Source organism: Herbidospora daliensis (genome assembly GCF_001570585.1).
GTDB classification, from domain to species: domain Bacteria; phylum Actinomycetota; class Actinomycetes; order Streptosporangiales; family Streptosporangiaceae; genus Herbidospora; species Herbidospora daliensis.
On the sequence record NZ_BBXF01000004.1, the window covers coordinates 335,680 to 446,510 of the forward strand.

A 110,831-nucleotide genomic window follows, 5' to 3' on the forward strand; every position below is an offset into this window, starting at 1 on the left:
CTCGGCCGAACGGCTGCCCGGCAAGCCCAGCAGGCCGGTGATCGCGCCGTCGGCGGTGCCGTGCAGCAGCGACTCGTTCTCGACGACCGACAGGCGCACCAGCACCCGGTAGTCGACGTAGGCGGCGAGCAGCGCCGGCTCGCCGGCGACGCCGTCGGGCAGCGGCACCTCGACCGACAGGTCGGTCAGCGGCGCCCTGGCCAGCCGGGGCGCGAACGCGGCCTCCGGGGTGGCGCCGTAGGCGGTGCCCGCCTCCTCGATCCGGCCCTGGGGCGGCTCGTGGACGTAGGACACCGACCCGTCGGCCACGTCGGCGGTCTTCAGCAGGTGCCGGACCGTGTAGCGCGGCCGGGAGGCGAACAGCGGGAACGCGGCCGGCAGGTGCAGGCCGAACGGGACCTCGCGGGCCCCGGCGGCCACCTCGGCGGCGAACCGCTCGCCCGGCGACTGGGCGGCCGGGGCTTCTTGCAGGGCGATCGCTCGCATTGAGCCCTCCTAGGGATATACGACTCCCATTGAGCCTATGAATTGCGCGAAACAATGTCCGCATCGAATCGAGTAGGAGCGCTTATGCTCAGTGAACCGCCTGTTTATACGGCCCCCGATAAGCGCGGGAATTCACTTCGATCGGCAACCCTTATTGGCGGTTCGACGCCGATTCTGGTTACGGTTGAAACGCCGATATTTCCCCGACGACATAGGGACGAGCCATGCAGAAGGTTATGAACGCCCCCGAGTGTCCCGAGTGCGCGGCGCCGGTCTCCATCGACGCCGACGCGCGGGTGAGCGAGATCGTCGAATGCCTCGACTGCCGCAGCGAGCTGGAGATCTCCTCCGTCACGCCGCCGTCCCTCACCCTCGCCCCCGAGGTCGAAGAGGACTGGGGGGAGTAATGCGGTCCGGCCGTCGCCTCGCCGTGCTCGCGTCCCGGGTGCGGTTCGAGGAGAAGCAGATCATGGCCGCGCTCGACCGGCGCGGCGCGACCTCCGTCCACCTCGATCCCCGGTCTCTGGTCGTGGCCGACGGCGTTTCCCGGACCGATTTCGTGCTGAACCGCGAGGTCGGCCATTACCGGGCCCTCTACGCCGCGAGCGCGCTGGAGTCGGCGGGGGCGACGGTGCTGAACAGCGCCGCCGCCACCCACGTCAGCGGCGACAAGTGGCTGACCACCTCGGCGCTCCTGGCCGCCGGCCTGCCGACCCCCCGCACGGCCCTGGCCATGACGCCCGAGGCGGCCGTCGACGCCCTCGACCAGATCGGCTACCCGGCGGTCGTCAAACCGCTGGTCGGCTCGTGGGGACGCCTCGTCACCGCGCTGCCCGACCGGCCCACCGCCACGGCCGTGCTCGAACACGTCGCGGCCCTGCCCTCACCCCAGCAGCACGTCGTCTACGTGCAGGAACTCGTCGAGAAGGCCGACCGGGACATCCGGGTGCTGGTCGTCGGCGGCGAGGCGCTGGGCGCGACCTACCGGCGCGGCGACGAGTGGCGCACCAACGTCGCCCGGGGCGCCGTCTCGACCCGGTGCGACCTGACCGACGTCCACACGAAGCTCGCCGTCGCCGCCGCCGACGCGGTCGGCGCCGAGATCGCCGGGGTCGACCTGCTGGAGGACGCCGACGGGCACCTGACCGTCCTGGAGGTCAACGACCGCGTGGAGTTCCGCGGCTTCCAGGACGCCCACGAGATCGACGTCGCCGACGCGATCGCGTCCTACGTGCTGAGGAGGGCCGGGGCATGATCCGATGCGCCGTCGTGGGAGGCGCCGGCTACATCGGCGGCGAACTCCTGCGCATCCTCACCGGGCACCCATCGGCCGAGCTGGTGGCCACCACCTCACGGCGGCTGCGCGGCCGGCAGATCGACGGCGCCCACCCCAACCTGCGCGGCCGCACCCGGCTCGCCTTCGTCTCCGACGAGGAGCTCGACCAGGACGGCCCCTACGACGTGCTGTTCCTGGCCACCCCCCACCGCGAGACGATGCGGCGGATGCCCGAGTTCCTCGGGCTGGCCGCGACCGTGGTCGACCTGTCGGGCGACTTCCGGCTGCGCGACCCGGCGGTCTACGCCGACTACTACGGCGTCGAGCACGCCGCCCCCGAGCTGATCGGGGGCTTCACGACCGGCGTACCGGAGCTGCACCGCGAGGAACTCCAGGTGGCGAGCCGCATCAGCGTGCCCGGGTGCATGGCCAACGCCGGCATCCTGGCGCTGACCCCGCTGGCCGAGGCCGGGCTGATCGACGGCGAGCTGACCGTCGACGCCCGCACCGGGTCGAGCGGCGCCGGTGCGACCGCCGGGGCGGAGAACCTGCACGCCGAACGCAGCGGCGCGCTGCGCGTGTTCGCGCCCACCCGGCACCGGCACGAGGCCGAGATCGCCCAGGCCACCGGGCTGCCGGTGCGGATGACGGCGACCGGCGTCGAGGCCGTGCGCGGCGTGCAGCTGCTCTGCAAGGCCCGGCTGGCCGGGGGCGCCGACGAGCGCGCGATCCGGTCGGCCTACCGCGACCGCTACGCCGACGAGCACTTCGTGCGGGTGGTCGCCCACCGGCGCGGGCTGCACCGGTTCCCGGACGCCAAGATCCTCTCCGGCTCCAACTTCTGCGACGTCGGCTTCGCCCTCGACGCCGGTTCGACCACGGTCACCGTGATCGCGGCCCTCGACAACCTCGTCAAGGGCGGCGCCGGCAACGCCGTGCAGTGCATGAACATCCGCCACGGCCGTCCCGAGCGCGAGGGCCTGGAGTTCGTCGGCCTGCACCCGAACTAGGAGAAGCGATGACCACCACCATCGACGCCCCTCCGGCGGCCGGGACGGCCGCGCGGATCAGGGAGCACGTCGTCAACCTGTGCGCCGGCCCCGAGGGCGGCCACCTGGGCGGCTCGATGTCGCTCGCGGAGATCCTCGCCACCCTCTACACACGGGTGCTGCGGGTCGACCCCCTCGACCCGGCGTCCCCCGGCCGCGACGTGCTGCTGCTCAGCAAGGGCCACGGCGGGCTGGCGCTCTACGCCGCGCTGACCGAGGCCGGGTTCTTCCCCGCCGACCGGCTCGCCGAATACGGCCGGCCCGGCGGCGAGTTCATGGCCCACCCGCACGCCGAGATCCCCGGCGTCGAGATGCCCTCGGGCTCGCTCGGCCACGGGCTGGCGCTGGCGGTCGGCTTCGGCCTCGGCTTCCGGCTCGACGGCGCCGACCGGCGCTGCTTCGTCGTCATGGGCGACGGCGAGCTCCAGGAGGGCTCGGTCTGGGAGGCCGCCTCGGTGGCCGCCGCCCAGCGGCTCGACACCCTGGTCGCGGTCGTCGACCGCAACCGGCTCCAGATCACCGGCGCGACCGAGACGATCGACGCGCTCGAACCGCTGGCCGACCGCTGGTCGGCTTTCGGCTGGACGGTACGCCAGGTCGACGGCCACTCCTGCGAGGAGCTGGAGGCCGCGCTGACCGAGCCGCCGGCCCCGGGCCGCCCGACGGTCGTGATCGCGCACACCGTGAAGGGCAAGGGCATCCCGTTCGTCGAGGACCAGCCGCGCAGCCACTACGCCAAGCTCGGCGAGCGCCAGCACGCCAAGGCCCTCGCCGCACTGCGAAGGGGGGCCGCGTCATGACCGCGTCCTCTCGCGAGGTCTACCGCGACGCCGTGCTCGACCTGCTCCCCCGCGACGAGCGGCTGGTCTGCCTCGACTCCGACACCGGCCTGTTCGACGCGGCCGCCTTCCCCGAGCGCTACCTCAACCTCGGCATCGCCGAGCACACGCTGATGGGCGCGGCCGCCGGGCTGGCCAAGTCGGGCCGGATGCCGCTGGTCAACACGATGGCGGCGTTCGCGTCGTCGCGGGCCAACGAGGCCGTGAAGATCGACATCGCCCTCAACAACCTGCCGGTGCGCATCGCCGCGACCCATTCGGGCGTGTCGGCCGGCCACCTCGGGCCGACCCACCACGCGCTGGAGGACCTGGCCGTGATGCGGACCCTGCCCAACATGACCGTGGTCGTGCCCGCCGACGGCCCGCAGACCGGGACCCTGTTCCGGCAGTCGCTGCGCGTCAAGGGCCCGGTCTACCTGCGGCTCGGCCGCAACGCGACGCCCGAACTGCCCGCCGCGCCGCCGGTCACGCTCGGCCTGGCGCAGGTGCTGCGCGACGGCTCCGACGTCACGATCGCCGCCTGCGGGCCCTACCCCGTGCTGGCCGCGCTGGAGGCCGCCGACACCCTCGCCGCCGAAGGCGTCCGCGCCTCGGTGCTGAACGTGCACACGGTGAAGCCCCTCGACGTCGCCACGATCGCCGCGCACGCCCAGCGGTCGGGCGTCGTCGTGACCGTCGAGGAGCACTGGCGCAACGCCGGATTCGGCGCCGCCGTCGCCGAGTCGCTCGCCGAGATCACGCCCAGCCTGGTGCTCCGGGTTGCGATGCCGGACGCGTTCGTCCCCGTCTCCGGAGGGCAGCGGTATCTGACCGAACGCGGAGGCGTCACCTCGGCCGCGGTCGCCGCCAAGGCCCGATCAGCGCTGGGGAGGTCGCCGCGATGACCACCATCATGGACGACCTGCGCCGGCATCCCCCCGGCAAGCTCGCCCTGGTCTGCCACCAGGACGGCGGGGTCGTGGAGCTGACGTACGGTGAGCTGCTCGACCGCGTCGACCGGACGGCCACCCTGCTGCGCCGCCTCGGCGTCGGCAGGGGCCAGGTCGTGACGTTGCAGCTGCCCAACTCGTGGCAGCTGGCGGCGCTGATCCTGGCCTGCTACCGGATCGGGGCGGTTCCCGGGCCGGTGGTGCCGATCATGCGGCGGCGTGAGGTCCAGTTCATGCTGCGGCTGACCGAGAGCCCCGTGTACGTCGCCCGCCGGGAGTTCCGCGGGTTCTCGTACCGGGACATGATCGCCTCCGTGGACGCGCCGAACCTGCGTCACACCCTGTTCGTCGACGACCTGGAGCTGCCCGAGGCCGACCTGGCCGGGGCCGAGGAGTCGGGTCCCGGCGACCCGGCGCAGGTCGCCTTCACCTCCGGCACGACCGGCGAGCCGAAGGGCGTCGTGCACACCCACGACAGCCTCTACGCGATGAACCGGGCGCAGGCCGACGTGCTCCACCTGACCGAAGGCGTCGTCACAGCCATGGGGTCGCCGACGACGCACCAGGCCGGGTTCACCTGGAACCTGTTCATGCCGCTGCTGCTGGGCGGCACCGCCGTGCACGTCGAGTCGTGGGACGCCCACCGGATGCTCGACCTCCTCCAGGAACGCGGCGTGACCTTCTTCATGGGCGCCCCGACGTTCCTGGCCGACCTCATCGAGGCGCAGGCCGAGCGGCCCCGGGACCTGGCGAAGCTGGAGACGTTCGCGACCGGCAGCGCGCCGATCGCGCCCTACCTGGTCGAACGCGCCCGCGACGTGCTCGGCTGCCGCCTCTACGCCCTGTGGGGCATGACCGAGAACGGCTGCGTCACCATCACCCGGCCGGAGGACCCGCCGATGCGGGCCGCCGAGAGCGACGGAACGGTCGTGCCGGGCATGGAGGTGCGCATCACCGCCGAGGGCCGCTTACAGGTCAGGGGCGCGTCGCAGTGCGCCGGCTACTTCCGGCGCGAGCACCTCTACCGGGCCTGCCTCACCGGCGACGGCTGGTTCGACACCGGCGACCTGGCCCGCGACGACGGCCACGGCGGCATCCGGATCACCGGCCGCGCCAAGGACGTCATCATGCGCGGCGCGGAGAACATCCCGGTCGTCGAGGTCGAGGCCGCCCTGCTGCGGCACTCCTCCGTCCGCGACGTCGCGGTCGTCGGCTACCCCGACGCGCGGCTCGGCGAACGGGCCTGCGCGGTGCTGGTCGCCCCTTCGGGGCTGACGCTCGACGACCTCCGCACGCACCTGGCCGGGCTCGGCATGGCCAAGCAGTACTGGCCCGAACGGGTCGAGCTGGTCGAGGCGCTGCCGCGCACGCCGTCCGGGAAGATCCAGAAATTCGCCCTGCGGGAGGGGCTGCGATGAACTTCGACTTCACACCCCAGCAGGAGACGCTGGCCAAACGGGTGCGCGAGTTCGCCGCCGACCGCGTCGCGCCCTTCCGGGCCGAGAGCGACCGGCGGGCCGAATACCGTCCGGGCCTGCTGGCCGACCTGGCCGCCGAAGGGCTCTTCGGCGTGCGCGTCCCGGAGGAGTTCGGCGGCCAGGCGCTGGACGCCGTCAGCGCCGGCATCGTGCTCGAAGAGCTCGCGGCGGCCGACCTGTCGGTCTGCTACCCGGTGCTCAACGCGGCGCTGGTCGGCGGCGTGCTGGCCGCGAACGGCAGCCCCGCCCAGTTGGCCCGCTGGTTGCCCGGCATCGCCGCCGGTACGTCGATCGTCGCCCTCGGCCTCACCGAGGCCGGCCACGGGACCGACGCGGCCGCCATCGAGACCGTCGGGGAACACGCCGCCGACGGCTGGCGGCTGACCGGCGAGAAGACGTCCATCATGGCCACCGCCTACGCCACCCACGGGCTGCTGTTCGCCCGGACCGGCGGCGCCGGGGCCCGGGGCATCAGCGCCTTCTACACCCCGCTCCACGGGGTGCGCCGGGAACTGCACACCGACCTGGGCTGCCGCTCGGGCGGCCGGGGCCGGTTCAGCCTCGACGGCCTGCGGGTCGCCGACGACGACCTCGTCGGCCGGCCGGGCGCGGGGTTCGTGGAGGTCATGCGCGGCTTCGGGGTCTCCCGGGCGCTGATCTCCCTGATGGCCGTCGCCGTCGCACGGGCCGCCCTCGACGAGGCCATGGCCCACGCCGGACGGCGCGAAGCCTTCGGCCAGCCGATCGGCCGGTTCCAGTCGGTGGCGTTCCCGCTGGTGGAACACGCGACGATGCTGCACGCGGCCCGCCTGGTCTCCTACGAGGCCCTGGCCGCCGCCGACGCCGGCCGCGACCCCCGGCTGCCCGCGAACATGGCCAAGTGGTGGGCCCCCAAGGCGGCCATGGAGGCCGTGCACCAGTCGCTCCTCACGATGGGCCACCTCGGCTGGTCGGAGGACGGCCCGGTGGCCCAGCGCCTTCGCGACGTCATCGGCCTGCAGCTGGCCGACGGAACCGCCGCCGCCACCAAACTCGTGGTCGCCCGTCAACTGCTCGGACGGGAGGCCGCCCCGTGACCCGCCTCTCAGGCCACCGGTCCGGCATCGGCGCCATCGCCCGCTCGGAACTCGGCCCGGTCGGCCGCGCCCCGGCGGTAGGTGCGCATCTTCGCCCGTGTGCCGCAGACGGCCATCGAGCACCAGCGGCTGCCCCGGTTCCTGGAGCGGTCGTAGAAGGCCCACTCGCAGCGGTGTTCGCGGCACGCCTTGAGGCGGGGCCACGAGCCGTCGGCCACGGCGGCGGCGACCGCGCCGAGGATGGTCGCGAACACGCCGCGCAGGTCGGGCTGGACCGGGCGCAGGCCCAGGGTCTCGCCCGACAGCACCAGCGGGCAGTCGCGGGCCACGTGGTCGATCGCCAGGCGGGCCTCGCGGTCGGGGGCGGCGCCGTTGTTCTCGCGGAGCACGGCGCGCAGCGCCTCCCGCAGGGTGACGGCGTCGCGCCGGTCGAGTTCGCCCACCTCGATCGTGAAGCCGTGGCGGGCGAGCCAGCGGCCGGCCGCCTCGGTCGTCGCGAACTCGTCGGGCCCGAACTCCAAATTGAGGCTGTTCACGAACGACTGCACCAGCGCCAGCGGACCCGGCGCGATCTCCCTGTCACCCGGCTGACCCTTCATGGCTACCAGTAAAGACAGTTCGCTGGTAACAAATCAAGTACGAGGAGGAAAACCCATGTTCCAGGAGAACCGCAAGCCGGCCCTGGCACTGCTGTGCATGGCCCAGTTCGTGCTGGTCCTGGACTTCGCGATCGTCAACGTCGCACTGCCCTCCATCCAGCGTGACCTCGGCTTCACCGACAGCGCCCTGCAGTGGGTCGTCGGCGCGTACGCGTTGTTCTTCGGCGGGTTCCTGCTGATCGGCGGGCGGCTCGGCGACATCGTGGGACGCAAGAGGATGTTCGTCGGCGGGCTGGCCGTCTTCACCGCGGCCTCGCTGGTCGGCGGGGTCGCGACCGAGCCGATCGTGCTCATCGTCGCCCGCGCGCTGCAGGGCCTCTCGGCGGCGGCCGTGTCGCCGGCCGTGCTGGCGCTGATCGCGGCGGGCTACCCCGAAGGGAAGGAACGCGCGAAGGCCATGGGCATCTTCGGCGCGGTCGCCTCGGCCGGGTTCACCGGCGGGGTGCTCTTCGGCGGCATCCTCACCGAGTTGTTCGGCTGGCGGGCGGTCATGTTCGTGAACGTCCCGGTCGGCGTCGCACTGGTGCTGCGGGCGGTCGGCCGGCTGGCCCCCGACCACGTCTCCGCGCGCACCCAGAAGATCGACGTGCCCGGCGCGATCCTGGTCACGGCCGGGATGTGCGCGCTGACCTACGCGCTCACCACCGCCACCGACCACGGCTGGGGCGCCCCCGGCGTCGTCTACCCGCTGGCCGGGGCGGCGGTGCTGCTGGTCGCGTTCTTCGTGCTGCAGACCCGGCGGGCCGACCCGCTGGTGCCGCTGTCGATCTTCAGGATCCGCGGCGTGGTCGCGGGCGACTCGATCGCGTTCCTGTCGGGCGGCGTCATGTCGATCTCGACCTACTTCCTGACCCTCTACATGCAGCACGGCCTCGGCTACTCCGCCATCCAGACCGGCGTCGCGTTCTTCCCGCAGGCGGTCGTCACCGTGTTGTCGGCCAAGTTCGTGGCCGACCTGACCGGGCGGCTCGGGCCCCGGCCCGTGCTCATCGGCGGGGCGGCTTTCCTGACCGCCGGTTCAGCGTGGCTGCTCACGGTGCCGGTGGGCGGCAGCTACTGGCTGCACGTGCTGCCCGGCGGCGTGCTGATCGGGCTCGGCGTCACCGTCATGATGATCTCCACGGCGGTGGCCGCCACGACCGGGGTCGACGGGCCGCGCATGGGCCTGGCCAGCGGCCTGTACAACTCGCTGCGCCAGCTCGGGGTCGGGCTGCTGCTGGCCGTCGCCGTGACGGCGGCGGCGCCGTCGACCGACCCGCAGAACATCGGCAGCTACCACGTCGCCTTCGGCATCAGCACGGCCCTGTCGGTGCTGATCGCGCTGATCGCGGCCGCCGTGCTGCCGTCGAGGAAGCCCGCGCCGGCCTCGGAGAAGGAGAAGGTCGACGCCTGAGCGAACTCGCGAAAAAGCCGGTCCCCTTTCATGGGGGCCGGCTCTTTTTATTGCATAACAAGCGCTAATCGCAGCGCCATTGTTCGGCCGTAGTTACCGCCATAGCGTAGTAAGCGGTAACAGCGAAAGGACGGACATGGCGAACACACTGATCGCCGGCGGCGGGATCGGCGGCCTGGCGGCCGCGCTCTCGATCGCCCGCGAGGGCAATCGCGTGACCGTGCTCGAACGCGGTCACCGGTTCGCCGAACTCGGCGCGGGGATCCAGCTCGCGCCCAACGCGTTCCGCGCCCTCGACCTGCTCGGCGTGGGCGACCGGGTGCGCGAGCGCGCGGTCTTCATCGACGAACTGCGCTTCATGGACGGCACCACGGGCGACCGCGTCGCCGGGCTGCCCCTCACGGGCGCCTACCGGGAACGCTTCGGCAACCCCTACGCCGTCGTCTCCCGGGGCGACCTCTACCAGCCGCTCCTGGACGCCTGCCGCGCCGACGGCCGCATCGAGCTCCTGCCGGGCCACACGGTCACCGGCTACACGCAGAGCGCCGCCAAGGTGGTCGTGACCGGCCGGGCCGTCGACGGCGGCGAGCAGGTCTCCGGCCGCGTCACCGCGACGAGCTTCGAGGCCGACCACCTGATCGGCGCCGACGGCATCCGCTCGGCGGTCCGGGCCCAGCTCGTCGGCGACGGCCGCCCCCGGGTCTCCGGCCACACCATCTACCGGTCGGTCATCCCGATGGACCGGGTCCCGCCCGAGCTGCGGTGGAACGTCGTCACCCTGTGGGCCGGGCCCAAGTGGCACTTCGTGCACTACCCGATCGGCGGCGGCCGGTTCCTCAACCTGGCCGCCACCCGCGACGACGGAGCCGCCCGGGAGGTCGCGGGCGAGCCGGTCGCGCGGGAGGTCGTACAGAACCGGTTCCCGGGGCTCAGCGCCACGGCCAGAGCTCTGCTGGAGCTCGGCGACGAGTGGCGCACCTGGGTGCTGTGCGACCGCGACCCCGTCTCGACCTGGGTCGACGGCCGGGTGGCCCTGCTGGGCGACGCGGCCCACCCGATGCTCCAGTACGCCGCCCAGGGCGCCTGCACAGCCCTGGAGGACGCGGTCGTGCTCGGCAGGGTCTTCCCCGACCTCGACGCCTACGCCGAACTGCGGCGGGAGCGCACCGCGAGGGCGACGCTGACCGCCCGCCGGCTCGGCGAGCACCTCTACCACCCGGCGGGCGACGCCGCCCGCGACCGGAACGCCACCCTGGCCGCGCTGTCCGAGACGGACCTGCACGACCACGTGGCCTGGTTACACGCCTTCGATCTAGCAGAAAGGATCCCGAGCGATGCGGTTCGATGACATCTGGGTCGCCGGAACCGGCGGCACGCTCGGCGAACGGGTGCCGGTCGAGCGGGCCGTCGCCGCCGGCGACTACTCGGCCGACGCCGCGAAGAGCACCGGGCAGGTCTCGGTCGCCATGTCGCGGCAGGCCCCGCCCGAGATGGCGGTCGCCGCCGGGCGCCGCGCGGTCAAGTCGGCCGAAGACGGCGGCGCGCACGTCGGCCCCGACACCTTCTACCTGCACAGCCACAGCCACTTCCAGGGCGTCGACATGTGGCCGGCCGCCTGCTGGATCGCCGGGGAGCTCCTCGGCACCGATCTGCGCGGCCTGCCGATGTCGGTCCAGGCGGCCTCCAACGGCTCGCTGGCCGCCCTGGAGATCGCGGCCACCACGCTCACCGCCCGGCCCGAGACCCCCTCGGCGCTGGTCACCGTCGCCGACCGGTTCGCGCCGCCCGCCGACCGGTGGTACCTGTCGCCCGGCATGGTGTTCGGCGACGGCGCGGCGGCGGCCGTGCTGGCCAGGGGAGGCGGTCGGCTCCGGCTCCGCAGCCTGGTGTCGGAGACCGACGCCGCGCTCGAGGGTCTGTCGCGGGGGGACGAGCCGTTCCGCACCGCGCCCCAGCCGGGAGCCGACATGCGCGGCCGGACCCGGGCGTTCCTCGCCCACGGCGGCCTCTCGCTCAAGGACGTGCGGCGGCGCTCGGCCGACCGCACCCGCAGCGTGGTGACCCGGGCCCTCGGCGAAGCCGGTAAGTCGCTCGACGACGTCGACTGGTTCGTCACCCCCTTCGTGGGGCGCGCCCTCCACCACGACGGCTTCATCCGCCCCTTCGACGGCTACACGCCCAAGAACACCCTGCTCGACCTGGGCCTCACCACCGGGCACCTCGGCCCGGCCGACGGCCTCTACGCGCTGCACCACCTGATCCGCGACGACCTGCTCGCGCCCGGGGCCACGGTGCTGGTGCTCGGCACCGGCATGGGCTTCACCTTCTCCGCGGCAGTGCTTACCAGGGAGGACACGCCATGCGTCCGGTGAACGCCCGAATCTCCGCGGTCGAACCGCTGCTCACCCCGGCCGAACTGCGCGCCGAGGTCCCGCTCGGCGACCGCGCCGCCCGCACCCTGCTCAAGGGCCGCGAGGAGGTCGCCCGGGTGCTCGACGGCACCGACGACCGCCTGCTGGTCGTGACCGGCCCGTGCTCGGTGCACGACCCGGCCGCCGCGCTCACCTACGCCGAGCGCCTGGCCGACCTGGCCGAGGAGGTCTCCGACACGCTGCTGCTCGTCATGCGCGTGTACGTGGAGAAGCCGCGTACCCGGCTCGGCTGGAAGGGCCTGGTCACCGACCCGCACCTCGACGGCAGCGACGACGTCAACGAGGGCATCCGGCTCTCGCGCGAGTTGCTGGCGAAGGTGCTGGACCTCGGCCTGCCCACCGGCTGCGAGTTCCTCGACCCGACCGTGGCCCGCTACCTCTCGGACGTGGTCTGCTGGGGCGCGATCGGCGCCCGGACCGTGCAGAGCCAGACGCACCGGCAGCTGACCAGCGGCCTGGCGATGCCGGTCGGCATGAAGAACACCACGACCGGCGCGGTCGGCGACGCCATCGACGCGATCGTCTGCGCCTCCCACGGCCACGTGTTCCCCGGCATCGACGACGACGGCCTGGCCTCGGTCATCCAGACCAGCGGCAACCCCGACTGCCACGTCGTGCTGCGCGGCGGCGCGTCCGGCCCGAACTACGGGCCCCTGGACGTCGCCCGCGCGCTCGACGCCCTCGGCGGCGCCGGTCTGCCGCGCCGCCTCGTCATCGACGCCAGCCACGGCAACAGCGGCAAGGACCACGAACGCCAGCCGGTCGTCGTCGCCGACGTCGCCCGCCGGATCGCCGCCGGTGAACGCGGCATCGCCGGGCTGATGGTCGAGAGCTTCCTGGCCTCCGGCCGGCAGGAGCTCGTGCTGGGCGAACCCGGCCGGCTGGTCTTCGGCCAGAGCGTCACCGACGCCTGCGTCGGCTGGGACCGCACGACCCGCATGGTCGCCCAGCTCGCCGACGCCGTCACCGCCGGCCGCGCCGCCTCCGTCGCAGCCTGAAAGGACTGATCATGGAAACCGCCCTTCCCCTGGCCCGTCCCGGCGGGGACCCGGCCGTCACGCACGAGCGCCGGGTCGAGGCCCCGGGCCGCGCCCTCGTCGCGCTGCTGCACCGCTACACCGGCGAGACCGAGATCGCCGGCTGCCACGTCACCGGCGACCTGGCCGTCGGCGAGATCGCGGCCGGGTTGCCGATCACGATCGGCCCGCTGTCGTTCGACGGGACCACCCTGCGGATGCGCGGCTCCGACTTCGACGCCGACGCCGCCGACCAGTACGCCGCCCACCTGGGCCGCTTCACCGACCCCGCGGCGAAGGTCCGCGACGTGGAGATGCTCACCGCCGAGGAGACCGAGCGTCTGCTGGTCGCCTGGAACCAGACCGGCGAGCCGGTCCCGGCGCCCTACTTCCACGAGCGCGTCGCCGAGATCGCCGAGGCCACCCCCGACGCCCCGGCCGTCGTCTGGCCGGGCGGCACGCTCACCTTCCGCGAACTCGACGCCGACGCCGACCGGCTCGCCCACCGCCTGACCCGGCTGGGCGTGCGGCGCGGCGACCGCGTCGGCACCTGCTTCCCGCGCGGTCCCGAGAGCCTGATCGCCCAGCTCGCCTGCTTCAAGGCCGGCGCGGCGGCGATCCTGCTCGACCCGGACTTCCCCGCCGACCGCGTCCAGTTCATGATCGTGGACGGCGCGGCGAAGCTGACCCTGACCATGGACGCCCACCGCGACGTCGTCACCGGCCACGTGGTGACCCTCGACGGCGACGACTGGCGGCAGGAGCCCGCGACCCCGATCAACTCGGCCGTCGGCCCCGACGACCTGATCCACATCTGCTACACCTCCGGCTCGACCGGCAAGCCGAAGGCCGTCATGGTCCGCCACGGCGCGGCCCGCAACCTGATCTACTCCATGCGCACCATCTGCGGCGTCACCCCGACCTCGCGGGGCACCTGGCTGGCCGCACCGGGCTACGGCATGGTCGAGGTCGAGTGCTTCTCGGTGCTGGCCGCCGGGGCGCCCGTCCACATCCCCGAGCCGTCGGTCGTGACCAGCCCCGAGTGGCTGCGCGACTGGCTCGTCGGCAGCCGGATCACCCACACGCTGCTCATGAAGGCCATGTGCGAGCGCCTGTGGGGCCTGGAGTGGCCGGCCGAGACCGCGCTGCGCAACATCCGCATCTGCGGCGAGCGTGTCCAGTCGTGGCCGCTCGACCTGCCGTTCCACGTCTTCAACCTCTACGGCTCGGCCGAGGCCACCGTCGTGGCGACCTGCGACATCACCGAACTGGGCCGGGAACTGGGCGAGCGCGAGCGGGCCCGGCGCCTGCCGCCCATCGGCCGCCCGACCCCGAACGTGCGAACCTACGTCCTGGACGAACGGCTGAAGCCGGTCCCGCCCGGCGTCGTCGGCGAGTTGTGCGTGGCCGGCGAGAGCCTGTCATCGGGCTACCTGAACCGGCCCGAGGCGACCGCCGAGAAGTGGGTCTCCCACGACGTCGGCACGCTCTACCGGACCGGCGACCTGGCCCGGTTCTGGACCGACGGCAGCATCGAGATCGTCGGCCGGACCGACAACCAGGTGAAGGTGCGCGGCAACCGCGTCCACCTCGGCGAGATCGAGGTCGTCATCGCCGCCCAGCCCGGCGTGGCCCAGGCGGCCGTGCTGGCCAAGCAGGACGCCTCCGGCGACACCCGGCTGGTCGCCTACGTCGAGGGCGACCCCTCGATCCGCGACCTGCGGCGCGCCCTGGCGAAGCTGCTGCCGTCGTTCATGGTGCCGTCGGCGTACGTCGTCGGCCGGTTCCCGCTGACCACCAACGGCAAGATCGACCGCAACGCGCTGCCCGAGCCGCCCAAGGAGCGCCCCGACGTCGACAGCCCCTACGAGGAGCCGCGCACCGACGTCGAGCACACGCTGCGCGAGATGTGGGCGACCACGCTCGACCTCGACGGCATCGGCGTCAAGGACAACTTCTTCGACCTGGGCGGCGACTCGATGCGCGCGGCCGCGCTGACCGACCGCATCCGCGCCCGGTTCGCCACCGACGCCGACATCGACGACCTCTTCGACGACCCGACGATCGAGCGCATGGCCCTGGCCATCGCCGCGAAATGAGGACGGCATGCATTACTTCGAGACCCAGGTCCCCCTCACCGAGGACCCCGTCGAGGTCGCGGCCCGGCTCGCCGACTCCGGCCTCTTCGCCGACCACGTCGTCTACGAGAACGGCGGCGTCTGGTCCTACGCCGGCGGCGCCCGCGCCGAGCTGACCCTCGACCGGTCCGGGGCGCTGCTCCGGCACGAGGGCCGCGACGAGGTGTTCGAGCCGTGGAACGGCGACCCGCTGCACCAGGTCGCCGGGCTGCTCGACACCGTGTCGATCCCCGAGTGGCGGGCCTACGGCTGGGCGGCGTTCGAGTTGTCGTACACCGAGGAGCACGTGGGCGACGGGCGGCTGCTGCACCTGGTCGTCCCCGAGGCCGAGGCCCGGATCGCCGACGGGCACGCCCGGCTGCGCGCCGCGGACACCGCGACGCTGACCGCGCTCCTGGGCGCGATCCAGGAGGCTCCTTCGCCGAGGGCGGCGAAACCGACGCCGTTGGACGTGTGGGGGACCGGCGAGGACGCCTACCGCGAGGCCGTGAAGCTGGCCGTCGAGTCGATCAACGCCGGCGAGCTGCACAAGGTCATCCTGTCGCGGGTGGTCGAGGTGCCCGGCGAGGTCGACCTGACCGCCACCTACCTGGCCGGCCGGCGCGGCAACAACCCGGCCCGGTCGTTCCTGCTCGACCTGGGCGGGCTGGCGGCGACCGGGTTCAGCCCCGAGATCGTCGTCCAGGTCTCCGCCGACGGGCACGTGGTGTCGCAGCCGCTCGCCGGGACCCGCGCGCTGACCCCTGACGAGGCGGTGAACGCGGCCCTGCGGGCCGACCTCTACGGGTCGGCCAAGGAGGTCTACGAGCACGCCATCTCCGTCAAGGTCGGCACCGACGAACTGGTCGGCGTGTGCGAGCCCGACTCGGTCGAGGTGCCGGAGTTCATGGCGATCCGCGAGCGCGGCAGCGTCCAGCACCTGGCCTCCCGGGTGTCGGGCCGCCTGTCGCCCGGCATGCGCGCCTGGGACGCCTTCGGCGCCGTCTTCCCGGCCGTCACCGCGTCGGGCGTGCCGAAGAAGGCCGCGTACGAGGCGATCCGGGCGCACGAGCCCGAGGCCCGCGGCCTCTACAGCGGCGCGGTCATGACCGTCGACCACACCGGCGAGATGGACGCCGCGCTGGTCCTGCGCTCGGCCTACCGCCGCGACGGCCGCACCTGGCTGCGCGCCGGGGCCGGCATCGTCGGCCAGTCGACGCCGGAACGCGAGTTCGAGGAGACGTGCGAGAAGCTCGACAGCGTCGCGCGTCACCTGGTGAGGGGCGCGGCATGAGATTCGACGACCTCTACCTGTCCGGCGTCGGCTCCGCCCTCCCCGGTACGGTCACCACGAGCGAGGCCGTCTCCCGCGGGCTCTACGACGCGGCAGATCGGGAAATGTCGGGCATGCTCGGCGTGCTGGTGGCCGGCGAGACGCCCGCCGTCGACCTGGCCGCCGAGGCCGGAAACATCGCGGTGAAGCGCTCCGGGCACGAGCCCGACGACTTCGTCGCCCTGCTGCACAGCGGCAGCTACCACCAGGGCCCCGACGGCTGGTCCGCGCCCCACTACGTGCTGCGCAACACGATCGACCGCCCGATCACGGCGCTCGAAGTGCGCCAGGGTTGCCTCGGGATGTTGTCCGGCCTCCGCATCGCCGCCGGGCTGCTTAAAAGCGAAGACGACGCGGGTCTGCCCGGCGCTGAAGACGACGCCGCTCCCCTGAAAAGCAACCACGCCGTTCTGTTGACCAGCGGTGACAACTACGGCAGCCCGCTCGTCGACCGGTGGCGGGCCTCGCGGATGTTCCTGCTGGCCGACGGCGGCGCGGCCGTCGTCGCGTCGCGGCGGGGCGGGTTCGCGAAGGTCCTGGCGGCCGGCGCGGTGTCCAACCCCGCGATGGAGGAGCTGCACCGGGGCGGCGAGACGCTGTTCCCGCCCGACCTGTCGCGCGGCCTCAACTTCGAGGAGCGCACCGCCTGGTGGCGGGCCCGCTGGGCCGAGGGCGTCGCCCCGCCCATGGGCCACCTGGGCGAACTCGTCGCCGAGGTCGCCTTCGGCACGCTGGAGGAGGCCGGCAGTTCGATCGACCGCGTGAAGCGGGTCTGCCACGTCGGCTTCACCGAGGGCCCGCTGACCGCCATCTACCTCGACCCGCTCGGCGTCGACGCCGCCAAGGGCACCTGGGAACTCACCCGGACCACCGGCCACGCCGGGGCCGGCGACCCCTTCATCGGCCTGGAGTGGTTGTGGACGCGCGGCGACGTCGAACCCGGCGACCACGTCCTGCTCATCGGCACCGCCCCCGGCATGGAGGCGGCCTGCGCGGTCGTCGAGATCACCGAAAGGAGCGCGTGATGTTGCCCGGTTGCACCCCGTGGCCCGACGAGCTGGCCGCCCACTACCGATCCCGGCACGTCTGGCAGGGCGTCGCCCTGGGCGGCCTGCCGGCCGAATGGGCCCGCGAGTTCGGCGACCGCACCGCCCTCGTCTGGCGGGAGGAGCGCCTGTCGTACCGGGACCTGGCGGCCCGGGTCGACCGCACCGCCGCCGGGTTCGCCCGGCACGGCATCGCACCCGGTGACCGGGTGGTGCTGCAACTGCCGAACACACCCGACTTCGTGGTCGTCGCGTTCGCGATGTTCAAGGCGGGGGTGAAGGCGGTGTTCTCGCTCGCCTCCCACCGCTCGAACGAGGTCGGCCACCTGGCGTCGGTCTCCGGCGCCGTCGGATACGTCGGCCCGAACCACGACATGGCCCGCTCTCTGGGCATTGAGCACGTCCTGTCCCCCGACGACCTCGACGGCGACCCCGTCGCGCACCCGGCGGCCGACCCCTCCGACGTGGCGTTCTTCCTGCTCTCCGGCGGCACGACCGCGCTGCCGAAGCTGATCCCGCGGACCCACGACGACTACGCCTACCAGACCCGCGTCGTCGCCGACCTGTGCAAGGTGAAGGCCGACGACGTCTACCTGGCGGCGCTCCCGGTCGAGTTCAACTTCACGTGGGGCTGCCCGGGTGTCGTCGGGACCCTGGGCCGGGGCGGCACGGTCGTGCTGGCCGACGACCCGGGCGCCGACGGCTGCTTCGCGCTGATCGCGCGCGAGAAGGTCACCGTCACCTCGCTGGTGCCGACGGTCGCGCACCTGTGGCTGGAGGCCCGCGAGTTCCTCGACGACGACCTGTCGTCGCTGCGGCTGGTGCAGATCGGCGGGGCCCGGCTCCAGCCGGAGCTGGCCGCCCGGATCGAACCCGGGCTCGGCTGCCGGTTGCAGCAGGTGTTCGGCATGGCCGAGGGCCTGCTGTCGATGTCCCGCCTCGACGACCCGGCCGACCGGGTGATCAACACCCAGGGCCGGCCCGTCTCCCCGTACGACGAGATCCGGATCGTCGACGGCGAACTGCTGGCGCGCGGGCCGTACACGCTGCGCGGCTACTACAACGCCGCCGAGCACAACGCGACGGCGTTCACCGGCGACGGCTTCTACCGGACCGGCGACCTGGCCTCGGTCACCCCCGACGGCGACCTCGTCATCGAGGGGCGCATCAAGGACGTGGTCATCCGGGGCGGCGACAAGATCGCGGCCGGCGAGGTGGAGGGGCACCTGCTCAGCCACCCCGACGTCGACCGCGCGGCCGTGGTGCCGGTGCCCGACGAGTTCCTCGGCGAGCGCATCTACGCGTTCCTGGTCAGCCGCCGGGTCCGCCCGTCGCTGACCGACCTCAAGCGGGCCCTGCACGAACGCGGGCTGGCCGACTTCAAGCTGCCCGACCGCGTCGAGTTCGTGGACGCCTTCCCGCTGACCCCCCTCGGCAAGGTCGACAAGAAGACCCTGGCCGCCGCCGCGGCCGATCCGCTGGCGGCCCGGGGCTGGAAGGAGCAGTCATGAGTGTCAAGGAAGACCTGCGCAGCACCGTCGCCGATCTGGTCGGCGCCGACCCCGCGTCCCTCGCCGACGACGACAACCTGGTCGTGCTGGGGCTGGGCTCGCTGGAGATGATGCGCCTGGTCACGAAGTGGCGGCGGGCCGGCCTGAAGGTCGAGTTCCGCGAGCTCGCGGCCGTGCCGACCATCTCGGCCTGGTCGGCCCGCCTGGAGGAGGCGAGCGCATGAGCCGCCTGCTGATCAGGGGCGGCACCGTCTACCAGGCCGACCCCGGCCACACCGTCACCCCCGGCGGCTCGGTGCTGATCGACGACGGCGTGATCGCCGGGTTCGACGACGCGCCCGACGCCGAGGTCGTCGACGCGACCGGCATGCTGGTGCTGCCCGGGTTCGTGAACCCGCACTGGCACGAGATGTTCGCCCTGCGCTACCCGTTCAAGGGGGCCCTGCGGCCCGCGTCCGACCGGGGCGACAAGCCCGCGTTCATGGCCCACGGCGGCGACATCCCGGCCATCTCGACCGCGTTCGACCGATTCCACGGCCTGGTCGACGCCCTCACCGACGACGAGGCCCTGGCCGTCGCCCGCTACTCGCTCTGGACCCAGCTGCGGTCCGGCGTCACCACGCTCGGCGACGTCGGGTCGGTCAACAAGCCGGCCGCGCTGGCGCGGGCCGCGCGCGAGTTCGGGATGCGCCTGTCGGTGTCGGCGTGGGTCAGCGACGCGGTCTGCGGCCGCCGCACCCGCGACGCCGCCGAGGCGCTCGCCCGCGTCGAGGGGCTCATGGCGCTCCAGGACGCGTTCGTGCGGGTCAGACCCACCTCCGTGTACGCCACCAACATGACCGACGAACTCGGCGCCGGCCTGCGCGACCTGTGCGCGAAGCACGACCTGCCGTTCGCCGCCCACGTCGGCGCGCTGCGGAACGAGGCCATGGCCATGGAGGCCTACTTCGGGGTCACCCCGGTCCGCCGGTTCGCCGACCTCGGCCTGCTCGACGAGCGGTTCACCGCCGTCCACTGCGCGTTCGCCACCGCCGAGGAGCGCGAGCTGCTCGTGCGGGCCGGCGCGCACGTCACCCACTCGCCCGCCAAATACGGCCCCGCCGGGGAGTCGACCCTGACGGAGACCCGGCAGATCCCCGCCCTGCGGGCCGCCGGGCTCGACGTGTCGTTGTCGACCGACGGGGCGTCGTTGCCCGTCCCGGGGATGGCCGAGAACATGACGGCGGCGTGGCAGGCGTACACGGAGATGGCCGCCGACCCGACCGCCCTGCTGCCGAGCGACGCCCTCGCGATGGCCACCCGGATCGCCGCGAAGGGCCTCGGGTTCGCCGACGTCGGGTCGCTGGAGGTCGGCAACCGCGCCGACCTGGTGCTGATCCGCGCCGACGACTGGCGTTACCTGCTCAACCCGCGCCCGCTGGAGGCGTTCCTGACCCTCGGCGGCTCGGCCGACGTCGAGACCGTCATCGTGAACGGCCGGGTCGTCAAGGCCGACGAGGACACCCTCCGCGCCGACTACCTGGAGGCCCTGCGCTCGTTCTCGGTCCGGTGCCTGGGGGTGGAGCTGTCATGATCGCCCTCGTCTCCGGCGCGTCCGGCGGCATCGGCTCGGCCGTGGCGAAGCGCCTGGCCGGCGACGGCTACACGGTGGTCGGCCTGGACGCCGACGTCACCTCCCCCGACCAGGTCGAGTCGTTCGTCGACCGGGTCGAGAAGGAGACCGGCCCCATCGAGGCGCTGGTCAACTCGGCCGGGGTGCTGCACACCGGCCGGGCCGTCGACCTGCCCGACGCCGACTGGGCCGACACCCTGGCGGTGAACGCCTCGGGCGTCTTCCACGTGTCCCGCGCGGTCGCCCGGCGGATGATCCCCCGGCGTTCGGGCGCGATCGTCACCGTGGCCTCGAACGCCGCGAAGACCGCCCGCCAGAACATGGCCGCCTACGCCGCCTCCAAGGCCGCGGCCACCGCGTTCACCAAGTGCCTCGGACTGGAGCTGGCCGAGTTCGGCATCCGCTGCAACGTCGTCGCGCCCGGCTCCACCGACACCCCCATGCTGACCGGCCTGTGGAACGGCGCGGACGCGCTGCGCACCTCGGTCGAGGGCGCGCCCGGGGCGTACCGGGTCGGCATCCCGCTGGGCCGGGTGGCCAGCCCCTCGGACGTCGCCGACGCGGTCGCGTTCCTGCTCTCCGCCCGCGCCGCCCACATCACCATGCAGGACCTGACGGTCGACGGAGGCGCCTCACTCGGCGTCTGAAAGGAGCAAGAGAGTCATGGCGATCCCCGCGATCGAGCCCTACCCGATGCCGACCGACCTCCCCGACAACATCGCCCCGTGGCGGGTGGATCCGCGGCGGGCGGCGCTGCTCGTCCACGACATGCAGAACTACTTCCTCAGCCCGTTCACCGACCCGTCGGCGCTGCTGGCGAACATCGCGGCGCTGAAGGAGCGGTTCGCGGCGTGCGGCGCGCCGGTCTTCTACACCGCCCAGCCCGGCGGCATGAGCACCGAGGACCGGGGCCTGCTGATGGACTTCTGGGGCCCCGGCATGACCGCCGACCCCGCCCACCGGGCCATCGTCCCGGCGCTCGAACCCTCCCCCGGCGACGTGGTGCTGACCAAGTGGCGGCCGAGCGCGTTCTGCCGCACCGACCTGCTGCGCCGGCTCCGCGAGCAGGGCCGCGACCAGCTGGTCATCTGCGGCGTGTACGCCCACGTGGGCATCCTGATGACCGCCCACGAGAGCTTCTCCAACGACCTGCAGACCTTCGTCGTGGCCGACGCGGTCGCCGACTTCACGCCGGACTTCCACCGCCTGGCCCTCGACTACGCCGCCGCCCGCTGCGCCGTGACGATCCGGACGGCCGGCGTACTGGACGAACTGGAGGCGACATGCTGACCCGCCTGCTAAACGCGGACCCGCCCCCGTTCGCACTGCTGCACCGCCCCGGTTCCGGCGTGGCCGACATCGACGTGCTGTCCGGCGACGTCGCCGCGCTCGACCGCATCGCCGACATCCCCCTGTCCGGCGAGCCGGTCCCCGGCCACGAGACCCTGGTCGTGCTCCCCTACCGCCAGATCCGCGAACGCGGCTACGCCTGCCCTGACGACGCCGCCCCCCTCCTGGCGATGACGGTGACCGACCAGTCGACCCTCTCCCTGGAAGAGGCGTGGCAGGTGCTCCCCGACGACCCGATCGAGCTGCGCGACGGCGACTTCGACACCTCCGACGAGGAGTACGAGGCGGTCGTGCGCCGCATCCTGGCCGAGGAGATCGGCGCGGGCACCGGCGCCAACTTCGTCATCAAACGCACCTACCAGGCGTCGATCGAGGGCTGGTCCCCCCGCACGGCCCTGTCATGCTTCCGCCGCCTCCTGGGCCGCGACCCCGGCGCGCACTGGACGTTCGTCATCTGGACCGGCGCCCGCACGTTCGTCGGCTCCTCCCCCGAACGCCACATCACCCTCGACGCCGGCACCGTCGTGATGAACCCCATCAGCGGCACCTACCGCTACCCGCGCGGCGGCCCCGAACTGCCCGGCGTGCTCGACTTTCTGGACGACGAGAAGGAGGCCGGCGAGCTCTACATGGTCCTCGACGAGGAGCTCAAGATGATGGGCCGCGTCTGCGACCAGGGCGGCAGGGCCCTCGGCCCGCACCTGAAGCAGCTGTCCCGCATCGCCCACACCGAGTACCTGATCGAGGGCCGCAGCTCCCTGGACGTCCGCGACATCCTCCGCGAGACCCTGTTCGCCCCCACGGTGACCGGCGGCCCGCTGGAGAGCGCCTGCCGCGTCATCTCCAGGTTCGAACCGGAGGGCCGCGACTACTACGCCGGCATGGTCGCCCTGATCGGCCGCGACCCGGCGGGCCACCGCGCCCTCGACTCGGCGATCCTGATCCGCACCGCCGACGTCGCGGCCTCCGGCGACCTGCGCGTCTCGGTCGGCGCGACCCTCGTACGCGACAGCGACCCGCCCTCGGAGGCCGCGGAGACGAGAGCCAAGGCGGCGGGCCTCCTGGAAGCCCTCCGCGGCGGCGCCTGCCGCGACGCCCCCGCCGACGTCGGCGGCCACCCGGCCATCTACCAGGCGCTGATGTCCCGCAACGAACCGCTAGCGGGCTTCTGGTTCGAGGGCCCCGACTGCCGCGACCGCCGCATCCCCGCATTGTGCGGCCTGAAGGTCCTGGTCATCGACGCCGAGGACACCTTCACGGCGATGGCCCGCCACATCATCCACGCGCTGGGCTGCGACGTGACGGTCACCCGCTACTCGGAGGAGTACGACGTCGGCGAGTACGACGTGGTGATCGTCGGCCCCGGCCCGGGAGACCCCCGCGACGTCACCCACCCGAAGATCGCCCGCCTCCGCGCCACCACCCGCGAACTGCTCGACCGCCGTATCCCGTTCCTGTCGGTCTGCCTGGGCCACCAGGTCCTGTGCACCCTGCTCGGCCTCGACGTCACCCGCAACCCGTTCCCCAACCAGGGCGTCCAGCGCACCATCCCGTTCTTCGGCCGCATGGAACAGGCCGGCTTCTACAACACCTTCGCCGCCCGCTGCACCACCGACGCCCTCGGTGACATCACGGTCTCCAGGGAAGGAGACGAGGTCCACGCGCTCATGGGCCCCGGCTTCGCCTCGGTCCAGTTCCACCCGGCGTCGGTCCTGACGCGCAACGGCGTCGAGATCCTCGCCGACCTGCTCACGACCCTGACGAGAGAGGAAGCCGCATGCTGAACGTCCGCGAATGGGGCACCGGCCCGAAGACGGCCGTCCTGATCCACGGCATCCTGTCGGACTCGGGCTGCTGGTGGCGGGTCGGCCCCGACCTGGCCGCACGCGGCTACCGCGTGGTGGCGGTCGACCTCCCCGGCCACGGCCGCAGCGCCCCCATGCCCGACGCGACGGTCGAACGCATGGCCGAGGCCGTCCGCCTGGCGGTGCCCGCCGAGGTCGACCTGGCTGTCGCCCACTCGATGGGATCGTTCATCCTGGGGGCGGCTCTCTCCCCTGACCGGGTGGTTCATGTGGACGCACCCACGGGGGCGGGGCACCGGATGCCGGCGGAGGCGTGGCGGGGGACGTACGAGAAGGCCAAGTCCCGGCGCACCCTCGAAGCCCTGGCGGAGAAGCACCCGGGGTGGGACGCGTTCGACCGGGAGGCGGAGGCCGAGGCGGCGAAACTCTTCGACGTGGAGACGGCGGTGGCGCTGCTGGTGGCTTCTGGCGGGGTGGATCACACGCCGGGGCGGCGGGGGCTGGTGATCCGGGCGGAGGGGAGCCGGTTCGTGCCGGAGGAGACGCCGGGGGCGGTGACGATCGAGGGCGCCGACCACCACGTCTGGTACGGCCACCACGACGAATTCATGGCGGCCGTCTGCGACTTCGGGGACCAAAAAAATAGCCCCGCCAATCCAGTGGATGGCGGGGAACAGTGATCGAACGCTACCAGGAGTCACTCATTGATCGCAACCTGTACTAGATGGGCAGTCCGTAGTTGGTCGCGTCGCGCACCGCGTCGTAGCAGGACTTGTCGAGCAGGTGACTCCAGATCTTCGGCTGGGAGAGCGACAGCGGCCGCTTGGCCCCCGGCCCCTTCCACGCTGCCGCCTCGACCCGCGGACCGCCGTTCGGCCGCATGGCGGCGACGACTTCGAGCGCGGGCTTCAGGTCGCTGTCGGTCGACATGAGGATGCCGACGTCGTATCGGCCTTCCAGCGCCAGCTTGACGTAGTCGATCGCGAGGGCGACGTCGATGCCCTTCTCCTGGGGCTTGAGTCCGGGCGCGCACCGATCTGGCCACCCGCGCGGATACCGCAGGTCGCGGAAGACCCCGACGACACGGGGATCGTTCTCCCAGTCGACCCGCTGCCGGACGAAGGCCGCATGCCCCCGGGCATCCCGCGACGGGTGCGGCTGCCCGCGATAGATGCGGACCTCGACCAACTCGCGGTCATAGGGGCTGTTCTCGATCAGCCAGACGCCGAGGCGAACCGGATCGATCTGCCCGTCCGTTCCCGGAGCCAGCGAGGGCTCGTGGAACGTCTCGCGAGCACCCTTGTAGACGTTCTGATGATCCAGGAAGAGGATCACACGATCGGGCACGGGGGATGCCTCGCAGTGTCGGAGACGGCGACATTGGCGCTTTCGGCCGCACGCTACCAGTAGTAGCCCCAATGTCGCACAGAGTCGCGACAACCTTCGAACATACGTCGGGGCCGGCGCAGTCCCCCAACTGCGCCGGCCCCGACTCCAAGCGGTGCCGCCGAGACGCCCTCCCCCAAAGGCATCTGGACGGCTTCCCCCGCTCTCGGGCGCGGTTCCCCCTCCGCGCCCTTATGGGAAAAAGGCTTGTGTGGCGGCTTTCCAGCCCCCTTGACCTGCTTCCACGTTACTGAACCGACCTTAAGGACCGCGCAATGCCACTGCCGGTTGTTGGTCTAAGTCTCAGGAGTCCGGCAGGTCGAGCTTGACCTCGGTCCCGGCTTCCAGGGATCGGCTGACGACGCAGTGCCGGTCGTGTACACGCTGGGCTATTTCGTGGAACTTGGCCATCGGCATGCCCTCGGGCAGCTCGATTTCGTAGCTGACCGTCACTTTGCCCAGGAGGGTCGGAGCAGACCTTTCTGCGCTGATCGTCACAGAAAGCTCGGGGAGCCGGAGGCCGCGCTGGGTGGTGAGCGGCTCGACGGTCATGGCGTTGCAGGCCCCGACCGCGACCTGGAGCAGTTCGACCGCGCCGAACTCCCCGTCGCCGTGTCCGAGGGCGACGGAGGCGCCCCGTTCGTTGGTCGCCACGAAACCGGACGGGGTCCGGGTAACCCGTACATCTCCCATGAAAGGCACCCTACGGGAAGGCCAGTTTCACGAGTGTGCCGCCGCCGGGGGCGGGACCTGCGGAGACGGAGCCGCCGTGGCTGTCGACGACCTGGCGGACGATGGCGAGGCCGAGGCCCGAGCCGGGCAGGGCGCGGGCGCCCGAGGCGCGGTAGAAGCGGTCGAAGACGTGCGGGAGATCTTCAACGGCGATGCCGGGGCCGTGGTCGCGGACGGTCAGCACGCCGTCGCGCAGCAGGACCTCGACCGTGGCGCCCGAGGGGCTGTACTTGGCGGCGTTGTCGAGGACGTTGCCGACCGCGCGGGAGAGCCGGTCGGCCACCCCCAGGACGACGACCTGGTCCAGGTCGGAGGTGTATCTGGTCTGCGGCCAGTGGGAGGAGGCGCGGGCGATCTCCCTGGTGACGATCTCGTCCAGGCGCAGCGGCTCGACCAGGGCCTGGGGTTCCTCGTCGCGGGCGAGTTCGACGATGTCGGAGACCAGGCCGGTCAGCTCCTCCAGGCCGCTGATCATTGCGGCGGCCACCTCCTCCCGTTCGCCGGCGGGCAGGCGGCCGCGCTGGAGGAGTTCGGCGTTGGTGCGGACCGCCGTCAGGGGGGTGCGCAGTTCGTGGGAGGCGTCGGCGACCAGGCGTTTCTGGGCCTTGGCCGAGCGTTCGAGGGCGTCGAGCATGGTGTTGAAGCTGCGGGCCAGGCTGCCGAGTTCGTCGTCGCCGGTGACGTCGATGCGGGTGGTGAGGTCGCTGGTGTCGGTGACCCGCTGGGCGGCGTCCTTGAACTTGCCGACGGGGCGCAGGCCCGTCCAGGCGGCGATCCAGCCCAGCGCGCCCGACAGGCACAAGCCTCCCAGGGCGATGGCGAAGAAGGGCCAGCCGAGGTCGGTGACCTCGGCGAGGCCGGCCAGCACGCCCGACGGCGGGCGGTAGCCGTAGCTGCCCATGGCCGACTCGAAGCGGTTGCAGGTGATCCGGTACGCCGCGTAGACGACCACGCTGACGCTGACCGCCCCGGCGAGCGCCGAGGCCAGGGCCATCCGCCAGTGGAGTTTCACGAACGCTCCCTGAGTGCGTAGCCCAGGCCGTGGACGGTCTGGATGAGCCGGGGTTCCCCGTCGGCCTCGGTCTTGCGGCGCAGGTAGCGGATGTAGACCTCCAGCGAGTTCGACCCGGGGGTGAACTCGTAGCCCCAGATCCGCTCCAGGATGACCTCCCGGGTGAGCACCTGGCCGCCGTTGCGGATCAACAGGTCGAGCAGGGCGTACTCGGTGCGGGTGAGGTCGAAGACGCGGGCGCCGCGGCGGGCCTGGCGGCGGTCGGGCAGCAGGTGCAGGTCGGCGAAGGAGGTGTCAGGGGGCGGGGCGGCGCGCCGCAGCAGCGCGCGGACGCGGGCGAAGAGCTCCTCCAGGGCGAACGGCTTGACCAGGTAGTCATCGGCGCCGGCGTCCAGACCGGCCACCCGGTCGCCCACGCCGTCGAGCGCGGTCAGCATCAGGACGGGGGTGCGGTCGCCGTTCTTGCGGAGGCGGCGGCAGACCTCCAGGCCGTCCATGTCGGGCATCATCACGTCCAGGACGACCACGTCGGGGGAGCTCCCGGCGATGGCGGCGAGGGCGGTGACGCCGTCGACGGCGCTGGCCACGCGGTGGCCCTCGACGCGGAGCGCGCGGGTGATCGCGGTCCGCACTTCGGGCTCGTCGTCCACGACGAGCACTCGGGTCTCTGGCACAGCGGACATTCTGCCGCCGGTTCATGAAAAGTCGCTTAGTAAAGTAAAGAATCCGACATACCTCTTAAAAGGGACGAACGTTCTGAGATTGAATCGTTATCGGGCTTGAACGCGTCCCTGCTCCGGCGCGTATCTCAGCTCGGAGACGAAGGAGTGCGATGACTACCTCTACGGACACCACCACCCGCCGCATCGACCGCTTCCCCGGGGCTCACCGAGCTGAGGACCTGATGGGATCGCATGTCGGGATCGACATCCGTACGGCTCTCCCGCAGCGGGAGCTGCGCCCGCTCCTCGACGACGCGTTCCAGTGGCTGCACTGGGTGGAGGAGACGTTCAGCACCCGGCGGCCCGACAGCCAGCTCAACCGGCTGGCGCGCAAGGAGATCACGCCCGAGGAGGCGGCGCCCGAACTGACCGAGGTCCTCCAGCGGATCGCGGAGCTCGACCGGATCACCGACGGGTTCTTCGGCGGCTCGACGGGCGAGTCGGCCGGGTCCGGGTACGTGCGCGACTGGGCACTCGAACGGGTCTCCCGCGCGCTGGCCGCCGCCGGGGCGGTGGACCACTGCGTCAGCGCCGACGGCGACGTCCGCGTCCGGGGATCGGCGCGGCCGGGGGTGCCCTGGCGGGTCGGGCTCAAGGACCCCAGCGAGGGGGCCGTGTCGCGGGTCGTGTTCGCCCACGACCTGGCGGTCGCCACCGCCGAGCGGCCCAACGGCTCGGGCGCGCAGGGCGACCTGGCCTCCGTGACCGTCGTCGGGCCCGACCTCGCGACGGCAGGGGCGTACGCCACGGCGCTGCACGCCATGGGCTCGGTCCGGGCCCGCCGGTTCGCCCGGGAGATCGCGCTGCCGAAGGACACCCAGGCGACCCCCTACGACGTGATGCTCACCGGGCTCGACGGCCGGGTGACCAGCACGCCGGGGTTCCTCGTGTACGGACCCGACGTCAAGGCGAGCTAGTCGTCGAGGTCCTTGTGTTTGGAGAGGTACTCGATGTAGACCGGGCGAAGTGCCTCTCCCAGCTTGCCCTCGCCGGCGGCCATCGCGTCGCTGAGCAGCGCGGAGACCCGGCTCAGATCGTTGGCGGTCTCCTCTTCGCGGCCGCTGGCTCCCTGGGCGGCCGGGATGACCTTCAGCAGGTCCCACAGGAAGCCGAAGTCGCCGTGGCGCACGGCATACCGGACCGCGCGGTCGTGCAGTTCCTTCGCGGAGAGCTGTTCGAGCTGGTCGACGTTCATGATCTGGCCCACCCCCAAGCGGTGATTTCCCGGGACGATCACCACCTATGCCCAACAACGGGTCAGAGTCACGCGACCTTCGCTCAGACGGGGGCGGACATGCGAGGATCACCCTCGTGAAATACATCGTCAAGATCCTCGTGGTCGCGGCGGCCTTGTGGGTGTCGACCCGCGTCGTCGACGGAATCACGGTCGGCGGCGAGTCGACCGCCAAAGAGATCGGCACGCTCCTCGCGGTCGCGCTGATCTTCGGGGTGATCAACGCCCTCCTGAAGCCGATCATCAAAACGATCGGCTGCGCCTTCTATGTCCTCACGCTGGGTCTGTTCGCGCTCGTCGTGAACGCCGGCCTGCTGCTCCTGACCAGCTGGATCGCCGATCAGCTGACACTCCCGTTCGAGGTCGTCGGATTCTGGGCGGCCTTCTGGGGAGCGATCATCATCGGCGTGATCTCCTGGCTGCTCGACCTGATCTTCGGAATTGACGACTAGGACGGTCCTGCTCGACGGCTCGACCCTGACCTGCGACGAGGTCAGGGCGGTCGGCTACGGCACGGCGAAGGTCGAACTGGGCTCGGTGTCCCGGGCCGAAGACGCCTTCGCCGCCGCCCGGGAGCAGACCGGCCCGGTCTACGGCCGCACCACCGGCGTGGGGGCCAACAAGGACGTCGAGGTGCACGAACCCGGCCTCGACCTGCTGCGCAGCCACGCCGGGGGAGCCGGTCCGCTGGTCGGACCGGCCCGCGCCACCGCGATGCTGACCGTGCGCCTCAACCAGCTCCTGCGGGGCGGTTCGGGGATCAACCCGGCGCTGCTGCCCGTGCTGGCCGAGGCGATCAACGGCGGGGCCGCCCCGCCCATCCGGCTTTACGGCGCGATCGGCACCGGCGACCTCACCGCCCTGTCGACCACGGCGCTCTGCCTGCTCGGCGAGACGCCGTGGACCGGCCCCCGCTTCCCGCTGGCCTCGGCCGACGCCCTGCCGTTCATCAGCTCCAACGCCCTGACCCTGGCCGACGCCGCGCTGGCCTGCGCCGATCTGGCCCGCCTGCTGGAGGCGTCGGTGCGGGTCGCCGCCCGCACGTGGCGCGCCGCCGGGGCGTCGGTCGAGCCGCTCGCGTACGAGGTCCAGCGCGCCCGCCGCCACCCCGGTCAGGCCAGGGTCGCCGCCGCGCTGAGCGCCCTCCTCGACGACTGCTCCCCCGCGGGCCGTCTCCAAGATCCCTACGGCTACCGCGCGCTGCCGCAGGTCCACGGCGCGGCGTTCGACGCCCTCGACGTGGCCCGCCGCGCGGTCGAGATCGACATGAACTCGGCCGCCGAGAACCCGCTGATCGCGGGCGAGGCGGCCTGGCACAACGGCAACTTCCACACCGCCCCGGTCGCGCTGGCCCTCGACGCCCTGCGGGCCGCGCTGGTGCAGACGGCCTCGCTCTCGACCGCCCGCCTGGCCACGCTGATGGAACCGGCCTACACCGGCCTGCTCCCCTTCCTCGCCGGGTCGCCCGGCGGCTCCGGCGCGCTCATCCTCGAGTACGTCGCTCACGACGCCCTCGCCTCGCTCCGGCAGCTGGCCGCGCCGGTGACCCTGGGCGGCGCGGTCCTGTCGCGCAGCGTCGAAGACCACGCGGGCTTCGGCACCCAGGCCGCGCGGGCCTGCCTGGCGGCGCGCGAGCCCTACGAGATCATCCTGGCCTGCGAGCTGGTCGCCGCCGACCGCGCCCTGGCGATCCGCGCCGGAGACCACCCGGCGGACCGGTCACTGGAGGCCGACATCGAGGCCGCCCGGTCGGCGCTGGCCGACTGACCCGCGGCGCGTGGCCGCCGGAAAGGCATGCGGCCGGCCGCGTCAGCGCCGGCCGACCGACCCGCGTTCGCGGAGCATCGGCTTCTGCACGACCCGGCGGCGGCGCAGCGTGCCATCGGCCGCCCCCAGCACCAGCCTGACCGCCGACCGCACGATCGTGTCGAGATCCCAGCTCACCGTCGTCAGGCCGAGCAGCTCCGACATCGGGTGGTCGTCGTAGCCCATCACCGAGACGTCGCCGGGAACGGAGAGGCCCAGGTCGCCGGCGGCCTTCAGCACCCCGTACGCGATCGAGTCGGAGAAGCAGAACACCGCGCTCGGCCGGTCTCGCAACACCGCGCGAGCCGTCTCGGCCGCCGGGCCGAGGGCCTGCGGGCAGGTCGCCACGGTCACCTCCAGGCCGAGCCGGGCGGCCTCGGCGGTGACCAGGCGGTCGGCCGGACGGTCGGGGGTCTCGGCCAGGGTCGAGGTCAGCACCGCGACCCGCCGGTGCCCGCGACCGGCCAGGTATTCGAGGGCGAGGGTGACCCCGCTCTGGTTGTCGAACACCACCTCGGCCGCGGTCCGGGCCTCTTTTAGGGCGTCGCCGATGGTCACCAGCGGGATGTCCTCCGCGATGGCCGCCCAGAACGGCGCGGCCGGGTCGACCGGCTGCACGATCAGGCCGTCGACCCCGCGCAGCTGCCGGGCCAGGGTGCGTTCGCGGTCGGGGTCGCCGGCGGCGTCGAGGATCAGGCCGTAGTGGTCCTTCTCGCGCAGCGACCGGCCGATGCCGACCGCCAGCGACTGCTGCCAGAGGTCCTCCAGCGAGCCGCAGAGCACGCCGATCATCCCGGTACGCCCGCTCGCCAGCGCCCGCGCGTTGGGATCGGCCTCGTACCCGAGCTCGGCCGCGGCGCGGCGGACCCGGTGCATGGTCTCCTCGGAGACCTGGAGCCCCCGTAGCGCGTAGCTGACGGCGGCGGTGGACAGGCCGGTCGCCTGGGCCACCTCACGGATCGTCGCTCGCTTCCGTTGGGGCATCGATCCAGCCTACTTGACACATATGGGGTGAAACGGTTCACTGAAGCGAATCAGTGAAGCGGTTCACTAGCCTCAGATCGATATACCTGTATTATGAGTAGGGAATTCGGGTTGGAGGAGGCGGAGATGGCTGTGGACGTACACCAGCACCTCTGGCCTGCGCCTTTCCTCGACGCGCTCCGATCACGGACCGCCAACCCCCGCCTCGACGGCTGGACCCTGCTGCTCGACGGCGAACCGGCCTACGAGGTGAACCCGGCCGACCACGACCCGGCCGCACGGGCCAAGCTCGACTCCGCGCTCGACCTCGCGCTCGTCTCGTTGTCGAGCCCGCTGGGCGTCGAGCACCTGCCGCCCGGCGAGGCGTGGCCGCTGATCGACGCCTTCCACGAGGGCGCGGCGGCCCTCCCCGAGCCCTTCGGCTTCTGGGCCTCGGCCCCGGTGACCGACGTCTCGGTGCCCAAGCTCGAAGAAGCCCTCGCCGCCGGGGCCCTGGGCCTGCAACTCCCGGCCACCGCCATCCAGGACGAATCGGGCTGGGCCCGCGTCGCCCCGCTGCTCGACGCCCTGGGCGAGCGCCCGCTGTTCGTCCACCCCGGACCGGCCTCGGCCCCCGGCACCCCGCCCTGGTGGCCCGCCGTCGTGCCCTACGTGCAGCAGATGCACGCCGCCTGGTACGCCTTCCAGGCGTTCGGCCGGGCCCGGCACCCCCGGCTCAAGGTCTGTTTCGCGCTGCTGGCCGGCCTCGCGCCGCTGCACGCCGAACGCCAGATCACCCGCGGCGGCTCGGGCCGCGGGCTGGTCGATCCGGCCGTGTTCGTGGAGACCTCGTCCTACGGCCCCCGGGCCGTCGACGCGGTGATCAGGGAACTCGGCATCGACGTGGTCGTCAACGGATCCGACCGTCCCTACGCCGAAGCGCCCGTCCTCGACTTCGGACCGGCCGCCCGGCACGCCATCACCGTGGCGAACCCCGCCAGATTGCTGACACGAAAGGAGCCGTCCTCATGAGCACGCCCACCCTCCCGGTGCCCGCCCCCTGTCCCACGGCCCCTTTCGAGTCGCTGCCACCCCGGGCACTCGACCGGCGTGAGCTGCGGGAGCTGGTCGACGACCTGGCCGTGAAGCCGGAGCTCTGGCAGGAGCACCTGTCGTTCGAGGGCTCGGAAGACGGCGGCCGCCACTACGCCTCGCTCTACCGCGACGCCTACGTCGACGTCTGGCTGCTGTGCTGGCGGCCCGAGGACGACACGGGCTGGCACGACCACGACGTCTCGTCGGGCGCGGTCAACGTGGTCAAGGGCACGCTGGTGGAGGCCAACCCGCGCATCGGCGGCGAGCACCTGGAGACCAGCGTGAGCGCCGGGACCTCCTTCAGCTTCGGCCCCGACCACATCCACCGCCTCACAGGGGCGGAGCACGGCAGCGTGTCGATCCACGCCTACTCCCCGCCCCTGTGGCGGCTCGGTCAGTACTCGATCAGCGACGACGGCATGATGCGCCGCCAGTCGGTGAGCTACGCCGACGAGCTGCGCCCGCTCGACTAGTCACTTGTCCGAGCTGAGCACGGCGCGGGGCATCGAGGGGTCGTCGGCGAAGATGCCGTCGATCTCCTGCTCGAACAGCGCCGCCGCGAAGCCCATGACGTTGCCGACCGCGCGCGGGAACGCCGGGTTGGCCGGGTTGCCGAACTGGTAGTCGACCGGCAGCTGCGAGTTCTCGTTGCGCAGCGTCCAGGCGTGCACGATCAGGTCCTCGCGGTGGGCGTCGTGCACGAGGCGGGTCGGCGCGGTGGTGCGGCCGTCGGGGCCGACCGGGAGGATGCGGCGGGTGTTGACGCCGATGCCGTTGGCGTAGGAGCGAATCTCGCGCAGGCCCTCGCGGGTGACCATCTGGTCGTAGGTGAGGGTCGCGGTGTCGAACGGCTTGCCGGCGGCGTCGATCAGCTGGGCCAGCTTGAGCTTGGTCTTCGGGCGCAGCGCCTTCAGGTTGCCGACCTCGAACGACTGGATGATGACCGGGTCGCCGGAGCGGGTCCAGCCGTAGCGGCCGAGCAGGTCGAGCAGCGGCTCCTCCAGCGACAGGCCGATGGAGTCGAAGTACGTGGGGTGCTTCGTCTCCGGGTAGATGCCGACCTCGTGGCGCTGCGCCAGCTGGATCACCTCCTCCAGGGTGGGGATCTCGGCCAGGCCGTTGAAGGCGGCGTTGTTCGGCCGCAGGTCGGGGATGCGCTCGGTGGCCCGCAGGGTCTTCAGCTCGGCGAGGGTGAAGTCCTCGGTGAACCAGCCGGTGATCGGGCGGCCGTCGATGACCTTGGTGGTGCGGCGGCCCGCGAACTCGGTGCGGGTGGAGACGTCGGTGGTGCCGCCGATCTCGTTCTCGTGCCGGGCGACGAGCACGCCGTCCTTGGTGGAGACGAGGTCGGGCTCGATGTAGTCGGCCCCCAGGGCGATGGCCGCCTCGTACGAGAGCAGGGTGTGCTCCGGACGGACGGCGCTGGCGCCCCGGTGGCCGATCACGGTGACGTCGCCGAAGCGGCGCTTGGCGGACGCGGGGGTGGTGCCCATCAGGGCGCCGGCGGCCGTTCCGGCCGCGAGCACGGTGATCGCGCCTCTGCGCGTGAGACTCATGGGCCGGACGGTAAAGGGGTGAGGTGAAGATCAGGTGCCGTGCGGTTGACGTGCGGCGAGATAACCCAACACCAATTGCACCCCGCAGACGCCGAGCCCCACGACCAGGGGAACCGTCCAGTTCCCGCTGACCTGGTAGATGGCGCCGATCACGACCGGGCCGATCGCGGCCAGGGTGTAGCCGGTCGACTGGGCCACGGCCGACAGGGCGGTGACCGAGCGGGGGTCGGGGGCGCGCAGCGTGATGATCAGCAGCGCGAGCGCGATCGACGCGCCCTGGCCCAGGCCCAGCACGATCATCCACAACCACGGGACGGTGGTCGGCCAGAACAGCACGCCGACGTACCCGACGATGGTGATCACGGCCGCCCACATGACGTGCGGAACCTGCGACTTCGCCTTCCCCGCGTGAATCGGCACGGTCAGGGTGGCGGCGATCTGGGCCAGGTTGGTGAGGCCCAGCAGGTATCCGGCGTCGTCGGCGCTGAGCCCGGCGTCCTGGAAGATCGTCGGCAGCCAGGCCAGCATGATGTAGAAGGTCATCGACTGCACGCCCATGTACGTCGCGACGTACCAGGTCACCCGCCGCCGCATGAGCGCGCGGAAGGGGCGCGGCGCCTGCGGAGGGGGCGGGGTCGGGGGCTTCAGCACCTGCGGCAGCCAGACGACCGCCGAGACCAGCGCGAAGATCGCCGTCGTGGCGGCGGCCCAGCGCCAGCCCATCTCCTGGGCCAGCGGCACCATCACGGCGGAGCCGAGGGCGGCGCCGCTGACCAGGCTGGTGACGTAGAGGCCGGTGAACAGGCCGACCCGGTCGGGGAAGTGCTGCTTGACCAGGCCGGGCATGATCACGTTCATGAACGCGATGGCGGTGCCGGCCATGGCCGCGCCCAGGTAGAGCGTGACCACGCCGCCGGAGCTGCGGATCACCACTCCGGCGATGAGCAGCAGCATGCCCGCCATCAGCGTGCGGTCGAGACCGAGGCGGGAGGACAGGATCGGGCCCAGCGGGCCCAGCAGGCCGAGGCACAACAACATGATCGTGGTGATGGCCCCGGCCGCCGCAGGGGATAGGGACAAATCGGACATGATCTCGCCCAGAAGCGGCGAGACTCCGGCAAGCGCCGGTCGCAGGTTGAGGGCGGCCAGGATGAACCCGGCGACCAGCAACAACCAGCCGTTCTTTCTCATGACCCCCGAACCTACAAGATCGGTCAAAACGGATAAACGGCGATGTCACCCTGGACGGTCACCCACTGGGTGTGGGTGAACGCGTCGGCGTTCGCGCGGGGTCCGCCGAACCGCGATCCGGTGCCCGAGGCGCCCAGTCCGCCGAAGGGCGCGACCGCCTCGTCGTCGACGGTCTGGTCGTTGATGTGCACGATCCCGGTGGGGATCTGCTCGGCCAGGCGCATCGCCTTCATGACGTCCCGGGTGAGGATGCCGAGCGAGAGGCCGTACTCGCTGTCGCCCGCCAGGGCCACCGCCTCCTCGATCGTGTGGAAGGGCATGACCGGGGCGACCGGCCCGAACACCTCGTGGTCGTACGCCGGCCCCGCCCCGGCCAGCACGGTGGGGCGGTAGAACAGGTCCTCGTACGTGCCGCCCGCCGCCAGCCGCGCGCCCGCCTCGACGCTGCCGGTGACCAGGGCGTGCACCTTGTCGCGCTGGCCCTCGGAGATCAGCGGCCCCAGGGCGACCTGCCCGGTGAACGGGTCGCCCACGGGCAGGTGGTCGGCCTTGGCGGCCAGGCGCTCGACGTACTCGTCGGCGAGCGAGGCGTGCACGAGGTGGCGGCCGGTGGTCATGCAGATCTGGCCCTGGTGCAGGAACGAGCCCCACGCCCCGGCCGCGGCGGCCGCGTCGAGGTCGGCGTCGTCGAGCACGATCAGCGCCGAGTTGCCGCCGAGCTCCAGGTGGGCGCGCTTGAGCAGGCGTCCGCACGCCTCGCCGACCTTGCGCCCGGCGGCGGTCGAGCCGGTGAACGAGATGACCGGCACCAGCGGGTCGGCGACCAGCGCCTCCCCCGCCTCGGGCCCGCCGGGCAGCACGTGCAGCAGCCCTTCGGGCAGCCCGGCCTCCTCCAGCACCCGGGCGATCACCACGCCGCCGGAGACGGCGGTCCGGGGGTCGGGCTTCAGCACGACGGCGTTGCCCAGCGCCAGCGCGGGCGCGACCGACCGGATGCCCAGGATCAGCGGCACGTTGAAGGGCGCGATCACGCCGACCACGCCGACGGGGATCCGCCGGGCCAGGCTCAGCCGGGGGCGGTTGGTGGGCAGGATCTCCCCGGTCGTCCCGGAGGCCAGCGCGGCCGCCTCGAAGCACTCCTGCGCGGCGACGTGGGTCTCCAGGCCGGCTTTCGGCGGTACGGATCCGGTCTCCCGGATGATCCACTGGTGGATCTCCTCGGCGTACTGCTCGAAGAGGGCGCCCGCGCGCCGGAGCACCGCGGCGCGTTCCTCGAAGTTGGTCGCCGCCCACTCCTTCTGCGCCTGGGCGGCCCGGCGGGTGGCGGCCCGCACGTCCTCGGCGCCGGCGACGCCGATCCGGCCGAGTTCGCCGCCGGTGGCGGGCTCGACCACGGCCGCGTCACCCGCTTGGGAGGCGACCCAGCCGTCGCTGTAGATCCGGCCGGTCCAGAGTTTGGGGTCCAGCAGGGACATGAGACCTCCTACGGAGTGACTGCTATGTCGAGAAGAAGAGGTTCTGACCGTTCTGTCAGGGTGGGGATGACCGCGTCAAGGGTGTCGACGAGGGTGTTCCGGTCGCTGATCTCGACGGCCGCGCACCCCTGGGCCCGCGCCAGCCCCGCGAGGCTGATCCCGGGGAAGTCCGAGAGCACCACGAACAGCGCCCCGACGCCGTAGTGGGCGGCGCTCCAGAGGGCCTGGACGCCGTACATGGCCGACCCGTCGCCGACGACCGCCACCACCGGACGGGCCGGCAGCGCCATCCGCAACCCGGTCGCCGCCGGGAGCGCGAACCCGGGCCCGCCCGTCGCGGCCGAGACCAGTCCGAGCGGACGCCGGGCGGGCAGCAGCCGGTGCAGGTCGGGCCGCGACGACGGGGTCTCCTCGACCACGACCGTCTCCGGGGGCAGCCGTTCGGCCAGCGCCGCCAGCACGTGGGCGGCCCGGAACCCCTCGCCGGGCTCCGGGACGACCCTGTCGACCGCGCGCGGATCGCGCGGCCGCACCAGCTCCGCCAGCCTCCGGGCGGCCACCCCCGGATCGGCCCGCAACGCGACCTCCGCCGAGCTGCGGTGCAGTTCTGCGGCGTCGTCGGAGATGACCGCGACGGTGGTGCCGGGCGGGGTGGACGACCCCTCCCGGTAGGGGTGCTGGCGGAACGCCGCCGCCCCCACCACCAAAACCACGTCGTGGCCGCCGAGCGCGCGGCCCAGCGCCGGGCGGTCGGCCGGGAGCACCCCGGCGAACAGCCGGTGGTCCTGCGGGAACCCGGCGCGGGTGCCCGACGGCTCCTGGAACACCGGCGACCCGAGCCGCTCGGCCAGCGCGACCAGCCCCGCCCAGGCCGCCGGGGAGTCGGCGCCGGTGCCCGCGACCAGCGCCGGCGACCGGGCGTCGTCGAGCAGTTCGGCCACCGGGGCGAGCTCGCCGTCGCCGACCGTCCGGGTCCTGACCACCTGCCGCGGGGCCGGGATCCCGAGGCCGGAGCCGGGGGCGTCCCAGTCGTCCTCCGGCACGACGACCAGCGCGGGGCCGCGCCCGGTCACCGCCTCGTGGCGGGCCCGCGCGACGGCGGCCGGGACGTCCTGCGCCCGCGACGGGGCGCTCACCCACACGGCGTGGTCGCCGGTCAGGAACGGCTCGTCGGCCAGGTGGCGGCGGCCCGGCCGGCCGACCAGCACGACCAGGGGCGCGCGGTTGGCCCGCGCGGTGGCCAGCGCGCCGACCGCGTTGCCGAGCCCGGTCGCGGCGCGCAGCAGCACCAGCGCGGGGGCGTCGCGGGCGACGGCCCAGCCGGTCGCCATGCCGACCACCGCGCTCTCGTGCAGCGCCAGCACCGGCCGCAGGTCGGGGGGCCAGCCCGACAGCGGCGGGACCCGGGCCGCGCCGTGGCCGGCGAAGACCGTGGTCAGCCCCGTCTCCCGGAGCAGCGCGACGACCTCCTCACGGACACCGCATGGTGATCTGTCCAGGATCAGGTCCTCCAGTCCGGCTCGGATCCGCACGGCTTTCCACAGAGGGCGGAGTTCGTCATCCGAACGATGGTTCTCCTGGCGAACGATGGCACATTGTTCGCATAGAGAACAATGGTTCGTTATGGGAACGATACGAGGCGCTAGAGTGCCGGACTATGGCTGAGGAATTCGTGCAGTCGCTGGCGCGCGGCCTGGCGGTCATCCGCGCGTTCGACGGGTCCTCTCCCGAGCTGACCCTGAGCGAGGTCGCCAAGAAGACCGAGCTCACGCGGGCGGCGGCACGCCGGTTCCTGCTGACGCTGGTCGACCTCGGCTACGTCCGCACCGACGGCCGGCTGTTCTCGCTGGCGCCCCGGGTGCTCGAACTCGGCTACGCCTACCTGTCGAACCTGTCGCTGCCCGACGTCGCCTTCCCGCACCTCGAACACCTCGTCGGCGAGGTGCACGAGTCGGCGTCGGTCTCGGTGCTCGACGACACCGACATCATCTACGTCGCCCGGGTGCCCACCACCCGCATCATGCGGGTCACCATCGCGATCGGCACCCGCTTCCCGGCCCACTGCACGTCGATGGGCCGGGTCCTGCTCGCCGGGTTGCCCCCCTGCGACCTCGACGCCTACTTCGCCAAGGCCGACCTGGTCCGGATGACCGACCGCACCCTCACCTCGGAGGCGGACCTGCGCGGGGTGCTGGCCGAGGTCCGCGACAGCGGCTACGCGCTGGTCGACCAGGAGCTCGAAGACGGCCTGCGGTCGATCGCCGTGCCGGTCCGCGACCGGGCCGGCCGGGTGGTCGCGGCCGTCAACCTGTCGTCGCACGCCAGCCGCACGTCGCTGGAGTCGGCCCGGCGCGACCTGCTGCCCCCGCTGCGCGCCGGAGTGGCGAAGATCGAGACCGACCTCCACGCCACCCAGCGCTGACCTAACCCCGGGGCGGGGTGAGCGGCCGCCACAACAACGCCCCCGACACCAGCACCAGCCCGCCGCACACGGCGATGGCGTGGTGCACGGCGACCAGTTCGGCCAGGCCCCCGGCCACCACTCCGCCGAGCCCCTGGACGGTCATCATCCCCGACCCCTGCAGCCCGAACGCCAGCCCGCGCCGCTCCTCCGGCACCGCGTCGACGAAGGGCCGCTGCAACATCAGCTGGTACGCCAGCCCGGTCCCCGCCAGGAACGCCAGGATCCCGGCCCACCACGGCCCCGGCGCGGTCACGAACCCGATGAGCGGCACGCCCATCAGCGCGACCAGCGGCAGCCCGAGCCGGGCGCGACCGGCCGGCGAGACGAAGCGCCCGACGACGAACTCCCCGAAGCCCATCCCGGCCGCCGTCGCGGCCAGCACGAACCCGGCCGCCCCGGCCTGCCCCATCTCGGTCAGGTAGGGGATGAAGACGGCCTCGGAGCCGACCATGAACATCAGCGGCAACCATCCGGCCAGCAGCAGCCCCCGGATGGTCCGGTCGGTCAGCAGCTCCCAGTTGCCGCGCAGCGTGGCGCGCACCGCGCCGGTCCCGTCGGCGACCGCGCGGGCCGGCCGGTTCGCGACGCCGAACCTGATGAGCGGCACGGCGGCCAGCGAGAGCCCGGCGGTGATCAGCAGCGCCCCCTCGGGCCCGGTCAGCGCGAGCATCGCCCCGCCGACCGCGAGCCCGGCGATCTGCGCCCCGGCCCCCGTCATGGTGAACAGGGCCCGGCCGAGCACGAACCGGTCGCCGTCGAGGATGTCGGGCAGCACCGCGTTGCGGGCCGCCATGAACACGGCGGTGGGCACGCCGGTGACCAGCACGACCGCGAACATCGCCCACACCGGCAGCCCGGCGAACGCCAGGACCAGGCACACCACGACCCGGGTGAGCTCCCCGGTGACCATCAGCACCCGGGGCCTGATCCGGTCGGCCATCGACGACAGGAACAGGCCGCCGAGCATCATCGGCAGGAAGCCGATCATCCACGAGATGGCCGAGAGCCCGGCCGACTCGGTGCGGTCGTAGACGATGACGGAGAAGGCCAGCATCTTGACCGACTCGCTCAGCGTCAGCAGCAGCTGGCTGCCGAACAGCGCGCGGAACTCACCGATCCGGAACAGTTCACCGAAGGTCGCGCCCCGGCCGTCAACCACACTCACCGGGCGATGTTATGACAAACCGGTCTATTGGCCACTGTTTTTCGCCGCCAGCACCAGAGCCCGCTGCAGCTCCGCGACGTCGGGCTTCTCCATGAAGATGCCGACCGCGTCGTTGATGGCCGCCCGCCAGCCGTCGTTGGCGACGACGCCGTGCTGGATCGACCCGGCCAGTTCGTCGCGCGACCACTCGCTCAGGCTCCACGCCAGGTAGTTGCGGTAGAGAGAGGTGTCGGCGTCGCGGCGGGCCGGGATCGAGCCCTTGATCGGGTTGAACGTGTCCTGCCCGGCCTTGCTGGCGGCCACCTTGAGCCAGGCCACCGCGCCCTCGCGGTTGGGGGCGCCGCGCGGCAGCGTGAAGCTGTCGGACAGCCACATGAACGTGCCCTCGGTGCCCGGCGAGGCGACCCAGTCGAAGTCGGTCTTCGAGGTCTTGCCGAGCCCGGTGTCGGGCTTGTTGTGGAAGTAGGCGTAGGCCCAGTCGCCCATCACGGTGAAGGCGGCCTCGCCGTCGGCCACCTGCTTGGCGGCCGGCTGCCAGTCGGTCTGCGGCGGCCCGGTCATCGCGAGGATCGCCGCGAAGTCGGTCAGCGCCTTCTTCACCGCCGCGCCGCTCCAGTCGGCGTCGGCGCTCCACAGCTTGTTGTACGCCCGCGTCCCGAGCGACCCCAGCAGCACCGACTCGAAGAGGTGCACGACCGTCCACTGCGGCCCGATGGCCAGCGGGATCCGGCCGGTGTCGCGGACCTTGCCGAGCGCGTCGACGAACTGCGGGATCGTGCGCGGGGCGGCGGTCACCCCCGCGGCCTTGAGCGCGCCCGGGTTGAACCACAGGACGTTGGAGCGGTGGATGTTCACCGGGACGGAGTAGATCTCCCCGTGGACGGAGATCTGCTCGACGAGCTGGGGCGGGAAGACGTCGCGCAGCTTCAGTTCGTCGTACAGGAAATTGAGGGGTTCGAGCTTGCCGGCGGTGATGTAGCCCTGGAGCTCGGCGCCGGCGTGCCCCTGGAAGGTGTCGGGGGGCTGGTTGGCCTGGAGCTTGCTGGCTAACAGGGCGCGGGCCTGGTCGCCCGAGCCGCCTTCGACGGCGGCGTCGACGAACGTGTAGCCGGGGTTCTGCTTCTCGAACAGCTTGCGCATCGCCATCAGGCCGGGGCCCTCACCGGGGCCCGTCCACCACGAGAACACCTCGACGCGCTGCTTGCCGGAGGGTTCGGGGGTCTGCGCCGCCTCGTTCGAGCACGACGTCACCAATACGAGCAGCGCCGCGGCGACCGCGGTCCATCGTCGCCTCATCGCGGCCGACCTCCGGGTGTGAAATGGCAGCCCATCAACCCACCACCTGAGGTGCCCCGTCAAGCAACGGTTCTATATACGGCGAAGCCCGCGTTTGCCGCACTCCACCACGGCCGCCACCGTCACCCCGAGTTCCCGCCCGCCGCCCGTCACCAGCACCGCCCCCTTGGCGAACGCCAGCCCGCCCAGCACGGCCAGGTCGGCCGAGCCCGACGGCGGCCAGTCGACCAGCACGACGTCGTGTTCGTCGAGGCTGACGTGCCCGTCGAGCAGCGCCATCGCCTCGGTGAACCCGTCGTGGCTGAGCTCGCCCTCCTCCGCGACCACCGCCGGGCCGCGCGCGGCGGCGACCGGCAGCGGCAGCGGGTCGAGCCCGAGCAGCACCTCGAACTCGGTCGCGCCGTGCCCGCCGCCGAACGAGACGACCTGCCGCACCCGCGACGCCTCCGCCGCCGAGACCGCCTCGGCGGCCAGCCTCCTGCCGGTGAACATCAGCCGCACGTCGTGGGCGAGCAGTTCGGCCGGGTCGGGCACGCCCAGCGGCAGCGCCACCCCACCGGCAGCGACCACCGAGAAGACGGCCGTCAGATGCCCGCTCACGCCGTCGGTGCAGACGGCGGCGGTCTGCCCGGGGCGGGTCCCCCTCCTGACCAGCCCCGTGGCAGCCCTCCTGACCGTCGCCGCGAGCGTCTCGTGGCTGACGGCCCGGCCTTCGCCGAAATCGATCAGCGCCGGCCGGTCGGCCCACAGCGCGGATCGGCCGAACACCGCGCCGGTGACCCCTGACTCCATGTCCGTGACCGTACGGGCCGGGCTCCCGCGCCGGAATCCGCATAACTGTGTAGCGGGGTGTGTAAAGCGAGCGCGTGGACGGGCCCGGGTCCTGCGCGACCCGGGCCCGCGGGCCACCTGCCCCCGGTCTCGGTCTCCACCCCTCCGAGGTGACCTCGACCGGCGTGACGGGCATGCGGCCGTTTCCAGATGCCCCCCTGACGTCCGGCTTCAGTAGGCATCCGCCCTCGCGGGCCTGGTGGCGGCCACGGAGTCGCCGCCCCCGACCACGGATTCACCGTAGATCGGCGCGGGCCGCCCTCACATCGGCGAATGTGCGCACGTGGGTGTGTAGAAGGGACGCGGCGGGCGTCTACACACCGTGTTCGACGACCCAGGTGGCGACCTGGGTGCGCGAGGAGAAGCCGAGTTTCGCCAGGATGTTGGCGACGTGGCGGGCCACGGTGGCCTGGCTGATGACGAGCTCGTCGGCGATGGCCCGGTTGCTGAGCCCCCGCGCGACCAGCTCGGCGATCTCGCGCTCGCGGGCGGTCAGCGTCGACTGCGGGACGACCGCGACCGGCGCGACGACGGGCGGCGGGCTGCCGGCCGACTCCTCCAGGGCGAGGGTGACGGCCGCGTCGAACGGCAGGGCGAGCCCTTCGGCCCACAACGCCGCCACCACGGGCTCGCCCAGCGCCTCGCGGGCGGGGGTCAGCACGCTCTCGACGCGGGCCCCCGGACGTCCGGCGCGCAGCCCGGCGGAGGCGGCGGCCAGCAGCACGGCCCGGCGCGGGTCGCGCTGCTTCACGTAGAGGGCGGCGAAGGTCTCCAGGCGGCGGGCCGACTGCATGCGCAGGCCCGCGTCGCGGCCCAGGCGCAGCGCCTCGCCCAGCCGGCGGCGCGCCTCGGGCAGGTCGCCCGCGTCGAGCGCCACCGACCCGAGCCCGGCCAGGCACGAGATGAGCCACTGCCGGGCGTCGAACGTGCGCACGATGCGCAGCGCCCGGGTGAAGTGGTGGCGGGCGGCCTGCAGGTCGCCGCGGCGGCGGGCGGTCTGGCCCAGCCCCGACAGGCCGATGACCAGCGCCAGGTGGTTGTCGAGCTCGGTGGCCAGCGCCACCAGGCGCTCGGCCGACCGCTGCGCCTCGCGCAGCCGCCCCTGCGCCAGCGCGAGGAACGCCCGGGTGCCGTGGCCCTCGGCCTCCAGCACCCGTTCGCCGATCGCGCGGGCGATCGAGATGGACTCCTCCAGCCGGTCCTCGGCCGGCTTCGACCCGTCGCTGATGGCGAGCACGAGCAGCGCCTGCCCCTCGCCGAGCCGGTCGCCGGCCCCCCGGCACAGGTCGAGGGCCTGCCGCGCCCGCTCGCGCGCCCCGGCGAAGTCGGCCGTGTTCGACAGCAGGTTGGCGGTGAACGCCAGCGCCCGCCCGTGGGTGGCCGGGTCGATCTCGGGCAGCGCGAGCTCCACCAGCCGGTCGGCCCACCGCGTCAGCTCGGCCTGGAACCGGCCGCTGCCGAGCAGCATCCACCGCAGCCCGAGCAGCGCCCGCAACATGGGAGCCGCGTCTCCGCTGGTCAGCGACCACTCGACCGCCGCCCGCAGGTCGCTCTGCAGCCTTTCCAGCCGTTCGGTACGCCGGTGCACCGCCGGCCACGACCCCGCGTCGACCGCGATCTCCCAGTCGCGCGCGAACGTGACGAAGAAGTCGCGGTGCCGCCGCCGGGTCGCCTCCTCGTCGGGGCCGTCGAGCTGTTCGGCGGCGTACTGGCGGATGGTGTCGAGCAGCCGGTAGCGGGCCTCCCCGGCGAGTTCGCCGTCGACCACGACCAGGGACTTGTCGACCAGGGCGGTCAGGTGGCCCAGGACGTCGGGCCCGTCGACCGGGCCGCCCGCGCAGACGAGCTCGGCCATGGGGAGCGTCCAGCCGGAGCGGAACACGGTGGCCCGGCGCAGCAGCACCCGCTCGGGCTCGGTCAGCAGGTCGTAGCTCCAGTCGACGGTGGCCCGCAGGGTGCGCTGCCGGGGCGGCGCGGTGCGGTCGCCGGCCGACAACAACCGGAACCGGTCGCCGAGCCGCGCCACGATCTGCGGGATCGAGAGCACCCGGGTCATGCCGGCGGCCAGTTCGAGCGCCAGCGGCATGCCGTCGAGCGCGTGGCACAGCCGCGACACGTCGGGCGCGTTGGCGTCGGTCAGCGTGAAGCCGGGCCGGGCCGAGGCCGCGCGGTCCTGGAACAGGCGGACCGCCTCGTAGCCGCCGACGACGGCCGCGCCCGCGTTGTGGTCGGGCGGCAGCGCCAGCGGCGGCACCCGCCAGACGGTCTCGCCCGGCACCCGCAGGGGCTCGCGGCTGGTGGCCAGCACCCGCACCTCCGGGCAGTGCTCGGCCAGCCGCCGGGTGAGCAGCGCGCACTCCTCGACCACGGTCTCGCAGTTGTCGAGCAGGATGACCGCCTTGCGTCCCGCGAACACCTCGGCGACGGCCAGGTCGAGGTCGCGCCCCGGCTCCCCCTCGACGCCCAGCACCGACGCGATGCGGCGGATGGTCTCCTTGGGTCTGGTGCCTTCGGGGAACTCCACCAGCCACGCGCCGTCGGGCAGGTCGCGGGCGAGCTCGGCGGCGACCCGCAGGCCGAGCCGGCTCTTCCCGATCCCGCCCACGCCGCAGAGGGTGACGACCCGCGTGGCCGTCATCAGTTGCAGGAGTTCCTCGACGTCGGGCTCACGTCCCACGAACGCGTTGGGTTCCAGGGGGAGGTTGCCCTCGACGGCGATCGAGTGGGAGATCTCAGTGGTCATCGGCCCTCGGGAGTCGCCTTCGGGTGAGCTTCGGGGGTGGATCGTCACAGGAAGTGTCGCATCAATTCCGGAACGTGCCCAGATCGTATTCCGGTTTGACCCCTGACATCCCCGGTGCCCTTTGTCGGTGGGCGAGCGCACACTGGACGGCATGACCGTCACGCCGATCGACAGGGACGACTCCCCAGAAAGCGATGATCTACCAGATTTCTCCGACCTGACCACGCACAACTGGCACGCCCACGACGACCTGATGAGCAGCATCGGGTTCCTGACCGTGGCACGGCGACTGCCCGCCCTCATCGTGCAGTCGTTCCGCATGGCCTGGGAGGCCAGCCCCCGCGACACCGCCGCCACCATCACGCTCAACGTGCTGGGCGGCGTCTTCACCGCGTTCGGGCTGCTGGCCACCGCGGGTGTGCTGGAGGCGCTGTTCGCGGCCGGGCCGACCCCCGAGCGGGTGCGCGACGCGCTGCCCGCCCTGCTGCTCGTCGGCGCCGCCGCGGTCACCCGCGCGCTGGTCCAGGCGGGCGCCGGCTGGGCGCAGTCGCGGCTCCAGCCCCAGGTGCTGCGCATCGCCGAGAAACGGCTCTACGGGCTGACCTCCCGCGTCGACCTGATCAGGTTCGACGACCCGGAGTTCCACGACACGCTCCAGCGGGCCCGCACCAGCGGCGTGAACTCCTCCGACGAGGTGGTCGGCTCCGCCGTCGACGTGCTGACCGCCGCGATCGGCCTGGTGGCGGCGGGCGGCGTGCTCGGCGTGCTGCACCCGGTCCTGCTTCCGCTGCTCCTGCTGGCCGTGCTGCCCGACGCGTGGGCCACGGTCCGGTCGGCCCGCATGCGCTACACCACGATGTTGTCGCTGCTGCCGGTCTACCGACGCAAGTGGATCGTCAGCGAACTGCTGGCCGACCGCGACACCGCCGCCGAGGTGCGCTCGTTCACCATGCGCGGCTTCCTGCTGCGCGTCTACGACATGGTGGCCCGCACCCAGCAGGACGTCCTGGTCGACCTGGCCCGCCGCCAGGCCGTGGCCGGCATCATCGGCCAGGCGCTCGGCGGCGTCGGCACCGCGATGGTGTTCGTGGCGCTGGGGCTGCTGCTGGCGAGCGGCCAGGTCGAGCTCGCGATCGCGGGCACGGCGGTGCTGGCGGTCCGCACGGGCCAGGGCGCGCTGCAGAACCTCCTCTACAGCGTCAACCGGCTCTACGAGAGCGGCCTCTACTTCACCGACTTCCTCGACTTCTGCACCGCCGGAGAGGCGACGCCGGCCATGGCGGGCACGGGAGCGCCGCCCGGCCGCTTCGGCCGGATCACCGCCGAGAACGTGGTCTTCGGCTATCCGGGCAAGGACACCCCGGCGCTCAAGGGGGTGTCGGTCCACCTCGACCACGGCGAGGTGGTCGCCCTGGTCGGCGAGAACGGCTCCGGCAAGACCACCCTCGCCAAGATCCTGGCCGGTCTCTACGAACCCCAGTCGGGCCGGGTGTGCTGGGACGACGTCGACCTGGCCACGGTCGACGCCCACGAACTGCGCGGCCGCATCGCGGTCATCGCCCAAGACCACACGCGCTGGCCGCTGTCGGCCCGCCACAACATCACCATGGGGCTGCACAAGGGCGAGGAGCAGGTGGTCAGGGCAGCCGGGGTCGCCGGGGCCGACGAGGTCATCGACGAACTCCCCCACGGCTACCGCACCCTCCTCGACCGCCGCTTCAAGGACGGCCAGGAGCTGTCGGGCGGCCAGTGGCAGCGCATCGCGGTCGCGCGCGGCTTCTACCGCGACGCCCCGCTGCTCATCTGCGACGAACCGACCGCGGCCCTCGACGCGCGGGCCGAGCACGCCCTGTTCGAACGCATCCGCGCCCACGCCGACGGGCGCACCGTCCTGCTCATCACCCACCGCCTGGCCAGCGTGCGCTACGCCGACCGGGTCTACGTCCTCGACCACGGCCTGGTCGTCGAGGAGGGCACCCACGACGAGCTGATGGACCGCCAGGGCATCTACGCCGACCTCTACGGGCTCCAGGCCAGCGCCTACCAGGCCTAGAGCAGCGCCCGGATGACCGCGCGGGCGATGGGGGCGGCCACCCTGCCGCCGTAGCCGCCGTGTTCGACCAGGACGCCGACGGCCACCACCGGGTCGTCGGCGGGGGCGAAGGCGGTGAAGATGGCGTGGTCGGAGCCCTCGTTCTCGGCGGTGCCGGTCTTGGCGGCCACTTTCACGCCCGGGATCGCGGCGGCGGTGCCGGTGCCGCCGGGGCCGGTGACGGCGACCATCATCTCGGTCAGCCGGTCGGCCACGGCGGCCGGCATCGCGTCGCGGTATTCGGCGGGGTCGGTCGAGCGCACGATCGTGCCGTCGCGCAGGCGCACCTCGTCGACCAGGTAGGGGCGCATCAGGCTGCCGCCGTTCGCCACCGCCGCCGAGATCATCGCGATGCTCAGCGGGGTGGCGCGGTCGTCGTACTGGCCGATGGCGCTCATCGCGGTCTGGGCGCGGTCGAGGCCGGTCGGGTAGACGCTCGCGGCGACCGACAGCGGGACCTTCAGGCCGGCGTCGCCGAAGCCGAAGGCGGCCGCCCAGCGGCTCAGCTCCTCCTCGCCGAGTTCGAGGCCGAGGTCGGCGAAGGCGGTGTTGCACGACATGACGAAGGCGTCGAGGAGCGCGGGGGTGCCGTCGCCGCACTCCGCGCCGCCGGAGTTGCGCAACCAGGTCTGGGTGCCGGGCAGCTTCAGGCGGGCGGGGGCGCGCACCTCGGTCTCGGGGTCGTAGTCGCCCGACGCGAGGGCCGCCGCCGCGGTGATCACCTTGAACGTCGAGCCGGGCGGGTAGTTCTCCCCGATCGCGCGGTTCAGCAGCGGCCGCGCGGGGTCCCGTTGCAGTTCGCGGTCGTACGCCGCCAGGTCCTCCGCCGAGAACGTGGCGAGCCGGTTGGGGTCGTAGGAGGGCAGCGAGACCATGGCGAGGATCGCGCCCGTGCGGGGGTCGAGGGCGACCACCGCGCCGCGTTCGCCCGTGGCGGCCAGGCCGTCGTGGGCGGCCTTCTGGGCGCGCGAGTCGAGGGTGAGCGTGACGGTCGCGCCGCGGTCGATGTCCTTGAGCAGCGCGCGCACCCGGACCCGGGGGTCCTCACCGGTCAGGGAGCCGTCTTCCGCGCCCTCGATGCCGGTCGTCCGGTAGAGGGAGGCGTAGCCGGTGACGGCGGCGTAGAGGGGGCCGTGGGGGTAGACCCGGCGGTAGCCGAACCGCTGGTCGGTGACGCGTTCGCTGGCCGCGAGCACGGTGCCGTCGCGCAGCCGCACCTCGCCCCGGGGTTCGTCGAACCGCAGGATCATGGTGCGGTTGTTGCGGGGGTCGGCCGTCAGGGTGTCGTACCGGAACGCCTGAATGAAGGTGACGTTGCCCAGCAGTGCGAACAGCATCGCACCGGACACCGCCGCGACGCCGCGCAGCGGCACGTTCATGCGCCCCGCGCGCGGACCCGCCATGTAGCCCCCTCCTTTGGAGTCCGGTCTAACAGCCAGACCGGAAAGAGGGGGCGGGGGGTGGGTAAAGCGGGGAACTAGATCGCTTCGGGGACGATCACGTGGTCCTTGTAGTAGTCGATTTTGCGCTGGATCGCGCCCTGCTTGTGGCGCAGGTCGGCGACCTGCTCCTCGACCTGGCGGTCGTGCGCCTCCAGCAGGCGGATGCGCTCGGGGATGGTGTGGTCGCCCGCGCGGGTCAGCTCGGCGAACCGCAACATCTCGGCGATCGGCATGCCGGTGTCGCGCAGGCAGCGGATCATGCCGAGCCAGCCGACGTCGCCGTCGGTGAAGCGGCGCTGGCCGGCCGAGTTGCGGCCGACGTTGCCGAGGAGCCCGATCCGTTCGTAGTACCTGAGCGTGTCGAGGCTGAACCCCGTCTCCTCGACGACCTGTCCGGGTGTGTAAACGGCCATGCACGGCATCATCACACCTGGAGTCGGCTCCAGGTCAAGCTAGCCCAGGTGGTCGGACAGGTAGCGGCGGACCAGCCGCTTGCACTCGGCGATCAGGTCGGGGTCGCCGTCGGGGCAGGCCCGGAAGGCCAGCTTGAGCACGGCGTCGGCGGCCTCGACGGCCACCACGAACGCGCGCGCCTGGACCTCGCCGGCGGGCACCCCGATCAGGTCGATCAGCAGGCCGCGCAGCCGGTCGGCGACGACGAGGTTGTCCTCCAGCGCCTCGTCGAGCATCCGGGAGGTGCCCGGCTCGGCCAGCGCGAGGCCGAAGTCGAAGACGCTGAAGCCGGGCGTCGACCGCTTCATCCAGACGAACTCGTCGATGACGAGGTCGGTCGCCTCGGTCCAGTCGTTGATCGTGGTGTGCGCGAGGGTGGCGGTGATCCGGGCCAGGTAGGCCTCGAGGTTGCGGTAGGCCAGCGCGCGGACCAGCCCCTGCTTGTCGGGGAAGAACTGGTAGAAGGTGCCGATGGGGACCTCGGCCCGGCGGGCCACCTCTTTGGTGGTCAGGCCCTCGTAACCCACCTCGTCGAGCAGCAGGGCGCACTCGTCGAGCATGCGCTCCACCCTCTCGGCGCTTCTGCGCTGGGCGGGTTTGCGGCGCAGGGTGCCGGTGGCGGTGTTTGTCATGACCCCATTTTCTCCCGATTCGATTGCGAACGAGTTAACCTGAGTCGCACTCATGTTCTAGGGAGGACCGCTGATGTTCCTGTGGGGCGCGGCCACGGCCGCCTTCCAGATCGAGGGCGCGTTGTCGGACGACGGCCGCGGCCCGTCGATCTGGGACTCCTTCGGCCCGATCCGCGACGGCCACACGGCCGAGGTCGCCTGCGACAGCTACCGCCGCTGGGCCGACGACGTGGCCCTGCTGGCCGGCCTCGGCGTGAACGCCTACCGCTTCTCGGTCTCCTGGCCCCGCGTCCAGCCCGACGGGACCGGCCCGGCGAACCCCAAGGCCCTCGACCACTACGAACGGCTGGTGGACGCCCTCCTGGCGGCCGGCATCACCCCGGCCCTGACCCTCTTCCACTGGGACCTGCCGGCCGCGCTGCCCGGCTGGCTCGACCGCGAGACCGCCTACCGGTTCGCCGACTACGCCGCGCTGGTGGCCGGGCGGCTGGCCGACCGGGTCGGCCCGTGGATCACCCTGAACGAGCCGTTCGTGCACACCGTCTACGGCCACGCCCTCGGCGTGCACGCCCCCGGACAGGCGCTCTTCCTGGACGCCCTGCCCGCCGCCCACCACCAGCTCCTCGCCCACGGCCTGGCCGTCGACGCCCTGCGCGCGGCCGGGGCCGAGACGGTGCTGATCACCAACAACCTGAGCCCGGTGTGGGCGGCGTCCGACTCCCCCGAGGACCGGGCGGCCGCCGACGCCTACGACACCCTGCACAACCGCATGTTCAACGACCCGGTGTTCCTCGGCGACTACCCCGACCTGCGCGCCTTCGGCCTCGACGCGATGCCCGGCCTGCGCGACGGCGACCTCGCGGTCATCAGCCGGCCGATCGACGGCCTGGGCGTCAACTACTACAACCCGACCCGGATCTCCGCGCCGGAGTCGCCCGAGCTGCCCTTCACCGACGCGGGCGTCGAGGGGTTCCCGACCACCGCCTTCGGCTGGCCCGTCGTCCCCGACGGCCTCCGCGAACTGCTCGACGGCCTGTACGCGCGCTACCGCGTCCCCCTCTACGTCACCGAGAACGGCTGCTCGTACGAGGGGATCGACGACCACGACCGCATCGCCTACCTCGACGGCCACATCGAGGCGGCGCTCCGGGCCGACGCCGACGTGCGGGGCTACTTCGTCTGGTCGCTGCTCGACAACTTCGAGTGGGCCGAGGGCTACCACCAGCGTTTCGGGCTGGTGCACGTCGACTTCGCGACCGGCGTGCGCACCCCGAAGGCCTCCTACCGCTGGTATCGGGACAGGATCGCCTCAGAGCACTGACACGTGGACGTGGTCGTAGTGGTTGGCGGTCGCGCCGCCGCGGTTGGCCATCATCTTGCCGGGGGCGCCGGTGCGGATGTCGTAGTACTTCTGCTGCCAGATGACGTACATGATGCCCAGGGCGCGGCCGTTGGTGATGCACCACTGCAGCAGGGCGTCGCCGCGGGCCTTGTCGGCCCCGGCGGCCATGCGGCCGCCGCCGGACATCATGAAGTCGCAGGCCCGGCCCTTGCCGTGTTCGCCGAAGTCGCCGGGACGCAGGCACCCCACGCCGTAGGGCATCGGGAACTGGGCCTGGATCGCGTTGCGGATGCTGACCATGCGGGCGGTGAGGCCGGTGCCGGCGTCGGGGGTCTGGAAGCCGAACTTGGCCAGCAGCTTCTCGACGTCGCGCTGCTTGGCCTTGAGTTCCTTGATGTCCCGTTCGAGCTCGTCGATCTTCTGGTCGGCCTCTTTGGCGGCCTGCTTCTGCCGGTCGACGAGCCGCCGGATGTTGCCGAGCCGCTCGACCTTCTCGCTCGACAGGTAGGTGAGGGTGGCCGCGTCGCCGGGGTCGGACGACATCGAGAAGATGCCGACCGTGTCGAGGCCGCCGCCCATGTAGGAGGTCTGGGCGAACTGGATCGCCCGGCGCTCGGCCGCGCCGAGGTCGCGCCGCAGCTTCTTGACCTTGGAGTCGGCCTTCTGCGCGGCCTTCTTGGTGTCTCCGAGGGTGGCGATCTCGCCCCGGTACGCCTTCTCGAGGTCGGCGGCCTGTTTGGTCAGCTTGTTCAGCCGGGCCTGCCGGTCGGGCTCGGCGGCCGAGGGGGACCCGCAGAGGGAGAGCAGGAGACCGGAGACGACGAGAGCCGTGAGTGCCCGCCGCATGTGCCCCTCCCCTCCCAGTCGGACCGAAACTATAGAAGGCGATCTTGGTGGTCGCCACCCGAACCAGGGAACCCATGCGCCTTTGGCGAAGATTCAGCCATTTTGTATGGGACGGGATGATGCGCGAGGACTGTCCCATCCTTGCCAAGGGCTCACAGAACATGATTCGGTCGGGTGCGGCAGACCTTACGAGAGGTGCATTCCATGATCCAGCACGAGACGCTCTTCATCGGCGGCGACTGGGTTTCCCCGGCGGGCACCGGCACGATCGACGTGGTCTCCCCCCACACGGAGGAGATCGTCGGCAGGGTCCCCGAAGGCACCCCGGCCGACCTCGACCGGGCCGTCGCCGCCGCGCGGCAGGCCTTCGACCACGGCCCCTGGCCCCGCCTGACGATGGCCGAACGCGCCGAGGCGCTGGGCCGCCTGGCCGCGCTCTACGCCGCCCGCGCCGCCGAGCTCGCCGAACTGATCACCCTGGAGATGGGCTCGCCCATCTCCTTCTCCCACTTCGGCCAGGTCGGCCCGCCGGCCGGCATCCTCCAGTGGTACGCCGAACTCGGCAAGACCTTCCAGGTCGAGGAGCAGCGGCCGGGCATGTTCGGCCCGGTCACCGTCCGGCGCGAGCCGGTGGGCGTGGTGGCGGCCGTGGTGCCGTGGAACGTCCCGCAGTTCGTCGTCATGACCAAGCTGGCCCCCGCCCTGCTGGCCGGCTGCACGGTCGTGGTGAAGCCCGCGCCCGAGACCCCGCTTGACGGCTACATCCTGGCCGAGGTGATCCGCGAGGCACAGATCCCAGCGGGCGTGGTCAACATCGTCGCCGCCGGGCGCGAGGCCGGCGAGCACCTGGTCTCCCACCCGGGCGTCGACAAGGTCGCCTTCACCGGCTCGACCGCCGCCGGGCGCCGCATCGCCTCGATCTGCGGCGAGCAGCTCAAGCGGGTCAGCCTGGAGCTCGGCGGCAAGTCGGCCGCGATCTTCCTCGACGACTGCGACCTGCCCTCGGCCATGGGTATGTTCTCGATCGCGGCCCTGCTCAACAGCGGCCAGGCGTGCGTGGCGCAGACCCGGATCCTGGCCAGCCGCAGCCGCTACGACGAGGTCGTGCAGGCGGTCGCCGAGATGGCCGCCGGGCAGCAGGTCGGCGACCCCGCCGACCCGGCCACCGGCATCGGCCCGATGGTCGCCAAGCGCCAGCAGGAACGGGTGGAGGGCTACATCCGCGTCGGCCTGGAGGAGGGCGCCAAGGCCGTCGTCGGCGGCCTCGACCGTCCCCTCGACCGGGGCTGGTACGTCGCCCCCACGGTCTTCGCCAACGCCACCAACGACATGCGGATCGCCCGCGAGGAGATCTTCGGCCCGGTCCTGACCGTGATCCCCTACGACGACGAGGCCGACGCGATCAGGATCGCCAACGACAGCGACTACGGCCTGTCGGGCAGCGTGTGGACCGCCGACACCGACCACGGCATGGACGTCGCCCGTCAGGTCCGCACCGGCACCTACGGCGTCAACATGATGAACCCGCTGGAGAGCGGCACCCCGTTCGGCGGCTTCAAGGCCAGCGGCATCGGCCGCGAGCTCGGGCCGGAGGGGCTGGCGGGCTACCTGGAGTACAAGAGCATCGCCCGGCTCGGCTGAGCCTTCCGGGCGACCGGGAGGGTGCCCAACGCGCCCCCGCGACGCTGGGCCCCTCCCGCACCTTCATGTAGACGACGCCTGAGCCGATTTGGTTCGCGCGAAAATCCATTCTTCGATGCGCCGGATCAGCTGGGCGCTCGCGGCGTTCTCCGCGTGCCCGAATCCGGGCTCCACCCAGAGCTCCTTCGGCTCGTTGGCGCAGGCGTGGAGCTGCTCGGCGTGCTCCAGCGGGAAGAACGCGTCGGCGTCGCCGTGGACGACCAGCAGCGGCGTCGGCGAGATCAGCGGCACGGCCTCGAACGGCGCGAGCGGGATGGGGTCCCACGTGCCGACCTTGATCCGGGTGCGCTTGGCCAGCCGGGCGGCCAGCCGCCCCGACCTGCGCTCGATCGCCCAGTGGACGGTCCGCATCGGCCGGGTGCCCCGGTAGTACCACCGCGCCGGGCCGCTCACCGACACGACCGCGTCGACCCCCCGGTTCAGCGCGGCGTGCCTGACCGCCACGGCCGCCCCCATCGAGAAGCCGACGGTCACCACCTTGGCGTAGTGGGCGCGCGCGTGGCGTACCGCCGAATCGAGGTCGAGGACCTCCAGGTCGCCGACGGTGCTCAGCCCCGACGAGCGGCCGTGCCCCCGGAAGTCGAACGCGATCACCCCGGCGCGCCGGTTGAGCGCGGCGGCGATGCGCCGCGTGGCCGGGGAACGCCAGGTCCCGGTGAATCCGTGGGCCAGCACGATCCCGAGTTCCCCGTCGCCGGGCAGGTGCGCCGCGTCGATCCGGACACCGTCAGGAGTGCGCAACATGGCCCCATAGATCATGGGGGCAACATTACGACGCTGTGAATTGTCGCCCTCTTGCGGGCGGCAGGCTCGGAGCGGTAATGGCGATCAACTAAAATGGGAAGGTCGCGCCATTGCGCGGCCGAACGCGTCTCCCGATCGGGAGCGAGACGCGGCACCGCCCCGACGACCAGAGCGAGACTCAACTATGCCTATGAACAGCCGCGACGACCTGCGGAACCTCGCGATCATCGCGCACGTCGACCATGGCAAGACGACGCTCGTCGACGCCATGCTGTGGCAGTCCGGGGCGTTCCGCGCCAATCAGGACGTCGACGACCGCGTCATGGACTCCAACGACCTCGAGCGCGAGAAGGGCATCACCATCCTCGCGAAGAACACCGCCGTGAAGCACGGCGGTGTCACCCTCAACATCATCGACACGCCCGGCCACGCCGACTTCGGCGGCGAGGTCGAGCGCGGCCTGTCGATGGTCGACGGCGTGGTCCTGCTGGTCGACGCCTCCGAGGGCCCGCTGCCCCAGACCCGCTTCGTGCTCCGCAAGGCCCTGTCGGCCAAGATGCCGGTCATCCTGTGCATCAACAAGGTCGACCGCCCCGACGCCCGCATCGCCGAGGTCGTCGACGAGGTCTACGAGCTCTTCATGGACCTCGACGCCACCGAGGACCAGATCGACTTCCCGATCGTCTACGCCTCGGCCAAGGCCGGTCGCGCCTCGCTGACCCGCCCGGCCGACGGCGGCATGCCCGACGAGGAGAACCTCGAGCCGCTGTTCGAGACGATCTTCAAGACGATCCCGGCGCCGATCTACGACCCGGTCGCCCCGCTCCAGGCCCACGTCACCAACCTCGACGCGTCCAGCTACCTGGGCCGCATCGCGCTGTGCCGGATCCACCAGGGTGAGATCAAGAAGGGCCAGCAGGTGGCCTGGTGCCGCACCGACGGCTCGATCCAGCGGGTGAAGATCACCGAGCTGCTGATGACCGACGCGCTGGAGCGCAAGCCGGCCGACTCGGCGGGCCCCGGCGACATCATCGCCATCGCCGGCATCCCCGACATCATGATCGGCGAGACCCTCGCCGACCCCGAAGACCCGCGCCCGCTGCCGCTGATCACGGTCGACGAGCCGGCGATCTCGATGACCATCGGCACCAACACCTCGCCGCTGGTCGGCCGGGTCAAGGGCAGCAAGGTCACCGCCCGCATGGTGAAGGACCGCCTCGACAAGGAGCTCGTCGGCAACGTGTCGCTGCGCATCCTGCCGACCGAGCGGCCCGACTCGTGGGAGGTCCAGGGCCGTGGCGAGCTCGCGCTGGCCATCCTGGTCGAGCAGATGCGCCGCGAGGGCTACGAGCTGACCGTCGGCAAGCCCCAGGTGGTCACCAAGGAGATCGACGGCAAGCGCCACGAGCCCGTAGAGCGCCTCACCGTCGACTGCCCCGAGGAGTACCTGGGCGCGATCACCCAGCTCCTGGCCGTCCGCAAGGGCCGCATGGAGCACATGACCAACCACGGCACCGGCTGGATCCGGATGGAGTTCATCGTCCCGGCCCGCGGCCTGATCGGCTTCCGGACCGAGTTCCTCACCGAGACCCGCGGCACCGGCCTGGTCCACCACGTCTTCGAGGCGTACGAGCCGTGGTTCGGCGAGCTGCGCACCCGCAACAACGGCTCCCTGGTCGCCGACCGCTCGGGCCCGGTCACCGCGTTCGCGATGACCAACCTCCAGGAGCGCGGCGTGCTCTTCGTCGCCCCCGGCACCGAGGTGTACGAAGGCATGATCGTCGGCGAGAACTCGCGCAGCGACGACATGGACGTCAACATCACCAAGGAGAAGAAGCTCACCAACATGCGGTCCTCGACCGCCGACGTCACCGAGACGCTCATCCCGCCGCGCCAGCTGTCGCTGGAGCAGGCGCTCGAGTTCATCCGCGACGACGAGTGCGTCGAGATCACCCCCGAGACGGTGCGCATCCGCAAGGTCGTGCTCGACGCCTCCACCCGCGGCCGGACCGCGGCGCGGGCCAAGCGCGCCAACTAACTAAGAGAGGCCGCTTCGGCCTTTCTCCGTGCGAGCCTCCACCCTCTGTGCTTGCCTAGTCACGCAGAGTTGTGATCTGAGGGGGAGGCTCGCATGCCGGGCAAGGTTCATCTCGCGCTCGCCGGAGCGCTGCTCACGGGGGTCGGCGTCATCGCGTCCACGACGGTCGCCGAGGCCGGGCCCTGGAGCCGGGGCCGCTCGATCGCGCTCCACGACGCCGCCGGCACCCGCGTGGGCACCGTCGTGGTGCAGCGCAGAGGCGTCACCAAGGTCCGGGTGGGGGTCCAGGTCAGGGGGCTGGCGCCGGGCTTCCACGGGTTCCACGTGCACACCACGGGCGTCTGCGACCCCAAGGCGGTCGACGGGGCGACCGGCCAGGTGAGCCCGTTCTTCTCGGCCGGCGGGCATCTCGACATCGCCCGGAACGCCGCCGAGCCCGACACGACCGTGCTGCCGCTGCCGGTCGCGCCGCACAACCACGGCGACCACGCGGGCGACCTGCCGCCGCTGCTGGCCGGCGAAGACGGCGTGGCCGCCGCGTCGTTCATCACCGACCGGTTCCGGATCGGCAGGCTGACCGACGCCGACGGGGCGGCGTTCGTCGTCCACGCGCTGCCCGACAACCTGGCCCACATCCCCGAGCGTTACGGCGCGGCCGACTCGGCCACCCTGCGCACCGGCGACGCGGGCGGACGGGTGGCCTGCGGCGTGCTGCGGTGATCGCTTTCACTGATTGAACTGCAAGTCAGTCACAAGCCCCCGGCACGATCCTCGGAGCATGAGAATCGTCAGCGGGGCAACCTACATGGCGCTCGTGGGCGCCTGGGCGTTGATCGCCCTCCTCGTCATCGTGATCGGCTAGCTCAGCCGTACGCGCAACCAGTCGACCAGCGGGGTGAGCTCGCGCCACGCGGCGCGCACCCGCTGGGTCACCTCGGCGGTGTGGAACCAGGGGTCGGGCTCGAAGCGGTGACCCGCGTAGAGAGTCCGGTGCTTCATCAGGTCGATCCGGGGGTGGTCGAGGGAGACGCCACGGGGGCGCGTCTTCACTCGGTCACCCTCGATCGCGTAACGGCCGGGCAGCTCGGCCACGATCTTCTCCAGCTCGCCGCCGTGGCCGTCGTCGTCGACCGCCGCGCGGAAGCGGTGCGTCATCTCCCCCGACGCCCACCAGCCGCCGGCCACGTAGAGGCCGTCGGCGTCGACCTGGACGTAGTAGCCGACGCCGTCGAGCTTGGCGACATAGGCGCCCTGGTGATCCTTGTAGGGCGTCTTGTCCTTGGAGAACCGCACGTCGCGGTAGGGACGGAACACGTGGGGGTCGCCGAACTCGTCCGCCAGTTCGGCCATCAGCTCCTGCATGGGGGCTTTGACGGCGCTGTCGTAGAGGTGCTTGTTGGCGGTCCAGTAGGCCTTGCTGTTGTCGGCGATCAGCCCTTCGTAGAACAGCAGCGCCTCGTCGGGGAACCCGGTGAATGCCATTGCCCCACTTTATTGAGGCCGGTTGTCGAAGTACTTCCGGCCCGGGGTCATCTCACCGAAGAGTTCGCTGATGGTGACGTACACGAACCCCTTCTTGTCGAGCGCGTCGAGCAGGCGCGGCACCGACCGGACGGTCGACTCGTGGATGTCGTGCAGCAGGATCACCTCGCCGGGCTTGGCCGAGGACGACCGCCGGACGATGCGGTCGGGCTTGCGGACCAGCCAGTCCTGCGTGTCGACGCTCCAGATGATCTGGGCCAGCCCGTGGACCTTGCTGACCTCGGCGACCATCTTGCTGGTCGCGCCGTAGGGCGGGCGCATGGTCCGCATGCGGACGCCGGCCATCTTCCGTACGACCTGCTGGGTGCGGGCCAGCTGCCGGTCGACGCCCTGGCGGGACAGGCCCGAGAGCATGGCGTGGTCCCAGGAGTGGTTGCCCAGCTCGTGGCCCTCGGCGACCATGCGCTTCAGCAGCGGCGCCGACTCGGGCGTGACCAGTCTGCCGAGCACGTAGAAGGTCGCCCTGGCCTGGTGGCGGGCCAGGTGGTTGAGCACCTTGCCGGTCTCGGCCCCGGGCCCGTCGTCGAACGTCAGCGCGACGCACTTGGCCTTGGCGCAGTCGACCCGCCTGATGGGCGGGAAGTGGGTGCGCGGGAAGTCGGGCTGCGCGAGCGTGAGCTTGCGGTTCAGCAGGTCGGGGTCGGGGTTCGCGTGTACCGGCGGCGTGTTCACCATGACACAGACCGTGACCGCCAGCAGCCGCAGAAATCCCCGCATATATTCGTCCCCCCAGACGTCGTGGGGGTTATGGATGGTCGTCCACGGCTTCCCCCCGGAGGACCTCGTTCTGGTCCTCCCACCAGGGCGGCACTTCCTTGATCAACCCGGCGTGCCGCCGGGCCACCCGGACGGCGCACCCGCGCGGATCATCTCCTGGGTGCCGACATCGGGAGGCACCTTCCCACCAGCGGAAACAGCCATCGCGATAGACGACCACCAGGCCGATCCACACACAGAGCGTAGCGTCGTCACCCAGCTCGTAGGCGCCGTTCACGCCGAGTTCGATCAAGTCCGAATGCAGTTTTTGTATAGCTGCGCGGGACTCACTCACCGGGGCAACCTCCAGGACGAGACGCGCACATTGGTGGATGTACCCAAATTTGGGACACCGCGTTGCAACGTCATGGAGTAATCATGGGACTCCATCCCGTCATCACGCAGGCATATTCCCCCCAAGGTTGCGCGTCCCGGGAAGTTCCTGCTGTATTCGGTTTATTGTCGCTTCCTGACGCATTGTCACGACGCAAGACGCTTGTTACGTTCATCCCCGTGCAGGCCGAACGGGGAAGTCGCGGTGCGGTGGCCTTCACGCACCTTGCTGTGCCATATGGGACGAGTGAGGAATACCTCCGGCTGGTGCTGCCGGCCTTGATCGACGGGTTGCGGCGGGGCGACCGCATCCTGTTCGTGGCTCCGGAGGAGAACCTCGATCTGGTCCGCGCTCATCTGGGCGCCGACACGTCCCGCATCCGCTCCATCAGAAGCCAGGACTGGTACGGCCATCCGGCCCGCGTCCTGGCCGAATACTTCGACTACGCCCGCCGGGGCGGCCCGTCGTTGTTCGTCGGGGAGCCCACGTGGCGCTCGCCCCGCGACGCGGCCGAATGGGCCAGGGTGGAGGCGATCGTCAACATCGTCTGCGCCTCCCTGAAGGGCGCGGCGTTGTGCGTCTACCGGCGTCCCGCCGAGGAGGCCCTGCGCACCCACCCGCGCTACCTCGACACGGCCGGGGAACACCGCAGCATCGTGTACGTCCCGCCGCAGCGCATGAACTGGGATCCGCCGCCCTTTCCGGCCCCGCCCAACAGCGCGCGGGTGATGGAGTTCGACCTGCCGACCGTACGGGCCATGCGGTCGTTCGTGCGCAGCACCGCCACCGAGGCGGGCCTGAGCGACGACGCGGCCGGCTCGCTCGTCCTGGCGGCGGCCGAGATCGCCGCCAACGCGGTCGAACACGGCGCCGGCCACGGCAGGGTGACCATCTGGACGGCCGGCACCGACCTGGTCTGCGAGATCACCAACCCCGACGGGGGCGGCATCGAGGTCGAGTTCCCCGGCTACATCCCGCCGGAGCAGGAGTCGCTGCGGGGCTACGGCCTGTGGATCAGCCGCCAGCTGTGCGACCTGATGGAGGTCCAGACGACCGGACGGGAGTCGCGGATCCGCCTGCACATGGCGATGGCCTGACGGGACCTAGTAGCCGGGCCCGTAGAGGAGTCCGCTGTCGTTCCACGTGAAGTTCCCCTCCGGTTCGGGGCCGCACCCGGGGTGTTCGCACTCGTATCCGGGCACGGCCGGGAACCGGGGGCCGTCGAAGACGGCGTACACGAGCAGTTGCCCGAGGCCGGACACGACGGCGAGCACCATCAGCGCGACGGCCCAGCGCGGCAGGGGCCGCCGGGGTTTCGGCGGCACGTATTCGCCGCGCATCCGCGCGAAGTCCTCTTCCGTCGGCCGTCCCAGAACGGGTTCCGGCGGCCAGGGCGCGGGGGTGTCGTCCACCACCGGCTCCGGCATATCCGCGGGTCGTGGACGCCGCCATACGAACAGCAAAGCCACGGTCGCCGCGACCGTGGCGGAAAGGAGGATCAACGCCCGGGGCGTGAGTAATCGCCGCACGCCCGGCAGGCTATACCCGGGAAATGTCGGTGGCGCACGAGACGATCGGGGCATGACGCATTTCCTGATCTCGTTCCCCAGCGCCGCCATGGTCCTCACCGAGGAGGAGTTCCCCGACGTGGTGCGCGACTCCCACGCCGTGATCCAGGAGGCGAAGGACGCCGGGGTCTACGTCTTCGGCGGCGGGATCGACGAGGCCGTCGACCCGGTTCTCGTGGCAGCCGACGGCACGGTCACCGGCGGCACCACGCGGCTCGACGGCGGTTTCACCGTCCTCGACCTGCCCTCACGCGAAGCCGCGATCGAGTGGGCGAGGAAGATCGCGGCCTCCTGCCGCTGCCCCCAGGAGCTCCGCGCGTTCCAGTACGACCCGCAGTCGTGACGAGCTAGGCGGCTATCGCCTCTCTGACCACGCCCTCCTCGCGGGCGTAGCCCTCCAGCATGCCGCGCAGCTGACGCCGGCCGCGGTGCAGCCGCGACATGACGGTCCCGATGGGGGTGCCCATCCGGTCGGCGATCTCCTTGTAGGCGAAGCCCTCGACGTCGGCGAGGTAGACGGCCACCCGGAACTCCTCGGGCAGCGAACGCAGGGCGTTCATCACGACGTTGTCGGGCAGCGAGTCGAGCGCCTCGTTCTCGGCCGAGCGCAGCCCCGTCGAGGTGTGCGACTCGGCGGCGGCGAGCTGCCAGTCTTCGATCTCCTCGGCGGCCGACAGCTTCGGCGAGCGCTGCTTCTTGCGGTAGTCGTTGATGAAGTTGTTGGTGAGGATGCGGTGCAGCCACGCCTTGAGGTTGGTGCCCTCGCGGAACTGGTGGTAGGACGTGAACGCCTTGGTCACGGTCTCCTGCACGAGGTCTTCGGCGTCGGCCGGGTTGCGGGTGAGTCGCATGGCTGACGCGTAGAGCTGGCTGGTCACCGGCACGACGTCGCGCTCGAACCAGGCCTGACGCTGCTCGTCGGTCATCGAGATCATGTCATCCCCCCTGCTGAACTCTCCCCCGTTACCCGTCCGAATGTGATCCATGCGGGTTGGGCGGATCCCGTCGTCATCGTTTCAACCGGCCCGTAAGTCGGGCGTTAGGCGGCGCATCGGCGGGCGTGGCATCGGTCACACGCAAGCCGGACAGGTCTCATTAGCGTAACACCTAACCCCCTAACCGGCGTAAAATATGTCAAACCACACTCACTACAGTGGGCCACATGAAACACGTGGACCGGCACGACCCCGCCACGCGGACCTGGGTCAACGACGCCATCCGCGCCGTCGAGGCCGACGCCAACCGCAGCTGCGACACCCATCTCCACGTCTTTCCTCTCCCGCCCTCGTGGGGCGTGGACCTCTACCTGAAAGACGAGTCGGTCCACCCGACCGGTTCACTCAAACACCGGCTGGCCCGCTCCCTCTTCCTCTACGGCCTGTCCAACGGCTGGATCGGCCCCAGCACCACGATCATCGAGGCGTCCTCCGGCTCGACCGCGGTCAGCGAGGCATACTTCGCCAGGCTCCTGGGTCTGCCCTTCATCGCGGTGATCCCAGCCACCACTTCTCCCGAGAAACGGGAGATCATCGAGTTCTACGGCGGCAAGTGCCACCTGGTCGACGACCCAGGGAAGATCTACGAAGAGTCGGCCCGCCTGGCCCAGGAGACCGGCGGCCACTACATGGACCAGTTCACCTACGCCGAACGCGCCACCGACTGGCGCGGCAACAACAACATCGCCGAGAGCATCTACGAGCAGATGGCGATGGAACGTTTCCCCGTCCCGGCGTGGATCGTCGTCGGCGCCGGCACCGGCGGCACCTCCGCCACGATCGGCCGCTACATCCGCTACCGCCGCCACTCGACCCGCCTGTGCGTGGCCGACCCCGAGGGCTCGTCGTTCTACCCGTCGTGGGTGACCGGCACCGCCCACCCCGGCAAACCCTCCCGCATCGAGGGCATCGGCCGCCCCCGCGTGGAACCCTCGTTCCAGCCGATGGTCATCGACCGCATGACCTCCGTCCCCGACGCGACCTCGATCGCCGCGATGCGCTGGGTCAACGAGGTCACCCACCACCAGGTCGGCGCGTCAACGGGCACCAGCGTCGCGGCCGCCATGGAGATCATCCGCGAGATGCGCGGCCACGGCATCAGAGGCAGCGTCGTGACGCTGATCTGCGACAGCTCCAGCCGCTACAAGGGGACGTACGAACAGGACTCCTGGCTGGAGAAGAACGGCATCGACATCACCCCCGATCTGGCCGACTTCCGCGCCCTCTTCCGCCGCTGACGTCTGCCATGATCGCCGGATGAGGAAGGCGACCGCCCGCACCTACACGTGGCTCTCCCGCGACTCGACCGACGACGCGGGCGAGACGTGGCTGGAGGTGGCCTTCGTGCGAGGCATAACCCCTGACGAGGCGTTGGCCCGCCTGACCCCGGAGAAGGAGCTCTACGCGAGCCCGGCCGAAGGGGGGACGGTGGTGTTCTTCGGCGGCCTCAGCGACCTGCACCCCCGCGAGATGACGGCGCGCCTGTCGGCGGGGACGGCGGCGGCGCTGGTCGAGGTGACCATGGGCGACGACCGCTTCACCTACTGCGAGAACGGCCGGCTGGTGACGACGTTCAGCCTCTTCTCCTATGAGCTGCGCGAGGGCCCGGACCCCGACCGGCTGGCGGCCGAGGTCGAAGACCTGCGCTTACACCTGACGGGCGAGTCGATCGATTTCCCGGCTGACCACGCGGCCCGGGCGCTGGCGCTGGCGGATCGGGCGACGGGGGTCCGGTTACCCCGCGAACGAACCGAGTGACCATTGCCAAGAACGCGACCTAGCGGCCCTCGCCTTGAACCGAGCCTCTTGCCAGCACCGTAGATCCGGCCACGCGCTCCTCGCCCGGGTCCGAGCACCCAAGCCGCCGCCACGGACGCCGCCATCCACCCCCACCTTTGGCTGAACCTCTAGCAGTCGCCCCGAAACCGGTCCCGCATTCCTCGCCTCGGGGCGAGCACCTAAGCCGCCGCCGTGGATACGGCCATCCAGCCCTCGCTGAGCCAAGCCTTCGGCTGTCGCCGAGAAACCGGCCATGCATCACTCGCCCCGGGCCGAGCACCCAAGCCGCCTTCGTGGACGCGGCCATCCAGCCCTCGCTGAGCCAAGCCTTCGGCTGTCGCCGAGAAACCGGCCATGCATCACTCGCCCCGGGCCGAGCACCCAAGCCGCCTTCGTGGACGCGGCCATCCAGCCCTCGTCTTGAACCCGACCTTTAGCCGTCGCCATAGATGCGGCCACGCGTTGATCGCCTCAGGCCGTCGCCGTGGATGCAGCCTTACAGCCCTCTCTTTTGACCCGGCTGAGCGTGTAGCCGTCACCGTGGATGCGGCCATCCAGCTTCCGCTTCGAACCTCTAGCTGTCGCCGTGGGTCCAGCCGTGCATTCCTCGCTTTTGGTCGATCGGAGGGTCTAGCCGTTGCCGAAGAACGGCGGGAACTTTCCGCAGCTCGCGGACTCCAGCGGCAGCGCTGAGGTGATCTTGTCGTTGAACTTCCAGCGGTCGTCGCCCAGGTTGAGCACCGACTCCCCCGGCCGGATGCAGTAGCGGCGGTCGCCGTAGGAATCGTCGTCGTACAACACCCAGGCGACCCCGTCGTTGTTGATGATCGAGGTGGCCTCGTCGCTGTCGCCGCCGAGGTGCGAGGTGGGCTGGGTGAGGACGATGCTCCGGCCCTGGAACCACTGGTGGTGGAAGAGGATCAGGTAGGGGATCTCGATCGGCTCGGCGTGGGCCGGGGCGGCCGTCGATCCAAGGACGGCCGTCCCTAAGGCCAAGGCCAGTGTGGTGCGGATGAGTCTTCGCATGAAAATGCCTCCCGTGTCGTTGCGACTCAGGAGGCATCTTCCGAAAACGACCTTGTGTCCGGCTTGGAGAAGACCGTCAATCCCCGAGGAGGGCGTCCACGAAGACCTCCGGGTCGAACGGCGCGAGGTCGTCGGGGCCCTCGCCCAGGCCGACCAGCTTCACCGGTACGCCCAGCTCCCGCTGCACCGAGATCACGATGCCGCCCTTGGCGGTGCCGTCGAGCTTGGTCAGCGCGATGCCCGTGATGTTCACGACCTCGCCGAACACCTGCGCCTGCCGCATGCCGTTCTGCCCGGTCGTCGCATCGAGGACCAGCAGCACCTCGTCGACCTGGGCCTTCTTCTCGATGACGCGCTTGACCTTGCCGAGCTCGTCCATGAGCCCGGTCTTGGTGTGGAGCCGCCCGGCCGTGTCGACGATCACCACGTCGGCCTTGTCGGCGATGCCCCGCGCCACGGCGTCGAAGGCGACCGACGCCGGGTCGCCGGCCTCGGGGCCGCGCACCACGGGGGCCCCCACGCGATCGCCCCACGTCTGGAGCTGGTCGGCAGCCGCCGCGCGGAAGGTGTCGGCCGCGCCCAGGACGACCGACTTGCCGTCGCCGATCAGGGAACGGGCCAGCTTGCCGGTGGTGGTGGTCTTGCCGGTACCGTTCACGCCGACGACCAGCAGGACCGCCGGGCGCTCGCCGGGGGCGGAGGTGTGGAGGGTCCGGTCGAGGCCGGGGTCGATCTGGGTGAGCAGCTCGGCGCGGAGCAGGGCGCGGACCTCACTCGGTGTACGGCTGCCGAGAACCTTCACCTTCGTCTTCAGGTCTTCGACCATGGCCCGGGTCGGGGCGACCCCGACGTCGGCCGTGATCAGGGTCTCCTCGATCTCGTCCCACACGTCGTCGTCGAGCCGGTCACGCGACAGCAGTTCGAGCAGCCCCCGGCCGAGCGTGCTCTGCGAGCGCGCCAGCCGGGCCCGCAGCCGGACCATGCGCCCGGCCGACGGCGGCGGGACCTCGACCTCCGGCGGCTTGACCAGCTCCTCAACGGGAGCGGCCGGAGGCGCCACCGTCTCGACGACCTCCTCCTCGACCGGCGGCGCGGGGGCCTGCGGGGTCGGGGCAGGGGGCGGCGGCAGGGTCGTCTTCGACCTCGGCCGTACGAGCAGGGCGGTGGTGCCTATGCCCAGGAGTATGACGACGATGATGATCGCGATGATGCCGATGTACCCATCCACAAAACGTCAGTCTCCCAGATTCGAGCGCCGTGCCTCCGCGCGCCGGGCGTGCCGCTAGGTCCCGGTGTCGCTCCGCTCTCTCCTGCCCTGCGAAAGCCGGAGGACCCCGATGATCGTCTAGCTGTTCCACCCTCACCCGAGGCGACCGGAGCTTCAGCGGCGAGGCCGCAACAAACGAGCGCCCCATATCACTTGCCGACTAGCCCAGTTCGGCTGAAAGACCACCCATCCAAGCCGCATTCCTGACACGCCGACGCAGTGGCGGAATGCTGGCACGCCAACGCAGTGGCGAAAGGCTGGCACGCCGACGCTTTGGCCGACGGCTGGCACGCCGACGCACTGGCGGAAGGGTCGGGTCAAGATCCGCTGGAGGATGACGGAGAACGTCCACCGGGTTGGCGGCGCGCGTGCCCCGTGTAAGGCTTGTCGGCCATGAAATACATGATCCTCATGTACGCCGACCCGGCTGCCACCGAAGCGATGACCGCCTCAGAGCGAGCAGATGTGGCCCGCCGGCACGAAGCCCTCCACCGAGACCTGGCCGGCACGAGCGAGATGCTGAACGGAGCCGGGCTGGCGTACCCGAAGAACACCACGACCCTCCGGTGGCGGGCAGACGGATCGACCACAGCAGAGGGTCCGTTGACCGGAACGACGGAGCAGCTGACCGCCTACCACGTGGTCGACTGCGCGACCCCGGAGCGGGCGCAGGAGATCGCCAGCCGTGTCCTCGATTTCCATGTCGTAGCTGTCGAGGTACGCCCGATCCACGACTCGTTCGGTATGAGTGACGCCTGATCCGCCCATGGACAAGGCGCTCCTATCGGTAGCCGAGCAAGGCCGCCAGCCGATCGACGTCGTCATCGCTGAGAAGCCCCGCCGCAGCCACGATCGACCGAGTGTAGGCAGCGATCACGTCATCCTCCACAGCCCTCTCACCGACATCCGCGCCTTGCCGCGCAGCCGCCGACACGGCGTCGGCGGCGGGCCCATCCCGGCAGTCGGCAAGATCATCTAAGCCGTCAGGCCGGGGAGCCTCAGCCTCCGAAGCCAGATCATTTGGCAGTAGCAGTCCACCCAACAGGCCGTCACACTCCTCTGGTTTCGCGCAGGCAGTGGGAAAAGCACGTTGGGCCAGGCGGGTTCGCGCGGGCGGTGCAGAAGACAGGCCGGGCCAGGCTGATTCGCACACGCGGTGGAGAAGCCAGCTCGGTCAGGCTGGTTCGCAACATGCGGCGCAGCAGCACGCCGGTCAGACGTGTTCACACAGGCGGTGGAAAAACAGGCCGGACCAGGCTGGTTCGCACCACGCGGTGGAGAAGCACGCCCGGTCAGACGTGTTCGCCTAGGCGGTGGAGAAACAGGCGCGTTCGCGCAGGCGGGGAAAGCAGGCCGGCTCACGCGAGTTCGCACAGGCGGTGCAGGAGCAGGCCGGGTCAGGCGGGTTCGCGCAGGCGCTGGCTGACTACCTGGGTCACGCCGTCGCCGCGCATCGACACCCCGTACAGCGCGTCGGCGATCTCCATCGTGCGCTTCTGGTGGGTGATGACGATCAGCTGGGAGTTCTGCCGCAGTTCCTCGAACAGGGTCAGCAGACGCTGGGTGTTGGTGTCGTCGAGGGCGGCCTCGACCTCATCCATCACGTAAAAGGGCGACGGCCGCGCTTTGAAGATGGCGACCAGGAACGCCACCGCCGTCAGCGACCGCTCGCCGCCCGACAACAACGACAAGCGCTTGACCTTCTTCCCCGGCGGGCGGGCCTCGACCTCGACGCCGGTGGTCAGCATGTCGGTCGGGTCGGTCAGCAGCAGGCGGCCCTCCCCTCCGGGGAAGACCCGGTCGAAGATGGTCGCGAACTCCCTCTGGACGTCTTCGTACGCCGCCGAGAACACCTGCTCGACCCGGTCGTCGACCTCCTTGACGACGAGGAGCAGGTCGCGGCGGGTCTTCTTCAGGTCTTCCAGCTGGGAGGTGAGGAACGTGTGGCGTTCCTCCAGGGCGGCGAACTCCTCCAGGGCCAGCGGGTTGACCTTGCCGAGCTGCTGCATCTGCTTGTCGGCGATCTTGGCCCGCTTCTCCTGTTCCTCGCGCACGTAGGGCACCGGAGGGTCTCCGGGCACGAGCGCCTTGGGGCCGTATTCGGCGATCAGGGCCTCCGACTCGACGCCGTACTCCTCGACGGCGCGCTCCTCCAGCTGTTCGAGGCGCATGCGCTGTTCGGTGCGGGCCATCTCGCTGCCGTGGGCGCGGTTGACCAGTTTGTCGAGCTCGGAGCCGAGTTCGCGGACCCTGATCCGGACCGTCTTGAGCTCGGCGTCGACGGCCTCTCTGGCCACGGCGAGCTCGTCGCGTTCGGCGGCGGCCCGCATGATCGACGCCTCCAGGGAATGGAGGGCGACCCGGGCGGCTCTCGACACGCTCGCGGCGACGGTGGCCTGGCGGCGGCGGCGGGCCCGCTGGGCGGCGGCCTTGGCGCGGTCGTCGCGTTCGCGCTGGGCGGCGCGCATCAGGCCGTCGGCGCGGCCGGCGATGCCGCGGACCCGTTCCTCGGCGGTGCGGACCGTCAGGCGGGCCTCCATCTCGGCCTGGCGGGTGACGCCGACCGTGGCGGCCAGGCGGTCGCGGTCTTCGGTGGTGGGCTCGGACTCCAGTTCGGCGGCGAACTCGGCCTCGGCGAGTTGCTCCTCCAGCGTGAGGGACTCCTCGCGGGCCAGTTCGCGGCCCTCTTCGGCGAAGGTCACCGAGCCCTGGAGGCGTTCGGCCTCGTCCAATGCCGCCTTGACGTTGGCTTCGAGGCGGGCGAGCTGCTTGGCGGCGTCGGCGAGGCGCTGGTCGGCGGCGCGTTGCCGGCCCCGGGCCCGGTCGAGCACCGACTGCGCCTGGTCGAGGTGGGAGCGGGCGGCGTTGACGCCGTTCTGGGCGGCCGACTGCTGGGCCTGCGCCTCGGCGACCGCCGCCTGGGCTGCTTCGAGGGCCTCCTGGGCGGCGGCCTCGGCCTCGTGGGCCTCCTCCAGGGCGAACGCGGTCTCCTCGCCGGCCGCGCGGGCCCGGTCGAGGTCGGCCCCGGCCTGGTCGAGCGCGGCCCGGACCTGGAGGACCGAGCCGCCGCCGGAGCCGCCCTGGGCGGTGTGGGCGCCGAGGAGGTCGCCGTCGCGGGTGACCGCCCGCAGGTCGGGGCGCGCGGCGACGATCGTGCGGGCGGCGTCGAGGTCGGGGGCGACGACGACGCCGTACAGGAGATGGTCGAGGGCGGGGCGCAGCTCGGCGGGGACCTCGACCAGGTCGGCGGCCCATTCGAAGGAGCCGGCGGGCCGGGTGACCGCGGGGGCCGCGCCGATGACCAGGGAGGTCCGGCCGGTCTCCTTGGCGCGGAGCAGGTCGAGGGAGTCGAGCGCGACGTCGATCGAGCCCACCGTCACGGCCTCGGCCAACGGACCGAGCACGGCCGCGATGGCGGTCTCTGCGCCCGCCCTGACGCTCATGACCGCGGCCAGCGGCGCGTGGCCGCCGTCGGCCAGCAGGGCGGTGCCGTCGGCTCCGCCCGAGAGGCTCAGCCCGAGCGCCTCCCGGCGGGCCTCCAGCGCGGTGACGGCCTTCTGGGCGTCCTGGTCCGCCGTACGGGCGGCCGAAACCCCCGAAGACGCGGCCGACAGGGCCGCGCGGGGGCCCGCCAGCGCGGCGCGGGCCTCGTCGACGGCGGCCTTGGCCTCGTCGGCGGCCTCGCGGGCCACCTCGACCTCGGCGCGGGCGAGCTCGACGCCCTCTTCGGCGACGGCCAGCTCGGCGGCGACCTCGGGGTCGGTGGCGGGTTCGGCGACCGCCTGGGCCTCCAGGTCGCCCTGCGCCTGGGCGGCGCGTTCCCTGGCCTGCGCGACGGCGGCCTCCAGCCGGCCGATCTCGTCGTCGGCGGCCCGCACCCGGCCCCGGGCCGACTCGGCCTGCCCGCGCAGCCGCGCGAGGGCCTCGCGGCGGTCGGCGGCGGCGCGGGCGGCGATCGACAACCGCCGCTCTTCACCGGCGAGTGATTCTTCGGCCTCGGTACGGGCGTCGACGGCCGCTTCGAGCCGCATCTGGGCCTCGTCGAGAGCTTCCTGGAGCACCCGTTCCTGTTCGCGGATCTGGGCGGCCTCGCGCTCGAACTCCTCGGGGTCGCGCCCGCGCCGCTCGATCGACGCCGCGTCGGTCGCGTGGCGCTCCCGCTCGGCCGCCAGGTTCTCGACCGAACGCAGCCGCTCCCGCAGGGCGGACAGGGCGTAATAGGTCTCCTGGGCGACGGTCAGCCGGGGCTGGGCCTCGGCCGCGGCGGCCTCCAGCGCGGCCTCACGCGCCTGGTTCTCGTTGAGCCCCTGCTCGACCTGCGAGCGCCGGTTCTGTACGGCCGCCTCATCGGCCGCCTCCCGCTCCAGCGTGTCACGCAGGGAGACCACGTCGTCGGCCAGCAGCCGCAGCCGGGCGTCGCGCAGGTCGGCCTGGATGACGGCGGCCTTGCGGGCGATCTCGGCCTGGCGGCCCAGCGGCTTGAGCTGGCGCCGCAGTTCGGTGGCGAGGTCCTGGACGCGGGTGAGGTTGGCCTGCATCGCGTCGAGCTTGCGGAGCGCCTTCTCCTTGCGCTTGCGGTGCTTCAGGACGCCCGCGGCCTCTTCGATGAACGCCCGGCGCTCCTCGGGACCGGCGTGCAGCACCTGGTCGAGCTGGCCCTGGCCGACGATGACGTGCATCTCCCGGCCGATGCCGGAGTCGGACAGCAGTTCCTGGATGTCGAGCAGGCGGCAGGTGTCGCCGTTGATGGCGTATTCGCTCTGGCCCGACCGGAACATGAGGCGGCTGATCGTCACCTCGGAGTATTCGATCGGCAACGCGCCGTCGGTGTTGTCGATCGTGAGGGTGACCTCGGCGCGGCCGAGCGGCGGGCGTGAGGAGGTGCCCGCGAAGATGACGTCCTCCATCTTGCCGCCGCGCAGCGACTTGGCGCTGTGCTCGCCCATCACCCACGCGAGGGCGTCGACGACGTTGGACTTGCCCGACCCGTTGGGCCCGACGACACAGGTGATCCCAGGCTCGAACTGGAGCTTCGTCGCGGACGCGAACGACTTGAAGCCGCGCAGGGTGAGGGTCTTCAGGTACACCTCAGGAGTCCCTCCCTGCGCCGACAGTACCGGGGAAGACTATCGCCTGCTTCCCAGATCGGCGGTCAGGGAACTCAAATGACGAGGGACGCCCCTACGAGGCGCCCCTTGCAATTTGATTCTCGTGAAAACCCGGTCTCTCAGGTGAGAGCCGGCTCGCGATCCTGCAGCCTGACCAGGTCTTCGTCACGAGTTTGCGCCGCAAGGGCCTCGTTCTGTTCCTGGAGTCGGGTGAGTTCTGCCTCCAGATCACGGATGCGCTGCTGGAGGCGACGCATTTCCGAGACCATTCGAGGATCAGGACCGCCGACGTGGCCGAGTAGAGCCTTAGCCATGGTTAAGGGTCCTCCACGCTGAGTGACCAGACTGGTTCGCGCACTTCAAGCCGCGGGAGGGGTGCGCGTGGTTCTTGTCCAAGAGTCGCACCGGCTGCGAAGTCGGTCAAGTTGAACGCCTCGTAAGGATCAGCCGTTGGACACTGTCGACATGTAAATATACCTCATTTGGGCGGTTTAAGGGAAGAGCTATCGCTCCACGAACCCCACCAAACCGCCCTTGACGTCCGACCAGCGCTCAGACACTCCTAAGACATGCCCGGGCGTGTCAGAGCCTCTCAGACGCTCCAGGAGGCGCTCACAGGCGTCTCTGGGGCCCTCGGCCACCACCTCGACCCGCCCGTCGCCCAGGTTGAGCGCCCAGCCCGTCAGCCCGAGTTCCAGCGCCCGCGCCCGCGTCCACCAGCGGAAACCCACGCCCTGCACCCGCCCGCGCACCCACGCGGTGAGCCTCACCATCGCCCGTTCCTCGGACGCGGCTGGCAGGTGGGGCACGAATAGCTGCTGCGGTTCATGAATGGGTCTCTCCGGATCGGCGTGCCACATCTCGGGCAGGGTTCGTCGCGGCGGCCGTACACGTTGAGTGACCGGTCGAAGTAGCCCGATTCGCCGTTCACGTTCACATACAGGCTGTCGAACGATGTACCCCCCTGGCCGAGCGCTTCGGTCATGACCGCACGGGCGGCGGCAAGGAGTTCGGAGATCTTCGGCCTGGTCAGGGTCTCGGTGGCCCGCGCCCAGTGCAGTTTCGCCCGCCAGAGGGCCTCGTCGGCGTAGATGTTTCCCACGCCGCTGATCAGGCTCTGGTCAAGAAGCGCCCGCTTTATTCCGGTTTTTCGCTTTTTCAGAGCTGCCGTAAAGACGTCCTCGTCGAAGGCGTCCTCCAGCGGGTCGGGGGCGATGTGCGCGATCGGCATCGGGACCGTCCGCCCGGACGCCGCCGTCAGCTGGGTGATCATGAGGTGGCCGAACGTGCGCTGGTCGACGAAGCGCATCTCGGGGCCGTCGTCGGTGAAGGTCACCCTGACCCGCAGGTGCTTCTCGTCGGGCGAGCCCTTGGGGAGCATCAAGACCTGGCCGCTCATGCCCAGGTGGGCCATCAGCGCGGCGCCGTCGTCGAGCGGCAGCCACAGGTACTTGCCGCGCCGGTCGGCCGACTCGACGCGGCGGCCCTTGAGCTGGTCGGACAGCACGCCCTCGTGCCGGCGGACGGCCCGCGTGTGGAGCACCTCGGCCGACTCGATCGTGCGGCCCGACACCCAGACGTCGAGGCCGCGCCGGACGACCTCGACCTCCGGAAGTTCGGGCATCAGACGGCCTGGCCCGCCGAGGCGGCGGCGGCCTCACGGGCGTCGCGCATCGCGCGGATGGCCGTCCAGGCGGCCTCGGCGGCCTGCTGCTCGGCCTCCTTCTTCGACCGGCCGGCGCCCTTGCCGTAGTCCTGTCCGCCAACCCGGACCGTCGCCACGAACGACTTGGCGTGGTCGGGACCCGACTCCTCGACGTGGTATTCGGGCACGCCGAGCACCTCGGAGGCGGTCAGCTCCTGCAGCGAGGTCTTCCAGTCGAGCCCGGCGCCCAGCGACGCCGACCGCTTGATCAGCGGGTCGAACAGCGTGTGCACGACCCGGAACGCCTCGTCGAGGCCCTTGTCGACGTACACGGTGCCGATCAGGGCCTCCAGCGTGTCGGCCAGGATCGACGACTTGTCACGGCCGCCGGTGCCCTCCTCGCCCCGGCCCAGCCGCAGGTAGCGGCCCATGCCGAGCGAACGGGCGACGTCGGCCAGGGCGCGCATGTTGACCACGGCGGCCCGCAGCTTGGCCAGCTGGCCCTCGGGCAGGTCGGGGTGGTCGCGGTAGAGCGTGTCGGTGACCACGAGCCCCAGCACCGAGTCGCCCAGGAACTCCAAGCGCTCGTTGGTGGGCAGCCCGCCGTTCTCGTAGGCGTAGGAGCGGTGGGTCAGGGCGCGTTCCAGGATCGCGATGTCGAGCCGGACCTGGAGGACGACCTCCAGTTCGTCGCGGACGACCTCGACGGCGACGGGCTTACCGATCATGAAGTTCCTCCTGTGCATGGCGAATCGCCCGCACGGTGGCAGGAGTGAACTTCTGGCGAAGCCCCGAAGGCGTGGTGGACGCCGGGTTGAACCCGGCGTCCACCACGACCGCGGGCACGACCGCCACCGCGCTGTGGAGACGCGCCCGAATTGACGCGTCTGTGGAGCAAAATAACGCCGACCGGGGTCGTTTGACGATCCCGGCCGGCGAACGAGTCACGCCGGATTTAGGCGTTGGGCTCGATGACCTGGCGGCGGTTATAGGTCCCGCACTCGCCACAGGCCATGTGGGGGCGCTTGGGGGAACGGCACTGCGGGCAGCTCACGAGAGCGACCGCGCTGGTCTTCCACTGAGACCTGCGGGCGCGCGTGTTGGCCCGCGACATCTTCCTCTTGGGAACGGCCACGTCAGGCCTCCTGATCGTCTTCGTCGTTGTTGGAAACCAGGCCCCGCAGTGAAGCCCAGCGGGGATCGAGCGTCTCGTGGCGGTGGTCGGGACCGGCCTCGGCCAGTTTGACCCCGCACTCCGTGCAGAGACCGGCGCAGTCGTCGCTGCACACCGGGCTCAGCGGCAGCGCGAGCACCACCGCGTCACGGAACGTCGGCTCAAGATCCAGCAGCTCGCCGTCGAGGATCTGGTCGTCCTCTCCGGCGTCTTCCGCCGTGTAGAAGAAGAGCTCCTGGAAGTCGACCTCGATGTCCGAGGTCAGGGGTTCCAGGCAGCGCGAGCACTCTCCCGTGAGAGGGGCCAGCGCCGTGCCCGTGACGAGCACGCCTTCCATCACTGCTTCGAGCCGGAGATCCAGCTCGACGTCGGCGTCTTTGGGGACGCCGATCAAGCCGACCGCGACGTCCGCCGGAGCCGGGAGAACGGGTTTCATCGTGCGCATCGACCCCGGGCGGCGCCCGAGGTCATGGGTCGAGACAACCCATGGAGCGCGAGGGTCGAGGGTGTGCACTTTCATCCTGGTCTCTTAGGCATGGCGAATCACCGCCGTCGTGCAAGGCCGAAACGCAAGAATACCAGCCCGCCGGGGAGCTCAGCCGCGCACGCGTTCCACCAGCAGCTCCAGCACGAGATCGGGCACCAGGCCCGACACGTCGCCGCCGTAGCGGGCGATCTCCTTCAGCCGGCTGGAGGACAGGAAGGAGTATTCGGGGTTGGTCGACATGAACAGCGTCTCGACCCCCGACATGCGGTAGTTGAGCTGGGCCATCTGGAGCTCGTAGTCGAAGTCGCTGACCGCGCGCAGGCCCTTGACGATCGTCGGGATGCCCTGCTGCCGGGCGAAGTCGACCAGCAGGCCGTGGAACTTCTCCACGCGGACGTTGCCGTATTCCTTGGTCACCGCCTGGAGCATGTCGATGCGCTCCTCGACGGTGAACAGGCTCGTCTTCTCGATGTTGATCAACACCGCGACGACGACCTCGTCGTACAGACGCGACGTTCGGCCAATGATGTCGAGATGGCCGTTCGTCACGGGATCGAACGATCCGGGGCAGACGACTCTGCGCACAACAACCCCCTACTCGGCCCGGTTGGCGTGACCGTACCAAACGGTCGCTTCACCGTAACGACGCGCCCTGGCCTCCTCATAGCCGGGGGGCCACTGCAGATCATTCCCTCTGGTCTCGCGTTCGACCGCCACCAGGGCCCCCTCGGCGAGCCAGCCGTTCTCCAGCAGCTGGACCAGCACCCTGCCGACCACCTCGTCGGACACGGCGTAGGGCGGGTCGGCGAACACGAAGTCGTAGGGCTCGCCCTCGCAGGGGCGCGCGACCAGCCGCTCGACCTTCTCGGGCCGCACCACGGCCCCCGGGAGGCCCAGCGCGGCGACGTTGGCCCTGATCGTGCGCAGCGCCTTGGCGTCGGACTCGACCAGCAGCGCGTGGCCGGAGCCCCGGCTGAGCGACTCCAGCCCGATGGCCCCCGACCCGGCGTAGAGGTCGGCCACCCGTTCCGGCACGCCGGCGAGCGACCCGACGGTCGAGAAGATGCCCTCACGGGCGCGGTCGCTGGTGGGCCGGGTTCCCCTGCCGGGCGGGACCTCGATCCGCCTGCCACCGGCGGTTCCGGCGATGAGACGCGTCACCAGCCCATTGTCGCGGAGAGCCGGAATGGAAAAGCTCGGTAATGCCTGGCGAAGGAACGGCCAGGGTCGTTCCGTTCGGGGCGGTGGCCCTGCACTATGAACGTGCGGCCTTCAAGGTGACCCAGGGGAAGGCCGGCCGGCGTGATCGTGAGCCCTTCCGCACGCCGGCGCCCTCGGCACCTGACCCGAGGGTGGGCCCAGCCGGGGACGGCATTCGGGGGGAGGCCGTCCCATGGCTGGGCCCTGGGTCATTTCTATGACCCAGGGCCCTCCGCCCGGCAGCCCTCCGCCCCGATCGCTCCCGTTTCGAAACTCTTTCTTCCGTTACGGCTCCCGCCTGGCCGGCCCCGCCCGCCGCCTCCGCGCCCCGCCGCGACCGGCGCCGACCCCCGCTCCCGCCCCGCACCGCCACGCCGGATCAGGTCTTCTCCAGGTACTCCGCGCGTTCTCCCGCCGCCAGCGCGTCGAGTTCGGCCTTGAGCGCCGGGTGGTCGATCAGCTCGGGATCGCGGGCCAGCAGGTTCTGCGCCTCTTCCCTGGCCTCGGCGATCACGTCTTCGTCACGCAGCAGCTGGAGCATGCGCAGCGACGACTTGCGCCCCGACTGGGCCGCGCCGAGCACGTCGCCCTCGCGGCGTTGTTCCAGGTCGACGCGCGAGAGCTCGAAACCGTCGAGGGTGTTGGCCACCGCGTCGAGGCGGTCGCGGGCGGGGGTGCCGGGCATGGTCTCGCTGACCAGCAGGCACAGGCCCGGCAGGCCGCCTCGGCCGACCCGGCCGCGCAGCTGGTGGAGCTGGGACACGCCGAAACGGTCGGCGTCCATGATGATCATGACCGAGGAGTTCGGCACGTCGACGCCGACCTCGATGACCGTGGTCGCGACCAGCACGTCGATCTCGCCCCGGGTGAAGGAGCGCATGATCGCGTCTTTCTCCTCGGGCGGCAGCTTGCCGTGGAGCACCTCGACGCGCAGGCCCGCCAGCGGGCCCGAGGCCAGCATCTCGGCGACGTCGAGGACCGCCAGCGGCGGGCGGCGCTCGTCTGCGTCCTTGGTCAGGTCGCCCTCGTCGCCCTCCAGGTCGCCGATGCGCGGGCAGACGATGTAGGCCTGGCGGCCGAGCCCGACCTCCTCACGCACCCGCTCCCAGGTGCGTTCGAGGTAGTGGGGCTTCTCGGCGGCGGGCACCACGTGGGTGGTGATCGGCGCGCGGCCCGACGGGAGCTGCGAGAGCGTGGAGACCTCCAGGTCGCCGAACACGGTCATCGCGACCGTGCGCGGGATCGGGGTGGCCGTCATGACCAGCACGTGGGGCCGCCCGGACGCCGACTTCTCGCGCAGCGCGTCGCGCTGTTCGACGCCGAACCGGTGCTGCTCGTCGACCACGACCAGCCCCAGGTCGGCGAACTGGACCTTGTCCTGCAGCAGGGCGTGCGTGCCGACGACGATGCCGGCCGCGCCGGAGGCGGCGTCGAGAAGGTTCTGCCGCCGGGCGGCGGCGCCCATCGAGCCGGTCAGCAGGGCCACCGACGTGCCGCCGAACATGCCGCCGCCCGCGAGGTCGCCGAGCATGGCGGTGATCGAGCGGTGGTGCTGCTGGGCCAGGACCTCGGTCGGGGCCAGCAGGGCGGCCTGCCCGCCCGAGTCGGCGACCTGCAACATCGCGCGCAGGGCCACCACGGTCTTGCCCGCGCCCACCTCGCCCTGGAGCAGGCGGTGCATCGGGTGGTCGCGCCCGAGGTCGGCGGCGATCTCGTCGCCGACCGTGCGCTGGCCCTCGGTGAGCTGGAACGGCAACCGCCCGTCGAACCCGGCCAGCAGGCCGTCGGCGCTGCCGGGACGGGGCTGGGCGGGCAGGGCGTCGGCGGCCATGCGGCGGCGTACGAGAACGGCCTGGAGGTTGAACGCCTCGTCGAACTTGAGCCGCTTCTTCGCGCGGGCGATGTCGCCCTGGTCGCGCGGGCGGTGGATGAGGGTCAGCGCCTCGGCCAGGCCGATCAGGCCGTGGCGCTCGCGCATCGGGGCCGGGAGCGGGTCGTCGAGGGAGAGGGTGTCGAGGATCAGCCGCACCGCGCGGCCGATCTTCCAGCTCGCCAGGCTCTGCGCCGACGGGTAGATCGGCACCGGCGCGGTGGCGAACTCCTCGCTGGTCTCCTCGTCGTCGGTGACGTAGTCGGGGTGGGTGAGCGAGCGGCGTTTGGCGCCCTTCGGCGAGACGAACACGTTGACCTTGCCGGAGAAGGTCGCCTCGGTGCCCGGCAGCAGCCGCTGCTCGGCCACGAACGCGCCCTTGCCGAAGAAGGCCAGGTGGATGCGGTCTTTGCCGTCGGTGACCTCGACGTCGAGCCAGGTGCCCTGGCGGTTCTTCATCGGCCGCCGCTGCACCGCCGACACCCGCCCCCGCACGGTGGCGATCTCGTCGTGCTCCAGCGAGGCGATCGAGGTCAGCTCACCGCGCTCGGCGTAGCGGCGCGGGTAGTGGCGCAGCAGCTCACCGACGGTGGCGACGCCGAGGGCGCTTTCGAGCGGCGCGGCGGTCTTCGCGCCGACCACCCGCTTCAACGGCTCGTCGAACCTGGTCACGACACCCAGTTCTACCGCGACCGGCCGACAGAATCACTCCACGCCGATCAGCAGCGGGTAACCGCCCTGCCCGCCGGCGTAGGCGGCCACCTCGACGTCAGGCCGCTCGACCGCCAGCAGATCCTGTACGGCCTTCGCCAGCCCCTCCCCCGTCTCGCCCCCGGTCACCAGCGTCACCAGCTCGCTCGACGACGACACCAGACGCCGCACGACGTCCTCGGTCACCTCGCGCAGCTCGGTCCCGATCAGCGCGACGTCGCCGTCGACCACGCCCAGCACGTCGCCCGGCCGACAGACCCCCGCCGAGGTCATCGCCTCCCGGTTGGCCACCCAGACGTGCCCGTGCCGGGTGTGGGCGGCGGCCTCGGCCATGGCCAGCACGTCGTCGTCGAACCGCCGGGCGGGGTCGTGCACCGCGAGCGCGGCCAGGCCCTGCACCGAGGCGAGGGTCGGCAGCACGGCGACGACCGTGCCCTCCTCGCGGGCGATCTCCGCCGCCGCGGCGGCGACCGAGCGCACCGCGGCGTCGTTGGGCAGCACGGCGACCTCCGACCCGGCCTCCCTGATCGCCGCGAGCACCGCCGCCAGCGGCGGCGACGAGCCCGGTTCGCGGGTGACCACCACGGCGCCGGAGTCGCGGAACAGGGCCGCGAGCGCGTCTCCGGCGGCGACCGCGACGACCCCGCGCCCGCCGGTGACGTGGGCCCGGCCGCCCAGGTAGGTGATCCTGATCCGGTGCGGCCGCCCGGCCGCGAGCCCGGCCTCGATCGCGGCCCCGGCGTCGGCCACGTGGACGTGCACGTTCCAGAGCCCGTCGCCGCCGACGATCACCAGCGAGTCGCCGAGGGCGTCGAGCTCCTCGCGCAGGCGGTCGACCGAGGGGGCGTCCAGGAGGTACATGACCTCGTAGCCGTGGACGTCGTCGTCCTCCGTGCGGATCACCGGCCGCGCCGGGGCGGGCACCTCGTGGCGGCCGTGCACGCCCGTGACGACGTCCACGAGCGTTTCGAGGATGATCACCAGCCCGGCCGCGCCCGCGTCGACGACCCCGTTCCTGGCCAGCACGTCGAGCTGGCCGGTCGTGCGGGCCAGCGCCCCGCGGGCCTCCTCGGCGGCCTTCGCCGCGATCATCGCGAGGTCGCCGGGCAGGTCGCGCACCGCGGAGGCGGCCGTGGTCAGCACGCTCAGCACGGTCCCCTCGACCGGGCGCGACACCGCCGCCCTGGCGAGTTCGGCCGCCCTGGCCAGGCCGGTCCGCAGGTCGTCGGCGCGGCCCTCGGCCGTGCGGAGCACCTCGGCCAGCCCGCGCAGCGCCTGGCTGACGATCACCCCCGAGTTGCCCCGGGCGCCGAGGAGCGCGCCGTGGGCGAGGGTGCGCCAGGTCGCGTCGTGGTCGGCCGTGTCAGGCAGCGCGTCGAGGGCGTCGGCCGCCGCGAGCAGCGTCAGATGGAGGTTGGTGCCGGTGTCGCCGTCGGGGATCGGGTAGACGTTCAGCGCGTCGATCTGGGCGCGGGCCACGCCGAGCGCCTGCGCCGACCGCCGGGCCCACTCGCGTACCGCGGGGGGATCGAGGACGTCCAGCATGGGTGATCCCTTCGTTTAACATGCATTGGCCGACATCGGCTATCCTCATATGGCCAGCCGTTCGGCCTGGCCTTTCTGCCCGTTTCGAGCGACCGGGCCTCTGATTCTCCGAAGGAGCGATGACCGTGGCTTCCGTCTGCGACGTCTGCGCTAAGAAGCCGATTTTCGGCAACAACGTCTCCCACTCGCACCGCCGAACCCGCCGCAACTGGAAGCCCAACATCCAGACCGTGCGCGCGACGGTCAACGGGACGCCGAAGCGGCTTAACGTGTGCACCTCCTGCATCAAGGCCGGGAAGGTCACCCGCTAGAGCTTGTTCCGAAAAGGCCCGCCTCACGAGGCGGGCCTTTTCGTGTCCGCTCACTGCACGACGTCGAGGGGCCGCCACTGCCAGGCGTGGTCGACCGGGCCGATGCCCGCCCCCAGGGCGAACCCGTGGGCGATGGCGCCGGTCACGTAGTCTTTCGCGATCCTGACCGCGTCGGGCACGTCTTCGCCGTGGGCCAGGTGCGAGGCGATGGCCGAGGCCAGCGTGCAGCCGGTGCCGTGGGTGTGGTCGTTGTCGTGGCGTTCGGCGCTGTAGCGGTATTCGGTCTGGCCGTCGGTCAGCAGGTCGACCGGCTCGCCCGGCAGGTGGCCGCCCTTGATCAGCGCCCACTTCGGCCCGAGCGCGAGCACCGCCTCGGCGGCCTCCATCATCTGCTCCTCGGCCTCGACCTTCACGCCGGTGAGCTGCTCGACCTCGTACAGGTTGGGGGTCACGACCGTGGCGAGCGGCAGCAGCCGGGCCCTCACCACGTCGACCGCCGCCGGTTCGAGCAGCGGATCGCCGTGCTTCGACACCCCGACCGGGTCGATCACGATCGGCGCGGCGACGCCCGCGAGCACCTCGGCGACGGTCTCGACCAGGACCGGCGAGGCCAGCATGCCGGTCTTGACCGCGTCGACGCCGATGTCGCCCAGCACCGAGTCGAGCTGGGCCCTGACCGCCTCGGGCGGCAACTCCCAGTAGCCCTGCACGCCAAGGGAGTTCTGCGCGGTCACCGCGGCTATCACGCTCATGCCGTGGACACCGTTGGCCAGCATCGTCTTCAGGTCGGCCTGGATCCCGGCGCCACCGCCGGAATCCGAGCCCGCGATCGTCAGCACGCGCGGTGGGGTCATGCTGACATCCAATCAGTAGCCTCGCCGGCTAGAACCCGAACCCCGGCTGGTTCTGCGTCGGCCCGGTGTCGAGGTCGACCTCGACGGGCGGCGGCTCCGGCGTGGGCGTGGTCGGCTTGGGCTTCGGACTGGGCTTCGGCTTGGTGACCACCGGCTGCGGATGCGGCCGCGAGGTCGCCTGCGCCGTCTCCGACGCCTTGGGCGTCGGGCTCGGCGAGGCCTTCCGCGGCGTGGGCGACGGCGAGGGCGGCGCGGTCTCACTGGGCGTGGGCACCACCACCAGCTCGGTCCCGCCGGACGCCAGCCTGATCCCCAGCAGGGTCAGGCACACCGCCGCGACGACGGCCACCCCGGAGATCACCGCCATCCGCCGCGACCGCGTGATCGGTGCGGCGCCCTGGCTCCGCCGCCGACGCCCCGGCTTCGGCCCGGGAGGCAATGGCGCCTCAGTGGTCGTCTCGGGCATCTCGCCCGTGGTGGCCTCGTCGTCATCGGGCCACCGATAGGTCAGCTGCGCCGTCCCCTGCTGCCCGGCCGCGCCGTCGGCAAGAGCCGCCCGCACGGGGGCGGTGATCGGCCCGGTGGCCGGATCATCGGCTCCCTGGAGCAGAGCCCCAAGAGGATCGTGATCGACGGGCCCGGTGAAGGGACCCGTCGCAGGATCGCCAGGAGGCGGCCCGACCGGGCCCGTGAACGGCCCTGTCGCAGGACCACCCGAAGGCGGACCGAGCGGACCCATAAAGGGACCCGTCGCAGGTCCACCCGGTGGCGGGCCGGCGAGACCCGTGAAAGGACCCGTCAAAGGATCAGCCGGATGCGGACCGGCGGGACCTGCTGGGGGTGCCCCGATGGGACTCGTGAAGGGTCCTGCCGAGGGGCCACCCGGAGGTGGCACGACCGGTCCGGTGAAGGGGCCCGTCGAAGGTTCGGCGGGATGCGGCGCGAGAGGACCTGCCGGGGGTGCCCCAATGGGACCTGTGAAGGGTCCTGCCGAGGGGCCACCCGGAGGTGGCACGACCGGCCCGGTGAAAGGACCCGTCGAAGGACCACCCGAAGGCGGCCCGACCGGGCCCGTGAAAGGGCCCGTTGAAGGATCGCCCGGAGGTGGCGCGCTCTGCCCGATAAAAGGCCCCGCCGCAGGACCGCCTGCAAGCCCGTTGAAGGGACCTGCTGGAGGACCTCCCGGAGGCGGACCCGGGAACGGACCGGCCTGAGGAGTGCCGATCGGGCCCGTGAACGGGTCGGCCGCAGGGCCGCCCTGGGCGGCGAAGGCGCCTGTCGACGGCAGAGTGCCGAAAGGCGGGGTCGCGTCGGGTCCCGGGCGGGCCTGGATCGGGGCTTGGACGGGTGCGGCGAAGGCGCCCGTCGACGGCGGGCCGGTGGTGGGGTCGGCCGGGGCCTGGACCGGGGCGGCGAGGGGGCCGGTGGGCTGGGGGTCTCCCGGGTTCGGGATCGGTGCAGGTGGGACCGGGCCCGTTATGGGATCGCCGGTCGCTTCGACCTTCGGCTTGTTCTTCTTGGCCGGGGTCGTGGCCGTCCGTCCGGCCCGGTGGCGCCCCATTGCTGGTCCTTCCTGATCTGCACCCGCCAACCTTCTTAACAGGTCACGCTGCCGCTGTCACAAAGTTCCCGTCATCCTCGGAAGTGATCCCAACCCCCCGGGACATTCTCGCGCCCTCCGGCCTGTACTCCATCCCCTTCGGCCACATTTCCTACAATCCGCCACTCGGAAGGCAGGAGAACCCCCGATGGGAAGGTCGCCGCGAGCGCGTGGTCCTCGCCTCCGGTGAGGATCCAGTCGACGGGGTCGGCCCCGAGGGCCTTGGCCGCCGCCGCGAGGTCGTCGGGCACCTCGACGGGGTCGAGCACGATCGCCACCCCGCTGGCCGCGCAGATGTGGCCGAGGTCCTGCATGAGGCCGTCGCTGACGTCGAGCATCGCGGTGGCGCCCAGCGCGGCTGCCCGGGGGCCCTCGCGGTAGGGCGGCCGGGGTTGCCGGTGCGCCTCCACCAGATCGTCAAAACCTGACAATCCCGCCAGAAGCAGTCGCAAACCGGCCTCAGAACGCCCCAGAGGGCCCGTCACGGCCACGACGTCGCCCGGCCGGGCCCCCGACCGCAACACGGCCGAGCGGCCCTGGAGATCTCCCAGGGCGGTCACGCCCAGCACCACGGAGGAGGAGCGGGTCACGTCTCCCCCGGCCAGGCTCGCCCCGACGAGGGCGCACTCGTCCCGGAGTCCGTCGATCAGCGCGTCGAGCCAGTCGACCGGCAGGTCGGCGGGTATGCCGAGGCCCACGAAAAGCCCCGTCCCCACCGCCCCCATGGCCGAGATGTCGGAAAGATTCTGAGCTGCGGCTTTTCGGCCTATTTCGTACGGGCTGGACCAATCGCGGCGAAAGTGTCTACCCTCAAGGAGCATGTCCGTCGTGACGACGACCCTGCCGTCAGGAGCGCGCAGGATCGCCGCGTCGTCGCCTGGGCCGAGGAGGACTGTCGCGCCTTGGGGCAGACGCCCCGATATCCGGCTAACAACACCGAATTCGCCGAGTTCTCCGACTGTGATGTCACACCTCCTGGTGTTCGGGGTACCTTGACCTTTCGGTGGTGATCAATCCCGGGAGGACCTGATGGTGCAGGCCTACATCCTTATCCAGACCGAGGTCGGCAAGGCCGCAGCGGTGGCCGAGACCATCGCGAAGATCCCAGGGGTCACCCAAGCCGAAGACGTGACCGGCCCCTACGACGTGATCGTCCGGGCCGAGGCCAACAACGTCGACGAGCTCGGCAAGCTGGTGGTCGCCCAGATCCAGTCCGTCAAAGGCATCACGCGCACGCTGACCTGCCCTATCGTCCACATATGAAGCGTGGCTGGTTGATCGTGGCGGTCCTGGCGGCCGGGTGTGCCCAGGCCGTGAGCCTCGACCCGCCGGCTCCCGGAGGGGCCGCCGCGACCGCCTGCCAGGCCCTGGCCAAGAGACTGCCGGCCACCATCGAGGGGCTGGCCCGGACCGAGACCGATCCGGTGTCCCCCTACACCGCCGTGTGGGGGCCCGGGGAGATCGCGCTCCGCTGCGGCGTCGACCGCCCGGCCTCGATGGAGGCCACCGCCGAGGTGAGCGACGTCAACGGGGTCGGCTGGTTCGCCGACCCCGCCCGGCCGACCCTGTTCACCTCGGTCAACCGCGAGGCGTACGTCGAGGTCACGATCTCGGCGAACCATCAGCCGGGCAGCGTCCTGGTCGACCTGGCCGACCCGATCAAGGCCACGATCCCCTAGCGCAGGCCTAGCGGGCGCTGGAGGGCGAGCTGGATCAGCCGGTCGACGAGCTCCGGATAGGTCAGCCCGGTCGCCGCCCACAACTGGGGCGCCACCGAGAGCGACGTGAAGCCGGGCATCGTGTTGATCTCGTTGAGGACCAGCCGGCCGTCGGGCGTGTAGAAGAAGTCCACCCGTGACAGCCCCTCGCAGCCGAGGGCCTCGTAGGCGCGTACCGCCATGGCCCTGATCTCCTCGGCCACCTCCTCGGGGAGGTCGGCGGGCACCCGCAGGGCCATCTGGTCGGGGTAGTACTTGGCCTCGAAGTCGAAGAACTCCTGCCCGCCGGTGACCAGCACCTCGCCGGGCACGCTGGCGGCCGGCGGCTCGTCGCCGAGGCCCTGCAGCACGGCACACTCGATCTCGCGGCCCGGGATCGCCGCCTCGACCAGGACCTTCGGGTCGTGCTCGCGGGCGAACTCGATCGCCGTCTCCAGCTCCTCGGGCGTCGACGCCTTCGAGATGCCCTGCGACGACCCGGCCCGCGCCGGCTTCACGAAGACCGGCCAGCCGAGCTCCTCGATCTCCTTGAGCACCCGGTGGCGGTCGGTGCGCCAGGTCCGGTCGGCGATCACGACATACGGCCCGACCGGCAGCCCCGCCGAGTTCAGGACCGCCTTCATGTACGCCTTGTCCATGCCGACGGCGCTAGCGAGCACCCCGGAGCCGACGTAGCGCACCCCGGCCATCTCGAGCAGGCCCTGGATGGTGCCGTCCTCCGCGAAGGGGCCGTGCATGACCGGGAAGACGACGTCGACCGTGCCGATCGAGCGCGGGATGTCGCCCGGGTCGAGGGCGACCAGGGAGCCGTCGCCGGGCGGGATGGCCAGCGGCGATCCGCTGGTGTCGACGACCGGCAGGGCGCCGTCCTCGATCGCGTAGCTCTGGGTGTCGGCCGCGATGACCCAGCGGCCGTCCGGTGCGATGCCGATCGGCACGACCTCATATCGCGCACGGTCGATCACCGACAGGACGCTCCCGGCACCCATCAGCGACACCGCGTGCTCGGAGTTGCGCCCGCCGAAGACGACGGCGACTCGAATCCGGTTCATGAGGTCCGAATCTATCCTGTCGAGGTGGAAAAACGCCTCGTCAGGTCCGAGCTCGGGGCAAAGAGCCCAATACGTCGAGTGCCCGGGTGACGTCGGCGATCAGGTCCTCGGCGTCTTCGAGCCCGATGGCGAACCGCACGGCCCCGGCGTCGACCCCCGACAGGGCCTCGTCGGAGCGCGCCACCGAGGCCAGGTGGACGGCCTTCGTGCAGGTGCCGCCCATCGACAGCGCGATGGCGGCAGTGCGCAGCCGGTCGGTCAGCGCCACCCCGGCCTCGAACCCGCCGTGGGGGGTGAGGGTGACGACCGCGCCGAACCGGGTGCCCTCGGGGCCGGAGTCGAACAGGTGCCGGGCGGTCCGGTGCCCGGGGTGGGTGGGCAGGCCCGGGTAGTCGACCCGCCGGACCTGCGGGTGCTTCGCCAGGGCGGCGGCGAAGACCATCGCGGTCGAGCACATGCGGCGCACCCGCAGCGGCAGGGTCTCCAGGCCGCGGCGCAGCAGGAAGGCGTCGTCGGGCGAGAGCGCCGAGCCGGTGTCGATGCGGGTCTGGCGCACCCTGGCGACCAGGTCGGGACGGCCGACCACGACGCCACCGACGCAGTCGTCGTGGCCGCCCATGTATTTGGTCGCCGAGTGGATGACCAGGTCGGCGCCGTGTTCGAGCGGGCGGCAGACGACCGGGGTGGCGAAGGTCGAGTCGACCACCAGCAGCGCGCCCGCCTCGCGGGCGACCTGGTAGAGGCCCCGGAGGTCGGCCACCGCCAGGGTGGGGTTGGCGAGCGTCTCGGCGTACACGATCTTGGTGGTGGGGCGGATCGCGGCGCGCACCCTGCGCAGGTCGGAGTGGTCGACGAAGTCGGCCGAGACCCCGAAGCGGGACAACACGTTGGCGAGCAGCTGGTAGGTGGCGCCGTTCACCGGGGCCGGGGCGACGATGTGGGAGCCGTTGCCGAGGAAGGTGAGCAGGGTGCCGGTGATCGCCGCCATCCCGGAGGAGAAGGCCTGACCGGCGACGTCCTCCGGCGCGGCGGCCCCTTCGAGGGCGGCCACCGCCGCGGCGAACGCGTCGACGGTCGGGTTGTCGATGCGGCTGTACGCGTACCCCGGCCGGTGCTCGGCGATCACGTCGGCGTGGTCGCCCGAGGAGTCGAAGGCCCACGAGGCCGACCGCCAGACGGGCAGCCCGATGGGCTCCTGCCGGGGCGTCGGCGGGGTGGGCAGGTGGACCGCCCGGGTGTTCTCGCCGAGGGCCGGGCCCGACCGGCGGGAGCCCGGTTGCGGCTCGCGCCGGGAATCGGCCGGGGTCTCGGGCCGGGCTCGTCTCACCGGGCGTCACCAGCTCTCAGACGTAGCGCTCTGGTTTCGGGGTGCGGGACATCAGCAGCATCGCGGCCTCGCCGGGGGTCATCCCGTCGTGCACCACCCCGACGACCACCTCGGTGATGGGCATCTCGACGTCGTGCTTCCTGGCGAGCTCCAGCACCGACTCGCACGACTTGACCCCCTCGGCGGTCTGCTTGGTCACGGAGACGACCTCCTCGAAGGTCATGCCGCGCCCAAGATTCTCACCGAAAGTACGGTTACGGGACAATGGAGAGGTACATGTCGCTATGAGATCGCCCATCCCGGCGAGTCCGGCGAAGGTGTGCTGGTCGGCGCCCAGCACCACGCCCAGCCGGGAGATCTCGGCCAGGCCCCGGGTCATCAGCGTCGCCGCCAGGTTGTCGCCCATGCCCATGCCGGCCGACACCCCGACCGCGAGCGCGATCACGTTCTTGACCGCGCCGCCGACCTCGACCCCGACGACGTCGGTGTTGGTGTAGGTGCGAAACCACGGCAGGTGGATGGCCTCCTGCAACCGGGACGCCACCGCCTCGTCGGAGCACGCCACCACCGTCGAGCCCGGCTGCCGCTGGGCCAGTTCGCCCACCAGGTTGGGGCCGGACACGACCGCGATCCGCTCCCTGGGCACCCCGCCGACCTCTTCGATGACCTCGCTCATCCGCTTGGTCGTCGACAACTCGATGCCCTTCATCAGGCTGACCAGCACCGCCCGGGGCGGCAACCAGGGGCGCCACGCCTCCAGGTTGGCCCGCAACGTCTGCGAGGGCACGGCCAGCACGACGTAGTCGGCGCCGTCCATCGCCTCGGCGGGGTCGGTGGTCGCGCGCACCGTGTCGGGCAGCCGCAGTCCGGGCAGGTAGTCGGGGTTCTCGTGGCGCTGGTCGATCGCCTCGATGAGATCGGGCCGGCGGCCCCACAGCGTGGTCTTCGTGCCCGCCTCGGCGAGAATGAGGGCGAACATGGTGCCCCACGAACCGGACCCGAAAACGGCAGCCTTGGTCATGGTGCTCACCGTACGCGGTGATTAGGCGTCAGGTGCCTTCTCACCCCGTAGCTCCGCTACGAGCAGGGTAATGGCGCGCATGATCTCCGCGGTCGCCTCGGCCGGGCGGTCGGCGAACCCCGACAGGTCGACCGGTTCGCCGACGACCGCCTTGAAGGTCTTGCGGGGGAAGATCCGGGGTTTCCTCTCGCCGTACGGCAGCAGTTCCTGCGCCCCCCAGTGGGCGATCGGGATCACCGGGGCGCCGGTCGCCAGCGCCAGGCGGGCCGCGCCGGTCTTGCCGGCCATCGGCCACAGGGCGGGGTCGCGGGTGATGGTGCCCTCGGGGTAGAAGAGGATGGCGCCGCCCTCGGCCAGGCGCTCCTCGGCGTCGCGCAGGGAGCGGTTGGCGTCGGAGCTGCCCCGGTAGACCGGGATCGCGCGCAGCGCGGCGATCACCCTGCCCAGGACCGGCACCCCGAAGACGCCCGACTTGGCCAGCACGACCGGCCAGCGGCCGGAGGCGTAGAGCAGGTGGCCGAGCAGCACCGGATCGGTCCACGACAGGTGGTTGGCGACGACGATGACGCCGCCGGTGCGGGGGATGCGGTCGAGCCGGCGCCAGTCGTGCTTCACGAGCAGCAGGGAAAGCGGCTTGATGATCACGACGGCGACCGTCTCCCAGAAACGGGACGGACGCCCGGGGCGGCGGCTCATCGCCCCAGTGTCCCGGTTGGCCGGAGCGGATGTCGAGGCGCGATGCTTGGTGTCATGCAACGGCTCGACTGGACGATCGTCATCCCCGTCAAGACCCTGATCAGGGCCAAGACCAGGCTGGCCGCCGCAGCGGGGCCCCATCGGGAGGACCTCGCGGTGGCGGTGGCCGCCGACACGGTGACGGCGGCGCTGGCGGCCGAGGGGGTCGCGCGGGTGATCGTGGTGACGGCCGACCCGAGGCCGGCGGCCGTGCTGGCGGGGCTGGGGGCGGAGGTCGTACACGACCCGGATGTGGGGTTGAACGCGGCCCTGCGGGCTGGGGCGGCGAGCGCCGCCGGCGCGGTGGCGGCGCTCCAGGCCGACCTGCCCGCGCTGCGCCCCGGCGAGCTGGCCCGGGTGCTGGCGGCGGCGGCCGAGTTCGACCAGGCGTTCCTGCCCGACGCCGCCGACGTGGGCACCGTCCTGTACGCCGTGCGTCCCGGCGTGCCCTTCCGGCCCAGGTTCGGCGGGGAGTCGCGGGCCCGGCACCTGTCGGGCGGCGCGAAGGAGTTGTGCCTGCCCGACGTCGACTCGGTCCGCCGCGACGTCGACACGGTCGAGGACCTGGCCGAGGCGGCGGCGCTGGGCCTGGGGCCCCACACCGCCGCCGTGGCGCGGCTAGTGCTGTAGGTCCTCTTCCCTGACGTGCTTGGGCAGCAGGAACGACACCACGAAGGTGAGCAGCAGCATGCCGGCGACCACCCAGAGCGTGGTCTCCATGGCGGTCTCGAACGTGGCCGCGCTGGGCACGTCGCCGAGCAGGTCGAAGAAGACCGTGCCGAGCAGCGCCACCCCGAACGCGCCGCCGAGCTGCTGGACGGCGGTGAGGGTGCCCGAGGCCGAGCCGGTCTCGTGGGGCTCCACCCCGGCGAGCACCAGGTTGAAGAAGGGCGCCATCAGGAAGCCCATGCCGATGCCGGTGAGGACCAGCGCGGGGGTGAGCTGCCAGGGGGTGACGTCGAGCCCGGCGATCTGGAGGGTCACCCAGACGAGCACGACGCCGAGGGTCATCGCCAGCGTGCCGCCCTGGAGGCAGGCCCGGCCGTGCTTCATCAGCGGCTGGACCAGCCCGAAGCCGATGATCATGCCGACCGACCACGGGACGCCGGCCAGGCCCGCCTTCAGCGGCGAGTAGTGCAGGCCGAGCTGGGTGTAGAGGTTGAAGACGAGCATGAAGCCCGACATGCCGGAGAAGAAGACGAGCCCGGTGACCAGGCCGCCGTTGAAGGCGCGCTTGCGGAACAGGCTGCCCTCGATGAGCGGGTCGCACCCCGCGCGGGTGCGCCGGCCCTGGTACCACCCGAACAGCCCGAACACCGCGAGCGAGGCGGCCAGCATCACGAAGGCCCACGCGGGCCAGTCGTGCTCACGGCCCTGGACCAGCGGGAACACGACGAGCAGCCCGGCGACCGAGGCCAGCACGACGCCCAGCAGGTCGAGTGAGGGCGGGTTCGGCGACTTCGACTCGGGCAGGTAGCGCAGGCCGCCCGCGATGGCGAGCAGGCCGACGGGCAGGTTGATCAGGAAGATCATGCGCCAGCCGGTGCCGAAGAAGTCGGCGTCGATGAGGAACCCGGCCAGGATCGGCCCCCCGACCGACGCCAGGCCCATGACCGGCCCGAACATGCCGAACGCCTTGCCCATCTCCGCCATGGTGAACATCTCGCGCAGCATGCCGAGCCCCTGCGGCAGCATGACGGCGGCGAACAGGCCTTGGAGGGCGCGCGAGCCGACGAGCATCTCGGGCGACATGGCCAGGCCGCAGAGCAGCGAGCTGACGGTGAAGCCGATCGCGCCGACGATGAACATGCGGCGGCGGCCGAAGACGTCGCCGAGCCGGCCGCCGGTGAGCAGGCCGGTGGCCATGGCCAGGGTGTAGGCGGCGCCGAGCCACTGGAGCAGGCTCTCGGATCCGCCCAGCTCGGCCTGGATGTGCGGGCCGGCGATGTTGGTGACCATGGCGTCGATCAGGTCCATGATCTCGGCGCCGAGGATGACGAAGAGGGCCTGCCAGCGCCAGCGGTAGCCCTCCGTCACCCCCGTGACCGCAGTCTGGGTCATTTCGATTACCCCCGGGAGGAGAACAGTGTTCATAATGAAGTGAACACTGTTCTAGCATGAACGGTGTTCAGTAAGCAAGAACAGTGTTCATCTGGAAGGCTTGGCATTATGACCGTGCCGACGCCCCCGTGGGAGAAGAACGACCAGGAACCCAGGCGTCCGGCGAAGGTCCCGCTCACCCGTGACCGCATCGTCGACGCCGCCTACGTCGTGCTCGACCGCGAGGGTTACCACCGCATGAGCATGCGCCAGGTCGCCGCCGAACTCGGCGTCGCCGTCTCGGCGCTCTACGCCCACGTGCGGCACAAGGAAGAGCTCTTCAAGCTGATGTACGAGCGCCTGTTCGTCGGCGGCGGGCTGCCCGAGCCCGATCCGGCGAACTGGATGGAGCAGATCAAGGACTTCGCGCGGGCCGGCCGCGAGAGGCTGCGCGCCCACCGCGACATGGCCTGGATCTCGATGCAGTTCGTGCCGTTCACGCCCGAGCTGATGCCCAACGTCGAGCAGCTGATGGCGATCCTGCGCTCCGGCGGCCTGCCCGACCGGGTCGCCGCCATCGCGGGCGACCTGCTGTCGACCTTCCTTGAGGGCTTCACCCTGGAGGAGAGCACCTGGGAGCAGCGTTTCAAGGTGTCCACCCCGGAGGAGTGGGCCGAGGTCCTCGACCAGATCGAGGGCTACTTCCGCGACCTGCCGCCCGACAGGTTCCCGAACCTGACGGCGATGGCGCCCTACATGACCGGCGAGACCAACGACTACCGGTTCGAGCTCGGGCTCGACATCATCCTCAGGGGCCTGGCGTCCTACATCGACTACCCTGACGGCGTGCAGGCGACGGTGAAGACCTTCGACGACGAGACCCGTTCAGGGTCGGTCTACCTCGACGACGGCACCGAGGTGCCGTTCCCGGCCGCGGCCTTCGACGCGGGCCCGCTGCGGCTGCTCCGGCCGGGCCAGCGGGTCAGCATCGTGCTGACCGACGGCGCGATCTCGTTCATTACGCTCAGCACATTTCCGGTGCCGTAAACAGGAACGGCGCCCCCGAAACCGAATGGATCGGGTGCGCCGTTTTCCGCGTGCTTTGAGGCAGAGAGCGCTACTTCTTCTTGTGCGCCTTCTTTCCGCCCGCGTTGACCAGTTCCTTGAAATCGGCCCCCGGACGGAACTTCGGCGCCCAGCTCTCGGCGACCTTGATCGGCTCCCCCGTGGAAGGGTTGCGCGCGGTGCGGGCCGGCTTGTGCGCCATTTCGAAAGCGCCGAAACCGGTGATCGAGACCTTGTCGCCGCTGGCGACGGCCTGCTGAATGGCGTCGATGACGGCGTTGATCGCTTCGGTCGCCGTCTTCTTGTCGCCGACTCGGTCGGCGATCGCGTCGACGAGTTCCTTCTTGTTCATGTGGTTCCTCCCCCTTACGCGCTTTGAAAGTAGGGGAGGAACGCGCGTGACTCAATCACCTTACGTGAATTCACCGCCACTCGGCGTGTCGAATTCGCCGTCCAGGAAGGCGATGAAGCCCTCCAGCCGGGTGGTTGCATGGGGAATGTCGCGCTTTGCCGCATCACAGATCGCGAGCAGCCTCCGAGCGACACGTTCCCGCTCCTCCCCTGTCAAGGGTAGGTCCCTGACGCGGCGCTGCGCGTCGCGCAGCCGCCGCGCCAGTTCCTCTTCTGGGGAGGTCAGGCCGTCTTCGGCAGCCACGGCTGCCGCTCGCTCTCGTACTCCGCGATGGCGTCGGCGTGCCGGAGGGTCAGGCCGATGTCGTCGAGGCCCTCCATCAGCCGCCAGCGGGTGTAGTCGTCGATCTCGAACGACCACGTCTCGCCGGTCGCCCGCACCTCGCGCGCGCCCAGGTCGACGGTGATCTCGGTCGCCGGGTCGGCCTCGACGGCCTTCTGCAGCGTCTCGACCGCCTCGGGCGACAGGATGACCGGGAGCAGGCCCATCTTGGTGGAGTTGTTGCGGAAGATGTCGCCGAAGCGGGCGGCGACGACCACGCGGAAGCCGTACTGCTGCAGGGCCCAGACGGCGTGCTCGCGGGAGGAGCCGGTGCCGAAGTCGGGACCGGAGACCAGGATCGAGGCGCCGGTGTAGGCCGGGTCGTTCAGCACGAACGAGGGGTCTTCGCGCCAGGCGGCGAACAGGCCCTTCTCGAAGCCGGTGCGGCTGACCTGCTTGAGCCAGACGGCCGGGATGATCTGGTCGGTGTCGACGTTGCTGCGCCGCAGCGGGACGGCGGTGCCCGTGTGGGTGGTGAAGGCGTCCATCAGAGGTCTCCGGGTCAGACGAGGTCGGCGGGGGCGGTCAGCTTGCCGGTGACGGCGGTCGCGGCGGCGACCTGCGGCGACACCAGGTGGGTGCGGCCACCCTTACCCTGCCGGCCCTCGAAGTTGCGGTTGGACGTGGAGGCGCTGCGCTCCCCCGGCGCCAGGGTGTCGGGGTTCATGCCCAGGCACATCGAGCACCCGGCCTCCCGCCACTCGGCCCCGGCGGCCTTGAACACCTCGTGGAGCCCTTCGGCCTCGGCCTGGAGCTTGACCATCATCGAGCCCGGCACGATCAGCGTGCGGGTGCGCACCTGGCGGCCCTGGAGGATCTCGGCGGCGGCCCGCAGGTCTTCGAGCCGGCCGTTGGTGCACGAGCCGACGAACACCGTGTCGACCTCGACGTCGGTGAGCCGGGTGCCGGCGGTCAGCCCCATGTACTCCAGCGCCCGCTCGGCGGCCGACCGCTCGATCGGGTCGCCGAACTGCTCCGGCGCCGGGACGACCGAGCTCAGCGGCGCGCCCTGCCCGGGGTTGGTCCCCCACGTGACGAACGGGGTGAGGGTCGCGGCGTCGATCTCCACGACCTTGTCGAAGACGGCGTCGTCGTCGGTGCGCAGCGTCTTCCAGTAGTCGACCGCGGCGTCCCACGCCTCGCCCTCGGGGGCGTGCGGGCGGCCCTTGAGGTAGTTGAAGGTGGTCTCGTCGGGGGCGATCAGGCCCGCGCGGGCGCCGGCCTCGATGGACATGTTGCAGACCGTCATCCGGCCCTCCATCGAGAGGTTCCGGATCGCCTCGCCCCGGTACTCCACGATGTAGCCCTGGCCGCCGCCGGTGCCGATCTCGGCGATGATCGCCAGGATCAGGTCCTTGGCCGTGACGCCGAAGGGCAGCGCGCCCTTGACCTCGATCGCCATCGTCTTGGGCCGGTAGGCCGGCAGCGTCTGGGTGGCCAGCACGTGCTCCACCTCGGAGGTGCCGATGCCGAACGCGATGCCGCCGAAGGCGCCGTGGGTCGAGGTGTGGCTGTCGCCGCAGACGATCGTCATGCCCGGCTGGGTGAGCCCGAACTGCGGGCCGATGATGTGCACCACGCCCTGGCCGGCGTCGCCCATGGGGTGGAGCCGGATGCCGAACTCGGCGGCGTTCTTGCGCAGCGTCTCGACCTGGGTGCGGGACACCGGGTCGGCGATCGGGCCGCGGACCGTCGGCACGTTGTGGTCTTCGGTGGCGATGGTCAGGTCGGGCCGGCGGACCGGCCGCCCGGCCATGCGGAGCCCGTCGAACGCCTGCGGGCTGGTCACCTCGTGGATGAGGTGGAGGTCGATGAAGAGCAGGTCGGGCTCACCGTCGGCGCGCCTGACGACGTGCTGCTCCCAGACTTTCTCGGCCAGTGTGCGTCCCATGGTCTCCAACGCCTCCTCGCGTTATCGTCCCGTCTCTTATGATGAGACTGAAATATCGGGATATGGACACTGTATCTTCTAACCGCCACTGCTTCGGTTGCATCTCGGATAGCGAGACGGCAGTATCGGGGTATGGACAACTCTAGCGGAGTCGGCGTACTCGACAAGGCCGTCCTCGTGCTCAACGCCCTGGAGGCCGGACCGGCGTCGCTCGCGCAGTTGGTCCAGGCCACCGGGCTGGCCCGACCCACTGCTCACCGTCTCGCGGTGGCCCTGGAGCATCACCGGATCGTCTCCCGCGACACACAGGGCCGATTCATATTGGGCCCCCGTTTGTCTGAGTTGTCCACTGCGGCCGGCGAAGACCGCCTGCTCGCGGTCGCGGGTCCCGTCCTGACCCAGCTGCGCGACCTCACCGGCGAGAGCGCCCAGCTCTACCGCCGCCAGGGCGACGAGCGGGTGTGCGTCGCGGCGGCGGAACGCGCCAGCGGCCTGCGCGACACCGTTCCCGTCGGGTCGGCGCTGCCGATGAGCGCCGGTTCGGCCGCCCAGATCCTGCTGGCCTGGGAGGAGCCCGACCGGCTGCACCGGGGCCTGCGCGGCGCCAAGTTCACCGCCGCGACCCTGGCCAGCGTCCGGCGGCGCGGCTGGGCCCACAGCGTCGGCGAGCGCGAGCAGGGGGTCGCCTCGGTGTCGGCGCCCATCCGCGGCGTCGGCGGCAAGGTGATCGCCGCCGTTTCGGTCTCTGGCCCCATAGAGCGTCTCACCCGCACCCCCGGCCGCCTCCACGCCGCCCCCGTCGTGAGCGCCGCCGACCGCATCACCGAGGCGATGCGCAGGGCCGGTGCGAACGGCTCCTGAACGGTCTGGCGAAGGAGGGCCAACCGGTTAGATGGCCTCGCCCGTTGGCCCTAGGCTGGCGGGGTGACAGATCGCATTGAGGCAGCCGCGGCTGAACTGCGTCCCCTGCTCCAGGAATTCCTTCTCTGGGTGCCCCAGAACGCACCCGAAAGCGACCCCGACCTGGTCGGCTCGGCCGCCCTGTGGCACCGCCTGAGCCAGCGTTCCGACGTGGGCCACTGGCGCCGCGACGATCTGCGCCCCCTCATGCTCGAGCGCCTGCCACAGGTGGTCGAAGACCCCGACGCCGCCGCCGACGCGATGGTGCCCTCGTTGCGGTCCTACCTGACCTTCCTCCACGAGACCGGCCGTCTCACGCCCGCCTCCGACCGCCTCGAACTCCTGCTCAACGAGCTCGACGCGCTCGAAGACGACTTCGTCGACCGCATGGAGGACGCCATCGGCGAGACCGAGTGGGACGACGAGGAGGACGGCGACGAAGAGGAGGGCCTCGGCGACTTCGAGCCCTTCGCCGACGAGCTGGCCGAGCTGCCGACCCTGCGGCTGCGTCCCGACGCCGAGCTGGCCGCCGAGGCCCGCCGGGTGCCGCTGATCACCGCGGCCCGCGACCTGTCGGTCTGGATCGGCACCGACCGCAAGGTCGGCCAGGCGACGCTGCTGACCGAGGCCGAGGTCGAGGAGGCCGTGACGGCCCTGGCCCTCCCCGGTCCGCAGCAGTTGTGGAACCTGTGGAACCTGGCGATCGACCTCGAGTTCGTCACCCCCTCGGGCGACGACACCGTGAGCATCGACTCCGACACCGCCGCCTGGCCGTTCGACGACGACGAAGACGTCCTCGACGCCTGGATGCTCGGCCTCGGCTCGATCGACTACGGCGACCCCGAACTCGACGACGACGACCTGACCCTGGCCCTGTCGGGCCTGACCCGCGAGACCCTGATCCGGGTGCTGCTGAGCGGCGGCCAGAAGGCCCTCGACGACCTGCGCGAGGAGCTGGCCGAGGCGGTCCGCGACTACGACGACCTGGGCGACGCCGCGTGGGAGGCGGCCGGCGACCCGCTGGTCCCGGTCCTCGACTGGCTGACCGGCTACGGCATGGCTGAGCTCGACGGCGAGACGGTCCGGCTGACCTCCCTGGGCACCGAGGGCGTCGTCCACCTGGTCGACGAGGCCGACCTCGACATCGACGCCCGCCCGGCGATCGACGCGATGACCGCCCACGACCTGCTGTCGCTCAGCGCCGACATGTCCGAGGAGGAGGCCGACGCCGAGTTCGCCGCCTGGATGCGCCTGCGCGAGCCCGCCCAGGCCGCCGAGGAGCTGCTCGGCGCGGCCGTCGAAGACGAGTCCGACGCGCTGGTCCGCGTCCAGGCCGCCTCCCTGGTCGGCCAGCTCGGCGAGGTGGCGATCCCGGCCTGGAAGAAGGCCCTGGCCGAGGAGTCGCTGCGCTCCTACGCCGCCACCCACCTGACCCAGCTCGAGGTCGACGACGCGCCCGAGCCGACCCAGGCCGACACCCACTGGCTGATCCTCGACATGTGGACCATCTCGGCGGGCCTGGGCCGCGCCGAGTTCGTCAGCAGCCTGGAGGACATCGGCCCGGCGACCGACCTGATCAGCCTCCTTGAGGTGATCTGGAAGGTGCGCCACCCCCACCTCGACGAACTGCTCGAGGCCATCGCCGAGGCCCACCCCGACCGCAACGTCGGCAAGGCCGCCAAGCGGGCCCTGTTCAAGGCCCGGTCGGGCGACTAAGCGAGAGGGAAGATCGCGCAGGTCGTGGTGCCGTGGGCGTAGAGCTTGCCGTCGTCCACGCCCACGAGCGACCCTTCTGCGGTCGCGGTGGTCCGGCCGACGTGCAGGGTCTTCGCCTCGCAGCGCAGCCGGCCGGTGTGCGCGAACGCGGGCCTGACCATGTTCACGTTGAGCTGCACGGTCGTGTACGCCCGCCCGGCCGGCAGGGCGGTCATGATCGCGCACCCGAGGGCCGAGTCGAGCAGGGTGGCGAAGTAGCCGCCGTGCACCGTGCCCATCGGGTTGTACTGGTGCTCGCCCGTCTCGCCCTCGAACAGGGCCAGCCCCTTCTCGACCCTGAGCATGGTGAAGCCCAGGGTGCCGGCGATCGGCGGGGCCGGGATCTTCCCCTCGAGCATGGCCTGGAGGAATTCCAGCCCGGACATCTCCGCGGCGTCGGCGGGGATCGTCGGGGGCGCCCAGGAGTGGGTCCGGCTCTGGATCGTGGTCGTCATGAGTCTAATTTTGGAACCCAGGGGTGGCCGAAGGCAAATCGTCACGCCCAATCGGGCAGCGGACGGTAGATCGCGATCCCCGCGTCCTCCAGTTCGCCCCTGAGGGCGAAGTAGGCGTCACCGAACGGGTCGATCCCGTCGAGCGGCATCAGCCCGCGCCTGATCGCGACGTCGTGGGGGGCCAGTCCGGCCGCGACCGCCAGGTGGTGGCGGGCCTGGCCGGGACGGCCCGCGCGGAAGGCCCAGGCGGCGATGCGGGCGTGCAGGCGGGCGGCCCGCTCCTCCTCGGTGGCCTGTCGCAGGCTCCGGCCCGAGGCGCCCGACTCGCCGGTCAGCGCCCAGTGGCGCAGCGCCGCGACGGCCGCCTCCGACGAGAGGCCGTTCATGGAGCGGAAGGCGTCGGTCGCGGTCATGGTGTCCTGCGGGCGGGCGACCCGGCCCTCCTCGTCGATCCAGACCACGGTCGGCACGTTGACGACGTTGTAGAGCTCGGCCACCACGCCCTCGGCGTCGACCGGCCCGTCGTGCCACTCGGCGGCGTCGGCGCGGGACCGGTCGAGGGAGATCGGCACGATCTCCACGGGCAGCTCCTCCCCCAGGGCCAGCCAGGCCGGCAGGTCGTAGCGGCAGCCGCACCACGACGCCCAGAAGACCAGCACCACCTTCCGGCCCCGCAGCGACGACAAGGTGAACCCGTCGAGGGTGAAGCCGGGCGCGACGCCCAGATCGGCGGCGACGGGTTCGCCGACCGCGACGACCCCCTCGCCGGTCACCACGGGACGCCCGAGGAGTTCGGCGAACTTCACCACGTCGACGCCCTCGGCCGATTCGGCGGCGGCGGCCCGGAAAGCGGGGATGCAGGCGTCTCCCCGGCACCACCCGTGCGGCTTGCGCTCCCAGCCCATCAGCGGGACGCCGTGGGGCACCACGGTCCCGGGGATGACCTCTTCGTGCCCGTCCATCAGTAGATAGCTCATGTATCGATAGTAGCACTATCCAATCAGAGGGCAACAAAAAACGGACTTCCGGGAGGAAGTCCGTTTTCGAAGGTAGCCCCGAGCGGATTCGAACCGCCGCTACCGCCTTGAGAGGGCGGCGTCCTAGGCCGCTAGACGACGGAGCCCTAGAACTGCTGGTGAGAGGGAAATCTCGTACTCCCGAGCGGATTCGAACCGCCGTTACCGCCTTGAGAGGGCGGCGTCCTAGGCCACTAGACGACGGGAGCAAGGCTGCACTACGTGCGCTGGGGTACCAGGACTCGAACCTAGAATAACTGAACCAGAATCAGTCGTGTTGCCAATTACACCATACCCCATCAGCGAACTTGTTCCCCGGGGGGCTTATCGCTCGCGACTCCGAAAGAATAGCCCAGCTCCGGGCCCACTGCCAAAACGAAAGCCGATCGCCCCGCCGACGAGCGGTGTGACAAGCTGAAAGTCCCGTTTCGCGAAGGAGCCCGGCCGATGACCAACCCGTTCTTCACGCCCAGCACCCTCCCCTACCGGCTCCCGCCGTTCGCGGAGATCAGGGAGGAACACTACGTTCCGGCGTTCGAACGGGCCATGGCCGACCACCTCGCCGAGGTCGAGGCCATCGCGACGCAGACCGACCCCGCGACCTTCGCCAACACCCTCGAAGCGCTCGAACGGGCCGGCGACATGCTCCAGCGGGTCTCCATCGCCTTCTTCAACCAGGCGGGCAGCGACACCACCCCCCGCATCCAGGAGATCCAGCAGGAGATCACCCCGAAGCTGGCGGCCCACCAGGACTCCGTCGCCCTCAATCCGGCGCTCTACGCCCGGATCAAGGCCGTGGAGACCGACGTGCCGGAGGAGCAGTGGCTGCTCCAGCGTTACCTGACCGACTTCGTACGGGCGGGCGCCGAGCTCGACGACGACCAGCAGGCCCGGCTGCGCGCGATCAACGAGGAGCTGTCGGGCCTCGCCGCGACCTTCCAGTTCAACCTGCTCAACGACACCAACGCGCGCGCCGTCGCGGTCGACGACGCCGCGGCCCTCGACGGCCTGTCGGCCGACGAGATCGCCGGCCTGCGCGAGACCGCGACCGAGCGGGGCCTCGACGGGAAACACCTGATCACCCTGGTCCTGCCGACCGGGCAGCCCGCGCTGACGTCGCTGACCGACCGGTCGCTGCGCGAGCGCGTCTTCCGCGCCTCCACCGGCCGGGGGGCGGCCAACGCCGGGCTCATCACCCGCATCGCCGCGCTCCGCCGCGAGCGGGCCAACCTGCTCGGCTACCGCGACCACGCCGAATACGCCCTGGCCGACCAGACCGCCGGCACCACCGGCGCGGTCACCGAGATGCTCGACAAGCTCGTCACCCCCGCCGTCGCCAACGCCCGCCGCGAGCAGGCGGCCCTCGAAGAGCAGGCCGGCTTCCCGATCGAGGCCTGGGACTGGGCGTTCTACGCCGAGAAGGTGCGCCAGGCCCGCTACGACATCGACAGCGCCGCCATGCGCCCCTACTTCGAGCTCAACCGGGTGCTGGTCGACGGCGTCTTCCACGCCGCCCACCGCCTCTACGGGCTCTCGTTCACCGAACGCGCCGACCTCGTCGGCTACCACCCCGACGTGCGGATCTGGGAGGTCGCCGACGAAGACGGCTCCCCCCTCGGGCTGTTCCTGGGCGACTTCCACGCGCGGGCGTCCAAGCGCGGCGGGGCGTGGATGAACAGCCTCGTCCACCAGTCGGGGCTGACGGGGTACCGGCCGGTGGTGGTCAACAACCTCAACATCGTCAAGGGCGAGCCGACCCTGATGACCTTCGACGAGGTCAACACGATGTTCCACGAGTTCGGCCACGCCCTGCACGGCCTGTTCTCCGACGTGCGCTTCCCGCGCTTCTCCGGCACGGCGGTGCCGCGCGACTTCGTCGAGTACCCCTCCCAGGTCAACGAGATGTGGGCGACCCACCCCGAGATCCTGGCCAACTACGCCCGGCACCACGAGACCGGCGAGCCGATGCCGCGCGACCTCGTCGACCGCATGCTGGAGGCGCAGAAGTTCAACCAGGGCTACGCGACCGTCGAATACCTGGCCGCGACCCTGCTCGACTGGGCCTGGCACACCGACTACGAGGGCGGCGACGCCGAGACCTTCGAGGTCGCGGCCCTGCGCGCCGCCGGGCTCGACCTGCCGGCCGTGCCGCCGCGCTACCGGAGCACCTACTTCGCGCACATCTGGGCGAGCGGCTACGCGGCGGGCTACTACTCCTACATCTGGAGCGAGGTGCTCGACGCCGACACGGTCGACTGGTTCACCGAGAACGGCGGGCTGACCAGGGAGAACGGCGACGTCTTCCGGTCGCGGCTGCTGTCGAAGGGCGGCAGCGCCGACCCGATGGCCGCCTTCCGCGCCTTCCGCGGCCGCGACCCGCGCATCGAACCGCTCCTGGAGCGGCGCGGTCTCCTCTAGCGATCAGTAGGTGCACTGGACGGTGACGTCGTCGAGTTCGATCTCGGCGGCGTAGGGCCCGTTGTCGGTGGCCCCCATGGCGAACCGCAACACCACGTCGGCGCGCTGCGCGGTCCAGCTCACCGTGTGGAGGGTGTAGTCGGCCCTCCAGCCGGGATACGGGACGGACTTCAGCGCGATGTACGACCAGGTGTCGGGGTCGATCACCTCGACGTTCAGGTGAGGACCCTGGCCCCGCAGCCGCGCCCAGACGCCTGCGGTGCACCTGATGGGCCCCGGGCGGGTGATCACCGGCGTGAGGGTGATGGTGCGCCCGATCGCGCACCAGTCGGGCCGGTAGAGCACCCGCCAGTGGGCGAAGCCGGTGCCGGAGCGGGGCGGCCCGAGACCGCCGGTGTAGTAGGGCCCCCAGCACTGGTTGACGACCGTGGGCGTCCACCGGTTCTCCGGGTTGGTGCCGGGCTCGAACCCGTCGGTCAGCTGCCAGACCCCGGCGGACGCCGGCCCGGCCGGGGCCACCACGACCGTGGCGGCGACGGTGACGGCGATGAGCGCACGCGAGATCTTCGCACGTAAGGACATGCGCTCAGTGTGGAGGCGTCGTGACGGCCTGTGGACCCTGGACTTTTCCGGCCGGAACCCTGGGGTGTACGCGTCGCGGCGCTCGCCGGGAGCGGTGGTCGGCGCCGGTCGCGGCGAGGGGCGGAGGCGGCGGGCGGGGCCGGGGTGGGCGGAGCCGTAACGGAAGAAGGCTTGTGACGGCCGCCCGCCCTCGACGGCGGGCGGCCGATGGAACTCAGAGCTTGGACAGGGCCGCGTTGAGGCGTTCGATGGACTTCTCGCGGCCGAGGACCTCGATCGACTCGAACAGCGGGAGGCCGACCGTGCGGCCGGTGATCGCCACGCGGACCGGGGCCTGGGCCTTGCCGAGCTTGAGGCCGTGTTCGGCGCCGACCTCTTCGAGGGCGGTCTTCAGGGCGTCGGGGGTCCAGTCGGCGGTGGCGAGGCGCGCGGCGTAGCCGGTGAGGATCTCGGCCGCGCCCGCCTTCATCGCCTTGTCCCACGACTGCTGGTCGTGGACGGGCTCGTCGAGGAAGAGGAAGTCGACGTTGGGCGCGATCTCCGACAGCACCGCCACCCGGGTCTGGGCCAGCTCGGCGACCTTCAGGAAGGTCGCGCGGTCCCACGACGGGTCGAGGAACGGGTCGCAGTGCTCGACGAACTCGTCGAGGGTGAGCTTGCGGATGTACTCGCCGTTGAAGGCGCGCAGCTTCTTCTCGTCGAAGAAGGCCGACGACAGGTTCACCTTGCGCAGGTCGAACAGGGGCGCCATCTCCGACCACGGCATGATCTCGCGGTCGTCGCCGGGGCCCCAGCCGAGCAGCATCAGGTAGTTGACCATGGCCTCGGCCAGGTAACCCTCGTCGCGGTAGGACTCCAGCGCCACCTTGTCGCGCCGCTTCGACAACTTCTGCCGCTTCTCGTTGACGATCACCGGCAGGTGGGCCCACACGGGCGGGGTGTGGCCGAGCGCCTCCCAGAGCAGCTGCTGCTTGGGCGTGTTCGACAGGTGCTCCTCGGCCCGGACGACCTCGGTGATGCCCATCTCGACGTCGTCGACCACGTTGGCCAGCACGAACAGCGGCGAGCCGTCGGCGCGGGAGATCACGAAGTCTTCCATCGCGTCGTTGGGGAACTCGACCGTGCCCCTGACCAGGTCTTCGACCACCGTGACGCCGGTGTCGGGGGTGCGGAACCGCAGCGCGCCCTCGGTCAGGCCGCGGTCGCGGCAGTGGCCGTCGTAGCCCTTGTGCTCCGAGCCCGTGCGGGCCTTGACGTCGTCGCGGGTGCACGTGCAGTGGTAGGCGCGGCCCTCCTTGTGGAGGCGGGCGGCCGTCTCGCGGTGCTGGTCGGCGTAGGACGACTGGAAGTAGGGGCCCTCGAAGAGCGGCGAGTCCTTGTTGATGCCGATCCACGCCAGCGCCGAGATGATGCCGTCGGTCCACTCGGGGCGGTTGCGGGCGGCGTCGGTGTCCTCGATGCGGAGCACGAACTTCCCGCCGGTCTGCTCGGCGACCGCCCAGTTGAAGAGGGCCGACCGGGCGCCGCCCACGTGGAACATGCCGGTGGGGGACGGCGCGAAGCGAACACGTACCTCAGTCACGAGAGACAACCCTGTTGGTGAGAGTTCCAATGCCTTCGATGCCCACGGAGACCTCGTCGCCCGGCTTGACCGGCCCGACGCCGGCGGGGGTGCCGGTGAGGATGACGTCACCCGGCAGGAGGGTCATGACGGCGGTCACGTGGGCGATGAGCGCCGGGATGTCGAAGATCAGCTGGGAGGTGCGCCCGCTCTGCCGCAGCTCGCCGTTGACCGTGGTGGTCAGCGCGAGGTCGGACGCGTCGAGGTCGGTCTCGATCCACGGCCCCAGCGGGCAGAACGTGTCGAACCCCTTGGCCCGGGTGAACTGGACGTCTTTGCGCTGCAGGTCACGGGCGGTGACGTCGTTGGCGCAGGTGTAGCCGAGGATCACGTCTTTGGCCCGCTCGGCCGGCACGTCGCGGCACAACCGCCCGATGACGACGGCGAGCTCGCCCTCGAAGTCGACGTGCCGGGTGAGGTTCTCGGGATAGGCGATGGGCTCGTTGTGGCCGATCACCGACGTCGACGGCTTCAGGAAGATCATGGGTTCTTCGGGTACGTCGTTGCCCATCTCCCTGGCGTGGTCGGCGTAGTTGCGCCCGATCGCCACGACCTTCGACGGCAACATGGGCGCCACCATGCGCACCTCGGCGACGGGGAACCGCTCCCCCGTCAGCGTCACCCCGCCGAAGGGATGACCGTCGATCCTCGCGAGCACCTGCTCGCCCTCTTCGACCACACCGAAGGCGACCCCGCCACCAGTGGAGAACCTCGCGATACGCACCGTCCCAGGCTAGTGCCTCGTAAGGTGGCGCCATGGCATCGGTAGTGAAGATCAACGTCCTGACCGTCCCCGCCGACATGCGCGACGACCTCGAACGGCGCTTCGCCGGGCGGGCGGGCACGGTGGAGACGGCCGACGGCTTCGAGTGGTTCGAGCTGCTGCGCCCGGTCGAGGGAACGGACCGCTACCTGATCTACACGCGCTGGCGCAGCGAGGAGGACTTCCAGCGGTGGGCGGGCCAGGGGCACGGGCAGGGCCAGGCGGAGGTGTGGTCGTTCGACGTGGTCCAGAGCACGGGGCCGGCCGGAAGCTAGCACGTTCCCGGGTTCACAGGTGTTTCCCAGGCTCCGCTGAGTGACTTGACCCGCACCGCACCGTCGGCCAGCATGAGCCGCGCCCCCCGTATGGAAGGAACAGGCGTGACGCGCCGTCTCCGATTCGGCGTGTTCGCCGTTCTTGTCGTGTTAGGCGGCCTGATTCAGGCCGGGCCCGCCCATGCCGTGGCGAAGACGCCCGAGTGTCAGGGCGAATGGCTGCCCTCGACGCCGACCTCCCCCGAGGTCATGGACGGCGAACTGGGCTTCCTCGACCTCGACCCGGTCAAGATCGGCGATCGGGTGAACTGGCGGCTCGATCCGTACAAGAACCGCTCCTGGGTCATGGTGTTCCAGTCGCTGCGGTGGGCCGGGCGGCTGGTGGCCGACTACGAGACCACCGGCAAGGCCTCCTACCTGGCACGCGGCACCGCCGTGATCAAGGACTGGGTGGAGAAGAACCCCTACCACGGGCGCAACACGCCCAAGCTGGCGTGGGCGGAGCACACCGTCTCGCTGCGCACGCCGGTGCTGGTCTGCCTGTCGAAGCACGTCTCCGACAAGTGGCTGACCGACAGCCTCAACGCCCATGCGCGTTTCCTCAACGACAACTCCCACTACAAGTGGGGCCACAACCACGGCCTCGACGCCGACATCGCCCTGCTGGGCGTCGGCTGCCGGATGGGGAACGCGGCCTGGCGGTCGAAGGCGCTGAGCCGGATGACCACGACCACCAAGATGGACGTCGACTCCCAGGGCGTGCTGCGCGAGCAGTCGCCGCGCTACGCGATCTACTTCCACGAGCGCCTCAAGGTCGCCATGGACCGCATCCGCGAGTGCGGCCAGAAGGTGCCCGCCGACCTGGCCGACCGGTTCGACCGCATGCCCGAGCACATCTCGGCGGCCACGATGCCCAACGGCTTCCTGGTGCCGATCGGCGACGGCGCGGCCGACGTGCAGCCCTCGGCCTACGCCCGGCCCGACTCGAAGGTCCAGATCTACAAGGCCGGGTACGTCTTCGGCCGGTCCGCCTGGGATTCCAAGGACGCCTCCTTCTACTCGATCCGGTACGGCCCCGGCATGAAGTTCCACGGCCACGAAGACCACCTCGGCGTCACCTACTACGCCCAGGGCCGGCCGATCCTGACCGAGGCCGGGTTCCACTCCTACGAGCCGAGCCCCTACCGGAACTGGACCCTCAGCCCCGAGGCGCACAACGTCCCGATCCCGCAGGGCCGCAAGCTGCGCCCGAGCACCCCGACGTCGCTGGTCCAGAAGACCCTGACGGGCGAACGCCAGTCGTACACGCTGACCGACCGCGCCTACGGCGTCAGCCGGACCCGCGCGGTGCTGGTCAACCAGGACAAGAAGGACGTCATGGCGGTCCTCGACACGGTCTCGTCGGGCAAGGTCGCCAACCTCTGGCACCTCGACCCGCGCATGTCGGTCGTCGAGAACAGCGGCGGCCGGGTCGTGGTCAAGGACAACGACTGGCGGGCCTCCGTCGTGCAGTTCGCGCTGCCGGGCTGCAAGCCGGTCAAGGGCCAGAAGATCGTGACCGGCCGGCCGAAGCCCTTCCAGGGCTGGATCTCGCAGACGTACATGCAGAAGACCGCCGCCCCGGTGATCGTCTCCCCCTCGGCCAAGGGCCTGCTGACCGTGGTCGTTCCGGGCAGCGCCGAGGGGTCGGTGACCTGCTCGGGGAGCACGGTCATCGCGCACACCCCCACCGGCCCGGTCACCTTCAGGATCTCCGGCAAGAACCTGGTCTGACCCTCTAGTTGAGCGGTAGGCAGACGGCCTGGACGATCAGCTGATGCGTGGGGACCGTGCTCTGCCCCGTACCGAACCAGGAGTTGCCCACGGCGTATCCGGCCGAGCTGCCGAAGGGGGAGATCCCGCCGGCGACGGTGTCCCAGATGTAGGCGCTGCCGCCGGTGAGCGTGGTGTTCGGCGGACATGCGGTCGCGAAGGTGAGGGTCTGCGGATCGAACAGGCTGGCCAGCGTGAACGTCTGCGCCTGCGACGCGTAGACAGTCGGCAGAATCGCCCCGGCGGGGCCCGCCGGCCCGGTGGCACCCACCGAACCGGCGGGTCCGGCGGCGCCCTGCTGTCCCTGCGCACCGACAGGTCCGGCAGGTCCCGCAGCACCGACGGGACCGGTGGGACCGACCGGGCCGACAGGACCGGTAGCACCAACAGAACCGGCAGGACCGGCGGCACCGACTGGGCCGATGGGACCGACCGGGCCGATGGGACCGACCGGGCCGGCAGGACCCACAGGACCGGCGGGGCCGACCGGCCCGGGGAAGCCGCGTGGCCCGCGCGGGCCACGGAAGTAGCAGGTCTTCTTGGCGTAGTAGGACCCCTGGTACTTGTGGCACCTGGGGGGATCGGCGTGCGCGGCCGGAGCGACGACCAGTCCTGTGGCCAGGCACATAAGAGAAGCGCTGATGAGGGACGACATCCCCACGACGGTGAACCGGGACGACAACGGAGTGTCCTTTCAGCAAGATCGCTGGTACACCGTTGCCGTCCCCGACCACCCGTGAAGCCACTCCATGGCAGACCCCTAGAACTGGTCAGTTCGCCACACCCAGAGCGACCAGGCGGGACCGTGGTCTGGGGGACTCTGGCGCTGCTGGAGCGCGCGGGGCTCACCGCTCCCGTGCCAGCCACGCCGTGAGCTCCTCTTTCTCCGCATCCAGGGTCGACCCCTCAAGGATCCGGAGCGCCTGCGCGCGGAGGGTCTCCACGCGATGGGGCTCGGTCAGCACCATCAGGCTCACGGTGTCGTCCTCCCACCAGGTGGCGCCGATGAAAACCGAGCCGTCGGCCGAGGACAGGTCGAAGGCCGGATGGCCGCCACTCCCCAGGATCCGGGACCGCGAGCCTGCTCCGCCCAGGTCCCAGCCGGGTTCCAGTTCGACCAGCGCCCACACCAACTCCCACCAGCGACGGTTGCGCCACCCGTCCGACTCCTCGCGGGCCTGGAAGAAGTCGGGGTCCTTCCCCTGGTCCATCGCGATCAGGAACCGCTCCCCCCTCGGAGAACAGGCCGTGTTCGACCGCCGTGGCGTACCAGGCGCGGTTGAACGTGGCGGCCAGATCGGGGTCGTCAGCCTCGAAGATCTGGTCCCGCCTGCCCTCCTCGGGCCCGATCGTGGCGATTCGGGCGGCCATCTGGGGCGGCACCCCGGTGTACCGCCGGATCCCGATCAGCCGGACGCCGCAGGCCGCCAGGTCGCGGGCGACGAACTCCTCGTTCATCCGGGGAACGGGAGGCCACTGCGGGATCTCGACGCGGAGCGACGACCACATCTCCTCCATGGGACGACGAAGCCCCCCTGCCGGGATCGTCGTCGGCGGACGCCAGGCCCAGCACGACGGAGAGCCGCCAGCCCCGGTCGACGAGCGTCCGGAACCTCGCCACGATGTCGGGGGCCCAGCCGAGGATCTCGTCGCGCGGCACCTTCGGCACGCCGGTCAGCGCGGCCGACCACACGGTGGACGTGCGCGGCTCGCCCGACGGCCCGATCTCACCGGCCCGGAACGTCCGGTCGGGGGTGATCCCGATCAGGGCGGTGACCTCGTGCGTCGCTGATGACACTTACGTATTCGCGGAGCACTTGAGCATCTTCGCCGAAGCGCGGTGAAATGTGCTGCGGCAGCGGATCGTGGCCCGGTGGCCATCCTGAAGCCCGATCACCGACCAGGAAGTCCGGAGCGGTCCATGTCGTGGACGGGGTAAGTCTCACCATCGAGCACGGCGAGATCACCCTCGGGCGCATCCATCCCCGCGCGATCGTCACCATTCATGTCAGCGACACCACGCTCACGATCGAACTGCCCGATGACAGGCGGGTGGTCCGCCGGACCACCACCCAGCCCGTCCGCAGTGTCAAAGCCGCCCGGCCCCGCAAGGCCGGTCATGTTTCCTAGCCCACCTGTCGAGCGTGCAGAGCGTGCCGGGTCGAGCGCCCGTTCGCCGTAGGTATCGGTGAACGGGCGCGTGAACGGGTGGCCGACTTCGCTAGGAGGCCGAGAAGCTTCCGATGCCCATGACGCGAGCGCCGTAGCCGGGTGCGATGGTCGAGGCGGGGACATACGGAATCAGGCAGAACGGGTCGGCGTAGACGTTGATGTTGCCCTGGGTCTGGTTGTTGACCACGCTCGCTCCGAGCGGCAGCCTCATGCAGCCCGACGGGTCCTCGAAGATGGTCAGCGGCGTCAACTCGTTCTGGAAGACGACGACCGGGCCGTCGGCGGCCAGAGCGGGCGTGGCGAAGGCGAGTCCGGCGAGGCAGGCGGCGGTGATGATCGGAAGCTTGCTGATCGGGCGCATGAAGGGGTTGCTCCTCAGATCGGTGCCCCCGGGCGGAGGCGATCGCTCTGATCTTGAAAGCTGCGCAGCTCCTCTGCGGGGAGCTGACCAGCGGCCTGGTGTTATCGAGGCCGAGAGTTGGTGACCGGTTCACCGGGTTGAGCGCCTGTTCATCGGCCGGTTGCGGCGAACGGGCGGGCGGCTCGCGGCTGGGAGACCGTCCGGTGCCCGAGATGTGAGGGCCGTAGCCGGGCTCGATGAGCTGCGGCTCGGGAATGATGAACACCCCCTGAGTTCGCCGCAGGAAACTCAGGGAATGCTCCTCAGCCACGCCTATATTGCGGGGCCGGTGCCTGGCTTACTGGTCCGGCGCGCACACCCAGTGGATGCCTCCCCACCCGAGGTTGAGCAACTTGGGGCTCGCGCCTTGTACGCACGTCGGAGGATCGGTCGCAGGACGGGTGGTCGCGGAGGCGGACACGGCAGGAGCCAGACCGACCAGAGCCCCTGCGGCGGCCAGCATGCCGATGGCCAGGATGTTAGCGATACGCACGTGTTCCTCCCGATGATCACAAACGGTTGGTTACCGTGCGTCATACCTCGCAATCACACTAAGTAACCTTTCTCCCCGAATGTCACCATTTGGTCGGGTATCGCACTCTTCCTCCCGAGTAGAAGTCGTGGCGTGATCCCCGGAAGCTCTCCCACAGGACCAGGACGTCCACGCCGAACAGTCCGCCGCCCAGATCGGTCATAAGACGGTCAAAGTTGTCGCGGACGTCAGTGCTGTACCGGGAGACGGAGACGACGCGGCCTTCGCGGTAGGGCTCTCCGAGCGTGATCCGATGCGCCGCGCATGCCAGTTGTCCTCGTGCTGCTGGGCTGGCGAGTTCACACGCTTAGACCGGTCTTCACTGACACGCAGGTACTCCCTGCCCGTCAGCTTCCCGCTTCCCGCTTCCCGCTTCCCGCTTCCCGCTTCCCGCTTCCCGCTCCCCGCTCCCCGCTCCCCGCTCCCCGCTCCCCGCTCCCCGCTCCCCGGCAGATCATCACCGGAGAGCAGAGAGGCGGGTAACCCCTACGACCTGGGATGCGATGACTTGGTCATACATCGGAGGCAACTCTAAGAAGGCCTGGACTGAGGAGCGCAGGAGAGCGGAGCGACGAGGGAAGGCCGGGCCTGAAGGCGGCCGGGCCCGGCGCGCCGGAAGCGCGGCCATCAAACCGGGCGCGGCGGTTAAGCAGGCTCGTAGCCGGCCCTCAGCAGGCCGAACGTCACCGCCTGCTCCAGGGCGTGCCAGGACGCCTCGATGATGTTCTCGTCGACGCCGACCGTGCTCCAGTCGCCCTTCGGGTCGCTCGACGTCACCAGGACGCGGGTCACCGCGTCGGTGCCGTGGGTGCCCTCCAGGATGCGGACCTTGAAGTCGATCAGCTCGACGGTCGCGAGCTCGGGGTAGAGCTTCTCCAGCGCCAGCCGGACCGCCCGGTCGAGGGCGTTCACGGGGCCGTTGCCCTCGCCGGTCGCGACGATGCGCTCGCCCTTGGCGTGCACCTTCACGGTCGCCTCGCTGACGACCTCGCCCGTCGGGCGGCGTTCGACGATGACGCGCCACGACTCCACAGTGAAGTGGCGGCGGCGTTCGCCGTGGAGGGTGTCGCGCAGCAGCAGCTCGAACGACGCGTCGGCGGCCTCGAAGGTGTGGCCGCGCGACTCCAGGTCCTTGACCCGGTCGACGAGTTCGCGCGACTGGTCGCCGGTGAGGTCGTAGCCGAGTTCGCGGCCCTTCAGTTCGACGGAGGCGCGGCCGGCCATGTCGGAGACCAGCATGCGCATGTCGTTGCCGACCTCGGCCGGGTCGATGTGCTGGTAGAGGTTCGGGTCGACCTTGATCGCCGAGGCGTGCAGGCCGGCCTTGTGGGCGAACGCGGAGGCGCCGACGTAGGGGGCGTGGGAGTTGGGGGTCACGTTGGTGACCTCGGTGATCGCGTGGGCGATGCGGGTCATGTCGCGCAGCGCCTCGGCCGGCACCAGGTCGAAGCCCCGCTTGAGCTGGAGGTTGGCGACCACGGTGAACAGGTTGGCGTTGCCGGAGCGCTCGCCGTAGCCGTTGGCGCAGCCCTGCACGTGGGTCGCGCCGGCCTTCACGGCCGCGAGGGTGTTGGCGACGGCGCAGCCGGTGTCGTCGTGGCAGTGGATGCCGATCCGGGCGCTGGTCTGCACGGCGGCGTGGACGACGTCGGCGAGCTCGTCGGGCAGCATGCCGCCGTTGGTGTCGCACAGGGCGATCACCGACGCCCCGGCCTCGGCCGCCGTCCGGAGCACCTCAAGGGCGTAGGCGGGGTTGGACTTGTAGCCGTCGAAGAAGTGCTCCGCGTCGAGGAACACCCGCTGGCCCTCCGCACGCAGGTGGGAGACGGTGTCGCGGATCATCGCGAGGTTCTCCTCCAGCGTCGTGCGGAGGGCCAGTTCCACGTGCCGGTCGTGACTCTTGGCGACAAGGGTCACGACGGGCGCGCCGGAGTCGCGCAGGGCGGCCACCAGTGGGTCGTCGGCGGCCTTCACTCCGGCCCGGCGGGTCGCGCCGAACGCGGCGAGTTGCGCGTGCTTCAGGTCGAGCTCTGTTTGAGCACGCCGGAAGAACTCCGTGTCCTTGGGGTTGGCTCCCGGCCAACCGCCCTCGATGAAACCGACCCCCAGGCTGTCCAGGTGACGGGCGACGGCGATCTTGTCGGCCACGGAGAGGTTGAGGCCCTCCTGCTGGGCGCCGTCGCGGAGCGTGGTGTCGTACACGTGGAAGCGGTCGTCGGCCATCTCGGTTCCTTGAGGTGATTGCGAGACAAACAAAAAGACCCCTCACGGGCGTGAGAGGTCTGCGCGCCTGGCTGGAATGATCCGTCAGCCGGCGCGCCTGCCAATAATGAGCAGACCGTTGAACATGGTGCTTGCGAGTTAACCACACGATTCACGATCTGGCACATCGATCTCACCACGTAAGA

General features: G+C 71.3%; 110 protein-coding genes and 3 tRNA genes (1 of these 113 running past the window's edge). 50 read left to right on the forward strand and 63 right to left on the reverse strand.

Annotated elements, in window-relative coordinates:
• Nucleotides 1-486, reverse strand: partial view of a family 3 encapsulin nanocompartment shell protein gene (locus tag AW274_RS21870; protein WP_062435645.1) — the 5' portion only. 339 nt of this gene lie to the left of the window's left edge; 486 of the gene's 825 nt are visible here — the first part of the coding sequence; it begins with the start codon at nt 484-486; its stop codon lies off the left edge, out of view.
• A gap of 224 nt (nt 487-710) precedes the next feature.
• Between AW274_RS21870 and AW274_RS21875 the strand changes: the two genes are divergently transcribed.
• Genes AW274_RS21875 through AW274_RS21905 form a run of 7 tightly spaced genes read left to right on the forward strand, consistent with a single transcriptional unit; the run spans nt 711 to nt 7,133 of the window.
• On the forward strand, nt 711-893 hold the full coding sequence (locus tag AW274_RS21875) for a lysine biosynthesis protein LysW (RefSeq protein WP_232320225.1): 183 nt from the start codon (nt 711-713) through the stop codon (nt 891-893).
• Nucleotides 893-1,741 (forward strand): RimK family alpha-L-glutamate ligase, encoded by an 849-nt coding sequence (locus AW274_RS21880; protein WP_062435647.1) that lies wholly within the window; start codon nt 893-895, stop codon nt 1,739-1,741. Before AW274_RS21875 ends, AW274_RS21880 begins: the two co-directional genes overlap by 1 nt.
• Nucleotides 1,738-2,772: an N-acetyl-gamma-glutamyl-phosphate reductase gene (gene argC, locus AW274_RS21885; RefSeq protein WP_062435648.1), complete on the forward strand. Its 1,035-nt coding sequence runs from the start codon at nt 1,738-1,740 to the stop codon at nt 2,770-2,772. Before AW274_RS21880 ends, argC begins: the two co-directional genes overlap by 4 nt.
• An 8-nt stretch (nt 2,773-2,780) precedes the next feature.
• On the forward strand, nt 2,781-3,611 hold the full coding sequence (locus AW274_RS21890) for a transketolase (RefSeq protein ID WP_062435650.1): 831 nt from the start codon (nt 2,781-2,783) through the stop codon (nt 3,609-3,611).
• On the forward strand, nt 3,608-4,534 hold the full coding sequence (locus AW274_RS21895) for a transketolase family protein (RefSeq protein WP_062435653.1): 927 nt from the start codon (nt 3,608-3,610) through the stop codon (nt 4,532-4,534). Before AW274_RS21890 ends, AW274_RS21895 begins: the two co-directional genes overlap by 4 nt.
• Nucleotides 4,531-5,997 (forward strand): AMP-binding protein, encoded by a 1,467-nt coding sequence (locus tag AW274_RS21900; RefSeq protein ID WP_062435655.1) that lies wholly within the window; start codon nt 4,531-4,533, stop codon nt 5,995-5,997. The genes AW274_RS21895 and AW274_RS21900 overlap by 4 nt, the downstream gene beginning before the upstream one ends.
• Nucleotides 5,994-7,133 carry an acyl-CoA dehydrogenase family protein gene (locus tag AW274_RS21905; protein WP_062435656.1) on the forward strand — a complete coding sequence of 380 codons (1,140 nt, stop codon included), beginning with the start codon at nt 5,994-5,996 and terminating at the stop codon, nt 7,131-7,133. Before AW274_RS21900 ends, AW274_RS21905 begins: the two co-directional genes overlap by 4 nt.
• 8 nt (nt 7,134-7,141) lie before the next feature.
• On the opposite strand, the gene AW274_RS21910 is transcribed toward AW274_RS21905, so the two are convergent.
• A complete protein-coding gene (locus tag AW274_RS21910) occupies nt 7,142-7,732 on the reverse strand; it encodes a CGNR zinc finger domain-containing protein (protein WP_062435659.1) in 591 nt (196 codons plus the stop codon).
• 55 nt (nt 7,733-7,787) lie between these two features.
• Between AW274_RS21910 and AW274_RS21915 the strand changes: the two genes are divergently transcribed.
• From AW274_RS21915 to AW274_RS21980, 14 genes are all read left to right on the forward strand, one after another.
• A complete protein-coding gene (locus AW274_RS21915) occupies nt 7,788-9,185 on the forward strand; it encodes an MFS transporter (protein WP_062435661.1) in 1,398 nt (465 codons plus the stop codon).
• Between the two features lie 136 nt (nt 9,186-9,321).
• The gene (locus AW274_RS21920; protein WP_062435664.1) at nt 9,322-10,533 is read left to right on the forward strand and encodes an FAD-dependent monooxygenase; all 1,212 of its coding nucleotides are present in this window, start codon (nt 9,322-9,324) and stop codon (nt 10,531-10,533) included.
• On the forward strand, nt 10,520-11,557 hold the full coding sequence (locus AW274_RS21925; RefSeq protein ID WP_062435667.1) for a ketoacyl-ACP synthase III family protein: 1,038 nt from the start codon (nt 10,520-10,522) through the stop codon (nt 11,555-11,557). The genes AW274_RS21920 and AW274_RS21925 overlap by 14 nt, the downstream gene beginning before the upstream one ends.
• Entirely contained in the window at nt 11,545-12,615 is a 1,071-nt protein-coding gene (locus AW274_RS21930) for a 3-deoxy-7-phosphoheptulonate synthase (RefSeq protein WP_062435671.1), read from the forward strand. The genes AW274_RS21925 and AW274_RS21930 overlap by 13 nt, the downstream gene beginning before the upstream one ends.
• Before the next feature lie 11 nt (nt 12,616-12,626).
• The gene (locus AW274_RS21935) at nt 12,627-14,732 is read left to right on the forward strand and encodes a non-ribosomal peptide synthetase (RefSeq protein WP_062435674.1); all 2,106 of its coding nucleotides are present in this window, start codon (nt 12,627-12,629) and stop codon (nt 14,730-14,732) included.
• 7 nt (nt 14,733-14,739) lie between these two features.
• Complete coding sequence (locus tag AW274_RS21940; RefSeq protein ID WP_062435677.1) at nt 14,740-16,044, forward strand: salicylate synthase; 1,305 nt, start codon at nt 14,740-14,742, stop codon at nt 16,042-16,044.
• The gene (locus tag AW274_RS21945; RefSeq protein ID WP_062435680.1) at nt 16,041-17,108 is read left to right on the forward strand and encodes a ketoacyl-ACP synthase III family protein; all 1,068 of its coding nucleotides are present in this window, start codon (nt 16,041-16,043) and stop codon (nt 17,106-17,108) included. The genes AW274_RS21940 and AW274_RS21945 overlap by 4 nt, the downstream gene beginning before the upstream one ends.
• Nucleotides 17,108-18,640 carry a (2,3-dihydroxybenzoyl)adenylate synthase gene (locus AW274_RS21950; protein ID WP_198169351.1) on the forward strand — a complete coding sequence of 511 codons (1,533 nt, stop codon included), beginning with the start codon at nt 17,108-17,110 and terminating at the stop codon, nt 18,638-18,640. The genes AW274_RS21945 and AW274_RS21950 overlap by 1 nt, the downstream gene beginning before the upstream one ends.
• Complete coding sequence (locus AW274_RS21955) at nt 18,637-18,864, forward strand: phosphopantetheine-binding protein (RefSeq protein ID WP_062435684.1); 228 nt, start codon at nt 18,637-18,639, stop codon at nt 18,862-18,864. Before AW274_RS21950 ends, AW274_RS21955 begins: the two co-directional genes overlap by 4 nt.
• Complete coding sequence (locus AW274_RS21960; protein ID WP_062435687.1) at nt 18,861-20,213, forward strand: amidohydrolase family protein; 1,353 nt, start codon at nt 18,861-18,863, stop codon at nt 20,211-20,213. The genes AW274_RS21955 and AW274_RS21960 overlap by 4 nt, the downstream gene beginning before the upstream one ends.
• Nucleotides 20,210-20,899 (forward strand): SDR family oxidoreductase, encoded by a 690-nt coding sequence (locus AW274_RS21965; protein WP_062435690.1) that lies wholly within the window; start codon nt 20,210-20,212, stop codon nt 20,897-20,899. The genes AW274_RS21960 and AW274_RS21965 overlap by 4 nt, the downstream gene beginning before the upstream one ends.
• A gap of 16 nt (nt 20,900-20,915) precedes the next feature.
• Nucleotides 20,916-21,542, forward strand: coding sequence for an isochorismatase family protein (locus AW274_RS21970; protein WP_062435693.1), 627 nt, complete (start codon nt 20,916-20,918; stop codon nt 21,540-21,542).
• Nucleotides 21,536-23,386, forward strand: a complete 1,851-nt coding sequence (locus tag AW274_RS21975) for an anthranilate synthase family protein (protein ID WP_062435696.1) — start codon at nt 21,536-21,538, stop codon at nt 23,384-23,386. Before AW274_RS21970 ends, AW274_RS21975 begins: the two co-directional genes overlap by 7 nt.
• Entirely contained in the window at nt 23,380-24,087 is a 708-nt protein-coding gene (locus AW274_RS21980) for an alpha/beta fold hydrolase (protein WP_062435699.1), read from the forward strand. The genes AW274_RS21975 and AW274_RS21980 overlap by 7 nt, the downstream gene beginning before the upstream one ends.
• Before the next feature lie 40 nt (nt 24,088-24,127).
• On the opposite strand, the gene AW274_RS21985 is transcribed toward AW274_RS21980, so the two are convergent.
• From AW274_RS21985 to AW274_RS22000, 4 genes are all read right to left on the reverse strand, one after another.
• Nucleotides 24,128-24,742: an NYN domain-containing protein gene (locus AW274_RS21985; protein WP_062435702.1), complete on the reverse strand. Its 615-nt coding sequence runs from the start codon at nt 24,740-24,742 to the stop codon at nt 24,128-24,130.
• A gap of 354 nt (nt 24,743-25,096) precedes the next feature.
• Nucleotides 25,097-25,486 (reverse strand): OsmC family protein, encoded by a 390-nt coding sequence (locus tag AW274_RS21990; protein ID WP_062436197.1) that lies wholly within the window; start codon nt 25,484-25,486, stop codon nt 25,097-25,099.
• Nucleotides 25,487-25,496: 10 nt separating this feature from the next.
• Nucleotides 25,497-26,537 (reverse strand): HAMP domain-containing sensor histidine kinase, encoded by a 1,041-nt coding sequence (locus tag AW274_RS21995; protein ID WP_062435705.1) that lies wholly within the window; start codon nt 26,535-26,537, stop codon nt 25,497-25,499.
• On the reverse strand, nt 26,534-27,211 hold the full coding sequence (locus AW274_RS22000) for a response regulator transcription factor (protein ID WP_232320229.1): 678 nt from the start codon (nt 27,209-27,211) through the stop codon (nt 26,534-26,536). The genes AW274_RS21995 and AW274_RS22000 overlap by 4 nt, the downstream gene beginning before the upstream one ends.
• A gap of 158 nt (nt 27,212-27,369) precedes the next feature.
• On the opposite strand from AW274_RS22000, the gene AW274_RS22005 reads away from it, so the two are divergent.
• Complete coding sequence (locus tag AW274_RS22005; protein ID WP_083974630.1) at nt 27,370-28,176, forward strand: FAD:protein FMN transferase; 807 nt, start codon at nt 27,370-27,372, stop codon at nt 28,174-28,176.
• On the opposite strand, the gene AW274_RS22010 is transcribed toward AW274_RS22005, so the two are convergent.
• Nucleotides 28,173-28,454 (reverse strand): hypothetical protein, encoded by a 282-nt coding sequence (locus AW274_RS22010; RefSeq protein WP_062436200.1) that lies wholly within the window; start codon nt 28,452-28,454, stop codon nt 28,173-28,175. The two genes, AW274_RS22005 and AW274_RS22010, sit on opposite strands and share 4 nt — an antisense overlap.
• Before the next feature lie 116 nt (nt 28,455-28,570).
• Here AW274_RS22010 and AW274_RS22015 point away from each other — a divergent pair, with 116 nt between their 5' ends.
• Entirely contained in the window at nt 28,571-28,945 is a 375-nt protein-coding gene (locus AW274_RS22015) for a phage holin family protein (RefSeq protein ID WP_062349549.1), read from the forward strand.
• On the forward strand, nt 28,935-30,260 hold the full coding sequence (locus AW274_RS22020; protein WP_062435714.1) for an aromatic amino acid lyase: 1,326 nt from the start codon (nt 28,935-28,937) through the stop codon (nt 30,258-30,260). The genes AW274_RS22015 and AW274_RS22020 overlap by 11 nt, the downstream gene beginning before the upstream one ends.
• Nucleotides 30,261-30,302: 42 nt before the next feature.
• On the opposite strand, the gene AW274_RS22025 is transcribed toward AW274_RS22020, so the two are convergent.
• On the reverse strand, nt 30,303-31,283 hold the full coding sequence (locus tag AW274_RS22025) for a LacI family DNA-binding transcriptional regulator (protein ID WP_062435717.1): 981 nt from the start codon (nt 31,281-31,283) through the stop codon (nt 30,303-30,305).
• A gap of 126 nt (nt 31,284-31,409) precedes the next feature.
• On the opposite strand from AW274_RS22025, the gene AW274_RS22030 reads away from it, so the two are divergent.
• Nucleotides 31,410-32,294, forward strand: coding sequence for an amidohydrolase family protein (locus AW274_RS22030; protein ID WP_062435720.1), 885 nt, complete (start codon nt 31,410-31,412; stop codon nt 32,292-32,294).
• Nucleotides 32,291-32,830, forward strand: a complete 540-nt coding sequence (locus AW274_RS22035) for a cysteine dioxygenase (protein ID WP_062435724.1) — start codon at nt 32,291-32,293, stop codon at nt 32,828-32,830. Before AW274_RS22030 ends, AW274_RS22035 begins: the two co-directional genes overlap by 4 nt.
• On the opposite strand, the gene AW274_RS22040 is transcribed toward AW274_RS22035, so the two are convergent.
• Genes AW274_RS22040 through AW274_RS22055 form a run of 4 tightly spaced genes read right to left on the reverse strand, consistent with a single transcriptional unit; the run spans nt 32,831 to nt 38,111 of the window.
• A complete protein-coding gene (locus tag AW274_RS22040) occupies nt 32,831-33,913 on the reverse strand; it encodes a glycerophosphodiester phosphodiesterase (RefSeq protein ID WP_083974633.1) in 1,083 nt (360 codons plus the stop codon).
• 30 nt (nt 33,914-33,943) lie between these two features.
• Entirely contained in the window at nt 33,944-35,104 is a 1,161-nt protein-coding gene (locus AW274_RS22045) for a CynX/NimT family MFS transporter (protein WP_062435727.1), read from the reverse strand.
• 23 nt (nt 35,105-35,127) lie between these two features.
• Nucleotides 35,128-36,579, reverse strand: coding sequence for a benzaldehyde dehydrogenase (locus AW274_RS22050; protein WP_062435730.1), 1,452 nt, complete (start codon nt 36,577-36,579; stop codon nt 35,128-35,130).
• 8 nt (nt 36,580-36,587) lie between these two features.
• Nucleotides 36,588-38,111, reverse strand: a complete 1,524-nt coding sequence (locus AW274_RS22055) for a thiamine pyrophosphate-binding protein (protein ID WP_232320231.1) — start codon at nt 38,109-38,111, stop codon at nt 36,588-36,590.
• 125 nt (nt 38,112-38,236) lie between these two features.
• Here AW274_RS22055 and AW274_RS22060 point away from each other — a divergent pair, with 125 nt between their 5' ends.
• Nucleotides 38,237-39,001: an IclR family transcriptional regulator domain-containing protein gene (locus AW274_RS22060; protein ID WP_062435734.1), complete on the forward strand. Its 765-nt coding sequence runs from the start codon at nt 38,237-38,239 to the stop codon at nt 38,999-39,001.
• Nucleotide 39,002: 1 nt separating this feature from the next.
• Here the strand turns inward: AW274_RS22060 and AW274_RS22065 are convergent, their stop codons facing one another.
• The 4 genes from AW274_RS22065 to AW274_RS22080 form a co-directional block, all read right to left on the reverse strand.
• A complete protein-coding gene (locus AW274_RS22065) occupies nt 39,003-40,208 on the reverse strand; it encodes an MFS transporter (protein ID WP_062435738.1) in 1,206 nt (401 codons plus the stop codon).
• Nucleotides 40,209-40,232: 24 nt separating this feature from the next.
• Complete coding sequence (locus AW274_RS22070) at nt 40,233-41,504, reverse strand: ABC transporter substrate-binding protein (protein ID WP_062435741.1); 1,272 nt, start codon at nt 41,502-41,504, stop codon at nt 40,233-40,235.
• A gap of 72 nt (nt 41,505-41,576) precedes the next feature.
• Nucleotides 41,577-42,296 carry an AMP-binding protein gene (locus AW274_RS22075; protein WP_062435743.1) on the reverse strand — a complete coding sequence of 240 codons (720 nt, stop codon included), beginning with the start codon at nt 42,294-42,296 and terminating at the stop codon, nt 41,577-41,579.
• 352 nt (nt 42,297-42,648) lie between these two features.
• Complete coding sequence (locus AW274_RS22080; RefSeq protein WP_062435746.1) at nt 42,649-45,078, reverse strand: ATP-binding protein; 2,430 nt, start codon at nt 45,076-45,078, stop codon at nt 42,649-42,651.
• 151 nt (nt 45,079-45,229) lie between these two features.
• Between AW274_RS22080 and AW274_RS22085 the strand changes: the two genes are divergently transcribed.
• Complete coding sequence (locus AW274_RS22085; protein WP_062436205.1) at nt 45,230-47,131, forward strand: ABC transporter ATP-binding protein; 1,902 nt, start codon at nt 45,230-45,232, stop codon at nt 47,129-47,131.
• Here the strand turns inward: AW274_RS22085 and AW274_RS22090 are convergent.
• The 3 genes from AW274_RS22090 to AW274_RS22100 all read right to left on the reverse strand — a co-directional run bounded on the left by AW274_RS22090 (nt 47,128) and on the right by AW274_RS22100 (nt 49,697).
• The gene (locus AW274_RS22090; RefSeq protein ID WP_083974635.1) at nt 47,128-48,573 is read right to left on the reverse strand and encodes a peptidoglycan D,D-transpeptidase FtsI family protein; all 1,446 of its coding nucleotides are present in this window, start codon (nt 48,571-48,573) and stop codon (nt 47,128-47,130) included. The genes AW274_RS22085 and AW274_RS22090 overlap by 4 nt on opposite strands.
• A gap of 74 nt (nt 48,574-48,647) precedes the next feature.
• A complete protein-coding gene (locus tag AW274_RS22095) occupies nt 48,648-49,025 on the reverse strand; it encodes a MerR family transcriptional regulator (protein ID WP_030456635.1) in 378 nt (125 codons plus the stop codon).
• Nucleotides 49,026-49,064: 39 nt separating this feature from the next.
• Nucleotides 49,065-49,697, reverse strand: a complete 633-nt coding sequence (locus tag AW274_RS22100; protein WP_062435752.1) for a TetR/AcrR family transcriptional regulator — start codon at nt 49,695-49,697, stop codon at nt 49,065-49,067.
• Nucleotides 49,698-49,770: 73 nt separating this feature from the next.
• Here AW274_RS22100 and AW274_RS22105 point away from each other — a divergent pair, with 73 nt between their 5' ends.
• On the forward strand, nt 49,771-51,018 hold the full coding sequence (locus AW274_RS22105) for a GH1 family beta-glucosidase (protein ID WP_062435754.1): 1,248 nt from the start codon (nt 49,771-49,773) through the stop codon (nt 51,016-51,018).
• Here the strand turns inward: AW274_RS22105 and AW274_RS22110 are convergent.
• Complete coding sequence (locus AW274_RS22110) at nt 51,007-51,885, reverse strand: coiled-coil domain-containing protein (protein WP_062435758.1); 879 nt, start codon at nt 51,883-51,885, stop codon at nt 51,007-51,009. The two genes, AW274_RS22105 and AW274_RS22110, sit on opposite strands and share 12 nt — an antisense overlap.
• 204 nt (nt 51,886-52,089) lie before the next feature.
• Between AW274_RS22110 and AW274_RS22115 the strand changes: the two genes are divergently transcribed.
• On the forward strand, nt 52,090-53,526 hold the full coding sequence (locus AW274_RS22115; protein ID WP_062436207.1) for an aldehyde dehydrogenase: 1,437 nt from the start codon (nt 52,090-52,092) through the stop codon (nt 53,524-53,526).
• Nucleotides 53,527-53,589: 63 nt separating this feature from the next.
• Here AW274_RS22115 and AW274_RS22120 read toward each other — a convergent pair whose 3' ends face one another.
• Nucleotides 53,590-54,345, reverse strand: coding sequence for an alpha/beta hydrolase (locus AW274_RS22120; protein WP_232320233.1), 756 nt, complete (start codon nt 54,343-54,345; stop codon nt 53,590-53,592).
• Nucleotides 54,346-54,514: 169 nt separating this feature from the next.
• Here AW274_RS22120 and typA point away from each other — a divergent pair, with 169 nt between their 5' ends.
• On the forward strand, nt 54,515-56,368 hold the full coding sequence (typA, locus tag AW274_RS22125) for a translational GTPase TypA (RefSeq protein WP_062435764.1): 1,854 nt from the start codon (nt 54,515-54,517) through the stop codon (nt 56,366-56,368).
• A gap of 93 nt (nt 56,369-56,461) precedes the next feature.
• Entirely contained in the window at nt 56,462-57,088 is a 627-nt protein-coding gene (locus tag AW274_RS22130; protein WP_062435767.1) for a superoxide dismutase family protein, read from the forward strand.
• Between the two features lie 138 nt (nt 57,089-57,226).
• Here AW274_RS22130 and AW274_RS22135 read toward each other — a convergent pair whose 3' ends face one another.
• Genes AW274_RS22135 through AW274_RS22145 form a run of 3 tightly spaced genes read right to left on the reverse strand, consistent with a single transcriptional unit; the run spans nt 57,227 to nt 58,919 of the window.
• Nucleotides 57,227-57,850 carry a DUF2461 domain-containing protein gene (locus AW274_RS22135; protein ID WP_062435770.1) on the reverse strand — a complete coding sequence of 208 codons (624 nt, stop codon included), beginning with the start codon at nt 57,848-57,850 and terminating at the stop codon, nt 57,227-57,229.
• A gap of 9 nt (nt 57,851-57,859) precedes the next feature.
• Nucleotides 57,860-58,627: a polysaccharide deacetylase family protein gene (locus AW274_RS22140; RefSeq protein ID WP_232320235.1), complete on the reverse strand. Its 768-nt coding sequence runs from the start codon at nt 58,625-58,627 to the stop codon at nt 57,860-57,862.
• A 28-nt stretch (nt 58,628-58,655) separates the two neighbouring features.
• Nucleotides 58,656-58,919 carry a hypothetical protein gene (locus tag AW274_RS22145; RefSeq protein ID WP_232320237.1) on the reverse strand — a complete coding sequence of 88 codons (264 nt, stop codon included), beginning with the start codon at nt 58,917-58,919 and terminating at the stop codon, nt 58,656-58,658.
• 125 nt (nt 58,920-59,044) lie between these two features.
• Here AW274_RS22145 and AW274_RS22150 point away from each other — a divergent pair, with 125 nt between their 5' ends.
• Nucleotides 59,045-60,097 (forward strand): anti-sigma factor RsbA family regulatory protein, encoded by a 1,053-nt coding sequence (locus AW274_RS22150; RefSeq protein WP_083974637.1) that lies wholly within the window; start codon nt 59,045-59,047, stop codon nt 60,095-60,097.
• Between the two features lie 6 nt (nt 60,098-60,103).
• Here AW274_RS22150 and AW274_RS22155 read toward each other — a convergent pair whose 3' ends face one another.
• On the reverse strand, nt 60,104-60,529 hold the full coding sequence (locus AW274_RS22155) for a hypothetical protein (RefSeq protein ID WP_157520657.1): 426 nt from the start codon (nt 60,527-60,529) through the stop codon (nt 60,104-60,106).
• Between the two features lie 52 nt (nt 60,530-60,581).
• On the opposite strand from AW274_RS22155, the gene AW274_RS22160 reads away from it, so the two are divergent.
• Nucleotides 60,582-60,911, forward strand: a complete 330-nt coding sequence (locus tag AW274_RS22160) for a YciI family protein (protein ID WP_062435780.1) — start codon at nt 60,582-60,584, stop codon at nt 60,909-60,911.
• Nucleotides 60,912-60,915: 4 nt separating this feature from the next.
• Here the strand turns inward: AW274_RS22160 and AW274_RS22165 are convergent, their stop codons facing one another.
• Nucleotides 60,916-61,503, reverse strand: coding sequence for a sigma-70 family RNA polymerase sigma factor (locus AW274_RS22165; protein WP_062435782.1), 588 nt, complete (start codon nt 61,501-61,503; stop codon nt 60,916-60,918).
• A gap of 227 nt (nt 61,504-61,730) precedes the next feature.
• Here AW274_RS22165 and AW274_RS22170 point away from each other — a divergent pair, with 227 nt between their 5' ends.
• Nucleotides 61,731-62,801, forward strand: coding sequence for a PLP-dependent cysteine synthase family protein (locus AW274_RS22170; protein ID WP_062435785.1), 1,071 nt, complete (start codon nt 61,731-61,733; stop codon nt 62,799-62,801).
• 19 nt (nt 62,802-62,820) lie between these two features.
• Nucleotides 62,821-63,321 carry a DUF6461 domain-containing protein gene (locus AW274_RS22175; RefSeq protein WP_062435788.1) on the forward strand — a complete coding sequence of 167 codons (501 nt, stop codon included), beginning with the start codon at nt 62,821-62,823 and terminating at the stop codon, nt 63,319-63,321.
• A gap of 651 nt (nt 63,322-63,972) precedes the next feature.
• On the opposite strand, the gene AW274_RS22180 is transcribed toward AW274_RS22175, so the two are convergent.
• Together AW274_RS22180 and ftsY are read right to left on the reverse strand one after the other, a co-directional pair.
• Nucleotides 63,973-64,368, reverse strand: coding sequence for a peptidase inhibitor family I36 protein (locus AW274_RS22180; protein ID WP_062435791.1), 396 nt, complete (start codon nt 64,366-64,368; stop codon nt 63,973-63,975).
• Between the two features lie 76 nt (nt 64,369-64,444).
• Nucleotides 64,445-65,596 carry a signal recognition particle-docking protein FtsY gene (gene ftsY / locus AW274_RS22185; protein WP_062435794.1) on the reverse strand — a complete coding sequence of 384 codons (1,152 nt, stop codon included), beginning with the start codon at nt 65,594-65,596 and terminating at the stop codon, nt 64,445-64,447.
• Nucleotides 65,597-66,028: 432 nt separating this feature from the next.
• On the opposite strand from ftsY, the gene AW274_RS22190 reads away from it, so the two are divergent.
• A complete protein-coding gene (locus tag AW274_RS22190) occupies nt 66,029-66,394 on the forward strand; it encodes a YciI family protein (protein ID WP_063813536.1) in 366 nt (121 codons plus the stop codon).
• Nucleotides 66,395-66,401: 7 nt separating this feature from the next.
• Nucleotides 66,402-66,614 (forward strand): hypothetical protein, encoded by a 213-nt coding sequence (locus AW274_RS22195; protein WP_062435811.1) that lies wholly within the window; start codon nt 66,402-66,404, stop codon nt 66,612-66,614.
• Nucleotides 66,615-67,032: 418 nt separating this feature from the next.
• Here AW274_RS22195 and AW274_RS22200 read toward each other — a convergent pair whose 3' ends face one another.
• The 11 genes from AW274_RS22200 to AW274_RS22245 all read right to left on the reverse strand — a co-directional run bounded on the left by AW274_RS22200 (nt 67,033) and on the right by AW274_RS22245 (nt 79,375).
• Nucleotides 67,033-70,722, reverse strand: a complete 3,690-nt coding sequence (locus AW274_RS22200) for an AAA family ATPase (RefSeq protein ID WP_062435815.1) — start codon at nt 70,720-70,722, stop codon at nt 67,033-67,035.
• Between the two features lie 140 nt (nt 70,723-70,862).
• The gene (locus AW274_RS39385) at nt 70,863-71,057 is read right to left on the reverse strand and encodes a hypothetical protein (RefSeq protein WP_083974639.1); all 195 of its coding nucleotides are present in this window, start codon (nt 71,055-71,057) and stop codon (nt 70,863-70,865) included.
• Between the two features lie 189 nt (nt 71,058-71,246).
• Entirely contained in the window at nt 71,247-71,516 is a 270-nt protein-coding gene (locus tag AW274_RS22205; protein ID WP_062341443.1) for an acylphosphatase, read from the reverse strand.
• On the reverse strand, nt 71,510-72,367 hold the full coding sequence (mutM, locus tag AW274_RS22210; RefSeq protein WP_062435818.1) for a bifunctional DNA-formamidopyrimidine glycosylase/DNA-(apurinic or apyrimidinic site) lyase: 858 nt from the start codon (nt 72,365-72,367) through the stop codon (nt 71,510-71,512). The genes AW274_RS22205 and mutM overlap by 7 nt, the downstream gene beginning before the upstream one ends.
• A complete protein-coding gene (gene rnc, locus AW274_RS22215) occupies nt 72,367-73,116 on the reverse strand; it encodes a ribonuclease III (protein ID WP_062435821.1) in 750 nt (249 codons plus the stop codon). Before rnc ends, mutM begins: the two co-directional genes overlap by 1 nt.
• A 227-nt stretch (nt 73,117-73,343) precedes the next feature.
• Nucleotides 73,344-73,523, reverse strand: coding sequence for a 50S ribosomal protein L32 (gene rpmF, locus AW274_RS22220; protein WP_030456611.1), 180 nt, complete (start codon nt 73,521-73,523; stop codon nt 73,344-73,346).
• A 1-nt stretch (nt 73,524) separates the two neighbouring features.
• Nucleotides 73,525-74,082 carry a YceD family protein gene (locus AW274_RS22225; RefSeq protein ID WP_062435825.1) on the reverse strand — a complete coding sequence of 186 codons (558 nt, stop codon included), beginning with the start codon at nt 74,080-74,082 and terminating at the stop codon, nt 73,525-73,527.
• Between the two features lie 75 nt (nt 74,083-74,157).
• The gene (gene coaD, locus AW274_RS22230) at nt 74,158-74,634 is read right to left on the reverse strand and encodes a pantetheine-phosphate adenylyltransferase (RefSeq protein ID WP_030456609.1); all 477 of its coding nucleotides are present in this window, start codon (nt 74,632-74,634) and stop codon (nt 74,158-74,160) included.
• 9 nt (nt 74,635-74,643) lie between these two features.
• Nucleotides 74,644-75,210, reverse strand: a complete 567-nt coding sequence (rsmD, locus tag AW274_RS22235; RefSeq protein ID WP_062435828.1) for a 16S rRNA (guanine(966)-N(2))-methyltransferase RsmD — start codon at nt 75,208-75,210, stop codon at nt 74,644-74,646.
• Between the two features lie 418 nt (nt 75,211-75,628).
• Nucleotides 75,629-77,791: an ATP-dependent DNA helicase RecG gene (gene recG / locus AW274_RS22240; protein WP_062435830.1), complete on the reverse strand. Its 2,163-nt coding sequence runs from the start codon at nt 77,789-77,791 to the stop codon at nt 75,629-75,631.
• A gap of 33 nt (nt 77,792-77,824) precedes the next feature.
• On the reverse strand, nt 77,825-79,375 hold the full coding sequence (locus AW274_RS22245; protein ID WP_062435833.1) for a DAK2 domain-containing protein: 1,551 nt from the start codon (nt 79,373-79,375) through the stop codon (nt 77,825-77,827).
• 125 nt (nt 79,376-79,500) lie between these two features.
• Here AW274_RS22245 and rpmB point away from each other — a divergent pair, with 125 nt between their 5' ends.
• Nucleotides 79,501-79,686, forward strand: coding sequence for a 50S ribosomal protein L28 (gene rpmB, locus AW274_RS22250; protein WP_030456605.1), 186 nt, complete (start codon nt 79,501-79,503; stop codon nt 79,684-79,686).
• 50 nt (nt 79,687-79,736) lie between these two features.
• Here the strand turns inward: rpmB and thiD are convergent, their stop codons facing one another.
• From thiD to AW274_RS22265, 3 genes are all read right to left on the reverse strand, one after another.
• On the reverse strand, nt 79,737-80,540 hold the full coding sequence (thiD, locus tag AW274_RS22255) for a bifunctional hydroxymethylpyrimidine kinase/phosphomethylpyrimidine kinase (protein WP_062435836.1): 804 nt from the start codon (nt 80,538-80,540) through the stop codon (nt 79,737-79,739).
• Between the two features lie 28 nt (nt 80,541-80,568).
• A complete protein-coding gene (locus AW274_RS40475; RefSeq protein ID WP_157520659.1) occupies nt 80,569-81,102 on the reverse strand; it encodes a hypothetical protein in 534 nt (177 codons plus the stop codon).
• A 1,070-nt stretch (nt 81,103-82,172) separates the two neighbouring features.
• Nucleotides 82,173-83,105 (reverse strand): thiamine-phosphate kinase, encoded by a 933-nt coding sequence (locus tag AW274_RS22265; RefSeq protein WP_062435842.1) that lies wholly within the window; start codon nt 83,103-83,105, stop codon nt 82,173-82,175.
• Nucleotides 83,106-83,169: 64 nt separating this feature from the next.
• On the opposite strand from AW274_RS22265, the gene AW274_RS22270 reads away from it, so the two are divergent.
• Both AW274_RS22270 and AW274_RS22275 read left to right on the forward strand, forming a co-directional pair.
• Nucleotides 83,170-83,403 carry an Lrp/AsnC family transcriptional regulator gene (locus tag AW274_RS22270; RefSeq protein ID WP_062349509.1) on the forward strand — a complete coding sequence of 78 codons (234 nt, stop codon included), beginning with the start codon at nt 83,170-83,172 and terminating at the stop codon, nt 83,401-83,403.
• Nucleotides 83,400-83,819 (forward strand): DUF3515 domain-containing protein, encoded by a 420-nt coding sequence (locus AW274_RS22275; protein ID WP_062435844.1) that lies wholly within the window; start codon nt 83,400-83,402, stop codon nt 83,817-83,819. Before AW274_RS22270 ends, AW274_RS22275 begins: the two co-directional genes overlap by 4 nt.
• On the opposite strand, the gene AW274_RS22280 is transcribed toward AW274_RS22275, so the two are convergent.
• Genes AW274_RS22280 through AW274_RS22295 form a run of 4 tightly spaced genes read right to left on the reverse strand, consistent with a single transcriptional unit; the run spans nt 83,816 to nt 87,954 of the window.
• A complete protein-coding gene (locus AW274_RS22280; protein ID WP_062435847.1) occupies nt 83,816-84,910 on the reverse strand; it encodes a D-alanine--D-alanine ligase family protein in 1,095 nt (364 codons plus the stop codon). The two genes, AW274_RS22275 and AW274_RS22280, sit on opposite strands and share 4 nt — an antisense overlap.
• 40 nt (nt 84,911-84,950) lie before the next feature.
• Nucleotides 84,951-86,237, reverse strand: a complete 1,287-nt coding sequence (locus AW274_RS22285) for a trans-sulfuration enzyme family protein (protein ID WP_062435850.1) — start codon at nt 86,235-86,237, stop codon at nt 84,951-84,953.
• Nucleotides 86,238-86,253: 16 nt separating this feature from the next.
• Complete coding sequence (locus tag AW274_RS22290) at nt 86,254-87,258, reverse strand: NAD(P)H-dependent glycerol-3-phosphate dehydrogenase (protein WP_062435853.1); 1,005 nt, start codon at nt 87,256-87,258, stop codon at nt 86,254-86,256.
• Nucleotides 87,259-87,279: 21 nt separating this feature from the next.
• Nucleotides 87,280-87,954 carry a lysophospholipid acyltransferase family protein gene (locus AW274_RS22295; RefSeq protein WP_062435856.1) on the reverse strand — a complete coding sequence of 225 codons (675 nt, stop codon included), beginning with the start codon at nt 87,952-87,954 and terminating at the stop codon, nt 87,280-87,282.
• A gap of 54 nt (nt 87,955-88,008) precedes the next feature.
• Here AW274_RS22295 and cofC point away from each other — a divergent pair, with 54 nt between their 5' ends.
• Complete coding sequence (gene cofC, locus AW274_RS22300; RefSeq protein ID WP_157520660.1) at nt 88,009-88,623, forward strand: 2-phospho-L-lactate guanylyltransferase; 615 nt, start codon at nt 88,009-88,011, stop codon at nt 88,621-88,623.
• On the opposite strand, the gene AW274_RS22305 is transcribed toward cofC, so the two are convergent.
• Nucleotides 88,612-90,054: an MFS transporter gene (locus tag AW274_RS22305; protein WP_062435863.1), complete on the reverse strand. Its 1,443-nt coding sequence runs from the start codon at nt 90,052-90,054 to the stop codon at nt 88,612-88,614. The two genes, cofC and AW274_RS22305, sit on opposite strands and share 12 nt — an antisense overlap.
• Before the next feature lie 108 nt (nt 90,055-90,162).
• Here AW274_RS22305 and AW274_RS22310 point away from each other — a divergent pair, with 108 nt between their 5' ends.
• Nucleotides 90,163-91,080 carry a TetR/AcrR family transcriptional regulator gene (locus AW274_RS22310; RefSeq protein WP_063813538.1) on the forward strand — a complete coding sequence of 306 codons (918 nt, stop codon included), beginning with the start codon at nt 90,163-90,165 and terminating at the stop codon, nt 91,078-91,080.
• 70 nt (nt 91,081-91,150) lie between these two features.
• Here the strand turns inward: AW274_RS22310 and AW274_RS22315 are convergent, their stop codons facing one another.
• Genes AW274_RS22315 through leuC form a run of 4 tightly spaced genes read right to left on the reverse strand, consistent with a single transcriptional unit; the run spans nt 91,151 to nt 93,722 of the window.
• On the reverse strand, nt 91,151-91,450 hold the full coding sequence (locus tag AW274_RS22315; protein WP_062341427.1) for an HU family DNA-binding protein: 300 nt from the start codon (nt 91,448-91,450) through the stop codon (nt 91,151-91,153).
• A gap of 60 nt (nt 91,451-91,510) precedes the next feature.
• The gene (locus AW274_RS22320; RefSeq protein ID WP_062435865.1) at nt 91,511-91,753 is read right to left on the reverse strand and encodes an SCO5555 family protein; all 243 of its coding nucleotides are present in this window, start codon (nt 91,751-91,753) and stop codon (nt 91,511-91,513) included.
• The gene (gene leuD / locus AW274_RS22325) at nt 91,732-92,319 is read right to left on the reverse strand and encodes a 3-isopropylmalate dehydratase small subunit (RefSeq protein ID WP_062435867.1); all 588 of its coding nucleotides are present in this window, start codon (nt 92,317-92,319) and stop codon (nt 91,732-91,734) included. The genes AW274_RS22320 and leuD overlap by 22 nt, the downstream gene beginning before the upstream one ends.
• Nucleotides 92,320-92,333: 14 nt before the next feature.
• Nucleotides 92,334-93,722: a 3-isopropylmalate dehydratase large subunit gene (gene leuC / locus AW274_RS22330; RefSeq protein ID WP_062435869.1), complete on the reverse strand. Its 1,389-nt coding sequence runs from the start codon at nt 93,720-93,722 to the stop codon at nt 92,334-92,336.
• A 132-nt stretch (nt 93,723-93,854) separates the two neighbouring features.
• Here leuC and AW274_RS22335 point away from each other — a divergent pair, with 132 nt between their 5' ends.
• Together AW274_RS22335 and AW274_RS22340 are read left to right on the forward strand one after the other, a co-directional pair.
• Nucleotides 93,855-94,583 carry an IclR family transcriptional regulator gene (locus tag AW274_RS22335; RefSeq protein WP_062349501.1) on the forward strand — a complete coding sequence of 243 codons (729 nt, stop codon included), beginning with the start codon at nt 93,855-93,857 and terminating at the stop codon, nt 94,581-94,583.
• A 129-nt stretch (nt 94,584-94,712) separates the two neighbouring features.
• Entirely contained in the window at nt 94,713-96,338 is a 1,626-nt protein-coding gene (locus tag AW274_RS22340; protein ID WP_232320239.1) for a hypothetical protein, read from the forward strand.
• On the opposite strand, the gene AW274_RS22345 is transcribed toward AW274_RS22340, so the two are convergent.
• The 5 genes from AW274_RS22345 to AW274_RS22365 form a co-directional block, all read right to left on the reverse strand.
• Nucleotides 96,335-96,832 (reverse strand): PaaI family thioesterase, encoded by a 498-nt coding sequence (locus tag AW274_RS22345; RefSeq protein ID WP_062435873.1) that lies wholly within the window; start codon nt 96,830-96,832, stop codon nt 96,335-96,337. The two genes, AW274_RS22340 and AW274_RS22345, sit on opposite strands and share 4 nt — an antisense overlap.
• A gap of 41 nt (nt 96,833-96,873) precedes the next feature.
• Complete coding sequence (locus AW274_RS42690) at nt 96,874-97,809, reverse strand: TlpA disulfide reductase family protein (RefSeq protein ID WP_062435875.1); 936 nt, start codon at nt 97,807-97,809, stop codon at nt 96,874-96,876.
• A gap of 73 nt (nt 97,810-97,882) precedes the next feature.
• A tRNA-Glu gene (locus AW274_RS22355) sits at nt 97,883-97,955 on the reverse strand.
• A gap of 29 nt (nt 97,956-97,984) precedes the next feature.
• Nucleotides 97,985-98,057 (reverse strand) — tRNA-Glu (locus AW274_RS22360).
• A gap of 18 nt (nt 98,058-98,075) precedes the next feature.
• A tRNA-Gln gene (locus AW274_RS22365) sits at nt 98,076-98,147 on the reverse strand.
• A gap of 148 nt (nt 98,148-98,295) precedes the next feature.
• Here AW274_RS22365 and AW274_RS22370 point away from each other — a divergent pair.
• Nucleotides 98,296-100,266 carry a M3 family metallopeptidase gene (locus tag AW274_RS22370; protein ID WP_062435877.1) on the forward strand — a complete coding sequence of 657 codons (1,971 nt, stop codon included), beginning with the start codon at nt 98,296-98,298 and terminating at the stop codon, nt 100,264-100,266.
• Nucleotides 100,267-100,269: 3 nt separating this feature from the next.
• On the opposite strand, the gene AW274_RS22375 is transcribed toward AW274_RS22370, so the two are convergent.
• The 3 genes from AW274_RS22375 to AW274_RS22385 form a co-directional block, all read right to left on the reverse strand.
• On the reverse strand, nt 100,270-100,848 hold the full coding sequence (locus AW274_RS22375; protein ID WP_062435879.1) for a hypothetical protein: 579 nt from the start codon (nt 100,846-100,848) through the stop codon (nt 100,270-100,272).
• 214 nt (nt 100,849-101,062) lie between these two features.
• A complete protein-coding gene (gltX, locus tag AW274_RS22380) occupies nt 101,063-102,430 on the reverse strand; it encodes a glutamate--tRNA ligase (protein ID WP_083974641.1) in 1,368 nt (455 codons plus the stop codon).
• A complete protein-coding gene (locus AW274_RS22385) occupies nt 102,423-103,193 on the reverse strand; it encodes a fumarylacetoacetate hydrolase family protein (protein WP_062435883.1) in 771 nt (256 codons plus the stop codon). Before AW274_RS22385 ends, gltX begins: the two co-directional genes overlap by 8 nt.
• A 32-nt stretch (nt 103,194-103,225) precedes the next feature.
• Here AW274_RS22385 and AW274_RS22390 point away from each other — a divergent pair, with 32 nt between their 5' ends.
• Both AW274_RS22390 and AW274_RS22395 read left to right on the forward strand, forming a co-directional pair.
• Nucleotides 103,226-103,507 carry an antibiotic biosynthesis monooxygenase family protein gene (locus AW274_RS22390; protein ID WP_062435884.1) on the forward strand — a complete coding sequence of 94 codons (282 nt, stop codon included), beginning with the start codon at nt 103,226-103,228 and terminating at the stop codon, nt 103,505-103,507.
• 105 nt (nt 103,508-103,612) lie between these two features.
• Nucleotides 103,613-105,280, forward strand: a complete 1,668-nt coding sequence (locus AW274_RS22395) for a heparinase II/III family protein (protein ID WP_232320241.1) — start codon at nt 103,613-103,615, stop codon at nt 105,278-105,280.
• 4 nt (nt 105,281-105,284) lie between these two features.
• Here AW274_RS22395 and AW274_RS42105 read toward each other — a convergent pair whose 3' ends face one another.
• Both AW274_RS42105 and AW274_RS22405 read right to left on the reverse strand, forming a co-directional pair.
• The gene (locus AW274_RS42105; RefSeq protein WP_062435888.1) at nt 105,285-105,590 is read right to left on the reverse strand and encodes a hypothetical protein; all 306 of its coding nucleotides are present in this window, start codon (nt 105,588-105,590) and stop codon (nt 105,285-105,287) included.
• Between the two features lie 574 nt (nt 105,591-106,164).
• Nucleotides 106,165-106,530: a hypothetical protein gene (locus AW274_RS22405; RefSeq protein ID WP_062435890.1), complete on the reverse strand. Its 366-nt coding sequence runs from the start codon at nt 106,528-106,530 to the stop codon at nt 106,165-106,167.
• A gap of 411 nt (nt 106,531-106,941) precedes the next feature.
• Between AW274_RS22405 and AW274_RS22410 the strand changes: the two genes are divergently transcribed.
• Both AW274_RS22410 and AW274_RS22415 read left to right on the forward strand, forming a co-directional pair.
• Complete coding sequence (locus AW274_RS22410) at nt 106,942-107,163, forward strand: hypothetical protein (protein ID WP_062435892.1); 222 nt, start codon at nt 106,942-106,944, stop codon at nt 107,161-107,163.
• A gap of 82 nt (nt 107,164-107,245) precedes the next feature.
• Nucleotides 107,246-107,449: a hypothetical protein gene (locus AW274_RS22415; RefSeq protein WP_062435894.1), complete on the forward strand. Its 204-nt coding sequence runs from the start codon at nt 107,246-107,248 to the stop codon at nt 107,447-107,449.
• 91 nt (nt 107,450-107,540) lie between these two features.
• Here the strand turns inward: AW274_RS22415 and AW274_RS22420 are convergent, their stop codons facing one another.
• Both AW274_RS22420 and cimA read right to left on the reverse strand, forming a co-directional pair.
• Nucleotides 107,541-107,852 (reverse strand): hypothetical protein, encoded by a 312-nt coding sequence (locus tag AW274_RS22420; protein ID WP_062435896.1) that lies wholly within the window; start codon nt 107,850-107,852, stop codon nt 107,541-107,543.
• Between the two features lie 1,216 nt (nt 107,853-109,068).
• Complete coding sequence (gene cimA / locus AW274_RS22425; RefSeq protein WP_062435899.1) at nt 109,069-110,646, reverse strand: citramalate synthase; 1,578 nt, start codon at nt 110,644-110,646, stop codon at nt 109,069-109,071.
• Between the last annotated feature and the right edge of the window lie 185 nt (nt 110,647-110,831).

What these genes read in the sequence shown, in the direction of transcription:
- AW274_RS21930 (WP_062435671.1), top strand. Translation starts at nt 11,545, where the DNA reads ATGCGTCCGGTGAACGCCCGAATCTCCGCGGTCGAACCGCTGCTCACC.
- AW274_RS22245 (WP_062435833.1), bottom strand. Translation starts at nt 79,375, where the DNA reads ATGCTGGACGTCCTCGATCCCCCCGCGGTACGCGAGTGGGCCCGGCGG.
- AW274_RS21900 (WP_062435655.1), top strand. Translation starts at nt 4,531, where the DNA reads ATGACCACCATCATGGACGACCTGCGCCGGCATCCCCCCGGCAAGCTC.
- AW274_RS22275 (WP_062435844.1), top strand. Translation starts at nt 83,400, where the DNA reads ATGAAGCGTGGCTGGTTGATCGTGGCGGTCCTGGCGGCCGGGTGTGCC.
- AW274_RS21975 (WP_062435696.1), top strand. Translation starts at nt 21,536, where the DNA reads ATGCTGACCCGCCTGCTAAACGCGGACCCGCCCCCGTTCGCACTGCTG.
- AW274_RS22290 (WP_062435853.1), bottom strand. Translation starts at nt 87,258, where the DNA reads ATGACCAAGGCTGCCGTTTTCGGGTCCGGTTCGTGGGGCACCATGTTC.
- AW274_RS21960 (WP_062435687.1), top strand. Translation starts at nt 18,861, where the DNA reads ATGAGCCGCCTGCTGATCAGGGGCGGCACCGTCTACCAGGCCGACCCC.
- AW274_RS21910 (WP_062435659.1), bottom strand. Translation starts at nt 7,732, where the DNA reads ATGAAGGGTCAGCCGGGTGACAGGGAGATCGCGCCGGGTCCGCTGGCG.
- AW274_RS22315 (WP_062341427.1), bottom strand. Translation starts at nt 91,450, where the DNA reads ATGAACAAGAAGGAACTCGTCGACGCGATCGCCGACCGAGTCGGCGAC.
- AW274_RS22405 (WP_062435890.1), bottom strand. Translation starts at nt 106,530, where the DNA reads ATGGACCAGGGGAAGGACCCCGACTTCTTCCAGGCCCGCGAGGAGTCG.
- AW274_RS22335 (WP_062349501.1), top strand. Translation starts at nt 93,855, where the DNA reads ATGGACAACTCTAGCGGAGTCGGCGTACTCGACAAGGCCGTCCTCGTG.
- AW274_RS22050 (WP_062435730.1), bottom strand. Translation starts at nt 36,579, where the DNA reads ATGTCCCTGCTGGACCCCAAACTCTGGACCGGCCGGATCTACAGCGAC.
- AW274_RS22030 (WP_062435720.1), top strand. Translation starts at nt 31,410, where the DNA reads ATGGCTGTGGACGTACACCAGCACCTCTGGCCTGCGCCTTTCCTCGAC.
- AW274_RS22295 (WP_062435856.1), bottom strand. Translation starts at nt 87,954, where the DNA reads ATGAGCCGCCGCCCCGGGCGTCCGTCCCGTTTCTGGGAGACGGTCGCC.
- AW274_RS22305 (WP_062435863.1), bottom strand. Translation starts at nt 90,054, where the DNA reads ATGACCCAGACTGCGGTCACGGGGGTGACGGAGGGCTACCGCTGGCGC.
- AW274_RS22370 (WP_062435877.1), top strand. Translation starts at nt 98,296, where the DNA reads ATGACCAACCCGTTCTTCACGCCCAGCACCCTCCCCTACCGGCTCCCG.
- argC (WP_062435648.1), top strand. Translation starts at nt 1,738, where the DNA reads ATGATCCGATGCGCCGTCGTGGGAGGCGCCGGCTACATCGGCGGCGAA.
- AW274_RS21980 (WP_062435699.1), top strand. Translation starts at nt 23,380, where the DNA reads ATGCTGAACGTCCGCGAATGGGGCACCGGCCCGAAGACGGCCGTCCTG.
- AW274_RS22025 (WP_062435717.1), bottom strand. Translation starts at nt 31,283, where the DNA reads ATGCCCCAACGGAAGCGAGCGACGATCCGTGAGGTGGCCCAGGCGACC.
- AW274_RS22045 (WP_062435727.1), bottom strand. Translation starts at nt 35,104, where the DNA reads ATGAGAAAGAACGGCTGGTTGTTGCTGGTCGCCGGGTTCATCCTGGCC.
- AW274_RS22085 (WP_062436205.1), top strand. Translation starts at nt 45,230, where the DNA reads ATGACCGTCACGCCGATCGACAGGGACGACTCCCCAGAAAGCGATGAT.
- AW274_RS22195 (WP_062435811.1), top strand. Translation starts at nt 66,402, where the DNA reads ATGGACAAGGCGCTCCTATCGGTAGCCGAGCAAGGCCGCCAGCCGATC.
- AW274_RS21950 (WP_198169351.1), top strand. Translation starts at nt 17,108, where the DNA reads ATGTTGCCCGGTTGCACCCCGTGGCCCGACGAGCTGGCCGCCCACTAC.
- AW274_RS22165 (WP_062435782.1), bottom strand. Translation starts at nt 61,503, where the DNA reads ATGATCTCGATGACCGACGAGCAGCGTCAGGCCTGGTTCGAGCGCGAC.
- cofC (WP_157520660.1), top strand. Translation starts at nt 88,009, where the DNA reads ATGCAACGGCTCGACTGGACGATCGTCATCCCCGTCAAGACCCTGATC.
- AW274_RS22120 (WP_232320233.1), bottom strand. Translation starts at nt 54,345, where the DNA reads ATGATCTATGGGGCCATGTTGCGCACTCCTGACGGTGTCCGGATCGAC.
- AW274_RS22040 (WP_083974633.1), bottom strand. Translation starts at nt 33,913, where the DNA reads ATGAGTCTCACGCGCAGAGGCGCGATCACCGTGCTCGCGGCCGGAACG.
- AW274_RS21875 (WP_232320225.1), top strand. Translation starts at nt 711, where the DNA reads ATGCAGAAGGTTATGAACGCCCCCGAGTGTCCCGAGTGCGCGGCGCCG.
- AW274_RS22310 (WP_063813538.1), top strand. Translation starts at nt 90,163, where the DNA reads ATGACCGTGCCGACGCCCCCGTGGGAGAAGAACGACCAGGAACCCAGG.
- AW274_RS22005 (WP_083974630.1), top strand. Translation starts at nt 27,370, where the DNA reads ATGACTACCTCTACGGACACCACCACCCGCCGCATCGACCGCTTCCCC.
- AW274_RS22110 (WP_062435758.1), bottom strand. Translation starts at nt 51,885, where the DNA reads ATGCGGCGGGCACTCACGGCTCTCGTCGTCTCCGGTCTCCTGCTCTCC.
- AW274_RS22190 (WP_063813536.1), top strand. Translation starts at nt 66,029, where the DNA reads ATGAAATACATGATCCTCATGTACGCCGACCCGGCTGCCACCGAAGCG.
- AW274_RS22115 (WP_062436207.1), top strand. Translation starts at nt 52,090, where the DNA reads ATGATCCAGCACGAGACGCTCTTCATCGGCGGCGACTGGGTTTCCCCG.
- AW274_RS21915 (WP_062435661.1), top strand. Translation starts at nt 7,788, where the DNA reads ATGTTCCAGGAGAACCGCAAGCCGGCCCTGGCACTGCTGTGCATGGCC.
- AW274_RS21945 (WP_062435680.1), top strand. Translation starts at nt 16,041, where the DNA reads ATGAGATTCGACGACCTCTACCTGTCCGGCGTCGGCTCCGCCCTCCCC.
- AW274_RS22225 (WP_062435825.1), bottom strand. Translation starts at nt 74,082, where the DNA reads ATGAAAGTGCACACCCTCGACCCTCGCGCTCCATGGGTTGTCTCGACC.
- AW274_RS22175 (WP_062435788.1), top strand. Translation starts at nt 62,821, where the DNA reads ATGAGGAAGGCGACCGCCCGCACCTACACGTGGCTCTCCCGCGACTCG.
- AW274_RS22095 (WP_030456635.1), bottom strand. Translation starts at nt 49,025, where the DNA reads ATGGCCGTTTACACACCCGGACAGGTCGTCGAGGAGACGGGGTTCAGC.
- AW274_RS22280 (WP_062435847.1), bottom strand. Translation starts at nt 84,910, where the DNA reads ATGAACCGGATTCGAGTCGCCGTCGTCTTCGGCGGGCGCAACTCCGAG.
- thiD (WP_062435836.1), bottom strand. Translation starts at nt 80,540, where the DNA reads ATGACCCCACCGCGCGTGCTGACGATCGCGGGCTCGGATTCCGGCGGT.
- leuD (WP_062435867.1), bottom strand. Translation starts at nt 92,319, where the DNA reads ATGGACGCCTTCACCACCCACACGGGCACCGCCGTCCCGCTGCGGCGC.
- AW274_RS21905 (WP_062435656.1), top strand. Translation starts at nt 5,994, where the DNA reads ATGAACTTCGACTTCACACCCCAGCAGGAGACGCTGGCCAAACGGGTG.
- AW274_RS22205 (WP_062341443.1), bottom strand. Translation starts at nt 71,516, where the DNA reads ATGGTGAGGCTCACCGCGTGGGTGCGCGGGCGGGTGCAGGGCGTGGGT.
- AW274_RS21890 (WP_062435650.1), top strand. Translation starts at nt 2,781, where the DNA reads ATGACCACCACCATCGACGCCCCTCCGGCGGCCGGGACGGCCGCGCGG.
- AW274_RS21920 (WP_062435664.1), top strand. Translation starts at nt 9,322, where the DNA reads ATGGCGAACACACTGATCGCCGGCGGCGGGATCGGCGGCCTGGCGGCC.
- AW274_RS21955 (WP_062435684.1), top strand. Translation starts at nt 18,637, where the DNA reads ATGAGTGTCAAGGAAGACCTGCGCAGCACCGTCGCCGATCTGGTCGGC.
- AW274_RS22180 (WP_062435791.1), bottom strand. Translation starts at nt 64,368, where the DNA reads ATGCGAAGACTCATCCGCACCACACTGGCCTTGGCCTTAGGGACGGCC.
- AW274_RS21935 (WP_062435674.1), top strand. Translation starts at nt 12,627, where the DNA reads ATGGAAACCGCCCTTCCCCTGGCCCGTCCCGGCGGGGACCCGGCCGTC.
- AW274_RS21925 (WP_062435667.1), top strand. Translation starts at nt 10,520, where the DNA reads ATGCGGTTCGATGACATCTGGGTCGCCGGAACCGGCGGCACGCTCGGC.
- AW274_RS21970 (WP_062435693.1), top strand. Translation starts at nt 20,916, where the DNA reads ATGGCGATCCCCGCGATCGAGCCCTACCCGATGCCGACCGACCTCCCC.
- AW274_RS22130 (WP_062435767.1), top strand. Translation starts at nt 56,462, where the DNA reads ATGCCGGGCAAGGTTCATCTCGCGCTCGCCGGAGCGCTGCTCACGGGG.
- AW274_RS21990 (WP_062436197.1), bottom strand. Translation starts at nt 25,486, where the DNA reads ATGGGAGATGTACGGGTTACCCGGACCCCGTCCGGTTTCGTGGCGACC.
- AW274_RS22090 (WP_083974635.1), bottom strand. Translation starts at nt 48,573, where the DNA reads ATGGCGGGTCCGCGCGCGGGGCGCATGAACGTGCCGCTGCGCGGCGTC.
- AW274_RS22075 (WP_062435743.1), bottom strand. Translation starts at nt 42,296, where the DNA reads ATGGAGTCAGGGGTCACCGGCGCGGTGTTCGGCCGATCCGCGCTGTGG.
- AW274_RS22170 (WP_062435785.1), top strand. Translation starts at nt 61,731, where the DNA reads ATGAAACACGTGGACCGGCACGACCCCGCCACGCGGACCTGGGTCAAC.
- AW274_RS22410 (WP_062435892.1), top strand. Translation starts at nt 106,942, where the DNA reads ATGTCGGGGGCCCAGCCGAGGATCTCGTCGCGCGGCACCTTCGGCACG.
- AW274_RS22135 (WP_062435770.1), bottom strand. Translation starts at nt 57,850, where the DNA reads ATGGCATTCACCGGGTTCCCCGACGAGGCGCTGCTGTTCTACGAAGGG.
- typA (WP_062435764.1), top strand. Translation starts at nt 54,515, where the DNA reads ATGCCTATGAACAGCCGCGACGACCTGCGGAACCTCGCGATCATCGCG.
- AW274_RS22100 (WP_062435752.1), bottom strand. Translation starts at nt 49,697, where the DNA reads ATGACAAACACCGCCACCGGCACCCTGCGCCGCAAACCCGCCCAGCGC.
- leuC (WP_062435869.1), bottom strand. Translation starts at nt 93,722, where the DNA reads ATGGGACGCACACTGGCCGAGAAAGTCTGGGAGCAGCACGTCGTCAGG.
- AW274_RS21895 (WP_062435653.1), top strand. Translation starts at nt 3,608, where the DNA reads ATGACCGCGTCCTCTCGCGAGGTCTACCGCGACGCCGTGCTCGACCTG.
- AW274_RS22080 (WP_062435746.1), bottom strand. Translation starts at nt 45,078, where the DNA reads ATGACCACTGAGATCTCCCACTCGATCGCCGTCGAGGGCAACCTCCCC.
- AW274_RS42690 (WP_062435875.1), bottom strand. Translation starts at nt 97,809, where the DNA reads ATGAGCTATCTACTGATGGACGGGCACGAAGAGGTCATCCCCGGGACC.
- AW274_RS22035 (WP_062435724.1), top strand. Translation starts at nt 32,291, where the DNA reads ATGAGCACGCCCACCCTCCCGGTGCCCGCCCCCTGTCCCACGGCCCCT.
- AW274_RS39385 (WP_083974639.1), bottom strand. Translation starts at nt 71,057, where the DNA reads ATGGCTAAGGCTCTACTCGGCCACGTCGGCGGTCCTGATCCTCGAATG.
- AW274_RS22140 (WP_232320235.1), bottom strand. Translation starts at nt 58,627, where the DNA reads ATGCGGGGATTTCTGCGGCTGCTGGCGGTCACGGTCTGTGTCATGGTG.
- AW274_RS22375 (WP_062435879.1), bottom strand. Translation starts at nt 100,848, where the DNA reads ATGTCCTTACGTGCGAAGATCTCGCGTGCGCTCATCGCCGTCACCGTC.
- AW274_RS22070 (WP_062435741.1), bottom strand. Translation starts at nt 41,504, where the DNA reads ATGAGGCGACGATGGACCGCGGTCGCCGCGGCGCTGCTCGTATTGGTG.
- AW274_RS21940 (WP_062435677.1), top strand. Translation starts at nt 14,740, where the DNA reads ATGCATTACTTCGAGACCCAGGTCCCCCTCACCGAGGACCCCGTCGAG.
- AW274_RS22160 (WP_062435780.1), top strand. Translation starts at nt 60,582, where the DNA reads ATGACGCATTTCCTGATCTCGTTCCCCAGCGCCGCCATGGTCCTCACC.
- AW274_RS22060 (WP_062435734.1), top strand. Translation starts at nt 38,237, where the DNA reads ATGGCTGAGGAATTCGTGCAGTCGCTGGCGCGCGGCCTGGCGGTCATC.
- AW274_RS21965 (WP_062435690.1), top strand. Translation starts at nt 20,210, where the DNA reads ATGATCGCCCTCGTCTCCGGCGCGTCCGGCGGCATCGGCTCGGCCGTG.
- AW274_RS21880 (WP_062435647.1), top strand. Translation starts at nt 893, where the DNA reads ATGCGGTCCGGCCGTCGCCTCGCCGTGCTCGCGTCCCGGGTGCGGTTC.
- mutM (WP_062435818.1), bottom strand. Translation starts at nt 72,367, where the DNA reads ATGCCCGAACTTCCGGAGGTCGAGGTCGTCCGGCGCGGCCTCGACGTC.
- AW274_RS22105 (WP_062435754.1), top strand. Translation starts at nt 49,771, where the DNA reads ATGTTCCTGTGGGGCGCGGCCACGGCCGCCTTCCAGATCGAGGGCGCG.
- AW274_RS22420 (WP_062435896.1), bottom strand. Translation starts at nt 107,852, where the DNA reads ATGCGCCCGATCAGCAAGCTTCCGATCATCACCGCCGCCTGCCTCGCC.
- AW274_RS22150 (WP_083974637.1), top strand. Translation starts at nt 59,045, where the DNA reads ATGGGACTCCATCCCGTCATCACGCAGGCATATTCCCCCCAAGGTTGC.
- AW274_RS22390 (WP_062435884.1), top strand. Translation starts at nt 103,226, where the DNA reads ATGGCATCGGTAGTGAAGATCAACGTCCTGACCGTCCCCGCCGACATG.
- AW274_RS22345 (WP_062435873.1), bottom strand. Translation starts at nt 96,832, where the DNA reads ATGACGACCACGATCCAGAGCCGGACCCACTCCTGGGCGCCCCCGACG.
- cimA (WP_062435899.1), bottom strand. Translation starts at nt 110,646, where the DNA reads ATGGCCGACGACCGCTTCCACGTGTACGACACCACGCTCCGCGACGGC.
- AW274_RS22270 (WP_062349509.1), top strand. Translation starts at nt 83,170, where the DNA reads ATGGTGCAGGCCTACATCCTTATCCAGACCGAGGTCGGCAAGGCCGCA.
- rnc (WP_062435821.1), bottom strand. Translation starts at nt 73,116, where the DNA reads ATGATCGGTAAGCCCGTCGCCGTCGAGGTCGTCCGCGACGAACTGGAG.
- AW274_RS22010 (WP_062436200.1), bottom strand. Translation starts at nt 28,454, where the DNA reads ATGAACGTCGACCAGCTCGAACAGCTCTCCGCGAAGGAACTGCACGAC.